The organism is Desulfovibrio piger, assembly GCF_951793255.1.
Taxonomy (GTDB): Bacteria; Desulfobacterota; Desulfovibrionia; order Desulfovibrionales; family Desulfovibrionaceae; genus Desulfovibrio.
In genome coordinates, this window is the sequence record NZ_OX636706.1 from 55530 (window position 1) to 167935 (window position 112406).

Here is a 112406-nt window from a genome sequence, read left to right on the forward strand (position 1 = left end):
GTGAGGCCAACTTCAGAGTAGTATCCCATGATGTCTCCTTACAGGATGAGGGGGTTAGTGGATGGGGGTGATGGACAAACGGGCAACAGGCTTTCCTTCCTGCTCATGCCGCTGGAACAATGCATCCACATCGATATGATCAAGACCTTCCTCATGGAAGATATGCGCCAATTCCTGTGCCAATCCCTTGCGATCCAAAGTACGTCGGCCAGATGACATACCCAGACGAAAACGATGCTGTCCTGTACTTATCCAATCCGTAGTGGATGCGAGTTGATGCGCCTGTTTGAGAGCGCTTTCGATTTCCTTGATACGGATATCCAGGGTGGAACGTTCTTCCTTGAGCTGTTCAAGTCTGGTCACAGCAGGTTCCCATTGCGGTTGAAAATCCCCCTGACGGAATTTGGGACATCCCTCATTGAATGAGCAGGTAGCGCACAGAAGATGGAATCCCCTGGCATAACGGAGAGCATCCAGTTCACGTTGCTGTTGTCTGCATGAACAGGTCTCCTGCCAGAATTGTTCAGCTGTTTTGCCTACAACTTCCAGAGTCCCTTTTTCCGAAACAAATGGGCCAAATGCCCGACAGTCTTTCATGGACAGGTAGAGCAACCAGCCTTCCAGATCGATTTCCGTAGGGGTATCCGGTATGATCAGTCCCCATTGCAGCTTGCATATCTCCGGAAAGGTTCGGGCATGGCATATCTGTTCCCCGGAAGTGTTCCTCACGGAAAAAACAGGGTGATGCCACAAGGCAGCCAGAAGACTCGTTTGACCTTTGACCTGGATCAGATGTGATGGGTATGGTTCTGTAGGAATGTTTTCCGTACTTTTTACCTCCAGAATACGAACCGCCTTCCTAGGGGAATCCCATACCAAGGTGAAATCCAGATGTGCCCGGATGGGTGTATCCTTATATATCCAGTCGATCTCCAGCTGAGGGAGAACACGCAGGCCAAGCGCAGATAATCCTTCCCCGATACCCTGTTCAAACCAGTGACCACGTTGCAGAGGAAGCAGGCGATCAAGGTTTTCCGGCTCAGGAAAGATCCTGGAAGCCACCGCAGCCCGGGGACATTCCAGATACTTGCCCACATCGCTCATACCGACATATGAGGTACGATCTCCAAGCATGGCATGCGTCTGGGAACGTGAAGAAACGAGAAAGCCCTGCCGGATCACTTCCAGCAGGGCTTTCTCTCGTACAAGAGATGAGGGTGTCATGTCCTCTCCTTCAGGTTAGGCAGTTCCGGCATATTTCCACCAGAACTTGCGCTGTGCGTTCCAACGAAAACCAGCACCCGAAAGTATCTCACTGCGAGTCTGGGTATCTCCTGTAGCCACGATGCACTCCCTTCCATCCTGTGTGCTGACTATCTGGTAGCTCACGCCATCCAGCTGGGGGAGATCAGCAAAAGATCCATATTGCCGTTTTGAGGTGCCTGATTTTTTATCCGCCTGTGGTTCGCCTATCCTGAAAGCCTTTTTGCACCTGAGCCCCGTTTCTAGGCTGTTTCACGCGTCCAGATGTTTTAGGTTGCATTTTTGCGGCTTCTCCATCGTCATCCTCCTCTGTGATTATGCCCAGCATGGCTGTCAGAGCATACCGTCTGGCATAGGTAATGGCGCTGCCCATCCCCTGCGGATCAGCTTTTGGCAGAGGAACGACTGCCAATGAGCTTTGCCACTGACCGGATTCCGCATGTGTGAGTTTCGTCAGTAAACCGATATGTCCCGGACCAAGTTCCACAGGTGCAGGAACAGGAAGCTGAGTCATCCAGATACCATGTGCGAGGAGGACATCACGGCAAGCCTCCATGACCGAGTTGAGCGTGGCGTAATTGCTTCGGGTGAAAGGATTGGTGCCATCTCTGGCCGCAGGCAACAATTCGCGCTGTACCGCGATAAGAGCCTTGGCCAGTTCCGATATTTCAGCAGAACAGTATTCCAGCATGAGACCTCCCTACGGAAAAAAAGAAGCCCCGGAAGATGAATCCTCCGAGGCCGCATGTATTTCTTTTTGATAATATATATTTGAAATTTTTCGATTTCTTTATTTCAAACGCTGGATGATCTTTTCCGCAAGGAAAATGATTTCACTCCTGGTGACGGTCGGCAGTTCTTCCTGCTTCGGGGACGAAAAGCTGATCCGGTATTTCTCCAGATCTTCCTGGGTCATAAACAGCTCGGCGACAGAACATTCCAGGATTTCAGCGATCTCTTCCAACCGTTGAAAGCGAGGAGCGACAAGGCCACGTTCGATTCTGGAAAGCGAATCTGCTCCCATCCCCAAACGCTCGGCAAAGGCCGCCTGATTCCATCCCAGCAGTTTTCGTCGTGCGGTAATGTTCGCACCTACTATGACCGCGAGTCGCTGCTTTTTCGTCCCAGCCACGTATCCCTCCATTTTTGCGTACAAAAATAAGGGAAAGCGCGAGCTTCAAAAACAGCATAAAAACCAATTCTTGACATTTTATGCAATAAAAAATAGTGCTATCAAAAAAAAGCTCCAAGGAGGTATAGTATGGCAGTAGAAAACAAACCTACAACCAGTAATGATGAGGAACAGGCAAAAACAGCCCTCTTTCTGGTCGTAATAGCAATCTTTGGCTTTTGGTATTGGTATTGCTCTGATGGAATCAGAGCCGTAAAAAATATGCATGTATATGAAATCATATCGGAAGATCAGGTTAATTTTGCTGGATTAATGGGAGTAAATTTTTCAAAAGGAGCCTTAAAAAATAGAGGGATGGATGTTGATATTACATTTGAAGAAGCCATCGACCGCACTTCTCCAAAAAATGTTGAATTTGATTCATTCGCTTCCGAAATAAGCGCTTTTGGGCAACGAGAGAAATTCAAAGGGGTCCAAATATCTATTTTGTATGATCCTCCTTTGGCTAATAAATACAAAACAATAGATATTACATACGCTGTTCTCAAAGAACACTTTTATCATTTTAATCCAGCGCCAATTGGACCTATCGCAATTACCTATATGACGACTGATGGTCACACAAAACAGATATCTGGGGGGCGACAAGATGTACTTCTTCCAATAGCCGCGTTCTTCTCAGAGTGTCCAAGTGAAGAATTTGCGAAAATACTTAAATAACAATCAAGGAAGCCGTGTCCATAGGACACGGCTTCCTTGATTTGAGGCCAGATCTATGCATAACATTGCGATACTCATAGGTGCAATTATCGGCGGATACATTCTTTTTTCTGATTTTATCATAGAATTTGGAGTAATTGGTGGGATTTTAGCTATCATTGCATGTTTACTAATTATATACAAATAAAATAATTAGTTACGTAAATTATATAAATAAACCCTGGAGAAATAAAATGAGATGCTTGACTAGAATTATAATTACATCATTCATTATTACCTTTTACGCCACAGCAGTATTTGCTATTTCTGATACAGAATACCAAGAATTATTAAAAGTTCCCTACTTCAAACAGGCAGACCAAGAACTTTCAGCTGTTTGGAAAGAAGTCTATAGCAAACTTGACGGTGCTTATAAAAAACAAATCTTAAATGACCAGCGTCAGTGGCTGAAGTCTGGACGTGACAGTAGCGCGAAAGCCTTGATGGAGGAAGAAGGATTCACCATAGAGGACGCCTATACCATAGCTGTTTATCTGAGAATAGGAGACTTGTATGTCATTCAACATAACAACTCCCTATCTCCAGACCAGTATGGCAGTGCAAAAGCTGATGGCTATTACTATGACACGATGTATGAAAAAGCAGTCAATTTAATCAAACAGCATAAAAATTCTGACAGTCAAATTTTGGCAATCCGAAGTACACAAGGGGAATATCTTGGTTTCATGGAGGAAGAAGGCATGATGGTCGGCTTTACCATTCGGAAACCAAGCTATGCACAAGTTTTTATCAGCTGCCCAAAAGAAAAAACTCTTGAGTTTTTTGGCTCGCTTTCGGCTGGTGGTAAGGTAGAGGCCACATACCAAATCACCTATGTCGAAGAAGGCCCTGACGGCCCAGAGGTATATCTTTCATGCAAGGCTGGCAGAAGACTGGCAAACTAATCCATCACTAAAAGAGCCCGACTGGTCATCCCAGCCGGGCTCTTTTAGTAGCAACTTATCCTTCCTGCCCCTCTTTCTCCATACGCTTCGCAGCTCTGGCTTCCTGGGCACGTCTGGCATTATCCGTCATCTTTGCGAGGTATTCCCGAGCCATGAGTTTTTGTGTCGGCTCATAGCCACAAAGTTTTTTGTAGTCCTCTACGCTGAGTTCATGATGAGCCAGATGACGAGCCGTCAGACTCAAAGATTGCTTGCCGCAAAGGCAGCAGGTGATGCTTTTCTCCGTAATGGCCGTAGCAGGATCGAACTTCAAATCATCCTTCGTATACTGCTTCTTCTGGGGAGCAGGCTTTTTCTCAATTTCGGGGATCAGCGCCACTTGCTTGACAGGAGCAGCTACGGGCTGGACAGGGGAGACTACAAACTCAGGCTGTTCCAGGAGACGTTTCTCGATCTCCATGTTGAGCAGCTTGGCTTTCTCATACTCAGCCATGACAAATTCGATAGGTTGATTGCTGTGTTTAGCAAAAATCGCTGCAAAAATATCCTTATCTTCCAGTGCCATTTTTGCCTCCTTTTTTATATCAAAAATTTCAATAAATATATGCTAAGAACAGTCAATTAGCAATGCTTTGAAGTATAAATTATCCTATCCCGCATGACATTTTTATAGATAAAATACAAAAATGAGTTTCTCCTATAATGAAAAAGGAAGCTATTCTCTCTCTCTCTTTAATCCTTTTGGGGAGCAGGTAGTGGACGACCAGAGAAAAAGTCGGTATCCTTACCAAAACAGGAGAAAGAATGCCAGTTATTTTAAATATAGGGGCATATCGATTTTTCTTCTATTCGAATGAGGGAAATCCGACAAAAGCTCCGCATATCCATGTAAGAGAATGTCCGGCATACATCTTGCTATACCAGTTTTCTCCAAAGGATACAGGCCAAAGCAAGGTAAAGTAGCCCCATAAAATTGACGAGGTAACAACAGTAGCGAGTACGCAAGCTCCGAAAACCCTTCAACCAGGCGAATGTCCGCTCTACTACCCAACGGCGGGCAGGAGTCCTCCAGCGGTCCCGAACTTCTTCCCCCCGGCTGCGGATATGCTCCTCAAATCCGTTTACGTAGACTTCTTCGCTGACTCGCGGGTAGTCATAGCCCTTGTCCAGACAGAGATGGCGTACGGCAGACCCCAGAAACCAGCCGCCCATTTCCCGGGAGTTCTTCAGCGTCGCTTCTATCAGGCGGCTGTCATGAACATTGGCACCTGTGACTGTCACTCCCAGAGGAATACCCTGACCATCCACATGGAGATGTATCTTGCCGCCGCTTCGGCCCCTGTCCGTCGGGTTGCGTCCAAGGCCCTCAGTCGCTGATTTTTTGAGAGCGCGTCGGGGCTTGCAGCAAGGTGCCGTCCATAGCCTGCCATTGGGCGTCGACGCCGACCTTTTCCCCATATTCAGCAAGAAGGATGCGAAAAATCTCCGCCATGATGCCAGCTTTGTTCCATCGCTGGAAGTGCTCGTGGACAGTGCTTTTTGATCCATAGCAGGCGGGAAGCATGGCCCATTGGCATCCTGTCCGGCATTTGTAGAGGATTCCTGCCAGAACCGTGCGCTGCGCAAGCGGTTTGCTGCCGCCGCTTCTTTTTCGTTTGAACGGGGCAAGGAGAGGCTCGATACGTTCCCACAGCTCATCAGGCACATCACGAAAATCTGTTTGTTTCATGGGACGAGATTACCACACCTTTTAAAATCAAAAAACATGCCGGACATCCTCTAAGAAGCCAGAATGGCGAAGCCAAAATTTCTCTTGTGGAACCCTATGCTGTGATGCTCAATGCAGGATTTTCAGCACAGGAGCTGCGCAAAATTTGCAAGCTCGTCCAGGAAAAACGAGAGATCCTGAAGGGAGCCTACCATGACTATTTCGCCTAAAACAGTTTGGTTCGATGAGGATTCCATGTGGGTCGGTTTGAATGATGCCAGGGTGATTGGCGTTCCACTTGCTTGGTTTCCTCGCCTGCTTAATGCGACAAAAATAGAACGGGAACAGTACGAGTTAAGCGCTTTCGGGATTCACTGGGACCACTTGAATGAGGATATCTCTGTGGAGGGACTTCTTGCTGGGCAGGGTGATCTCACAAAGACTCCTACCAAAGTAGCTTAAGAATTTGCCAGGAACGACATAAAGCAAGACACCGGGATGAGGCCTCATCCCGGTGTCTTGCTTTATGTTTGCTTGTCTTGAAGCACCTTGTAGAGGGTAGTCCTGCTTACCCCAAAGTGAGCTGCGATTTCCGTTTTGCTCTGCCCATCAGCGACCATCTTGCGAGCTAGCTCTGCCTGTTCTGGTGTGAAGGATGGTTTGCGTCCTTTGTACTTCCCTGCGGCTTTGGCAATGGCAATCCCTTCTCGCTGCCGTTCTCGGATCATGGCTCGTTCAAACTGGGCGACTGCGCCGATGATTTGGAGCTGGAGCTTCTGGAAGGGGTCTTCCGCTTTGCCTGCTGAAAAGGTGAGTCCTTCCTTGTGGAAGGAGACAGAAACATCCCGCTGGTTCAAGCTCTCGATGATTCGCAGAAGATCCTGAAGATTGCGAGCGAGTCTGTCGATGCTGTGCACATGCAGCGTATCCCCATCACGGAGGTAGTCCAAGCAAGCAACCAACTGAGGTCTGGACGTGTCCTTTCCACTGCATCTGTCGGTGAAGACCTTGTCCAAGTGAAAACCATCGAGTTGTCTGGCTGTATTCTGATCTGTGCTGCTGACACGGATGTAGCCGATCTGCTTTCCTTCCATGCTTAGCCTCCAAATTGTTCAAATAAGATTATAGAGGTTAAACGTATTTGTCAATTAAATGCAGAAATAACCCTAGATGAACAGACTTGCCCCTTTTGAATAGTGTTCATTTAGAGTCTACTCCAAATGCTCATTTCCAAAGAGGAGAAAGAACGTCTACACCTTCCCTTTTCAAGCGTTCACGGATAAAATCATACCGCTATTTTCTCCAGGAGAACGCCATGACCTTTCGTGATATTCTTGCCAAGTTCCGCAACATCTCTTTTTCCGAACGGGATAAGGGGGATCGCTTTGAACGCCTAATGCAGGCTTTTCTGCAAACTGTTCCCTGGTATGAAGGCAAGTTCCAGCATGTCTGGCTCTGGAAAGAGTTCCCCTACAAGAACAACCTGGGTGGCAAGGATACCGGCATCGATCTGGTGGCCCAAACGGTGGAAGGTGACTTCTGGGCTATCCAATGCAAGTGCTATGACGAAAAAGCTCGAATCGACAAACCTGCTGTGGACAGTTTTCTGGCAACATCCAGCAAGCAGTTCGTCAACGACCAGCTGCAAACGACTTCCTTTGCTCTGCGTCTCTGGATTTCCACGACCAACAAATGGGGGAGTGAGGCAGAAAATGCCATCAGGTACCAGGACCCCCCTGTTCAGCGAATTAGTCTTGCTGATCTTGAGAGTGCTCCTGTGGATTGGTCTGTGCTGGAGAAAGGAATCAGTGGTGCTCAGGCAAGGCAGAGCAAAAAAACGCCTCGACCGCATCAGCAGGCTGCAATCACAGCATTCCATGAGCATTTCCAGAGCAACGATCGTGGCAAACTGATCATGGCATGCGGTACAGGTAAAACCTACACCTCTCTGAAGATCGCGGAAAACCAAACCGGAGGGAAAGGTCTCGTCCTCTTTCTGGCTCCTTCCATTGCTCTGGTGGGACAAACCCTGCGTGAATGGACAGCGGAAGCCAGCAGCTCCATTTTCCCCATCTGCATCTGCTCTGATCCTGAAGTCAGCAAAAGCAAGACCAAGGCCGATGATGAGCATGATGGATACAGCGTCACGGATTTAGCATTCCCTGCCTCTACCGATGTGGATGAAATCGTTCGTCAGCTGCGCTTGGCAGAGAAATTCCATACGGATGGATTGACCGTCGTTTTTTCCACCTACCAGTCCATTGCCGTCATAGCTCGTGCCCAGAAGGAGTTTCAGCGGGAGTTCGATCTCATCATCTGTGATGAAGCACATCGCACAACGGGTGTTACCCTGAAGGATGAAGAAGAGTCCGCCTTCGTCAAAGTTCACGATAATGCCTTCATCCATGCCAAAAAGCGCATGTACATGACGGCTACTCCACGTCTGTATGCGGAAACCAGCAAGAAGAAAGCCCAGGAGGCGGATGCCTATCTCTGCTCGATGGATGATGAAGCCATGTACGGGCAGGAAGTTTTCCGTATCGGCTTTGGTGAGGCGGTGGATAAAAACCTTTTGGCTGACTACAAGGTACTGGTACTGACGCTGAGTGAAAACCAGATTCCCGCTGCCCTGCAAGCTGCTGTAGCCGATAGAACCAAGGAGATCGATACAGATGATGCCAGCAAGCTCATCGGGTGTATCAATGCTCTCTCCAAGCGGATGCTCATTGACGAGGGGCTGCTGAAAACATCCGATCCCTCCCCCATGCGCAAAGCTGTCGCTTTCTGCCAGAACATCAAGATTTCCAAAAAGATCAGTGCCGTCTTCAATGATTTCAAGGACAGCTATTATGATAGTCTGACCCAGGCGGAACGGGATGAGATGGTGGGTGTGGCAGCACAGCATGTGGATGGAACCATGCCTGCGACGACTCGTGACGAAAAATTGTCCTGGCTCAACGCATCTCCTTCGGATGGCAATGAGTGCCGTATTCTGACGAATGTGCGCTGTCTTTCCGAAGGGGTGGACGTACCTTCCCTGGATGCCGTTCTCTTTTTGTCTGCCAGAAACTCCCAGATCGATGTGGTGCAATCTGTGGGGCGTGTAATGCGTACCGCACCCGGAAAAAAGTTTGGCTACATCATCATCCCTGTCCTGATTCCTTCCAATGTGAGCCCGGAAGAAGCCCTCAACGACAACAAACGCTTTGCTGTTGTCTGGACGGTATTGAACGCTTTGCGTGCTCATGATGACCGTTTCAGTGCCACGGTCAACAAGATAGATTTGAACCGCCACAAACCTGCTGGGGGTGGTAGTGTCTTGATTGGTTCCATCGGTGGAGATTCTTCACAATCTGATCAGGATGAAAGCGATATCGGACACAAAGGGGATGGGAAACGGCCTCCAGCCCAGCTTCCCTTGCCTATACCGCAGCTGGAAGAGCTGAAAAATGCCATCTATGCCCGCATGGTGCAAAAGGTAGGGAACAAACGCTATTGGGAGCAGTGGGCAGCGGATGTCGCCAAGATCGCACAGGGCTATATCGAGCGCATCAATCGTCTGATTGCGGTTCCTGGTCCTCACAAAGATGCTTTTGACGAGTTCCTTTCCGGCTTGCGCAAAAACATCAATCCCTCTGTCACTCCGGGGGAAGTGGTGGAGATGTTGGCCCAGCATCTGATAACCAAACCAGTCTTCGAAGCTCTGTTCGAGAACTATTCCTTTGTCCAGAACAATCCGGTTTCTCGTGCCTTGCAGGGAATGATCGATCTGCTGGAAGAACAGGCTCTGGAAAAGGATACCGTTGTCCTGTCACGCTTTTACGAATCCGTGAAGATGCGCGTTGCCGGGATCGATAACGCTGAGGGCAGACAGCGTATCATCGTTGAGCTGTACGACAAATTTTTCCGCACCGCCTTCCCTTTGACCGTGGAAAAATTGGGCATCGTCTACACTCCGGTGGAGATCGTGGATTTTATCAACCGTTCTGTAGCGGATGTTTTGCAGGCGGTATTCGGTCGTTCCCTTTCCGATGAGAACGTGCATATCCTTGATCCCTTTACCGGAACAGGAACTTTCATTGCTCGCATGATCGAAAGCGGTCTCATCACTCCGGAAGCATTGCCTCGCAAATACAAACACGAACTCCATGCTAACGAGATAGTCCTGCTGGCCTATTATATCGCCTCTATCAACATCGAGAACGCCTACCACGCTACTCAGGGGGAAAACACTGCCTACACTCCGTTCAATGGCATCTGCCTGACGGATACTTTCCAGCTGGGAGAAACAGACGATACCAATCGGCTCTATACGCCTGCTCTACAGCAAAATTCTGAACGCGTACAGGCACAGCAAAAATCTCCCATCCAAGTCATCATCGGCAACCCTCCATATTCTGTGGGCCAGAAATCCGAAAATGACGATGCAAAAAATCAGTCATACAAAAAACTTGAAAAGCGTATTGCTGATACATATGTATTAAATTCTAAAGCAAAGCTCAGCAAAAGTGTCTATGACACATATATTAAGGCATTTCGCTTTGCTTCAGATAGAATTGACGCAAAAACCGGAGGAATAGTCGCATTTGTCACAAATGCAGGATGGCTGGATGGCAATGCGATGGACGGTTTCCGCAAATGCCTGGAAGATGAATTCAGTGCTGTTTATGTCTTCAATCTGCGTGGGAACCAAAGGACGAGCGGAGAGACTTCTCGACGGGAAGGTGGAAAAATCTTTGGCTCTGGTAGCCGGACTCCCATTGCCATCACTGTCCTTGTCAAAAAGCCTGGCCATCAGGGTAAAGCAGTTATCCAGTACCATGACATCGGTGACTACCTGAGCCGGGAAGAGAAACTTGCCATCATCGCCCAAAAGCGCAGCATCCTTGATTCCAGCATGGAATGGACACAGCTCCACCCCAATACTCATGGGGACTGGCTCAATCAGCGTAACGATTTATTTAGCTCATTTATAGCGCTTGGCGATAAAGACAAAAGTAAAAATACCATATTTTCAGTATATTCTGGCGGATTATTAACGAGTAGAGATAGCTGGTGTTATAATTTTTCGAGAGAAAAATTATCAGTAAATATGCAGGAAACAATAAGTTTCTATAACGATATGGTTAGCTCCGGAAGCGATAGCTCTGCTCTAAATCCCCAAAAAATTAGCTGGTCTCGAGCTATACAAAAAGATTTTATAAAAGGAGTGCGAAAAAAATTCAAAGTTGAATGTCTAAATGTTTCTTTGTACCGGCCATTTTGTAGAGTGCATACTTATTTTTCAGCAGATTTCAATGAAATGCTTTACAAAATACCTCTGCTATTTCCTGAAAAAAATATTAAAAATTTACTTATTTGTATTCCAGGCATAGGGGGTGATTGGAATAAATCACTACCGATTGCTACAAATATGATTCCAGATTTTCATCTTCAAAATATCGGAGCACAATGCTTCCCTCTCTATTACTATGAAAAACGCTCTGCTTATCAGCCGACGCTTTTTGACACTGGTAATGAGGAATACACGCGTAAGGATGGCATCACCAACTTCATTCTGGAACGCTGCCGGGAAAGCTATGGCCCCAAAGTGACCAAGGAAGACATCTTCTACTACGTCTATGGCTTGCTGCACTCCCCTGACTACCGGAAAGCCTTTGCTGCGGATCTGAAAAAGATGCTGCCTCGTATCCCCCTGGTGGAGAAACCTGCGGATTTCTGGGCATTCAGCAAGGCAGGAAGAACTCTGGCAGACCTGCACCTCAACTATGAGACTCAGCCCGCATGTGGAGAAGTAGTTGTCGAAGGAGCTGAGCACGGCAATTTCCATGTGGAGAAGATGCGCTTCCCTGACAAGAAAGATAAATCTGTCATCGAGTTCAACCCCTGGATCAAGCTGACCAACATCCCTCTGGAAGCCTACGATTACGTGGTCAATGGTCGATCCGCCATCGAGTGGGTTATGGAGCGCTATCAGATCAAGACCGACAAAGCCAGCGGCATTACCAACGATCCTAACGACTGGGCACAAGAACAGGGTAAGCCAAGGTATATCCTCGACTTGCTCCTGAGTGTGATTACGGTGAGTCTAGAAACAATGAAAATTGAGAAGAAACTGCCTTCGCTTCTTTAGCGAAAATAAAACTATAATTTTAGATATACTTTACACAAATTAGGAGGATACATGTTTTTATCAAAAATAGCTATGAAGAATTTTAGAAAATATATAGACACTACAGTTGATTTTCATAAAGGTCTCAATGCATTAATAGGAGAAAACAATTCTGGGAAAAGTGCTATCATCGATGCAATCAAAATTGTTTTTAATACTCAGAGTGCTGAAAGCATAAGAGTAACTGACGATGATTTTCATATCAGCGAAAATAATGCAAGATCTTCAGAACTAAGCATTAATTGTGTGATCGAAGATCTAAGCGATGATGAAGCAAAAAATTTCATTGAGTATGCAAGCTTTACCAAGTCAAGTGAAACATCCTCCTGTAACGTAAAAATTTATTTATATTTTCGTGCATGGAAAGAAGGAAATAGAATTTTTTCTTCATTAAGAGCTGGGAATCCTGAAAATGGACCATTTCTTGATGGCAGAGCTAGAGAACTACTTAAATGTGTTTATCTAAGGCCACTACGAGATGCTGAGCGCGAAATGCATAGTGGAAAAAATTCTAGGATTTCACAAATTTTATATAACCACCCCCTATTTATTGATAAAGAAGATAATAAGCTAGTTGATATTCTAAAGAATGCAAACAATGACATTGAAAGATATTTTTTAAATGAAGACGGTTGTTCAATCTTATCAAATCTTCGAGAAACTTTGCGAGAATTTATTTCTGACTCAGATAATAACAAGGCTTCCATCGAAACATCCTCAGCAAGGTTGAAGCAAATACTTGAAAGTCTATCTCTAGCTGCACCAGAAACTAATCCAGGACTCGGTACTCACAATCTTCTTTTTATCGCAGCTGAATTATTACTGCTAGGAGAAAATATAAACGGTAGCCTGAAACTAGCTCTCATCGAAGAACTGGAAGCCCATTTACATCCGCAAGCGCAGCTTAGATTAATTGATTATTTACAAAAAAAATATAATGAATTAGGTGTTCAAATTATCATCTCAACGCATAGTCCGATATTAGCTTCCAAAATAAATGTAAAAAATCTTATTCTTATTAAGGATCAAAATGCTTATGATTTAGTGCCTGAGCGAACACAACTTAGCAAAGGTGATTATTTATTCCTACAAAGATTTTTAGACTCAACAAAAGCCAATTTTTTCTTTGCTAAGGGAATCATCATGGTTGAAGGTGATGCCGAAGCTTTGTTTATTCCTATTTTGGCAGATATATTGGGTATCAATTTAGAGAAATTTGGAATATCTATTGTAAAAGTAGGAAGCGTAGGTTTTTTTAGGTATTCAAATATATTTCTTAGATCTAATGGAGATGCAATTCCTATCCCTGTATCAGTTATTACTGACTGCGACATTGCGCCTCAGTATAAGGAAAGGATTTTTGATATAAGAATTGCTGAGACAGCAAAAGCAATTATGGAAAAAGAGAGAAAGTATACAAAAGGGAATATTCGGGCATTTATTGCACCAAGATGGACATTTGAATATTCAATAGGATTGAGTTGTCTCAGTAATATGCTATACGAATCTATTTTCCAAGCAAATAAAATAGAAAACAGCGAACAATATGCATTGACAAGTAAAAAAATAGAAAAAGTTGAAAAGGAATTAGAGGAATTCAAGAGTACATTATCAGGACTTTCCTCTGATGAAGTAGCCTATAAATTTTATCATGACTGTTTACTAAGTAAAAAAACATCTAAAGCTATTGTTGCACAGTGTTTAGCTAGTAATCTAAAATGGTCGGTAGTAAATTTTTCAAATCAAGAAAATACTCCCCCTTCAAAGGAACTTATGTTTAATCTAGATTTATATCAAACTAAAATAAATGAGGATAAACGTATTGAATTAAAAGATAGATTTGAAAATGATCCGTATCTGAGGTATATAATAGATGCGATCAAACATGCAGCTAAAATAGGATAATAAATGAACTCTATAGCTGATTTTTCTGCACTCGAAAACTTGCTTTTACCTCCGGGGAGTCAGTTCTCCGATGATGCGCGTGCAGTGATTAATTGCTGGGAAAGTAAGGATATACTAGCTTGTCCTGGAAGTGGAAAAACTACCGTACTGCTTGCAAAACTGAAATTACTTTCTGATAGACTTCCTTTTCCGGATGGTTGCGGAATCTGTGTCTTATCTCATACAAATGTTGCTGTTAACGAACTCAAAAATAAATTAGGAGATAGCTCTAATTTATTATTATCTTATCCTAATTTTGTAGGAACTATTCAGGTATTTATCAACCAGTTTATTCTATTCCCTTTTTTAAGGGATAAGGTAGCCTCCCCAATATGTTTAGTGAGTAATGAAGAATATGCCAAATATCTACATATATTAATAAGGAATGAATACAAAAAAATAGATAAGCTGCTCAATGCACATTTTCGATATCGCAACAACAGATTTACATCAATAAGTGAGCTAATAGAAAATATATATGTTGATGAACATGGCCTTAAAATAAAAAATGAAAGAAATTACATAGCAGGCAGAGACAATGATGCTTTCAGAGAGTATTTGAAGGCTACTCAAGACTTACTATTTACAAAAGGGATACTTAGATATGACGATACATATAAGCATGTAAAATATATTTTTGATCAATATGGAGATTTATTAAAAAATATAATATCAAAACGTTTTTCTTTTGTATTTGTTGATGAATATCAAGACTGCTCTAGAGTTCAAAAAGAAATTTTGGACAGTCTTTTTTCTAATACAGATACGATATTTCAAAAAATTGGCGACATAGATCAAGCAATATATAATAATGCATACGCTGAAGATAGTTTATGGAATACTGCTCATAATCACCTAGAAATTGCTTGTTCAAATAGATATGGGCAAGAAATTGCAGATATATTGACATTCTTTCGAAGCAAGCAGCCCCCTATTATTGCCACAAGAGGGAATATAGATATCCCTCCAACGTTATTTGTATATACAGAAGAATCTCGACATCAAGTCATACAAAAATTTATAGATAAGATAAAATATTATAATCTTGAAAGGGAAGGAGGGGTTTTTAAAGCAATTGGAATTTTTCACAATGTGAAGGGATTAAAGATAAGAGACTATTGGGATAAATTTGAGAATAAAAAAAATGCTGCTCCAGAAAGTAACTATCATTATTTTCTCACAAACATAGTCGAAGCGTTGGATAGTGGAAATATATTTCTAGCTGAAAACTATGTAAGAAAGTTACTATGCAAAATATTCCATATTCTAGATATAAAAAACTCCAATAATAAGTATTACACAATGGAATCTATAAAGACTTATTTATATGCACAGGATCCTATAGATTTTAGAGAATCCATATTAAATTTAATGAGAACGACGGACAGCTCATATTGTGGGATAAAAAGAGAAATTGATGAAATCATCTCATCCTTCTTTGGATGTAATTTATTCGATCAACTTCCAGATTCATTTATAAAAGGAAGTTATTCGAATTCGTGCACTACCTATGGATGTGAAGGTAGTTGTATAGAAATAAAGTTTGATACTGTATATGGAGTTAAAGGAGAAACCCATGATGCAACTTTATATTTGGAAACAGAAACTAGAAATAGTTCTGATATAATCCGCGTCATAAAAAAAATAGATGCATTAGCAAAAAACAAAACTCTAGAGGATCGCAATGGCCTTTACGAAAGGAGTTCTCGTTGTGTATATGTTGGACTATCCCGTCCCAAAAATTTACTATGCTTAGCTATTAGAAAGAGTACATACGATAGATATCCTTCTTTCTTTTCAAAATGGCATATCGAACATATATAGAATTAAATAAATTTCTATTTACAGAACTTGATTTTTTTATTTATCAACTCCCTATCTAAATAAACTGTCTCTCGAATGGCTTCCTCGTGCCCTGTCAGGGCAGCAAAAGGGGAAAACTGGGCAGCTCTGTTGGCTCTGGGCATACGGGGATACTTGGACTCAGGACGTGGCAGATTGATGATATCATCGTACTTGTCGCTCATGCCTTGTGCCCTCCTATCTGCTGGTTGCGTTCCCTGGTCGTTGCTCCCTCTTCCAGGTTCATGCCCTTCAGCAGAGCATTTTTGCCATAGCGTTCACGGATTTTCAGGATGGCCTCCTGTCTCTTGCGTTCTTTCTGGAGCTGTCCCTGTTCCTGCTCTTCCCGCTTCTGCTCCGCAGCATAATCGGTGAACAAATCGAGCTGTCTGGGCTTTTTGTCTTTGCCTGTCTGGTTTTCATGCAAGACATGGGCTGCTACCAAGTTGATACGCCTGACCAGCAAGTTTCGATCCACAATGCGATCAAAAAGCTCCAGCACAGCATGTGTCATCCGTCTGCTGGAAGATGTGAACTGGCCTAGATTGACCGTACCATGTGCATGCTGAGGAAGCTGACGTCCATAGCTGTCCGTAATCACCAGACCGGTATAACCACGCTCAGGAGACAGACTCTCGATATCATACCCCACCGTCAGTACCAGCTGATCCGTCACCAAACGCTTGCCCACCAGATCCAGAGCAAGCGAGTCTACCATCTCCTTGACCACCAGACGAGCTTTTTCCACCTCATAGGGAGAGTGTAGCACTTGTCCTGAACCTATGCTCCTGGAAGATGGCTGGTATGCCTTGATATCTGCCATCGTACACGGTTCATAACCCCAGGCATGATCTATCAGCAGCTCTGCATTCACCCCAAACAGGCGAAAGAGTAAATCCTCGCTATGGATGGAATAGCGTGCAATATCTCCCATCGTTTTGATGCCGTACTTTTCCAGCTTCTGGACATATCCTCTGCCAACTCTCCAGAAATCCCTCAAGGGGGTGTGATGCCACAACTGCTGGCGATACGACATCTCATCCAGACAGGCTATACGCACACCATCCTCATCTGCTGCTACTTTTTTGGCCATGATATCCATAGCCACTTTTGCCAGATAGAGATTTGTGCCTATACCTGCTGTAGCTGTGATACCAGTGCTGCGTAGCACATCAAGAATGACGCTCTTAGTGAGTTCATGTACGGATGTACGATAATTTTTTAAATAGGAAGTAGCATCGATAAAGACCTCATCGATGGAATAAACGTGGATATCATCAGGAGAGAAATACTTCAGGTATACGCTGTAAACTCTGGTACTGTACTCGATATAGAGAGCCATACGAGGCACAGCTGTCAGAACTTATGGCTAGGGAAGGATCAGCAGCTAGCTCAAGAGCATCTGAGGATTCTCCCGTGAATCTCCTCCGTGGAGCTTTCTGTCTGCGCAACGCATTGGCTGCATGTACTTTCTGGATGACCTCAAAATAGCGTGCTCTACCCGGAATGCCATGAGCTTTCAATGAGGGAGAAACTGCCAGGCAAATAGTCTTCTCTGTTCTGCTGGGATCAGCTACCACCAGGTGAGTAGTCAACGGATCAAGACCACGCTCCATACATTCCACAGAGGCGTAAAAAGACTTGAGATCGATGGCTATATAACTGCGTGCTGGCATATGAATCATGCTGCTCTATCTGTGCCTAGTAGTTCTTCGATAAATTTCATCTATCATCTTTATATTTTTACTAGTCAGCAGCTTAAACTATAGCAATATCAAGAAGGGGTTCCAAGGTGATAAAACATATCAATTTGATAAAGTATTCGTCAAGGAAAGCGGATGATATTTTTCTTTGACGATATAGAAACAATTGAACACTCCACCGGCTAAAGCCGGTGGATTCACCGTGGCGACTAAAGTCGCGTTCCGGCTAAAGCCGGTATGGCCCCTGCTGAAGCAGGCTGAAGTCATTCCCCCTCAATTCGGAAGGTTTCATCTGCATCTTCCTGTTGCGTGATGTATTGCTTAATGACCTCATCGGTCACATTGCCACTGCTGCAACAGAAATAGCCACGCGCCCACATATGACGTCCCCAGTACTGGCGGCGCAACAATGGAAATTCATTTATCATGGCATGCGCGGTTCGGCCTTTCAGTTGTTGCATCAACTTGCTCACAGCAAGGCTTGGTGAAATCGAAACGAAAAGATGGATATGGTCGGGTGCTATATGTCCTTTGAGAATTTCCACCTGCTTTTCACAGATGCCGCGTATCAGCGACCTGGCTCTCTGGGCGATGTCGCCTGACAAAATCTTTTTCCTGTACTTGGTTATCCAGACCAGGTGCAGGTGAATTGAAAAAACACTGTGGGAGCCTTTACGATAATTGCTCATGCCCACAGACTACAAAAGAAACGCTAAAGCCGCCACCTAAAGGTGGGGGTTTTACCCCTCCCTGAGTGGGACAATAAGATGAAAATATATTATGCAGATGAATCCTCTTACAAGTATAAAATTGATCTTATACAGATATTTTTCTCCACGTAATACTGTGATGATAAAACTCAATAAAAATACTCTCTATAATTTTTGATGAATTTTACAGGGAAGGAGAGAACCCATGAAAAGATCATCTCCTTCCCCTTTTTATACTATCAAGCTTTTATGATCTTTTTAAATGCTTGATCATCTCGTTTGCCTCAGCACCTGTCATATTACTACTACCGTGGCTAAACATATCCATACACAACTGATCTATATGTATACGCTTTCTACCAGCCAACTGCTTTATAAAATCTTTCTGTTTCTCACTAGCCAGTTTGCTTCCACCCCCATGTTTATTCTGAGAAGGTGGTAACGCTGTTGTACTGGAATTGCTATTAACTGGATATGTAGAATCTTTCTGACCTGTAGATACTGCTGGATGACATACTGTTTGAGACGACATGAAATTCATCTGATCTTGAATCTTTGCCTGAGCATCGTTTCTAGCAGCATTGATAATATCGACTGTGTTGTAAGAATTCACTGTAGCCTGATTTGCACTACCAAAGTTGGATACTGTCATCGTACCATCACAGAGAGATACAGATACGATAGCAGTATGCTCATTTTCAGAATTTGGTGACTGCTGCACTGAAAAACTATAAGATTTTTTGTTTTGAGTATCCATGATAATCCCCTTAATTATTATCAGAATTATGAGAATCTATGTTTTTATTTTTAGGTAAACGTGACATACCAAAGTTTCTCTGTCCATCATGAATAGAACCTTTGGTATATGCTTTTGCTAAATATAAAGCCTGCTGTTTCACTTCACCTAATCTTGAATCAAACTTTTCAACATCAGATGTCCTGGTAATCATTTTGCCATTATAATCCATATTGGATTTATTCGTGCAGTAGTCTATCAATCCTTTTGAATCTCTATCTATATCTAGAGTAGAATTCCAAATTGTCTCAACACTTTTAAAGACATGGTTATAAGTCTTAACTCTAGTTCCATCTAACAAGAACAAGCAATGATAGTGAGGATGATTACTTTTGTTTTGTTCACGTACCCAAATATAATACGGATCACATTTACGACGTTTATACTTTTTAACCATATGTGCCATGCAATCAGATATATTTTTTGATGAGGTATCTCCAGTATAATTTTGAGGATATCTAACATCAAACCTGATGGATAATGTTTTACGATGATTGTCTGTATAGAAGTCTAACAACTCATTGACACTATTTTTGATATTATCCAGATACTGTACGTTTTTGTTTTTCATATTTTCACCTCATATTTAGATAAAAAATATCAAATAACAACAATCCAATACTCTGCAAATATGCTGATGACATGTTTGCAGTGTATTGGATAAATATACCTTCACATTCCATATCGTTTTTTGTTAAATCAATTACTTTTCCATACTCAACATTCAATCAGCACATTTAGTTGCTGTTTTAATGTTTAAACAATTACTAACTATTCCACATATAAAGTTACTATTTTTGATATTTAAACAATCTAACTACTTCCTATATAAAGTTACTATTTTAATATATTATATTAGTATTACATACCCCCTATATAGTTGAGTGTTACAAACCTTAAGAACAGAGACCATGAAGAGTAAAACTTCATATTATGTATGTCCGAATTATTTTATACATAAAAAAAAGCATAGCTTAATACTATGCTCTTTTTTATTCTCATTTGACGGAAACTATATCGCAAAAGTATCGTTCTTATGCAAACAGAGAGCCTTCAAAGCTTACCTATGCACCATAGATGACTAGCAATTTGAGGAGAGGGGACAGCATTTTTTATCCGATTTTTCCGCTAAAAAATCACTCTACATCATTTTTTCCCTGATCGAGAGAAGATTTCCATAGTTTGAACGGTCTCTTTGGATCATAAAGAGCTTCTATGGAATCCTTGTAACGCTACTTGCATGTCTGCTTCTGAAGGACATTATTCTAATACAAACCTCAAAGGTTTTCTCATTCTCTATTCGTCTACCAGAAGCTCAGTTCACTCTCGCTATGAGTCTCCCCTTCAAGTAGAAGTGATGCTCTCTTCTGTACGGCAATTTCAATATACTTCAAACGCTTTGAAGAAAGGTTATAACGAGGATGTTTCTTCAGCTTAAAGTTTAGGAGATGCCGTAATCCTTCACGATGTCTTGACTTCATACAAGACTTAGCTACAGAGAAAAAGTTGCTGTAACACACTGGTGCTTGGACATCAGCAAAATTAATAAAAACATCCTTACTCTCTATTTCTATGGGAGAGGCAAAATTAAATAGTGAGTTCCCGTGATCAAACAGTGGTGCAGGAGCTTTGAGAGTATTCGTTGCAGCATCCACAAGAAAACCAAAGTTTCCAAAGTGGCGATCAGTATTGGCAATGACAGCATCAAAGACGAACATATCCTCCAGCATGTCCCTATACTTAGAATCAAGCGTTCCATAGTAATCGATGACTGCCTGCATTCCTCCTTGCTTCACAATATTGCCCACAGGAACAAATGAAATATCCTTGCTGGTGAAAATTTCACACTTTGAGCAAAGTCTCGATTTCCATTTGGCGATATTATACTCGATTGCATTCACACCGAGTATCTGGGCAATCTGCCATGCATAGTATTCTGAATAGGGCTCATTTCCTGTATTTGATGCCCCTACAGTACCACCTTTATAAAGGTATATTTTACCAGATTGCCTGCGCCAGCACTTGGGAAGCATACCGTTCGTTGTAAATTCAGGACTCGATACTACAGATGTACGAACAGAGCTGCCATAGCCGGTAAAAGCAATATTAGCTAACAACTCGCTGAATTTATTGTCATAAAGATTGCACTGGTCAAAGGTTTTGGAATCCCCTTCCCGTACAACCCAGTAGCTGTCGTTGAGAGAAAGCCCCTTGCTGACATCTATGATGCCCATTGTGCTATTCGCAGATAGACCAGTCTTTGCCAGAAACGAATGGATGTACGCTCTGTTCCTGGGAATCTTTCTGTGCTTCAGCCAACGAGCAAGGCCCTTATCCGTCACCTCCATTCCAAGCGGTATGAGTGACAGCGAATCCTGATCTATGTGCGTTATGGAGATCTCAGGAATATCACCGGTATCCTTAGCGGAAAATCGAATCAGCTCCCTGTCGAAGAGCTTCAAGATGTAATCAGCCATGCCTGCTCCGTTTTGGGCTACTCGCTTGCTTACCTGAAATTTTTTCGAGAGTATTGCATAAAGAATGTTATAATGGTATACTCCAGTTAAGGAGTTCTTTATGCAATACTGTCCAAAATGTGCGTCAGAGCGGATTGTGAAGAATGGAAGACACTTGGAGCGTCAGAGATTTCGCTGCAAAGACTGCGGTTTTCAATTTACCCGTGACACTCCCAGAGGACGACCGGCAACGGAAAAGGCAATGGCCATCCTGCTTTATACTTTGGGCCTTTCGTTTAATGCCATAGCACGTATTTATGGAGTTGCAACATCGACCGTCATGCGTTGGGTCCGGGATTTCGCTGAAAAAACTTATGAAAAGCCTTCTCCTGGGGAAGCTGTCATCATAGAACTTGATGAGATGTGGCACTATTTGCATTCAAAAAAAACAAACTATGGCTCTGGAAAGCTTATTGTCGCGATACCGGTCAACTCATTGACTGGGAATGTGGCAATCGTGACCAAAGCACTCTTGCAAGATTGATGGCAAGGCTTCGCCGTTGGTCTGTCTGGTTCTTCTGTACCGACAACTGGAAAGTATATCCACGGGAAATACCCGAGGACGACCTCATTCAAGGAAAACGGGGAACCGTGCGAATTGAACGAAATAATGCCCGCCAAAGACACTGGTTTGCCCGTTTCAAACGTAAATCCCAGGTGGTTTCAAGGTCCTTGCGAATGGTTGATCTCACAATATCTCTCTTTGCCAGATTTCATGTGAACGGGCAAAGAGAAGATATTTTATCATTCTTTTAGCAATACTCTCATTTTTTCCATGTGTCGAGCTGTGTGTAGATGCGCACAAAACACCTTTCTTCCTCTCCGTCACCTGGATGAGGAAGCTCTGTGAACCATCCCCCAATTAAGGGATACCACAAAATCCTACACGCTCTATGCCTCGGGCATACCACGTTTTCCTTAAATCAAAAAGCGTGCTGTTCCTCCCTCAATGTCATGGCTTTGTAGAATCTACTTCCGGGCATATCCATCTCTTTGCCCAAATGGCAGCTCGCCAACCTTTTGACATTGACACAAGACAGGAGACTCAGCAGGATTGGAAAAGATGGATGCTTTGCTGCGGGGTAGTCCTTCTTCGTTCTATACTGCTTGCGTACCTTTATGAGTACCATTCACATTTATTAAAATAAATATATCAAATATTATCAAATAGATATATAAAAAATTCGAATCCCACCCTCTCCGCCACATCATAGTCCACAGAAATCCAAGAAAGTCCGCAAAGCCTTGAGCTGAGCGGACTTTTTCTGTTTTTGAGGTTCAGGGACGTTCACGAAAGACCGTAGACAGCCACAAAAAAAGGGGGCAACTTTGGGGGCAAGTAATGTTGCCCCCATATATTTCAAACAGGAGTTGCCCCCAATGCCCGGAAAGCTCACGGATACCGCCATTCGCGGCGCGAAGCCCCTGGAAAAAGCCTACAAGCTGACGGATGGCGGCGGCCTCTGTCTGAAAGTTGCCCCGATGAGGCCGTCGAGCCGATAATAACACCGTTGCCCCAGAGTTTTGATCCCCTTCCTTTACCGAAGCAGATCTGCCCGGCAGACACAGGCCAGCATACCATCTTCGATCTTGGAGGCTGTCCATGCGGCAGTTTCCCGCCGTTCTCTCCTGGCTATCCCAAGCGGAAAGCTGGGCAATAAGCCTGCCCGAACAAGACAGAAGGCCGCAGCCGTTTGCATGCAGATATGCCCTTCGCCCAAGAAGGGCAGGAGTTTCAGCTCTCCAGCCATATGACCTCATCAAAACAGGGAACCGTAGTAAATCATACCGTACATAAGCTTTGTTCTTTGTCCGACTTTCGCAGCAAGTATCCATCCCTGCGTATTGCCCTGGAGCTGTCTCACAATATCACCGCTGGACTATCGCACGGGATGCTTACTCTCCAGACAAGACGAGAGCTGATCGCGTTCCCGCATAGACCGTCCTGAATATCTGCCTCATAATTCATTGGCTAATAAAAACAGATATTTATTTATTTTGTTCTATAGAAAAAATATTATTTTGAATATGTTTCAATAAAAAATAACACAAACCACTTATTTCTTGAAAAATATCTTTTACTCATATACGGTCGCCTCTGGCATATGAAATAAAAGGAGGGACTTTTATGGCTCTGGAAGACAAAGATATTTTTAATGCCATTTTCAACAAATACAGCGACCAGCCCATCGAATTCATCATGGAGCAGTACGAAAAGGCAAAGATCCTTAATATGGCCATCGAGCGCCGGATTAACGCGCAGGCCGAGCAGCCTGTGAAGGTCGAAGAGGCCGCGCCTGCCGCTCTGCCCCCCGTGGACGAGCCCCTTCCCGTCGAAGAGGAAAAGAAGCCCGCCCCGGCCCCCAAAAAGATCTTCACCAAGGCCGATCTGGTCTTCAATCCCGCGGAAGCCATCACCGACAACACCATCACCTGCTGCCTGTGCGGCAAGGCGGCCTGCTCCCTGACGTCCCGCCATCTGGCCAATCACGGCATCAATGTGGAAGAGTACAAATACCTCTGCGGCTATCCTTCCGAGCAGAAGCTGATGTCCCGGAATTTCGAAGCCAAGATGCGCCGCAATGTCCAGAGGGCCCAGCAGGCGCGCAAGGAAAAGCGCCGGGCCGAAAACGCCTAACGCCATCATGGCATGGCCTGCTCTGCTCCCAGGAGCGGGCATGATCCGTCCCGTAGTGAAAAGAAACAAAGAAGGGGATGCCCACGGGCACCCCCTTCTTTGTTTCTTCCGACATGCCGGCAGTCGCGGCAACGCCCCTCCGAATCCCGCCACAGGGCAGAGCATCAGGGACGATACGCACGCAGGGCAAACATGGGCACCGGATTGTAGGTGGCGTCCCGCCGGACGAAGATCCGCCCGCTGAGCCCGGTATCACAGCTGCAACGGACAAAGCCCGCCCGTGCCAGGGCCTCCATGTCCCACTGCGGTCGTTCCCGGCGGCTCAGGGGCAGGGCCCGGCGGATGTCCTCCCCTTCCTGCAGGAGGGCACTATCCACATCGGCATGGGCATGTTGCCCCTTTTCATCGGCAAGCCGGGTAAAGTCCACCGCCCCGTAATCGGCATCAAAATTGAGCAGTACGCCGCCGGGCCGCAGCACCCGCAACCACTCCGCATAGGCCGCCTCGGGATCCGTCAGCGTCCAGGTCAGGTTGCGGGCCAGGACGCCGTCAAAGGACGCATCCCCAAAGTCCAGCTCCGTGGCACTCATGCAGCGCCAGTCCACCGTGCAGCCTGCCTCATCGGCCAGTGCGACGGCCTGGGCGAGCATCCCCTCGCTCAGATCGACGCCCGTGACCTCGCAGCCCGCCTGTGCCAGCAGGATGGCAAAAAATCCCGCGCCCGTGCCCAGATCCAGTATGCGCAGGGCGGTCCCGTCTTCCCTGCGCGGCAGCCAGGGCAGGATCTCCGCCCGCCACAGGGAGGACTTGTCACTCTGCAATTCCTCACGGCGTACCTGCCCGAAAGCGTCGGAACGCCGGGTCCAGTAACGCCGGATGCGCCCGTCGAGCCCGGGCCGGGCCTTAACAGCATCCCCGGGGATGCCGGTAGTCTGCTCCATCATGTGCTCCTTTACGGTGTCGTGCGGGTATCGGCAGCCCTTGCCTCTGGGCCGTCTTTTCACCCGCGGCACGATCACGAAATCTTGCCCGTCTCATGGACGGGATGCGGCCGGCCGTTCCCTGCCGGTGCCGTGCCGCAAATCTGCAGCCTTCCTGCCGCCATGCCCGCAGGATGCTTTACGGCGGAGGGCCATGCGCTCCTGTCGTTCAGCCCTTCGTCGCCCCGGTGGCTCTTCCTGTCCCGGCAGCTTCGTCACAGCTCTCGTCCCATGCGGAGCGGAACGGGACGACTGTTTCCAGCATCCGCCGCAAGCGCGGACTGCGGGCGCTCCCCAGCTGCGACACCGGCAGATGCTCCGCACAGCGGCCCTGATCTAGGACCAGCAAACTGTCACAGACCAGCGTCGCGGCCTGGAGATCATGGGTGATGAAAAGGCAGGTCGTGTCGCTGCGAATGTCCCGCAGCAATTCCAGTATCTGCACCTGTACCGGGACATCCAGCGAGCTCACGGCCTCGTCCAGCACCAGAAAGGACGGTCGCGCGGCCAGCGCCCGCGCGATGCAGGCCCGCTGCACCTGGCCGCCGCTGAGTTCATGCGGCAGACGGCCGGACAATGAAGGCGAAAGCCCTACGCGCTCCAGCAGCCTGTCCACTTCCCGACGCCGCTCCCGGCGGGAAAGGCGGCAGCCCGGCCCCAGGCCCTCGTCCACGGCCTCCGCCAGCGTAAAGCCCGGATCGACCGAGGTCACATAGTCCTGAAAGACCACGGAGAGCCTCCCGCCCCGGGCCCGCCATTGCCGCAAGGGCTGACCTTCCAGCAGCACGATACCACGGTCGGGCCGCTCCAGCCCCAGCAGCAGACGCGCCAGCGTACTCTTGCCGCTGCCGCTCTCGCCCACCAGGCCCGCCATCTTGCCCCGCTCCAGACAGAAATCCAGCCCCCGCAGCACGGGCCGGGAGCCCCCTCCATGGGGGACGGCGTAGGTCTTCCAGATATCTCGGACGGAGAGGAAGATATCGCTGCCGCTCATCACCTGTCTCCCAGAGCCTGCCGGAAGCCCCGCCATAGGGCCAGCCGGGTACGGACCAGATGCCGGGTGCAGGCATGGCCCGGCGCATCGAAAAGCTGTGCCGCCTGCCCGTACTCGACGCAGCGCCCCGCCTGCATGACCAGCACCTCGTCTGCCAGCTGCTGTACGGCGCCAAGATCGTGCGAGACGAAGATCAGGGATGCCTCACGGGCCATGTCGGCCAGACAGCGCAGCACCTGCTGCTGATGGCAGGCATCCAGAGCGGTGGTAGGCTCATCGGCCACCACCAGCGCGGGCCGCAGGGCCAGCGTCAGGGCGATCATGCAGCGTTGCAGCATGCCGCCGGACAACTGGTGCGGGTAGCTGCCCAGGACGGTCTCCGGCAGGTCCACCCGCTGCAGGGCCTCGCAAACAGCCTCCCGGGCCCGGGCAGCGGACATCCGCCCCCTGTCCCGCAAGGCCCCCTCCAGCTGCTTTCCCAAAGGCCTGAGAGGATCGAAGGCCGTCATGGCCTGCTGCAGGATGACGGCCATGCCCGTGCCGCGCAGCTCCCGCCAGCCTGCGGGATCGAGACGGCCCAAATCGCGGCCGTCGAAATGCAATTGCCCGCTCCGGACCAGCCCGGACGGCAGCAGGCCCAGCAGGGCCCGGCAGAGCAGGCTCTTGCCGCTGCCGCTCTCGCCCACGATGCCCAGACAGTGCCCGCGTTGCAGCGAAAAACTCACGTCCTGCACCAGCGGCCTGCCGGACAGGCCCTCCGTGACGGAGACATGCCGTAGTTCCAGCAGCGGCACGGGATGTCCATGATTCACAGCACAGGCTCCTTGTGCATGGCGTGCCTGGGGTCCAGGGCATCACGCAGGCTGTCGCCCAGATAGTTGCAGGCCGCCACCACCAGCAGGATGGCCAGCCCGGGCGGCAGCATCTGCCAGGGGTACAGGACCATCACCTCGCGCGCCTCGCCCAGCATCATGCCCCATTCCGGTGTGGGCGGCTGCACGCCGAGCCCCAGAAAGGACAGGGCCGAGACCATCAGTATCACCGCGCCGGTATCCAGCGTGGCCAGGACGCTGATCTCCCCGGCAGCGCAGGGCAGCAGATGACGCCTCATGATGTGGCCCGTGCCGTAGCCCGCCACACGCGCAAAACGCACGAAGTCCCTGTCCGCATAACGGAGGGTGATGGTCCGCATCATGCGCGCGTACCACGGCCACTTGGCCACCACGCAGGCCAGCACCACGTTCTCCAGCCCCGGCCCCAGCATGCCCACGATGGCCAGCACCATGACCTCGCCGGGGAAGGAAAGCATCACGTCGCACAGCCGCATGAGGCAGGACTCCACCCGCCCGCGCACAAGGCCCGCCAGCATGCCCAGCAGGGCCCCCAGCGAGACCGTGGCCCCCATGGCCAGCAGCGAGACGCCCAGCGTGGCCCGGGCCCCGTAGAGCAGGCGGGAAAAGATGTCGCGCCCCAGCCTGTCCGTGCCCAGCCAGTGTTCGGGCCCGCAGGGGGCCAGCTTGCGGCTGCCGTCCACGGCCAGCGGATCCCAGGGCGTCAGCCACGGGGCCAGCAGGGCCGCCAGCAGCACGATGCCCAGGAACAGCAGGCAGGCCAGGCCAGCCCTGTCATGCAGCAATGCCCGTACGCACCTCATCGCAGCCCCCGTTCACGCAGACGCGGGTCCAGCAGGCCCGCACAAATGTCCATGCACAGGTTGCCGGCCACGAACAGCACGGCCATCAGCAGGACATAGGCCTGGATGACGGGAAGATCCCGGTTGAAGATGGCCGTGACGCACAGGCGTCCCAGACCGGGCCAGGCAAAAATGCACTCCACCACAAAGCTGCCTGCCACCAGCTTGGGCAGGCTCATGCCCAGGGCCGTGAGGCTGGCCTGCAGGGAATTACGGAGCACCATGTGCAGGATGGCCCCCCGGCTGCGGCCGCAGGCCCGGGCGTAGAGGACGAAGTCTTCCTGCGCGGTCTGCACCATGCTGTTGCGCAACAGCCGGGCATAGGCGGCCAGATAGGGCAAGGCCAGCGTCACGGCCGGGAGCACCAGCGAGGACGGCCCCTCAAGGCCGCCGGTGGGCAGCCAGTCCAGATGGACGGAGAACAGCCAGATCAGCAGCAGCCCCGCCCAGAAGGCCGGTACGGAGGTACCCAGGAAAAGCAGGGCCCGCAACAGACGGTCCACCACCCTGCCCTCATGGCGGACACAGACCAGGGCCACGGCCAGGCTGCACACCAGCATGATGGCCGCGGCCGTCCCCGCCAGCATCAGGGTGGGCGGCAGGGCCCGGGCCAGCTCCCCGGCCACGGGCCGCCCGTTCACATAGCTCATGCCCAGGTCGCCCCGAAGCACATCCGCGAGCCAGCGCAGGTAACGCTCCGGAAAGGGCCTGTCCAGCCCGAGCTGCGTGCGCACCTCGGCCAGCAGTTCCGGCGTGGGGGTCATGTCATTGACCCGGATGACCACTTCCGCCGGGTCCCCGGGGCTGAGCTGGATGAGGACGAACGACAGGAACGATATCCCCAGCAAGAGCGGCACGAGCCCCAGCAGGCGACGCAACAGGCAATGCTTCATGTCCATCCTTCATCTCCGTCCCGGTGCCTCCAGGCCATGCCTGCCGGACACCGGGACGCGGTGCATCAAAAATACATCTTCTCGAAGGGGATCTCGTACTGCGACACGCCGAACGAAACGCCCTTGAGCTCCCGCATGTGGACGGCCTTGGTGCGGGAATAGGTCAGCGGGATGTAGACGCCCTCATCATGTACATAACCGAGGATCTCCGCATACAGGGCCTTGCGGCGCTCCTCGTCCGTCTCGGTCATCAAACGGGTGATGGCCGCGTCCAGCCATTCCTTGCGCTCCAGACCCAGCTGGGCCTGATAGTCCCCGTGCGCCGGGATGCGCCACGAGGAAATATAGGACTGCGGGTCGTAAGGCGTGCCCCAGGACAGGGAATACTGCAATTCAAAGTCGCCGCTCTTCTGGCGATCCAGAAAGGCCTGCTTCTCCTCGCCCACGATCTTCATCTCCACCCCGATCTTTTTCAGGTCCGCCTGCATGTACTCGCCGATGCTGCGCTCCTGCGCATTCTGCGAATTGTAGTACAGGCGCACGCTGGCCCTCCGTCCGTCCTTGTAGCGCCAGCCGTCGGCCGCCATGAGCCAGCCCGCCCCGTCCAGCAGACGCGCAGCCTTTTCCGGGTCATGGCCGCGCGCCTCCAGCGGCAGGTCGCAATAGGCCACCGTGGAGGCCAGCAGGCTGGGGGCCACGGTCTCGGAACCGTTGAGGATGGTGGCGGCGATGCCTTCCCTGTCCACCGCATACTGCAGGGCCAGGCGAACGTCCCGCTCCCGGGTGAACGGCTGGTGGGCGTTGAGCAGTATGGCCCGCGAGGCGATGGGCTGGCTGATGGCCGCCGCATAGCGTCCCTCACGGCGGATGGCGTCGAAATTGTCCAGGTTGAGCATGTCGCCATCGGCCCCGAACACCAGATCCACGTCCCCCTTGTGCAGGGCCAGCAGGATGGCCTGGTGGTCGGGCATCACCTTCCAGCGCACGGCCTGCAAACGGGGCTTCTCTCCCCAGTAAGAGGGATTGGCCGTGAACAGGGCGTACTGGTTCTCCTTGTGTTCCTTCAGTATCCACGGGCCCGTGCCCACGAGGCCGCGCACGCCGTTGCGCGTCTGGCCGTCGATGAAGCAGGACGGCGAGATGAAACGGAAAGGCCGCAACAGCCCCAGCTCGATGAGAGTGGGATAATAGGGGTGCTTGAGTACCAGACGCCAGGTATGGCTGTCCACGACTTCGTGGCGTTCGATCTCGTTGATCATGTCCAGCCAGGCGTGGCGCAGGCGATTGGCGATGATGGCATCCATGTTCAGGCGGACGGCCTCGGCATCGAAGGGCGTCCCGTCGCTGAAGGTCACACCACGGCGCAGATGGAAGGTATAGACGCGGCCGTCGGGCGAGATCTCCCAGCTTTCGGCCAGCCAGGGCCGGACACCTTCCGCCGTGTTGATGACCAGGGGCTCGAAGACCATGCCCTGGGCTGCCATCTCGCCGCCGTACAGGTGCGGATTGATGTCCCGGATGTCCTTGGTGCTGGCATAGACCAGCTCCTCGCGCGGCGCACCGGCCTGTCCCTTCTCCTCTTCCCGGCAGCCGGCCAGCAGGCTCAGGCCGCAGAGCAGCAGCCAGCATACCAGCAGTTTGCCCATCCTCATTTTTTCCACAGGAACCTCCCCATAATAGTGGCATGTTTTTAGAAAGCGTGCTACCAGAAAATCGTAGCACGCTTTCTAAAAACATGCCACACATTTCAGAGGAGGACAGATGAAGAAAAACAAGCCGTATGGCGCAGCCGCCGTCTTGCTGGCCGGGGCCCTGTTGGGGGGCCTCATGACCGCGCCCGGAGCCCACGCCGTGGACTTTCGTGTCAAAGGCGTCTGGATCGCCATGCTCGAATACGGGGATGGCGGCAGCTTCGTCCGCAAGGACAGGGAAGGAAAAAACGTACAGGGCTGGGGCCGCTGGGGCGAGGACCGTTTCGAGGCCAAGAACCGCGTACGCCTGCAACTGGATGCCGCGGTGTCCGATGCCCTTTCCGGCAGCGTCTATTTCGAGATCGGCGGGGCCACCTGGGGCCGCGCCCGCAGCGGCGGGGCCCTGGGGGCTGACGGCCAGATCGTCAAGATCAAGCACAGCTATCTGGACTGGAACCTCCCCGGCACGGGGATCAAGGCACGCATGGGCCTGCAGCGCATCTTCCTGCCCGATTTCGTCACCGATGCCTCACAGGTCTTCGATGCCGACGTGGCCGGGATCAGCGTCGCCGCTCCGCTCACGGAACATCTGTCCCTGACGGCCTTCTGGGCGCGGGCCTTCAATGACAACTGGGCCGCCCCCGATGGCGGCCAAAGCGGCTGGCTGGACAATGCGGACTTCTTCGGCCTTTTGCTGCCGGTGACGTATGAAGATATACGCCTCACCCCCTGGGCGCTGCTGGGAACGATCGGCAAGAACGCGTTCCGCCACGGCAACGGACGGTTCTACAGCCGCAACAGCGAAGGGAGCTACGGCATCGGTCTGTCCCCGTCCGCCTATCGCTTCGATGGCCGCGAGAGTAGCCTGGCCCACGCCACGGCCTTCTGGGCGGGCCTCACCGGCGAGATCACGGCGGCCCGGCCGTTGCGTCTGGCCTGGAGCGCGGCCTGGGGCAGCGTCGCCACAGGGGATGCCGCCCTCGACCGTCACGGCTGGTATGCCTCGGCCCTGGCCGAATACGCGCTGGACTGGGGCACTCCCGGCATCTACGGCTGGTACAGCAGCGGCGATGACGGGGACCCCGCCAACGGTTCCGAGCGCATGCCCACCATCGAGGCCAACAACGAGGGCACCAACAGCGTGGCCGGCTTCGGCACCCTGGGCACCTGGACCCTGGGCCGGGACACCCTGCTGGGCTCCACACTGGTGGGCACCTGGGGCCTGGGCCTGCGCGTGTGCGATATCAGCTTTTTCGAAAACCTGAGCCACACGATCCATCTCAACTATTATCAGGGCACCAACAGCGCCGGCATGGCCCGCCACATCAAGGGGGCCGGCGGCCCTGACATCGTCCGCCCCAACGGGACGGACTTCAATACCGCCAATTACTACGGACTGTACCTGACCGACAGGGACCGGGCCATGGAAGTGGGCATCATGAGCACCTATACCCTCCACGAGAACCTGAAGTTGCTGGTGGAGGCCAATTACATCGCCCTGTGGCTGGACAACAGCCGGGATGTCTGGGGCGGCTACCACGCCGGAGGACGCCGCTACGCCGCCAACAGCACCGAGGATGCCTGGAACATGAACGTGAGCTTCATCTACAAATTCTAGCCTGCGGGCCTCAAGGCCTGTTTCCCGCAGCCGCCGTCCGTCCGGGCTTCCCGGATGCGGCGGCTGTTCTGTTCGAAAAAACAGATCTCCGCCACAGGCCACACGACCTTGCCTGAGCCAGCCCAATTCTCCGTGGACGCTCGCGCAAAGCATGTCTCAAATAAAAAAGCCCTCGCGGTCTCCCGCAAGGGCTGAAATCAGAACCACCCGCAAAGCGGGTGGTTTGCTCTGGCCCTGTAAGGGCCTGTTACCGGCTGCGCCTAAAGACGCTGGCTTTCACGCTGTTCAAGCCCAGTGCCCTTGCCGCCTTGGCTACCCCTTAAAGGGGTCTTGATATTCGCGTGATGTCAGCTTGTCTCTCATAATGTCGTGACGTTCCTGATCCTGGATATATTTTTTGATCGTTGCCTCATTAAGCCCCACCGTACTGACATAATATCCTTCGGCCCAAAATTTTCTGTTGCCAAACTTATATTTAAGGTTTGCGTGCTTATCGAATATCATCAACGAACTTTTCCCTTTCAGGTAGCCCATGAAATTTGCCACACTGATTTTAGGAGGAATGGACACCAGCATGTGGACATGATCCGGCATCAGATGCCCTTCCAGAATCTCAACCCCTTTATATTTGCAGAGGCATTGCAGAATTTCTTTTATACTTTCACGGAGCTGTGCGAAGATTATTTTTCTTCTATATTTTGGAGTAAAGACGATATGATACTTGCACAACCATTTCGTATGCGCTAGGCTATGAGCCTTGGTTCCCATAACAAAAACACCTTTCCGTTAATGTTGCGATGGGCTTGAACAACTTCATCGTAGCGGAAAGGTGTTTTTGTGTGTATAACGTATTGCCTCCACCCGCATAGCGGGTGGTTTTTTGTTTCGCGCCTGTCAGGCGCTCAACAGGCTAAAGCCCATAACGAAAAAGGCACCTGCATCACTGCAGGTGCCTTGATTCCTTGTTGGCGTCCCCAAGGGGATTTGAACCCCTGTCGACGGCGTGAAAGGCCGTTGCCCTCATATCCCTCTTTACCCGTTACACCATTTTTTGCACGATCTGCCAAAAAAGGGAGATCGTATGACCCTGAACGACGCTTTTGACCTCTATCAGCAGCTCGTCCTGTCGTCTTCTTCGAAAAGAGGAATAACAACAGAAACGGGGCGTTGGCAACACCATATTGCTCCTTTTTTGGGGAATATGCCGCTTGAGGGGGTTAAAAATGTTCAAATTATGCAATTAAGAAAGGTGCTTGAGGGAAAGTCCCTTAGCCCTCAATCTGTCTATCATTGCTTGTCCTTAGTGCGTCGTGTTCTGCGCCGAGCAGTGGAATGGGAATTATACGCTGGCCCTGTTCCTGTATTCAGAATGCCCAAATTTGATAATCGACGTCTGAGATTTCTTTCTGAGGCAGAAGCGGCTTATCTCCTTCAAAATCTTAGTTCAAGATCAGAATTATGGCACGACATAACAAAATTTGCTTTATATACAGGACTTAGAGCTGGAGAGATATATGGTCTAATGCCGTATCATGTAGATATGGCAATAAGAAGTGTTAAGATATATGATACAAAAAATACGCTCAGCCGTGTTATTCCTCTTAATGATATAGCTTTAAATATCGTAGAGAAATATTATCGATATTCAGTTCAATCATTACCACTTTTTAACCACAATGGAGAACTTCCCGCTGCCCATTACAAAGTTTTCAGATGCGCCATCAAGGCTTGCGGATTTAATCATGGGATTAAGGATAGGCGCGAGCGTGTTTGCTTTCATACACTACGGCACACTTTTGCATCATGGCTTGTGCAAAAGGGTTATCCATTAGCAATGGTTGGTACACTTCTTGGGCATAAAAACATCAAAATGACTATGCGGTATGCGCATCTTGCCCCTAGTCAAGCACATCTCGCCGTGTCCTCTTTGCCTAATTTGGAGTGATAATTTCTTAGTTATCCAAATAGGATACGCTAAACTTACCATACTTATTGTAAAATTATATTGACATTGGGCATCAATGCCGACATTCTCCCTATACTCTGTGACAAGTATGCGAAAGATTTTCGCCATGACACCGGTTTTGTTCCAACGTTTGAAGTGCTCGTGGACAGTGCTTTTTGAGCCATAACAAGTGGGAAGCATGGTCCATTGGCATCCACTACGACATTTATGAAAATCCCGGCAAGAACCGTTTGCTGTGTGATTGGTTTGTTTCCATCACGCCGTTTTGGCTTGAATGGAGCAAGGAAGGTTCGACATGTTCTCACAATTCATCAGGCACATCGCGAAAACCTGCATGTTTCGCGACGAGCTTACCCTTTTGGGGAAAATCAAAAACTATGCCGGAATCCTCCCAGCAGATTGCATTGCGTGGAGGCACTGCGATGCAATCTGCTGGGCAAACTCGCAAGGAAGAGCATTCCCAATGATATTACAAACCTTATCCATATATTGCGTGTCAAAAATATAATCTTCCGGGAATGTTTGCAGTGTGGCCGCTTCACGTACCGAAATAGTCCTGTTTTCGGTAGGATGCCCGTAGCGCCCACGACTTAAAGTGGTACAACCACCCGTTATGGTGGGGGAGACTTTGTCCCACTCCATTCTGCCGTAAACATTAGAGAAACCTCTATATTTTCCTTGATGGCAGGGAGGCCGAAGCGATTCAGGAATATTTTCCCAGCTTGTGCCGGGCGTAGCCGCCTGAAGTCGGGCAACATTTTGAGCGGATAAATCACGGACCACATGCCACTCACGTGAAGGGAGTTTGCCCAAAAGTTTTGCCTCGCTGAACGTGATAGGGGCAGGATAGTGTGAAATTGCCTCGCGCACCGTCTTCCACATAGGCAGGCCGTTGGCCCCAGTGCTAGAGTGAGTTGGCTTCGGCATGGAAATGCTGAACCCGCGTCCTGCAAGTAGCACTAGTCTTTTTCTGAATTGTGGAATACCATAATCAGCGACTTGTAAAACATTCAGAGTTATTTTGTAGCCCAAACCTTCTAATTGGCTGCACATCGGGTCAAGGAGATGCTTTCCGCGCAGAGCAAGGCCAGGAACATTTTCCATCATGACAGCTTTTGGAAGGGTTTCTTTAATGAGGCGCAGCATTTCATTGACTAAGGCATTTCGAGGATCATCGCGCTTGTATTTTGCTGTTAGGCTGGTGAATCCCTGACACGGAGGACATCCTGAAAGCAAGTCAATAGTTCCAGTTGGAGACTGAGCTAGTAAATCCTTTCCGGAAACATGACGAATATCTTGAATAAAAAGCTTTGTTCCTGGATGGTTAATTTGAAAAGTTGATGCAGCGGCAGGCTCTATTTCCACAGCAGCGGCAACGGTAAATCCTGCTTTTTTTAAGCCAACAGTCAAGCCACCTCCTCCACAAAAGAGGTCTACAGCGACTGGCTGATGTTTTTTATTTTGGGGGAAATTCATATTACATGCTCTTGAGTCGTTCTGCTTCATCAAGAAATGTTTGGTGTGTTTGTTTTGTTCGTAACAAGAATGAACTCCAATCAATAACGGTCAACAAATTCTCCTTTTTATAAGATTCATAAGCCTTTTTAGCGGAACCTTTTAACTTATCACCATCACACACTATAGTGATATGGTAGCTTGATGCAATGCTTAGAAAAAGTTCGTGCTTAGGATTTTTAAAAAAATCTTCAAGTTGGTCAAAATAATTCTGCACCCTTTCCCATTCTGTATCGTCAATGCAGTGTTTTGGCCGTTTAATTTCAATTAGCTGCAGAATTCCATCTTGGCTAAATAATACAAAGTCAGGGCGTTTTGCTGCTTCCGAGAAATCGGAGAGGTTTATTTCAGCACCTGTTTTCTCTTTGAAATACTTTTCAAACTCACGCTTTAATGTTGCCAATCCTTGATTTGCTGTAACAGGAACCCATTGAGGGTTTATCAACCATGGAGCTGATTCTATCAATTTTTGTAGCTCACTTTCAGGAGTTTCTTCCATATCTTTTAAGGCTTCAAGATTATCTATGATTTCAATTCGTTTTACAACTTGGTGTCCAAACGTTACAGTCTCAGCAAGTCTCGCTGTCTTCAAAATATCATTTATAACGCGCAATGGATTAATGTCAGTCTCAGCAGCTTCCCGAAGTTTTGCGTCAAGGTTTTGAATGGGGGCGAGAAGGATGCTTAATTGAACCATATCCTCAACAGCGTTGGGATCTTCAAACTCGTCGCCACGCATGGATTTCCCAAGCAATTTTGCCACATCGATTGCAGTATCGCGTAAGCTTTTTTGGTTTTTAGTTGGAAAAGCATCGTTAATTTTATTGACTACGTCCCCAGCCTCAAAAAATTTATTCATCATGCTTTGGCGCATGGGGTTTCGCGCAATCGAACCTACATACTGGACAATTTGTTGTCCCCAATTTTGGAACAGCATGCCAAGTTCCTGTGACCACAAGATATCTCTTCTGTCTGTCTGGATTAAATCTTCTGTTTCATCAAGCCAGTCGGCATGTAATTCACCCACAAGATAGCTACGGATAGAGTGCTCTCCTGTGAAACCAGCTTTTTTGCCAAACACCACTGTTTGAGCGGTAAATTTGCCTCGGCAATAAATACGAATTCCAGACATCAACTCATCTTTATAAGGAACCTTAGAATAGGCAACCCAACCTGTTACCGGATAAAACAATCCTTCATTGTAAAATCCAGGTAATATTTTATCATTGAAGCCTCCGTTAGGGTTGTATGTCCTATATTGTGTAGGATGTGTTGTGGCAATGGTTGGTCGCGGGCCTTCAAAACACACCTTTGAGTTGTCCATCACGTCAACGTTGAACTTGCCGACAGTGATGGATGAAGCGGGATCTCCAGGTGTTTTTGAGGTATCAATGAGTTCAATCCGCCAGTTTGATGTTTCAAGTCCAAAACGCTGCGCGAGCTGCCGTGAAAGTTCTTCAATGGAACCTATTTTCCTAAAGTCAAACTCTCGCAAAATTACTTTTGTATAGGTTTTATCGCTGAGTTTGCCGTCCATCTCACCTACTGTTGGATGGTAAATGTCTGACGTGTCGCTTATCATCACGTTTTTATCCATGATAATGTGAGCAGTCCGATATCCCGTAATGTTATTCTCAGTTATTTTTTCGCCGCCTGCGCTTAGAACTTCAACAAAACGACAAACTCCAAATGGAGCGAGCTTACCAACACCTTTGCGCCCCATAACAGCTCTTTTATATATCTTTGATTTGTCGCCGCGCTTAGGATCGGTGCGTCGTTCTTTTCCTACCACAAGATAAAAGTCTTGTAGTTCTTGAGGCGTCATACCGGAACCGTCATCCTCAACCTCAATTGTGACATCTTTGCTCTGGACGACCCCGTCATGGCGGACGGCAAGATATTGCCCCATAGGGGCCTTGATAACAACGGATTGGGCATCGGCATCATAGCTGTTTGAAATAAGCTCTGCGAGCACAGCGTATACCCGGTCGTAGAGTTTGACCCCGAGCTTATCGACCGTCATGCGGTTCATCTTCATAGAATACTGGATACTCATATGCTTCCCACCGGCAATTGTTGATGGTATTCTACGCGGTTAACTGAGCTTGTAGGATGCCGCTATTTTCCTCAAAATTCAAGTGCCAAACATAGATGACGAAAGTGTAAGTCAAGATTTTTTTACCGTATCCACGGCTTGTTTGGGGGAGGGCCCCTCGCGCGAGCAGAGGGATTTCCCTTCCTCACAAACCCCATCCTTGCCTCGGCGCGTTTTTTCAGCATTCAGCCATCTATCTCAAGGAAAGACCGAGAAAATCGCATGCGACGGATATACAGCCTGCCGCAATGAGCGAACGGACGATTTAGGCTTTTTCTACCATGTTCCCTAGTTGGCGGTATCCGCAGACAAAGGCATCTGAGAGCGATTCTGCAAGACCATTCTGTATGATTTGTCAGGTTGTACTTCGGCATAAGCTGTGGGATTGGTTTGATTCCACCACCATTTCTTTGTCGCTTGAATAGAGCAAGAAGAGGTCGACACGTTCCCACAATTCATCAGGCACATCGCGAAAGTCATCATTTTTGAGAAAGTCCAATTGGATTGTACAATAAAAAAATTCCAGAATAGCCATAATGGGCATTGTCAATCTTCTAAAAGCGTATTATTTGTTACTACATACATAAAGGAGTATCTACATGGCTCTTGAAGACAGAGATATTTTCACAGCGATTTTTGCAAAATATAGCGACCAACCCATTGAGTTCGTCATGGAGCAGTACGAAAAGGCGAAGCTGCTCAACATGGCAATCGAAAAGCGCCTTTGGGAACAGTCCAGAGTCGTAGCCTGTCCCGCCTCGGAAAGTCCGGCCCCAAAAGAGGAGAAGAAGCCTAATGAACCGCAGGATCGTGTTCCTGAAAAAAAATGCTATACGCAAAAAGACTTGAAGTGCGATCCTGCCGAAGCCATCACCGATACGAGCGTTACATGCTGCTTGTGCGGTAAGCAGTCACTGACGCTGACGGCCAGACACTTGGCTCACCACGGCATCACTGTGGAAGAGTACAAAAAGCTCTGTGGCTACTCCGAACCGCAGAAGCTCATGGCGCACAACCTCTTGGCCAAGCTGACGACCAACGCCCGGCGTGCCCAAGCAGCCCGCGCTGCCAAACGGGCAGAAGCTCAATCATAGCAGCGTCAAGCATTCAAATACGATAGCCCCGGAAGGATACGTCCTCCGGGGCTATTCGTATTTTATCGTATTCTACACTGATTTCATCTTATTTTTTTATTTGTTGCAAGAATCAGATAAAATATGATATGTTTAAGAGAAAACTAAGAAGGCAGGACAGGTAAAGTAACGTCACTTTTCAAGTGCCTACTTTACGTCCTGCCCCCTCATACGCCGGGGGAGGCTTGCTTATTCGCCTTCGGCTCAACGCTAAACGCAGGAGAACAATCATGGACGAACATCAGAGCAATGGACAGGAGATTATCGTGCAACCCACTGAAAACATTGTTGAGATCGACGGCGGAAACATGTTCACCACATCGCTGACCGTGGCGCAGGCGTTTGAGAAGGAGCATAAGGACGTGCTGCGGGCCATCTCCAACTTGGAGTGCTCTGAAGAATTTAACGAGCGCAATTTTGCGCCCGTTGAATACAAGGATGCCAAAGGCGAAATGCGGCCCGCCTACCGCATGACCCGTGACGGTTTTTCCTTCCTGGCAATGGGCTTTACGGGCAAGAAGGCGGCTGCCTGGAAAGAAAAATTCCTGGAGGCGTTCAATGCGATGGAGCAAACCCTGCTGGATCAGCAAAAAGACTCCATCATAGAGCAAGCCCAGGAACAGGAAATGCTGTCAAAAGAGGCGCAGCCTATCCCCTATTTTTTCCGGTCAAGAAAGCGGATCGGCAAAGGAGGGCGAGCGGCTCTGGAGGGTATCCTGCGTCTGGAAGCCTTGCTTCAGGGAGACAGCCTGGAACATACCGAACAGCGTCTTTGCGCCAGGATGCGCGTGAAGAGTGTGGGAGACCTTCAGGAATGTCGGTTGCAGGAAGCCATCATTTACGTCTTTGAGGAACTCTTCCGGGTTGGGGGACAAGATGGATGGAAGGATACCTCTTCAACGAACATGCTCCTTACCTTGCAGGGCTTGGTCGATTTCTGGGGGCATTTCAGCAACTACACCAAGACGGAAATCCGCACCTATATCTGCAATCGCTGCGGTGTGGACAATTTTGAAGAACTGAAGACAGAGCATGATCTTTTCAAGGCCGTGCTGGCCGCTTGGAGCGGTTTCTCAAACCACAACCTGAAATGGCAGTGCTGGTAGCATGGCAGAGGCAAGGAGAAAGGCTCGGCGTAGTGACCGGATTCAGGCCTATGTGACGCCGGAGGAGTTTGAGCTCATCATGGCATCAAGTAAACGCGCTGGTCTGAGTATATCGGAGTTTGCCCGGCGTGTTTGCCTCGGTTTCCGAGTTGAAAGCCGGGAGGATCAGCAGGCCCGGCGCGAGTTGCTGAAGGTCAATGCGGACTTGGGCCGCCTTGGCGGATTGCTCAAGCAGACGCTGGCCAGTGGCCATAAGGAACAAATCTACGGACTGCTCCACAAGATCGACCAGGCACAGGCTGAGCTGAAGGCAAAAATCAAGGCATTATGATTAGCAAACACATCCTTTCTGCTCCCCGGAATGACAATTATGCCCGGCTGGCGAACTATATCGCCGCCGGGCATGAATATAGCATGGATATTCAGAATGAAGAACGAATCTACGATCCGCAGCGAAATGTTTCAGCAAGTCAAGGCGTTGCCGGAAACCGCCTGCGTCAACTGTCCGAATGCCGTCTGGCATCTTACTCGCAGCGAGAACAAAAAAGAGAAATTGCGGATTTTCTGCCTGCTGATGCACGCCCTGATCGACGAGCCGCTGATAGCCTGCGAGGGAACGAAAATTTATCCAAATCCATGATGCCGGAAAAATGTCTTATGAGCTGGTGCGCCGGATGTTGGGCTGGCGATGACTATGACCTGGCTGTGCAGGAAGTAGCGGATACCCAGGCGCTCAACAGGCGCACCGGCAAAGAGAAAACCTATCATTTGATTATCAGCTTTCACCCTGAAGATGAAGGGAAGCTGACGCCAGATGTATTCAAGCAGATCGAAGAACGATTTGCTGATGCCTTGGGCCTGTCAGAGCATCAGCGCCATTGCGGCGTGCACGTCAATACCGAGAACATCCACATGCATGTCGCATACAATCTGATCCACCCGGAGAAGCTGACGCGGGTGGAGCCGTGGCGCGACTACATCAAGCGCGACAAGCTGTGTCGGGAGTTGGAAAAGGAATACGGCCTGACCGTGGATAACGGGAGGGAAGCGGGCAAGGAGAGAGGCCTTGGCAGTAAAGCTGCCGCGATGGAAGCGCACTCTGGCCAGCAATCCTTTGAAGGCTTCGCGCGGCAGGAGAGTATCGCTGTCCTGGCCAGTCTGGAGCAATGTCAATCCTGGGAGGATGTTCACCAGGCCTTTGCGACCCACGGGCTGGAATTGCGGCGACGTGGTGCCGGGCTGGTCATCAAGGATCGCTATGGGCGGCAGACGGCCAAAGCCAGCACAGCGCACCGTGAATTTTCCCTGAAGAAGCTGGAAGGCCGGTTCGGGCAGTTTCAGGCGGCAAAAGGACAATTCCCGGACAGTGAGCGGCGCTATGGCATATCTCCTATCCAGAAGGCCCCGGACAGAGGGGCTTTGTGGATGGAGTTCTCCCAAGGGCACGAGGAGCAGAAAGCGGAACTGGAGAGCATACACCAGAAGTGGCGACGGAAGCGGCAAGAGCTGGCAGCCAAGCCTTTGGCCCGCACGACCAGGGCATATCTCCGCAAGCTGTCATGGCAATATGAGCGGGAGGAAATCCAGGCAACGCGCTCCCGGCAGGCAGGCAACTGGCTGGATTTTTTGCGTGACAAAGCCATCCAGGGAGATGAAACCGCCTTGGCCATCTTGCGATCCCGGCAGGAGGTTGTCTCTTCGGAGAGGGCTACCAACCAGCAAGAAGTGGGCAACAGCCCACTGGCCAAGGAGACAAAAATCCTGGAAAACGCTGTCCTGTCACCTCAAAGGAAGCGTTGCCTGACCAGTGTTGCTCTGATGGAAAAAATTGTCCCAGGCGTGCAGGCCAGCATCACCACGCATGGAAATATCGTCTACCGTCTTCCCCAAGGCGGTAAAATCATCGACACCAGCAGGCAGATCAGCTTCAGCCAGGAAGCGCGAGAAACAGCGCTGGCGTATATGTCTATGAAATGGAATGTAAAATCACGAACTAAAGATAACTTGGGCGAGACATTTACACTAGTAGATGGAACAAAAATCAGCTTAGCGAAGGGACAAAACTGCTTTTGCCGACCGGAAAAGGCCCCCAAAAGGCGGCATCAAGCATGGGAAAGATAATTTTACCTTTCAAAGAAGATAGTTTTTTGTTTTGAGTCTATCTGTTTTTCCATTGCGCACATGAAGTTCTTAAATAGTTCAAATTCAGTTCCTCTGATTTTTTCACCGGCAGGAAGCCTGCTGATTTCTTGAAGCTGGTTTTCTAAAATATTGCTTTCGTGAAGATCGCAGACTCTCCTATTAAGGCAGATCAGTTTTTCTTTTGATATATCCAGATTTTTGAGCATGGTTGTTTTCATTTGCGAATATACTATTGCCAAGTCAAAAACATCCCTCGCTTTGAACTCATTTGCCCGGTGCTCTATTTTCTTAGCAATGATTTCAACAGGATGATCTAAGAATATTTTTTCACCCTCGATTATGGCTTGGACTGGTTTACAGTTTGATATACGAGGAGAAAGGATAAAATCTATTTCCCCTTCTTTGAGATATATCTTTATAAAATTGTCTTGTTCGATATATTTAATAGCTCTATCCTCTAAGGCATCATTGATGCGTGGAGAAATATAACCTAGCAACTGCCTGTCACTGAAAAAAATATCAATATCTTTGCTGAACCGATGACTGAACTTGTGCATAAGCACAGTGCCACCGCCAAATGTCCACATGGAAGATGGCAAATTGGCCTGCTTGATTTGTTGCATAGCTGCTGAAAATAAATTTTTCCAACTATCGCTATTCATGGATAATCCTCTCAAAATTTCTTCCTTTCATTACCTTGGGAAGCATATCATACTTTTTTTTCAACTCATTATAAGAAATTCCGTTTTCCTTGATGAACCCGATAATGATTTCATGGGGCAATTCGTTAAAAAAAGTATCAATATGGCCAAGCCAATGCCCCATCTCCTCTTTGCCTAGGATTATATTTTTAAGAATTTCAGGTGTAATTTCTTTCCGATAGGATACATTACAGCCGATGACCGCACACCGCGTATAACTATTATCACTTTTCGTGCTCATTGAGATAACTTTCCAATGCGGCGCGCACGACATCTACTTCTTTGCACTCATGCTCAAAAGCAAAGCGTCTAAGCCGCTGGTTAAGTTCCAGGGGAAGCGTGAAAGTTTTTGCCTTGGTGGGAAGCCCTTTGGGGCGTCCGATTTTCATTTTCGACGCCTGATCGCTGTCTTCTGTTTTTTCTGTCGGCGTAAACAGCTCCTTAACTGTAGGAGTTTCAGTCCCTTGTATGCGCTGTTTACCACGATTGCCAAGCCCCATTTGTTTCCTCCTTTTTTATGGAAAAAAATATTTATTGTTTTTTTACCCTAGCCAGGAACTCTTTGGCAAGCGCGCTGTAATCCTGTGCCCCATAGCTTTTGGGACGATATTCAAAAATATTGTGGCCATCGCTAGGGGCTTCTGCCAGTGAAACATTATCACGTATCAATGTTGAAAATAGAAGTTTTCCCCATCGTTCTTGCAATCCTATAAGCACATCACGATTCAAGGATTTTCTCTTATCAAAAAATGTCAAAAGGATTCCAAGTAAATGTAGCTTTGGGTTCAAATTTTCCACGACACTGTTCATTGTTTCCAAAATCAAATCTAGGCCAGCCAATGCATAATATTCAGCTTGGACAGGAATGAGAAGACTGTCAGAGGCAGTTAAAGCATTGACGGTCAGGAGTCCCAGAGACGGCGGACAATCAATAAGAACGAAATCGTAGCTACTGTTTTGGAGGGCTTTTTTCATCAGGTTTTCTCTACCCATGCGCGATGCAAAAGCCAGTTCGGCAACAGCTAAATTCCGGGTCGCAGGCAACAGGTCGATATGATTGCTAAGATGAAAAACTGAATCGGCAAGGGCGCGATCTCCACTTAGTACTTCATAAGCAGAATACTCAGGAGAAGAAAGACCGCAGGCATCAGTCAAATTCCCTTGGGCGTCCAAATCAATGAGGAGCACCTTTTTTTTCTTTCCCAAAGCCATGCCCAAGTTCTGAGTGGTCGTAGTTTTCCCAACACCACCTTTTTGATTTGCAATGCTGCATACATGCATAGGTTTACCTCCCATATTTTTACATGCCTCTTTTTTATTATAATAAAATAAAGATGTAAATATTTTTTTACATAAAAAAATAAATCTATTTTAATTTTTTTATTATTCAATGTATGTAAAAAAAGTTAATGATTTTACTATATTATGAAATAGATAAGGGGGGGGATTTGTGCTGATTTTCGTGTTTGAGGCTTACGCCTTTTGGGGAATAAGCGCAGAACATCCGGCATTGCCTCAATCGTATCCCGTTCATCTTTTTCAAGCACATGCTGGTATGTCTGCAAGATCATCCTCTCGTTTTTGTGCCCCATCAACTTTGCCAAGGGTTTGAGCTTTGCACCGCCCTGTACTGAGTAGGTGGCATAAGCATGGCGTAAACAATATGGAGTTATCCTTCTCTCAATCCCCGCACGTTTAAGCGCACTCGTCCATGCTCTGTGAATAGATCGAACCGAATTGCCTTTCCAGTGGATGACAAATGATATATTTAATATCCTATCGGAATTAAATAATTTACTTAAAATTGGAATTAAACCAGATCGAATAGGAATAACTCTAGCGGAATCTGTTGCACCTTTTGCCGCATTTGGCATATGGATTATTCCATTTTTTAAATCTACATCAGACCAACGCAATTTGAATAGTTCAGAAGGCCCAATCCTAGGCCCAAGATATGTACCTAATAAAATTATTCGCTGAATATGATCTGGAGACACAGCATATATACTCTGTAATTCATCAGGGGTTGGCGGAACAATTCTCTGTGGCCTAGCTTGAGGAAGTCGAAAACTTGAAAGAGGATTATGAGGCAATAAACCAACTCGTACTCCCCAATTCAGAATTGTTCTCAGAATTGATACTCGTATATTTATTGTCGTTTGTCGAAGCCCCCTAAGTCTCTGCACTTCTATAAAGTATAATATATCATCCATTGTTATCTTTATGGCCTGCCTGTTGCCAAACATTTTAACAATATGTGTAATATGGTATCTATTTTGTTTTAAGGTTGTCATATTAGTTACAGCGACAGAAAAGTATCGTTCAACTAAGTCTGATAGTAATATCTTCGTATTGGTATATCGTTTTCTTCGGCGTATAATTTCTTTTTCTTTATTATAAATATCGGAAAGCCCCTTTACAAAATTTTCCGCTTCTTCTTGGGTATAAAACCCACGATGGTGATGCGCCCCTGTCCAGGGGCTTTTCCAATAAACAACCCAAGTCCCGGATTTACGATATGGTTGAAAGCGGATTTCCATTGTAACTCCTGATAGAAAAATTTGTTTGAGGTAGAGGGGTGCGCATTCGCGCAGTATCCCCGCCAGGCGTGTCGTTTCAGGATTGCTTCCTTGTGCAGCTACGGCAGCCCTTGGCTACCTCGCTTCCGCGTCAGCTTCTCCCTTCACTAACGCCTGTCATGGATACTCCCCCCTACTTTGATGCACTTGAAGATGGGCTTTGCCCATGCCGCGTTTTGTCATGGTGTCATTTTGTGAACACCATGCCCAAAACGCGGGTTTTGGACAAACTCCAAAGTAAGGAGAAGCGACATGCAGATTAAAGATTCTATTGTGGCGCGTGAAGCGATGATGACTTCCATCATCAAACATTTTGGCGAAGTCGCTCCTATGGTTGAACACAACGTCTTTTCGTGGATGAACTTTTTGTCTGAAGATTATGATGGAGGAATGTGGGACTATCATGAACTCAGCAATGGAGGTTTTTATATGACCCCTCCTGCTGGAATGTATAAGGTACATCAAAAAGGAAATATGTTTTGCGAAGTCATATCTGCGCAGCTCGCTGGAATAATCGCAACTTATTTTTCTCTATACTCTCTCTCACTTCGCGACTACGAAGACGCTGAGTTCTACTACAAATATATCTGCCTTCTGAACGAATATATAGATCAACTTGATCCAAAATCTAGGAAGCTGGTACTGTCAGCCTTAGACTAACTAAAAACAGCCTATTGCGAGAAAGGCCCTCTGGATTTCAGAGGGCCTTTTTTTAGATAGCAGATTACCCGGAACTGTTTGCGCTTATGGGTGGACAGGTGCCCGATCTGCGCGGCCTGTTTCTCCGGGGAGCGGATGCCGGAAGAGGGATAGATGCAGGGAGAACTGTTGGGACATATCAAGCCGATGCCGTTGGCCCCCATACACATCCCCTTTCTTTATGGAGACATAGCGCTGATGGTGGAGGAATTTATGCTTATGCCAAGTGGGATGGCTTTGATAATTCAATTTGGACACGGGAAAATACTGGCTCAGAGACACGCCCTAAAAACGTGGCGGTACGCTACCTGGTGCGTGCCCAGCCATGAGAAGGCTTGCCAAAGGGAGGAGATGATTTTATATAAAAAGGGAGCCCCGGCTCCTGCTGCTAACAGAAACCGGGGCTGGCACGGCGCAGTCCGCGCCCCCTATCTCACACGGCTACCAGTGCTTTAACCGTTTTCGACCCCGTATCAGTTCGCTCCTGATACGGGGTCAACCGCTATATGGCGTCAGACGCCAGAAGCAGGACGAGTACCAGCGCGAAGAGCGCGATCAAAAACAGACGCGACATGGCTGATACCCCCTTTACCCTTGCGGGAGTCATGCGCCGTGCCGACGCTCGGAGGGTAGCCGTGCAGATTTTACTTACTCGTTTTTGCCTTAATTTTCAAGGTAAACCGTGCACTTCCTGCCTGTCAAAAAACTACCCGGAACTGTTTGCGCTCATGGGCGGCCAGGTGCCCGATCTGCGGGGGCTGTTCCTCCGGGGGCATGGAGGAAACTCCGCAGCGCTGGGTGTGACGCAAGGGCACGCCATGCGGGATATTTCCGCGTCAGGCAGTATTAGTGTAGGGTTTGGCGGTTATCTGAGCGGGAGTGGCATTTTTAAGCCTGTAGGAAGCCACAAGGTCACAGTTATCCGGGGAACATGGGACAACAATTGGAGCAGCACCAATTATGGCCTTGATCTTTCTGCCGGTGGAGTTCCCGTGGCCAATGAGGTGCGCCCCGATAACCAGGCCGTCCGCTATCTCATCAGGGCTATCCCTTAACGTGCCCGTATCAGGTAGCGTACAGCCTGATTCACTGGACGAATTTCACCATCGACCGGAGTAACACGCGAAGCGTAGAAATTGGCTCCCCGTTTACTCCAGTCCGATCCTTCAGAACGATGCACACCAGAAGCCCAAGGGCTGCCATAGTACATGGCCCCTTGGGTGCTTGTTCCCCAACCAGGTGCGATCAGTTCAGGAAAGCTCCCCCATATCTCCCGGATCGCATCACCCTGAACCTGGCCAAGTTCCGCACTCTTGTGTGTCACAGTGCCATAATGCGTTGACGTATGGGAGCCGTGGCCGCGCAAAAAAAGCCCTCTCAAATCAGGCACCTGGCCGCCCATGAGCGCAAACAGTTCCGGGTAGCTCATCCCCGCTCATCAAGCAGAGAATCCTTGAGCAAGATAGGAGGATAAGATATACCCGTTTTGCACGGCTCCCCTCTGGCCTGAGCGTCGGCACGGCGCAAACGGAAAAGGAGGGCTTGCCATGCGGAAGATCGTTTTCGCTCTATTCGTCGCAATGGCCCTTGTCCTGCTGCTGGCGCCCGCCGTCAGATAGCAGTTGACCCCGGCCCATATGCGGTGGGTCGGGGTCGTAAAAGATAGTCCGTCGGTGGTAGCCGTGCACGGGGGCGCGAACCGCGCCGTGCCAGCCCCGGTTTCTGTTAGCAGCAGGAGCCGGGGTTCCCTTTTTATATAAAACCATCCCCTCCCTTTGGCAAGCCCGTCATGGCCGTGCCCGGACGAGATAGCGCACGGCCATATTCACGGGCCTGTTTTCTTCTGCGGTTGGTACGACACGGCTAGATGAGAAAGTCAGGTTGGTAAAATAACTACCTCCATAAGATCCTGCCGCTCTATCTGAGTGAATGCGTCGCTCAAAGACTCCTGATGCAGCTACCCCCGCTGGATTGGCTGCCCCTTGTACATTAGATAGCCCTCCGCTAATTGGCCGTGAACTGTCTCCTTGGACTTCTCCTAATATGCCGGAGCGGTGTGTAGTGGACGTTATGCCTACGGTGGAACCATTATTCTGAGCATGGCTTTGTGCGCCATATCCACGAAGGAACAGGCCGCGCAGATCGGGCACCTGGCCGCCCATGAGCGCAAACAGTTCCGGGTAAACTGTCTTCGATATACTTTGTCCATTACATTCCAGCCAGTTATAAGAGCCGTCAGAATTTTGCCAATCAGCCGGATTCTGTGCAACTGGCCAAGAGATAATCGTACCGACAGGGATGGAACTGGTGCCTTTTGCGATGACCGCAACGGTTGTCGGATTAAACGTCGTGGAGTCCGCCCCACAGACTGGACGGATCGGAATGAGCAGGCAGAGGGTGAAGACCAAAAACACAAAGAATTTTTGCATTGGAGGCTCCATATGAGGGGGGCGGTGCCCCCCTCGGATTGAACTACGGCTGACCAAAAAGCTGTTTGGTAACGGCCACGACCTGGTCAAGCAGGTAGAGCTTTTCCAGCAGGCCAGCATCCGGGTTGTCATCTTCAGGCTCGGAACTGGACGAGGCCGGACACTTGATAGCAGAAATCCGCAGGCTGTCGCTTTCCAGGGAAAACGTCCATTCTGCCGCATCGTCTGCTTTCGTCATGCCGACTTTCAGCTTGGAGATGCCGAAACCTTTTTCCAGTCCGGCATCCACGGCAGCCCGGTCATTCTTGGCAGTAATCGTCACCTGCTCATTGTCGGCATCCAGGCCAGAGAGCGTGATGACTCCCGCTTCTGCCAGCTCATACCTGTCTCCATTCACATCGGCTGTCAGACCTTCAGCATAGAGCGTATGCAGGCACGCTCCCATGTTTTCCACGGGCTGTAATTCTGCCACCTCGATGCCAAAAGAAGATTTGAAGTAGTCCTTAAACTTTTCCAGTATCCCTTTGGACTTCGTCGCCACATACAAAGTGCCATTAGCCAGGTTCAGGGCGACATCCACCGTGGAGGGCACGGGTTCTGCCTTGGCCAGAAGTTTCAGACGGATCGCTTCCTTCAGCTCTTTTTTCCGTGTCCGGGGAACACCATCAATGCCCTGGGCGGAGTATTTTGCCAGCTCGTCTTTCAGTGCTTCAGCAAGATGCTTCTTCACGACCTGAGCAGGCACAGACCGTTTATCCATGCGGAACGCCCAGCAAAGCCATTCGCCTTTGTCTGGAGGGGAAACCTGCCAAGCCGTATCCATCGGATCATCAATGTTTACCCAGCCAAAGGCCAGTTCTTCCGTTTTGGCATCGTCAATGGAGCGGAAAGCAAATTGCTTGAGCTTGGCAGCGGTAACGGCCTTGGTGTCAGCAAGGTGGAAACAAGAAAGGTCTGTAGACGAGGATTTCAAGCCTGCCATACTTACTCCTTAATTCTTGGGAGGATTTTCAAAATCAGGGGTTCCATCATCTTTGGCCCAGAACCTGACTTTGCATTTCGGGAAACCAGAGCATCCGAACCAGACCCCCCGGACTTGGTAGGTCTGGCCACCAGGGGCTTGCTACACTTGGGGCACTTGAAGTCCGTTTCTTCAGAACGTGTCTTCTCCTTCTCCTGCTTCGCGCCGGGACGGCCATGCTCATCAGCAAACGTAGTCCCGCAGGCCTTGCACCCCCAGAAATTCCAGCCTTTTTCTTTGGAACGGATATGTCTGAAATGTTCGCGGTCGCCACATTCAGGGCATGGGATGGTGTGGTCACAAACGAATTTATCCAGCTCTTTCATGAGCTGGGCATGAAAGTCGCTGACGCAGTCCACATAGGTCAGCTTACCGCTGGCCACGTCATCCAGACGCTCTTCCATGTGCTTGGTAAAATCCAAGTCCAGGAAGCCGAATGCCCCGACCAGGGCGTCCACAAGTTTTTCACCGCGCGGCGTGGGTACGAGGAAACTTTTTTCCTCCCGGACATAGGATCGTGCAACGATGGTTTCCATGATGGCAGCATATGTTGCAGGACGGCCTATGCCGCGCTTTTCCATCTCCCGGATCAACGACGCCTCAGAGAACCTGGAGGCAGGCTTGGTCTTTTTGGTCTTAACGTCGCCTCGAACTGCTGTTGCCTGGCATCCGGGCTTGAGAGAGGGGACAGCGTTATCGGGTTCGGCCTCTTCGGCATCACTGAGCGACGCATCCTGTGCCATCACCATTTTCCAGCCCTGTTCTTTGAGTGTCCGTCCCTTGGCCTCAAATATGGCTGTTTTGCCTTCCACACTACCGGCCAGTCTGGCCACACGCACATCAAACACGGCATCGGCTAACTGGCTGGCCAGCGCACGAATGCGGATCAGGCGATATAACGCCTTTTCGTCCGGCGTTTCTCCGGCATCTTCCACCTCGATATGGGTAGGGCGTATGGCTTCATGGGCTTCCTGTGCTCCTGCTTTGCTTTTCCAGGTACGAGGCTTTTCCGGCAGTGGCCATCCTTGAGCGTCACAGTACGCCCGGATTTCAGCAATAGCGCTATCGCTCAGATTAGGGCTGTCTGTGCGCATGTAGGTGATCTGCCCGGCTTCATAGAGCTTTTGCGCCAAATCCATAGTCTTTTTGGGCTTGAACTTGAGCGCGTTGCTGGCCGCCTGCTGCAACGAGGAAGTCGTGAAAGGAGCCGGGGGAGCGGTGCGGCGTTCATTTTCGTCGCACGCAAGAATTTCCAACGTGCGCAGGGCAGCTATTTTTTCCGCAGTATTTTTGTCCAGGAAGTACTCCTGCCCATCTTCCAGCCACCCCTCTTTGGGCAGCCAAGAGGCTTTCCAACCGTCAGAAATATTCGCTACAGCCTCAAACACCAGTTCGACTCCATAGTGCGTGGTGGAGACGAATGAGCGGATGGATCGCTCACGTTCGACAACAAGTCGAACTGCCGGACTTTGCACGCGGCCTGCGGACATCTTTTCTTCAGCAACAGCCATACACAGCGGCCCAGACACTTTATAGCCGCACAGGCGATCGAGCGCACGACGAGCCTCTTGAGCATGGACGAGGTTCATATCTATCTCACGCGGGCTACTCAGTCCTGCCTGGACATCCTGCGGCGTGATGGCCGTGTAGGTCACACGTTTATAGGATTTGATCCCCAGCGCGTCTTTGAGGTGCCAGGAAATGGCTTCTCCCTCCCTGTCGGGGTCAGATGCCAGGAACACCTCGTCAGCATCCTGAATCAAGCCGGCGAGCTTCTTCAGGACGTCCGGCTTGGTTGGTGTATAGCGCAGTTCAAAGTTCGGCGGCTCCAAGCCATAGCCTTGATTCGGCAGGTCACGCACATGGCCGCAACTGGCGGCAACACGCCATTCAGCGCCAAGAATATTTTGCAATTTCTTAATCTTGCCAGGGCTTTCAACAATCAGAAGTCTCATCGAGTAAGCTCCTTTTCCTGCTCGATCTTTCGCCCTAATCCCAGCTGATGCCGGACAGCTTCAAGTCCGCGTGCTTTATGCAGGTCATTGAAATCCGTCAGGCCTTGCGATTTTTCTTTTTCGGTGAACAGGGGCGTTTTGACAGAGCCATTGACCTTCTGAGCAGCCATTTTGGCTTTTTCCAGGCCGACATTATACGGCTTGCCCTCTCTCTGTATGGAGTGGTCATTGTCTGCGCAGATGGTAATTGCCGCATTAGGGTATTTGGCGCGGATCGCTTCAGCTACAGGCAGCAGATTGCCGGAGTCAAAAGCGACAGCCACGGCTTTTCCCGTGGCCATATGCAGGGATGCCCCCGTGGCATACCCTTCGCACAGGAGGATTTCTCCCTGGGATAAGTCCTTCTCATCGGCACCGATCAGATGGAAATTCCCTTTTTTTTCCATACCTCTTGCAAATGTTTTCTGGCCATCCGGGGCAATGGCCTGGAAGCCGCGCAACTGGCCCTCTGCATTTTTGAGCGGCACAATGAGGTTGCCCTGGTCTTCCTTGAGGCCAAAGGCCGATACTCCCTTCCTTTCCAGGTAGGGAGAGGAGGACGCCCAGGAAAAACTGTCCCACATGGCTTGGCATCGCTGTGCGGCAGCCTCATGCGCCTTGGCACGCTCCTGCTCCTGAGCCTGAAGTCGTGCCGTTCGTTCCTGGCGCTGTTTTTCAATTTCAGCAGGAGACAGAATCACCCCAGACGCAACCAGCTTCACCCTGTCTCCCGTGACATGATTCTGTGCCCAGCCCGCAGGCCGTCCATCTCCATGCAAGCAGTAGCTCCCATCCAGACCATGCCCTTGCTTTGACAGAAGGGGAACTCGATGGATTTGTCCGTCCATCTCTGGGAGCTGTCCCTTCAAATCAAGGCCAAGGTCAGCCAGCTTCCGTGCAAACTCCTCTTGCGGCGAGAGGGTATCCATGTCCCGGAATCTTTCAGGATTCGGCAGGAACCGCTGTAGCGGCTCAAGATCAGTCCCCTCCGGGGCATACCACTGCTTTTGGCGGGCATCCCAGCGGGCACCCAGCGCCTTGGCCACGTTTTTATCCTTGTAGGGGACGTGAAGATATGTCTTCTCTTGGCTTGTTTTGGAGGCACACTCCATGCTTGGCTTGTTTTCAGGAGCGGACAGGTACTGCCGCAGCGGCGCGAGGTCAGTCCCCTCCGGGGCATACCACTGTTTTTGACGAGCATCCCAGCGGGCACCCAGCGCCTTAGCCTGTTCTTTGTCCTGGTACGGTATATGGATGTAGGTTCTTTCCTGCGCAGCTTGTACAGGCGGAGGGGCCATATCCATCGTTTCGGGAGCCTCATCCATAGCGTGCTCAACGGATTTTTCTTTTTGCATTTCCATACTCAGAACAAAGTCATGGATGCGTTCAGCGTCACGGCAGGCGCGCATTATTTCCAGAGGATCGTCCTTCAGTGCGGCGATCCATGATTTTACGTATGCGGCGTGCTGTCCGGGATCATGCCCGACACCAATGTCTTGCCCGACCATCCAGGAGGAAATCTCTGCACGCAGCTCTTCTTTGGCGTAGGTGGAGGAGCCGAAGGGACCGAACTCCCGATTCAGGCGATCAGGGTGCCCTGTCCAGTGCCCCAGCTCATGCAATGCCGTTGCATAATACTGGTCGGCTTGTGCGAAGCGGGTTTTGGGAGGCAGGTGGATTTCATCACTCGACGGGCGATAGAATGCCCGGTCACGCTGATCGTGCCTGATGATAGCGCCGGAATTGGCCAGAACAGCTTCAGCCTTCTCTTGGGGATTCCAGGCAAAGGCCTTCTCTTGCTCCGGGATCGGAGGGAAGTTTTCCACCTGTGCCGCGTTAAAAACGCGAGCCATGCGAAGAATGGGCCGTGCCAGTTCTACCGTCTCACGAACGGGTGTACCGTCATCTCCCAGGACAGGCTGTCCATTTTCGTCCATTTTGTCCTGCTCGCGGGTGAACTGGTAGTAGACGACAGGCGTGGAGCGACTGCCCTGTTTGATGCGGTAGCCAGCATCATTGGCCTGCTTCAGCGTCATCCAGCGTGGATCAGCATAGCCCTGCATGGCAAGATGCAAGCGGTTGACCCCACGATAAACTGTCCCGGACAGAGGATTGCGAGGAGCCATGTTTTGGGCGGGCGTCCAAGGCTTTTGCCACGGCGCGGTTCCCTCTTCCAACATCTTGATGATTTTCTCCGCGAACTCCTCATGGAAAGGAATCCGATCCTTTTTATTTGTGGCCATCATCCCCTCCCTGCGCCGCAAGCAGGGCGTCGTCCATCACTGCTTCCAGTGTCAGAGCATCTTCCGTAAACGCGCCCATCCCTTCAGCCAGATCAGGGTCAAGAGCCACGCCAAACCCCTGTTCAGCCTGGTTGAAAGCATCGGCAGCCGCTGCGACCTGTTCAGTTTTATCCATAGTTCACTCCTTTATGGTAAAAACGGGCTTGACTTTGACCACGTCGGCCAAGGGCACCAGCCCGAAGAATCGGCTGTCAAAGCTGCCGGGATGATCGGACAACGCCAAGCACATGCCGTCAGGAATCATCCCGGATTCCAGAGAGCTGCCAGGCAAGAGGCGGCCTGCGGAATCTTCATGCCGGGCAGCGGGCCAGCGGCTCGATCCAGAGATTGTGCTGAGATGTATGGCGTCAGACTCTATCGTTATGGCATCTCCGGGCATCCCCACCACTTGCTTCAGCAATGGGCGCAGACCGGAGGGACATGAGCCAGGAGCAAGGTAGCCACGTTCTTTGGCCAGCAGTGTCCAGACAGGCGATTTCAGACAGAAGGCGATGAAATCCCCACGTTCTGGAGTCCCAGAAACGATGCGGTAAATGCCTTTTGGCAACGATGGAGTCGGGTTGAGCCGAAAACCGGCACAATACAGGAACAACATCATTCCAACGAGGCATATCAAAATTGCCTTCATGGCCGATCTTCCAGGAAACTCTCGAACGTCACAGGTGCCGCTATGTCCTGCTCTTTCGGCTCGATAGGAAGGGGAACCTCACGAGGGAAATAGAGAGAGTCGGTCATCCCGGCAGGCGAGTTTTCCGAAATTCCCGGTGCAGGGATTTTAGCGCGCTGCGAAAAGACCAAATCCTTAAAGTACAGAATCTGCATTCCATATATTGGAAATTGGCCAGCGGTAAAAATGAGCATATGTCCGGGCTTGGTAATCTTTCCGCTGCTGTCCTTCTCCGCTCCAGGGAGGCGGGAACACTCGTCAGGTGTCAGCAAGGGCCTGGCTGTCTCTGCGATATTGATGGATCGGGAACGCCCGCTCTTGCTGATGGAGACAGAGTTCTTTTTTTCCACAACGGTTGTTTTGCCGGTCATTTTCGACAGAAGTTCCGCTGTCTCCGCGTCATTCGGCGCATAGGCTATGCGAACATGACAGTTAGCCATCAAGGCATTGTCTTTTCCGTAGACCCCATTGAGCTGCTTGGTGTCTTGCACGATCAGATAAAGCTTGCCGCCATAACCGGCGATGTACGCAATGGCTTTCTCCAAAATCGGCACCTTGCCCAAGCTTGTCAGCTCGTCCAGCATGAACAGGAGCCGGTGTTTGTATCCAGCGACGCTGGCACCATCCTTGAACTCCATGCTGGAACAGACACGGCGCACGATCATATCAAGCATAAGCCGCATCAGGGGACGCACCCGATCTATGCCGTCTGGAGGTGTCACAAGATACAAGTCCAGAGGCGTCTCGTGGTTCATGAGGTCATGGATATGAAAATCCGAGCGGGCTGTGTTGATATTGATGATGGGGTCCCGATAAATGGCCATATTGACCAGCGCCGACGACAGGACGCCGGAGGCTTCATTCTCCGCCTTTGCGGCCATTTCGCGGGCCGAGCTGGCTATGAAAATATGACAGGCCTCACCAACACGGGCGTCCGCGTCCGGAGCGAACTCCCGAAACAGCATCGCGTGATCCATGACCATCATCTCATCCAGCAGTTCCGCTGTTGTACGGTCAGGATCAGACATCATCAGCGTCAATTCCTGAAGAGACGGCATGCGCCCCTGCCGGGAGCGCACAACCACGCAGCAATGCAGGATCAAGCCTGAAAAAAAGGCGAAGGCTGCCTTTGTCCAGTGGTCTTCCAGGCCTTTACCGTCAGGATCGACCAGCATAAGGGCCAGATTCTGAACATCCTGGACAGCTTCCAGCGAAGTCAGACGGATTTCATCCAGCGGGTTGAAAGCGCAGCCGAAGCCGGACGAATCCGCCGGAGCAAAACGCAGAACTTTATGCCCCTGGGATTTGCGCCAGCCGGAAGTGAGCGCCCAATTCTCCCCCTTAATGTCCAAGGTCAGGGTGGAGCCTGGCCAGGACAGAAGCGTCGGCAGGATCAGGCCCACCCCCTTGCCTGAGCGTGTAGGGGCAAAACACAGGATATGCTCTGGGCCGTTATGTCGAAGATAGCGTAATATGTTCTTTTTTTTATCGAACCATCCACCGACATACACACCTTGTCCGCCGAGGTAGCCCATACGCTCGATTTCTGCTTTTCGTGCCCAGCGGGCTGATCCGTGCAGTTCCTGGTTTCCTTTGAGACGCCTGGCTGCGACGACACATAACAGGGCAAGGAACAGCGGCAGCAGGAAGAATGCCTGTCCAAGTACAAGGGCATTATCCATGACTGGTTGGGAGATGCCTTCCCATGTAAAAACACGCCACGGGGCATAGACTGGAACACCTAACACCGAAAACCAGGGCTGCCCCAGCATGGGATGGAAGCCGTAATCAGACGCGATTTTCAGCGTTGCCATCTCCATGCCCAGCAGGGCCAAGAGCGGTATTGCCGCCATAAATGCCCATAAGACAGTATGCTTGCGGTTGGCCTCGGTTGTCTGAAGGCCATATTCTTGCTGCTGCGCCATTTCCCTCTCCTCAGTGCCGCCAGCGCGTGTAGGGTTCCCTGAAGATTACGTCCTTCGTGACCACGATATTGAACTGGTAGCCTGGCCTGATCTCCAACGTGGGCTTGATGCTCAGGTTACGCTGAAGGAGCGTCGTCGTTGTCTGGCCAAGCTGCTGCGCCAGAGAGGCCGTCATCTCATCAGTCATGCGTGTCCCGTTGTCCGTCTCCGTGCTGTCATTGGCCCCGTCCAGAGCGTAGGCCATGCCCCCAGAGACCAGCGACATCATGAGAGCCGATCCGAAAATCCGGGCGTAATGGTTGTCCACATCGTCATTGAAGCCTGCCATACCGGCCATATCAGCACCTGGCATTGCGCCAAGTGAAATCGACGATCCATCGGGGAAAATGAGTCTGTTCCAGGCAATCAGGACACGCTGCTGGCCATATACGACACGGGAGTCATAAATGCCGTACAGACGAGCGCCCTGTGGAATAAGCAAGTTCAGGCCCGTCGCCGTGTCATAGACGTTCTGGGCTACCTGCGCGATCATGTTGCCAGGCAGATCGGAATTGATACCCGTCAGCATCACACCTGGGATTACGGCCCCGGTCTTCAGCTCCAGGGGCATCCCCTCAGTACGCTGCTCAGGAAGCTGCCAGGACGTATCCTTGCGGGCACGGTCGAAAAAGGCCTCTTTGTCACGATCAGCGGCAGGGTTGTAGTAGCCATCCGCACCGGCAGACGCCGCAGAAGAAACGACATCCGATCCCGTGGTGGAGGCTGTGCCCGGAGCCGTTGATGCCGTGACTACGGTGCTTCCTCCGCTGGATACCCGCTTGGCGACCAGAGGAGCAGTCAGAGCATTCATGTACGATTGTGCCCTGATCCGCCTGATATTTTCGATTTGCTGATCCGGCTTGGCCTCCCTTTGGACAACAACGATAGGCTCCGGCTTGGCGGGTTCCGGGGGCACCATTACGCCGCTTGTCCTGTCTTTTTTGGGATCAAGTGCAAGCCCGCTTCCTTCGACAAGCCAGACAGGCTTGTCCTCTTCGCTGACTGTCGCCGCTTTTTGTGGCCCTTCCTTTTTTTGAGGGTCATGGGCAAAATTGACGCTGTATATCAGTGCAGCCAGTAAGAGGATTAGCACGATCAGTAGTGCGTATAACGGCCAGCGCCCCATCCTGGCCACGACAGGTTCAGGGGACATGACAAGTCCGTTGGGGGATTCATCCTTCATGCTAGCTCTTCCTGATGATCCGAATCTCTTCTTTGCCTGATCCCACGCCCAGCAACAGCGTCAGTTCGTCAAAGATGCCGTCAACGACCAGCTTTTTCCCATCCGCACGGTAGTTGACCAGGACATTTTCTCCTTTTCTGCGCGCCAGCAGTACGGGCAGTTCCGTGCTTTTGCGCGGCAGATGAATGTAGATTTTTTCCCCGTCGTCAAAGACACGTTCCGGCTTCCAGGAGGCCTTCCCCCGGACTTCAAAGTTAAAGTTCAGCTTGGAAATATCGACGCTTTTCCCATCCAGCATGGCGGTATTGCGAGAGGTTTCCCGTTCCTGCGCAGCGTTCTTGGCTGCTATCTGCTGTTTCATGGAGTCTGCGTAGACAAAACCCACATAAGGCGTGTGCCCTGTGCGTTGAGAGACAAGGCGAAGATGGTAGACTCGGCGATCCGTCGTGACCACCGCCGTGGTTTCCAGACCAGCGTCCACCGGTTTGATGAACAAATGTGTCGTTTCTCCTGCGGAGCCTGTTTCAACCATCCAGCGGGCGGAGTCTCCTACGATGACTTCATTGACTTTTTCCCCCGGCTGTAACTCCACATCACAGACCTGCATGGGGCTGGCCAAAATCGTCGGCAAGGATGCGCCATGCACATAGACCAGCTTCCCGGAATGAGAGAGAACCGGTGCGGGGCCACGCCCGGCCCAGGCACGAGTCAGGTTGAGCGCTTTCTTCTCCCGTTGAGTAAGGGGCACGGTGTCATTGCTGAGAAAATCAGGCAGATTCAAAAAGTCAGGAGGCAATTGCGGGGCAGCTTCCTGGGAAGCCGCCATTACAGCCGTAGGGGCAAGAACCAAAAAAAGCACCAAGGCAAGATATTTCATGGGAGAACTCCTATTGGATGGCAGAAGACGGGGCAGGCCCAAAGTTTTTAAAGACGCGGCTTGCGGAGAGACCTGTGATATACATGCCGCCCGGATTCCGCAGCAGGACGGCCTCTGAGGTCGGCGGTGAAATCTGAATGCTGACCGTGGCTTCATAGGTGTGCTGCTCAAGCACTACACCTGCATGAGAACGGATGGTTTCTGTCCACTCCACACGGTAGGAGTCCGAGCTGACAGGCAGGGGCAGACTTTGAATTTCGACATGCACCAACTTCCCGGACTTGGCGATTTCATAGGGGTTATTCGTTGCAAACCATTCCTTCAGTACCCCTTTGGCACTGCCAGTCACAAAGTAGCTGAGCCTCTGGATCATGTGCTTTTGCAGCTCAATGTCTGCGGTAACAGTGCGCCAGTCGGAGATGCAGGCTGCGATTTCAGCCTGAATCAAGCGTAATGGTGTTGCGCTGGCCTGATCTGCACGCGCGACAACAGCCGATTTGCCGAGCTTATCCACTTCGACGATGTACGGAATCGCTTTGACCTGGCAGGCTTGGATTACGTTGCCGGTGATAGAGCCTGCCAGGATAACCAGGGCGATGATGGTTGTCAGTCGCCACTGCGCAGCGCGGCTGATGTACGAGCCATAGCGTTCCAGCCATTCTTGGCGGGCATTGAGATACGGATTTTTCCCATCCCCAGAAGGAGCTGTTTCTGCCTTTTCTTTTTTCTTAAAAAACATGTGAAATCCCCTAGTTAGTCATTACGCAATCTCTGGGCTTCAAGTCTCTGGCGAAGCGAAGAAGACACTGTATTGTTGCGCGAATCCTTGTTGTGCATAGACTCCCGCGTGGCATTCCACAGGTTACTGGCCGTCCCTTTCATGATTCCCCGGACGCCTTGAGCGCCTTCAGCCTTTGCGACTTGGGCGGCCCTGCCGATATTGGCCATGCCAGCACCGGCAGCAATGCCCAATCCGGCAAGTCCTGCTCCCATAGCCGTGACCGTTGACGTGAGAGCATTGCCGGTATTGACGTGCGATCCCTGGATGATACCTGCGACGACGTCAGGCAGCGTTTTGACGAGGCAGTAGAAGATGATGCAGAACGAGATCGTGACGCCAACTTGTCCCCATCCCATATTATCGGCAACTTGAAGTTGCTGAATGAAGTCAATACCAACTCCCATCACTAGTTGCATGACCATCAACTTAAAAGCTACAGCAAAAACATATCTTAATGTATTGATGGCATAATCACGAAAAAATGATGTTGCCCCAAGCCCAAGCAATATAGATGACGCACACATAGCGACAATACATTCACATTTTATTAAAATTATTTGCAATGTAATAAGTGTAAAGCAAAATAAAATTGACATTCCGGCAAGAAAATAAGCAATAAACTCTATTGGATCGTATCCTCCAAGCGCAAAAAGATCTTGAGCTAATTTAAGTCCAACGGAAAACGGCTTATCAGATGCGTCAACAATAGTTGTAGCTTCTCCTGCAATAGATTTTAGCCCATTGATAAGGTTCCACGTCCAAGTATGATAATTATTGATGACTGCCAAAAAAAATCCAGCAGCTAGAATGACGAGACAGAAGCTTTTGAGTGTTTCACGTAACTCCGAAGCTCCCAAGGCTACTCTGATGCCAAGCCATCCGATTTCAAAAACAGCGCACCAATAAAAAAGTAGTTTTGCATATTTAAGCATAACAGATTCATACTTTGCTAACCCATTATGAAAAGTTGACACGATGTCTGAAACGATGGTGTCACCTTGCATTGCGGCATATACAATGCTAGTATTATAAAAATAAATATAAAGGAGTATGAATATGAAAAAAATGATTTTTGTTCTAGGAGTAGTCATGATTATCCCTTTTAACGCTCTCGCCTTTGATATTTATGGGTGGTGGAAGTCAACAAATTCATCTGTTCTTGTCAAAATAACGAGTGATAGAATCCATTCCTTCCCATACAGGGTAGAAGAAAAAGACGATTCAGTAGTAAAAATTTATGTAAAAAATTCAGCTCATCCATGTTTTATCTATAAAAAAGATGACGATACGATTTTAATGAAAAAACCTATAGGACCTAAAGAAGAATACAGACTTGTTACGCGAAATATAAATCTATCTCGCGAGGAAGTGCGTAAACTTTGTAAAGAAAATTAAAAAGGGTCTGGACGGGATTGGACTCCTATCCTGTCGTAAAGCATACGTCTGCTGGCCTCTTCCCCCATCTGCCTTTCCTTCTCGGCTTTATCCTGGCTCGCCAAATCCGATTGAATCTTGGTTGCAAGAAGTTCGCGGAGCTGGCGAGCCTCTTGTATCTGAAGGGCTGCGAGCTGGTTTCCCGCCATGAGGGCCTTTTGCTGACCATCCGGGGTAGACAGGAGTTCATTGATATATGTTTCCAGCTCCCCTGATTATTCCAGGTCTTTGAGCTGTTTCCCTGAAAGCTGGAAGGTCGCCTTCGTGGAATCATCCACACGACGGCTCCAGTTATCCCAGCTCGTGTGATAGGTCGTCATACCGCCCTGGAGCATATTGCGCGGCATTCTGGCCAAGTCCTTCAACTCAGATTGTGCGCTGTACAGTTCATCAAAGACATTGCCCAGGCCGAGAACATCATTTCTCATGGTGCTCAGAGCTCCCGTGATCTTTCCAAACTTGGACATCTCGGCTGATATTTTTCGGATCATCTCTTTGGGGAGAGCCACGGTGTTTTGAACCATATTTGTATATTGCTCTATGTTTTGTTGCACCATTTGCAACTGTGCTGCTGTTTGCTGGATAGCTTCATCATATTCTTTAACAAGTGTTTTTAACTGCTCAAGGCTCGTTGCCTTTTCGATAGCTTGCATAAACTTGTCACTGCAATTTGTGCAGTACACAGTTCCTGACATCGTCTGAACGGGAACCAACAGCAAAGCGGTGATGATAATAAGAGAAGTCTTCATAAGTTACTCCAAACTATATAGCATGGCGTTCTTTCAGCCATACATTAGGCCAATCACGGCCATGAATTTCTTTTAGGGATTTGATACGAGCAATGCTCTCTTTGTCGGATGCGCCGACAAAGGCTAATGCGACCGGCCCCAGACCGAGCTGGAAAAGGCAACGGCCAGCAGGACTGACCATGTAGTAATCCTGCTTTGCGGTGGCATGGGCCAAGATGCTGATTTGTCGATCATTGAGTCCGCAGGCTTTGTAAAAGCCGTAGGTTTCATCGTTTCGGGCTTCCCGATTCGGCAAATAAATCTTGGTAGGACACGACTCTAGGAGGACATCCATGATACCCGACTGCCGGGCGTCGGAAAGGCTTTGTGTGGCCAAGATGACCCCACAGTTGGCCTTACGGAGAACTTTCAGCCACTCCCGTATCTTGGAGCGAAAAACAGGGTGCCCCAGCATGATCCAGGCTTCATCTAGAATGAGAAGGGCAGGCTTACCGCCCAACGCTTTCTCGATCCGGTGAAAAATGTAGAGCAGGACAGGGATCAGGTTGCGATCTCCCTTTTTCATCAGCTCTTCCATTTCAAAGACCGTGAACGTGGACTCACGCAGATTGTCCGTCCGGGCGTCCAGAAGCATCCCCATCGCCCCCCGCTGTGTGTAGTAGGCCAGCGCCTCGCGGAGAGATTGCTCCTGCACGGTATCCATGAAATGCGACAGGGTGCGCATGTGCTCCGGCTGTGTCGCCAGTCCCGTCATGGCGTCATGTATCGCTGCCCGATGGGAAGGCAGGACAGTCATCCCCTGGAGTTCCAGGAGTGTTTCTATCCAGTTTTCTGCCCAAGCCATCTCTGTCGGGCTTTCATCTATGCGCTGGAGAGGCGTGAAGCAGAGACTGTTTTCTGCTGCGATCTCATAGTGATCTCCTCCCGTAGCTTCGCAAAGCGGCAGGAGGGAATTGCCTTTGTCGAAGGCAAAAATGCGGCGATGCGCATAGCGCAGGAATTGCGCGGCAATCGTGGCCAGCAGCGTGGATTTGCCGGAACCTGTGGGGCCGAAAATCACAGTATGCGCCAGATCGCCGTCATGGAGATTGAACCAGAACGGCGTGGAACCGTCAGTCAGAAAGACGGCCAGCGGCGGCGAATCCGGCGGATAAAGCGGGCACGGGCACGTCGGCGTCCCCGTCCAAACCGATTGCAGTGGCAGCAAATCGGCCAGGTTGAGTGTGGTTATGAGGGGACGGCGGATATTTGCGTATCCGTTGCCCGGCAGACTGCCCAGCCAGGCTTCCAGGGCATTCATGGACTCTATGCGGCAGCCAAAGCCCTGCGTCTGGATCAGACGGCGCAACTCGCGCGCCTTGTCCTGAAGGCCATTCACATCTTCGTCCATAATGATGATCGTGGACGACAGGTAGCCCGCTCCCACATAGCCGGACTGTACCTCGGTTTTGGCCGTCTCCGCATCTTCGCGCATGAGCAGCGCATCACGATTTACTTTCGCGTTGGGATTGTTGAAAAATTGATCCATGAATCCCAGCACGCGCTGATTCCAGCCCTTGACGAAGCTGGTGATTTCCTTTTCCGCGTCATACTGGTCAAGACAGATAAACCGTGTGGAATAGCGCAGCTCGAACGGCAGACTGTCCAGAGCTGCGAACATGGCAGGCCAGGACTCTTGCGGAAGGCCATCAATGGAAAGGATAGCCAGATGTTTTTTCTCAAGCCCGTCTTCAAGGCGCGGGATCAGACCGCCGACAAGGTGCCGACTGCCCAGCAGGGCATCAAGGTACATGGGCACCGTGGGCACACGCATAGGCTGAAGCACGCCGGAGATGCAGAACTGCAAGTGAGCCAGCAAGTCTGAATGCAAAAAGGTGTCGTTTGAGGCATCATACAGCTCGTATTCCTGAAGCCGGTGCATCTCCAACACCGAAGCGCAGGCATCCTCAAATTCCATCAAGGAATCCTTGAATGTCTTGAATCCCTTCTCCAAGGCAGACATCGTTTCCACGCCAACCTTGGCCGCGCCAGCCATTTTGGCGACATTGTAGTTGGGCAGATAGGTGACGGTCAGAAATGTCGAAGTGCTGTAGCAAACATCCTGCCCAAAAAATGCACGGCGCTCATCCTCTATGGCCTGGGAGACAGGGTCAGGAAAGTGTGAGCGATCCGCATCCGGGTAAGCGCGCTGCGTTGTCCGGCAGGCATCGACATGGATCATCCAGCCTGTTCCCAGACGCAGGACGGCGTTACTGACCTGCTCGGACACATAGGACAGTTCGGCAGGGGTAGAGCTGGCAGTATCCTCTCCCCGGATTTCCCATGCTGCCAGGAACGAGCCATCTTTTTGGAGTATGATCCCAGGCTCTATGAGCGCGGCATAGGTCAGCAGATCGGGAAGCCCTTTGGCTTTTGAACGAAAGTCTTGTAAGTTGAGCATCATTTTACTCCAGATGGAGAAATATATGAAAAAAGAACCAGCATTGCAGGCTGCCAATCAACAGTTATCGGAACAAAACAAATTTACTTTGATTTTATCTATGTACACGATGATAAATTCACAGATTTTTTCTTCACTTAATACTATTTCTTCCATTGCAATTGCGGCAAACTCAGCTTTTGCATTTATGGCTCTCTCAAAGGGATGGGGAAATCTCTTTTCATGCAGTATAGCGTTTTTTGTGTTCTCTATTATATCTTATGGTTGTGCTATTTTTTCTCAACATCAAATGAAAAAATATATTATAAACATATCAGTAAATGATGCCCTGATATTTCATGACACTATAGTAAAAGTTGAAAAATTAGTAATGATATTTATAATACTATCTTGCATATCAATAGTATCTCCAATTATGCTCTTTATTTTTATTGATTTTGCAATATCTGGTTCAGCTCAACCGTTGAAAGGATTATTGCAATAATAAAACCGATCAAGAGTACACTTGAAAGTTTCAATGATTCTTGTTTTTCAAAGTATGTTTGATTTTTGAATTCTTTAATATTTTGAACTGGAATGAATATGAATAGTAACATTATTATGGTAGCAAGTATTGCGATGCTGATTATTTTATAATATAAAAAATCTACCAGTAAAAATATAATATAAAATATAACAGCGCATATGATATTTATTATATGTACACTGAATGCGATTTTTTCAATTTGTCGCTTTGTAAATTTCTTCATCATGTTCAGCTCCCGTAATCAGTTACCACGCATAATCTTTTTGACATGCCCTACAACAGAGCGGGCATAGGCACGTCCCCGCTCCGGGTTCTTGTGAAGCGGTGTGTGGTAATAGGCCACGGCCTTCCAGTTAAGACCATGACGCCGAATCTCCTGCGCAAGTATCCAGACACCGATCTTGATATTGTTGGCAGGTTCCAGCACCTGTTCCACCGGCCAGCCATACCGTTTGATCCAGTAGGCATTGATCTGCATGATTCCCACGTCAAACGAGCGTCCGGAGCGCATGGCCCACTGAGCGTACTGGATGGCTTCCTCCTTCGACCTGGGCCGTACATCCCGCCCCGAAATATTGATGATCCAAGGGTGGCAGCCGCTTTCCTGCCGGGCGATGGCCAGGGCCAGCACTTTGGGCACCTGATAACGGGCACAGGGCGCGTCAAAAAGCGGTTCCAGTTCTTGTTGACGATCCTGTAGCGTACCAGCGTGGGCCGAGCTGGCCAGCAACAGTGCCGTGAGAAAAAGCATAATGCTCAAGCCCTTGCAGAGTCGTGCATATGCGGGATAGTGTGGCTTCATAACATTACCTATCTGGAGGAACAGCTATGTTGTTCTTTGCTCTAAAGAAAAACTCTATTAATGATGCTATGATAAAAAGCCCCAAGTCCGTGAGCAGCCAAAGAAGTTTGACAGTGTTTCTTGAGGCTGAAAAAAATATGTTTGACCATCTCAAAGCATTCATTACTCTTTCATTTTTTCTTAATACTGGATGTCTTGCAGCACTATTTCAATTCAGGCCAGATATAAAGTGTTGTATTATCTTGTTATCAATAGGGACAGAGATATCACTGATTCTTTATTTAATATCTTTTTTTATTTCTTAACATATCTATGTCAAATTTACTTGAATATAATTTTGATAAATTTAAAACATCAAGGAGAATTTCTTACATATTCTCATATTTTGGAGTTGCTTCATCTATCGTATCGTTTGGGATTGCTCTTCTGCTATTCATAGAAAAATTTTTAAATATATGGTGACATTTGCTGCAATCATAAAATACAAATTCGACATAATAAATATAAAAAATATTCTATCAACAATTCCACATTCAATATATATCATTTTTATGAGGTCTGAATTTTTAAATATTGCACATCTCGTTAAAACCATATGAAGAAAAATAAAATATGGAATTACACCAAGAAAAATAAAAAGCATGTTAAATCTCCATAGTTAGAAATTTTGCACTAACTCTTTTATGGAGTTGGTGTCTCCGTCTGTTTGACGCACATGGCCAGAACCATGATCCGCCCGTAATCGTCAGCCGGGTAAACCCAGCCTTGTTCATCTCCAAGGGAAGAGTCGCCAGTCTGTACACGAAGGTGGACTTGCCATTCTGTATCCGAGACCGAGGTAGCCCAGGTCTGAATAGCCGTCATTGGCGGTGCGTCCGGCCCTGCTTCCGAGATTGCAGGAGCGGTAAAAATCGCTGGCGTCAGCCCGGTGCCTGGCGCACAGGACGGCTTTGTGATGCGGTCGCCGTTTTTGGCCACGGTCGCGTTTTTCATCAGTGCGGTGTTCCCAGAGTCCCCAATGATTTCCAGCGAATTGTTCCGGCAGAGGTAAAGCCCTTGAAGGCTGTCCAGGAAGATGCGGCCCTGCTCGTCCGTGCTGGTGCAGGATTCTGAGGTGATCTCCCGTGGTTCAAACTGGAGGTCAGAGACATTGCGAATGGCGTGATCCGTCATATCCAGTTCCGTTTGCATGGCATTCAGTTCAGGTTGTCCCGGAACGGCCACGCGATAGAGGAAGTCCTGTCCCAAGGCGGAAGAGTCATAGGTGGAAACGGCTCCCAGATGCCCGGCGCCGGGCGACGCAATTCCCACAGTCCCCAAGTTCAGCACCCAGCCATTACCTGCTCCCTGAAGCATGTTTTCCGTTTGGCCGGGCAGGACGCCGGACGGGATATGTCCACCAGCCCCGCCAATGAGGGCAGCAGCGCCCGGAACCACGGCATTCAGGAAATGATCCGTTGCATTTTCTCTACCCCCGGTAGTCAGCACGATGGCCTGTAAAGCACCATTTTGCGGCTGCCGGATGTAAATTTGATAGCCTTGAAGCCAGGCGTTCTGAGGCTGAAAGCCATCAGGCAAAAGCCCATCCGAAATAAGGTCAGCAATGCTGATCGTCGGGCCTGTCGTAGCTGTCGCTTGAGAAAGAAGCGTATCTTGGTGCTGATTGACGTACTGGTTGGCTGCCCTCATCACCATAGTCATGTGATTTGCAATAATGCGTTGTTGTACAGCAGAGTTTCCCGTTTCCCACCATCCAATCATATATGGAATCATGATGATAACGACGATGATTGCGCCGATTGTGCTCAGTAGGTTCATCTGTCGATCTCCGTAACGCTGACAAGGGAACCATTAGGGATAAAGGCAGGCACGGTAATCACATTCCCCATCACAGGGATAAGGCGGCCATTGCTGGCCATTCCCAAAGCAAAACTTCCCCTGAAGAGCTGACGCACAGCCATGATTTCTTGCATCGACGCATCACCGTAAACGTAGCATCGACCCGCATCCACGCGCGCACGCCAATTACGCAAGGCGCGCCAGCTCTCAGGGAGATCAAGTACAGCAAGCGGTATGTCTCCAGAAAGCCCATTGTTTTCATAAACATATCGGAAGACTTCATTACGATAGATTGCGTAATTGACTGCTATCGCACTGAATGAAGACTCTTCAGAAGAAAAGTCCACAGTGCGTTGAATCATGGCTCCTACCCCAATGAGGAAGATAAGAAAGACAACAGGCTTCATTTTATAACCTAGCGTGCTGTGAAGATAAGGCTACTGGCAGCCGTGCAGGCCCCAGCAATAGCCCCCACGTCCGTAGGATCGACGACGGAACCGTTGACGGAGATGGATTCCCAAGAATCCGGCTGGAATCGGGCGAGCTGCATGCAGGCATCCTGCGGGACATTGTCCAGCGTGATCGAGAACTGGCCGTTATCGGCGTCATTGGCCAGCGTGATATCACCACCCCAGGCGTTCTTCATGCTGTCGCCCTTGATAAAGGACTTCGGCACAATTCCGGCATTCATGGCGACGTCATTGTCAAGGTTGTCATAGTTCGTGCCGAAGAAGAGCTGCTGGGTCTGCATTCGCAGCAGGACAAGGTTCTGTTCCGTCGTCGCCACATTGGATTTGCCGAAAGCCGAATACAGACCAAATGCGGCGGCAGCGATCAGGAGCAGACCGACGATCAATGCGCCAACGGTTTCAAGAATACTCATCACATTCCTCCCTGTAGTGTTGCTTGAAGCCCGCCAACAGCCAGAGCAACCATGCTCAACTGGCCGATGACGAGGGCAAACATGAAAACCTTGATTTTCCCAGCGAGACGCTGGATGCCTTCAATACCTTCAATAAGCCATTCGTCTGCCAGCTCTATGAGATGATTCTGGAAGCCCGGCATTCGCGAGTAGACGGCCAGGGTATCGACAAGCTCAGGGCTGGGGAAACGCATTCCTGACTTTTTAAGTGCCTGTCCAAAATCAATGCCCTGCCCAGAACTTGCCAAAATATTACTGACTACCTCCCGTAAATACGGGCTAGTCGAAATATCTCCAGCCATACTTTTCAATATGTTTGAAATTTGGTGACCAGCCCGCATTCGTGTTGCGACTGCGTACAACCATAGTGTTCCTATTGTTAATCTATATATTGACCACGGCACAAATCTGTCCGCTATTCTCCTTCCTGATCCTGTCCAATTAGCAAAAGAAAAAAATACAACACATATCAAAATGAGTATGACTATGCCTAATGCTGTTCCACGCCATGAAGAAATAAACGAGCTTTGCAGATACAGAACATAGGCAGCTCCTTGCCATGTTTCTGGATCAGAAAGCATAGCGAGCTGTGGCATCACACGCTCGGCCACAATAAGAGAATGTCCGGCATACATCTTGCTATACCAGTTTTCTCCAAAGGATACAGGCCAAAGCAAGGTAAAGTAGCCCCATAAAATTGACGAGGTAACAACAGTAGCGAGTGCGCAAGCTCCGAAAACCCTTCAACCAGGCGAATGTCCGCTCTACTACCCAACGGCGGGCAGGAGTCCTCCAGCGGTCCCGAACTTCTTCCCCCCGGCTGCGGATATGCTCCTCAAATCCGTTTACGTAGACTTCTTCGCTGACTCGCGGGTAGTCATAGCCCTTGTCCAGACAGAGATGGCGTACGGCAGACCCCAGAAACCAGCCGCCCATTTCCCGGGAGTTCTTCAGCGTCGCTTCTATCAGGCGGCTGTCATGAACATTGGCACCTGTGACTGTCACTCCCAGAGGAATACCCTGACCATCCACATGGAGATGTATCTTGCCGCCGCTTCGGCCCCTGTCCGTCGGGTTGCGTCCAAGGCCCTCAGTCGCTGATTTTTTGAGAGCGCGTCGGGGCTTGCAGCAAGGTGCCGTCCATAGCCTGCCATTGGGCGTCGACGCCGACCTTTTCCCCATATTCAGCAAGAAGGATGCGAAAAATCTCCGCCATGATGCCAGCTTTGTTCCATCGCTGGAAGTGCTCGTGGACAGTGCTTTTTGATCCATAGCAGGCGGGAAGCATGGCCCATTGGCATCCAGTCCGGCATTTGTAGAGGATTCCTGCCAGAACCGTGCGCTGCGCAAGCGGTTTGCTGCCGCCGCTTCTTTTTCGTTTGAACGGGGCAAGGAGAGGCTCGATACGTTCCCACAGCTCATCAGGCACATCACGAAAATCTGTTTGTTTCATGGGACGAGATTACCACACCTTTTAAAATCAAAAAACATGCCGGACATCCTCTAAGCATCATAATGACGATCAACAGCAGCAACATCAGCGGATAGGCCAATGCGCCGATCAGGCTCTTTCTGATACTGCTTTTCGCATCCAAGACTTTGCTGGCCAGCAGCAGACCTCCCGCCAAGCGACTGCTGTCTTGAGCCGAGCTAATGAGCAGTGTTTCTTCGCGGCTGGCCAGTCCATCCAGTGCCGCGCCCAAGGTGCGCCCGCGTCCCAGCTTGTGCAGGATATGTGCATAGACTTTGACCAGAGGGGACTTCCGCTCTTCTGCCTGGAACTTGAGCAGGCGAAGCGCCTCATGCAGATGCATCCGGTTCTGAAGGAGTTTGGCTAGCTGTTTCCAGATGCGAGACCTCACCCTTGTGTTAAATGCCAGACGTGCAATCAAATCAGGCATGTTGGCCTCTTTTGCCGGATTCCACGTCGGCATTTATGGGCATGGCCAGCATTTCTTCAGTAATGGCAGGATCAAGGTCACCCGACATGATGAGGTGGCGAGCATGCTCCAAGTAGGTCATGCCTCCCAGATCGGAGAGCCAATACTTTTTTGCCTCCTCATGCTGCCGCTGGCGCAACAGAGCTAGAAGCTGGCGATCTACCGCAATCACTTCCGCTACAACCGTTTGCCTATGCAGCCCCGGATGGCCGGATTCCATGCAGTGTTTGCAGCCGCTTCCCCGGATGCAGACTTCATCGAGACAGTCGTCCGGCATGGAGTTCCGCAACCTGCCCAGCAGATCGGGAGCAATGGCATCCGGGTGATCCTTCAGACGTATCTTGCAGTACGGGCAGAGCTTGGGGACAAGCCGCTGAAACACCAGGCCAGACAACACGATGGGGTCACAGACGATGTTAAGGGGATCAGCGACACGGGAACGGAGTTGAACATCCAGACGCTGGATGATGCCCAGAGCGTCGGCGGCGTGGATGGTGGCCCAGACCGCATTACCGGACAATGCGACCTCAATGGTGGCCAGCGCGGCTTCGGCATAGCGGATTTCACCGATCATCACGGTGTCAGTATCATCTCGGTTGGTGCCCGCGATTGCATTGGTATAGGCGTCGCCTCGCTCATCTCCCTCTTTGGAGTTGACGGGGATTTGGTACATCCCCCGGATCGGCTTCTCTGGGGGGTCTTCGATGGACAGAAAGTTGTCCCCCGGACGTTCTTCGATCAACGCTTCCATGCAGTGTGCCAGCGCCGTCGATTTACCGGAGCCGGTAGGCCCGGAGATAAAGACGATACCAGTTCTGGCCGCAAGCGTCCGAAAAAGCCTGGTCTGGGCTTGGGCAAGTCGTTTGGTTCCCGCCTGGTCAACAACCTCTATCGTCTCGTTCGTATATCCCAGCTTGGCCAATCTCTCTTCCAGACTGCCGGAAGCACCCGACGTGTCATGCAACAGGCGTAGCGGCATAAACGTTCCCTTGCCGTCAGGTGCCCCATCGCATTCAATAGGTTCGGAATGGATACGAACAGAGTACAGGCCTTGCGGCAGGTAGTCCCGATTGATGATACGACCATCAAGCCGAGATATGGGATCAAAAGCAGGAGCATCCTGTGCAGCACCAAGATGCTCATAAATTGTTCGGATCATATGTCGTCCTGTTTCGGCATCGAACTCCATATCATCACGCAACAGGCCAAGCACACGAAAGCGTGTGCGTACATGCGTTCCCATATCCGCTATATGTATATCCGTTGCGCCAGCCTTGAAGCCACGTGCAATCAAGTCAATCGCCAACTGCTGGACTTCGTTGTCACCTATGCCACTACGGGAGGCATAGCGAGAAAATTCAGCATCAAAACGGCTAGGCGGGACAAAAGAAAATGCTTTTATGCCCATAACTGCCAAATTTGATGCAAAATTTATGAATGCCATATTCCCCTGAATCTCATCAGACACAATCAATGAGTCATCCATCAGGGCGATACGAGCACGGATTTGATCGGGAAGATCGCTGATAAGCTGCGTTATGCGGGTATGCACTTTCCCTATCCTCTATTCAAACGGTATCGTTGAAGACTTCCCCGATTTGTGAATGGTCACTCCTTTGCGCGTCACATGCAGCCGTCCGCCATTAAACAGCGATCCATTATTGATCGTGACCGTGTGTCCATCCGCCATTCGCAGTGTCGCAGACAGCCTCCCCTCAATGCCCTGGACAGAAACAACAGCAAGACGTCTGGATGGAGCCGAAGCCGCAGAATCGGGCGTTGATGAACTTTTGGGGGCCGCAGGTGGAGGTGTCAGGCTGGGCAATACCAACTCCTGCTTGGAGGGCTGGCTAAGGTCTTGCAGACGCTTTTCCAGCTCACGGATGCGCACTTCCTGCTTCAGCAGCTGCTCATGGCCACGTTTGCGCGTCAGTTCCCCCAGCGTGCTGGGCGAGTTCAAGTCTTGGGCGATGGGGGCCAAGCCGGTTTCTCCCTTTGGAGTCTGCGTCGGCAGCTTAGGAGGCTTTACCTGTGCCTGCGGAATCTGCTTCGGGGTTGTCTTGGATGGAATTACCGGTGCAGGAGACGAGGACAATATCTGCCATGCCACAGCTCCCAGCACGATTATTGAGGCCAAGCCAAGGCCTCCCCAAACAAGAAGGCGTTTCTTTTTAATGTCTTGCATAAATTTTCCCCTTGACTGCCCATTTTCCATCAAACTTTATGGATTCAACACACAATCCTGGGATTGCGGTCAGAAATTCAAACAGCCCTACTTTCTCTCCAGCCCTGTAATCCATCAAAATATCGGGTAGTTCGGAGATCTCCCATGTACCTTCGTGCCACGGTGCTATGATTTTCGTTTTTTTGTCGATATTGCGTGTTTTCTGCGCTTTGAACTGAGGCAAGGACAGTCGTGCCCCAGATGCCTGTGTCACGTCCGAAAGCAACGCAGTTGCTTGCTTGCGATCCACCAACGCATGGTGATCTGTTCCTGGCCCGTCCATAAGGCGAGCGGAACTACGCAGCGTTACAGGGATAGACGACCGGGCTGTAAGCATGTCTTTACCGTCCAGCATCGCCCCGCTTGGTAGCGTCGTAAACGTCGCTCCTTCAGCGTATTGCCATTCAATGTTGATCTTTTGTCCAATGCATGAGGCAGACTTCAACTCCCAGCCATTCGACGCCAGGGGGAGAGCCAGCAGGCCAGGTAGACACGCTGCGGCAGCATCAGAGGCTAAGGGCTGTTGTTGCCACTCCATAGGGAAAAATCGTTCAGGATGACGTTGCATGTCTTCCATGCGTGCGGCGTGTTCCTGCTTGCGCAGCACCGCAGATTCCAGGGCAGCCTTTTCCGTAAAATGGTCATAGATAAAGAAGGTTCCCAGCATGATAGCCAGCAGTATCCCCAGGATCGTCAAACGCAGGATCGTGCTTCGGGAGGCCATGCTGCGCAAATTTGACAGATGACCTTTGGCTATGAGCTTGTCCAAAGTAGAGAACTGGATATGTTCTTCAAGCCAGAGTTCACTTTCGCGAATCGACTCGTAGTGTTCGACTGGAAGGCCAGAGAATTTTTCCAACAGTGAGGCGAACGACGCTGCTTCTTCGGAGCTGAAGAAGACCTGATCCCCATACTCGCTGACCACGCCATCTATCCGAAGATGAAGCCACCAAAACTCTTTGGCAGGGCCCAAAGCAGGATCAGGGGCACACAGCTTGAATATCCCCAGAAAAGAGTCTGGACAGCGCAGACAAGAGCACAAGGCCGTTGCCGAGGAATAGTTAGACCACGTCTCTACAGTTCCAAGGCCATACTGTATGCCCTGCGTTGTCGTGCGCCTTGCCGCAGCGTTAAACTCCTCATCCTGGAGTTCGGACAGCGCCTTATGCCCCATGTGCCCCAATCGCTGCCGGACAGGAGCCATCCAGCGCAAGCCAAGCACCCACGTCGTTTTTTTGAGGGTGATAAGCTCCATAGCCTAATCCTCTGTCCCGCCACCGGCGGCTTCGACTTCAATCGTGATAACCAGTAATGTCTTGGCGTACTCCCCGGAGCCACCGAAATTTAATAACCCCAGAGACTTGGAAAGCTGTTGGGCCTGATCTTGGAATCCGGCCAGCACAAGAGTCTGCCCAAGTTGCATAGTGCTTCTCTGGCTGAACGCCCGCGTGCTTGTTTTGGGAAGCTGGACGGTCAAATCACTGGTAGTAAATTCGGTCAACTCGTCCAGGTTGGAGAGGTTGATGCTGTACTGGAGGAGTACCCGCCGCCGATCCAGAATGTGAGGGATCACAGTCATGGCAAAGCCCGTCGTCACTTCCCCTGGAGTGATTTCCGTCGTCTGACCATAGTCCGATTGCGATGAAGATGACCCTGCCAGATAGGCAATGCGTTTGATGGCCTGGATCGGAACAGGCTGGTTGGAGAGAACAAGACCGCCCCCGGACGTAACCTGTGTGGCATTGCCCCATGCCTTCAAAGCACGCAGAACGCCGGTGGAGTTCTTCAGCTTGCCGTTGACGATGGTAGCCGAGGCGGACGAGCTACTGCCGAGAGAGGCCAGACTGCCTGCGACCACGGAAACATCGTCGTTGGCGAACAGTACCTGCATGTCGATACCGGCCTCATTGGTGTCCGTGACTTCCAGAGCCCAGACATGCACGGTCAACGCGACCTGGCGGGACAAGCGTTTGTTTATGTCCGCGATGTACTTCTCCACCTGCCGGACGTTATCCGCATAGTCCCGGACAGTGATGGTTCCAGCAGCCTGATTGCCGACGACACTCCCTTCGGAAGACAACAGCTCTTTGACAGCCTTTTCGGTATCCGCCCAAATGTCGAACTTGTAATTCGTCGTGTTGGACTGTGCCGTCTGGCTCGACGTGTCGGAAGTCGCTACCGTCTGGTTGATATTGCTGCCCCCGATGCTGGAGCGCGACGTTTCCCTGGATTTGTTGGTAATCTGATCTTTGTATTCCCGCTTGCCTGGAGCGCCCAGAATCGTAAATGTCCGCACGACAAGGCGTGAGAATACAACAGTTTTTGTCTTGGAGTCGAAATCCCACCCGTACCCACTAGCGACTGCCACATGATCCAGAAGGCCACGCAGCGGCCCCTCATAGGATACATTGAGTAAACGCGAACCGCCGCTGGCTCCGGGATCAAGCAAGTCAGGCAATTCAAGGGCGGGAGGCGTGCCAGCTTTTGCGGGCTTTCCCCCCTTACTGATGGGAGCGGGATCAGCGCCGACCTGGACAGTCAACGCGGTCAAATCGGTTATAGTTGCAGCAATATCACTCAATGTGCCGCGCTTGCGCAGCATGACCCTGGTATTCAGTTCCGCCTGTGAGGCCTCATCAGCACGAATGGGCACGGCCTTAACCCCAACGTAAGGTTCCGCGACGACATCAACGGCTTTCGACCGTGAGAGTGTCGTGAAATCCTTCCCCTTACCCTCGATCAGTTCCTGGTCAGGAGCGTTCTTATGAGAACAACCAACCAGAGCCACGCCGAGGAGCAGAAGCATGATGCTGCAAATGATGCGGCTTGTTTTCATGGTATTTTTTCCAATGTTTATTTTTTTACATAAAAAAATAGTTATATCTTTACAGCTTTAATGCTCAGATACTTCCATCACCTTGTTTCCTTGGTAGATCGTTACGCGCAGAGCCAGGCCGTTGGCCTGAAGAGCGGCAAAGAAGTGCTTGACGGCATCCAGGAACTCACCCCTGAATGTCGCGTCGCTCCGCATTTCATAGTCATGCTGGGCATTCCAGATCAGGCTGTACCCGGCAACAGCAGCCCAGCCTTCCATTGTCGAACGGAGCATTTCCCGTTTATGAATTTCCCATACGGGCACCTCTACAGGTGTCTCCAGCGTCGTGCTCACTGCGGGCATGACGACCGCGGGAGTCGCTGCGGGAACTTCCGCGGGCTTCTCCGGAGCAGGGGGATTGCTCCCTGGAACGGGAGGTGTCGCGGAAATTGGTGTATAGGGGACAGGCTTACCCGGCTGTGTTTTTTCCAGGGTCAGGGAAGGAGAGGTCTGGGTTTTCGTAGGCAGTACCGCTGGAGCCGGTACAGGTGTTGGTGCGGATACCGGTTCAGTATGCTCAGGCACAGGTACAGGGGCAGCTACCGGAATTGTTCCCGCTGGAGGCTCAGACAAATAGACCTGATAGCCCTTCATCAAGGTCGCATTGGCTCCAACGCAGTTCCATCGGCAGAAATCCTTCACCGGTACGCGGTTCCGCCGAGCTATGGCTGCCGCAGTCCCGGTCTTTCTCACCGGATAGGTTTTTACTTGCGGGGCCTGAGCCGCAACCGGCGTCGGGTCTGGCGTTTTCACGGCAGGTTCCTTGGAGGGAAGAGCTTGTGTGTCCGCCGACGGGTAGCCAGGCAAAGGGCGTGAAGAAACGGGTTGTTTGTCTTCAACAGGCGCATCCAGCCCTTTCACGACTTCGCGAGTCATGCTGAACAGCTCACCATCGGAACAGCGAATCTGGGCATATCCCAGAGCAGGCGTTCCATTGCCGTCCATCACATCAAGACTGTAGCTCACCTCAAGACCAGATGGGTTCAAGGCAAAACCATCCTCCCGAAGTCGCTGTTCCAACGTCTCCCCAAACGTCCCAGGGGCACGATGCAGCGCGATTGCAGTGTGAGCGGGAGCATGACGACGGCTCAATTCCTCAGCCGCTTGTTCCGCAAGGATGCGGGCGTCATTGCCGTAATCGTTACTCAGCCCATCAAAAGAGCCTGACGCACTGCGCTGATGAAGGCAGCCTGAGCCTGATGCAATCGCAAGGCAAAGGAGCAAAAGGATATATTTTTTCATAGCAATCACTTGTTGCCGAAGGCTTTTTGACTTCGCCAGCGGCTTGACTTTGACTGGTAAAGAATCTGTTGCTTGATGTGGCGCATCCAAACCTTACTCATCAAAGGATCAATCCTGGCCATACGGCGTAAGATAAAGATTGAGGAGATCCAGAACAGCAGCGCTGCCAGCCCAGAAATAGCCGTCATTCCTCCCACTCCAACCAGCAAGGCGATCAATGCGCTCGTCATCGCCAATTCGCGTTCCGCCCCTAGTACAAGATTGTGTCTGTGCAGAGATTGATGGACAGGAATGTGACGTTGCTCCATTACAAAACAGCCCCGGAAAAGCTGAAGATCGAATTTACCATGCTACCAGCAAACGCGATGAACGAGATGCCGAAGACAACCGACAACAACAGCTTGAAACCGCCTGAAATATCATCTTTATTCATGATGAAGATGAGGCCGCAGATCGCCATCGCCACGATGCTGATGTATTTACCGGCGGGTCCTGTGATAGTATTGACAACCTTTTCGAGAGGGCTGGAAAATTCTGTGATCCCGCCACTGGCCAGAGCCATTTCAGGGAAAGCCACGACTACGGCCGCCAAGGCGATAAAGAACAAGGAATATTTCTTTCTGAGCATTTTATTCTCCTCATTGAAACTTGTTTTTCTTAATGTTTTCTGTCTATAAAGATAAAGAATATCCCCACAATACAAAATACAAAATATGTTATATATTTGAATATGGGATGTGATATTATTTTAATAACCGCTTCAGGATTTGCGTAGCACAGCAGTACTATAAAAACTGCAAGCAATGTAAAGAGATTATTTTTATATCGACGTATATATGATTTGAGTTTCATAACGGTTTTCTTTTGAATCAAAATGATCCACGCTGATTATGGAAGAAACTCTACGTGTATTTTGTCTTGTCTTCTCCATGAAGATGACAAGATCAACCGCACGGCCTATGAGCTTTTGCTTGGAGCCGACGCCAGCTTCTTCCACCAGCTCTTCCAGGCGCTCAAGGGCTTCTTCAGCACTGTCCGCGTGGAACGTGCCGATGCCGCCGGGATGACCAGTATTCCAGAGCTTCAGCAGCTCCAAGGCAGCACTGTCCCGGACTTCTCCAACCAAAATTCGCCGGGGGGCGTAGCGCATACAGACTTTGGTAAGCTGCCGCATACCGATGCCTGCCAGTTCAGACGTCAGAAAAAACACAGAGTTAGGAGCTTTGGACTGAAGCTCTGCCGTATCTTCCAGGATCAGAAGACGATCATGGGGACAGAGCTGATCCAGCTCGTGGATGATGGCATTCACGAAAGTCGTCTTGCCGCTGGAGGTGCCCCCGACAACGACGATGTTTTTTCGCTCCAGGATGGCCGTGCGGATAATGTCCGGGACTTCCGGGCCGATGACACCCTGGTTGAGATATTCGGAGAGCTGTATGACTCGCGATGCTTTCTTGCGCAGGGAGAAGGATGCACCTGGCCCTACAATGGGCGGAAATGTCCCCTCAAAACGAGAGCCATCCAGTGGAAAGCTGCCTTCAATCACCGGATGGCGGGCATCCACTGTTTGGTTCAAGGCACTGGCCACAAGGGACAGGATCAGTTTGCCTTGGGGCAGGGAGAGCGTGCCGACACACTCCTGATCCTGGCCGTACCGCTCGATCCAAAGAGCGCCATCAGGATTGAGCATGATTTCAATGACACTATCATCCCGCAGGGCATCCATAATCAGTGGCCCGCAGTTGTATTCAAGGCTTTCCAGCAGACGCTCATCCATGACGCACCATCCCCAGGATAAAGACGGCGACATTGAGCAAGGCGGAAAGGGCTATGATGGCCGTACACAAATACATGGCTGACCGGTGCGTGGCCAAATTGGCGACAAAATCCGCCACGGCCTTGCGTATGCCCTCCATCGTGAGGCCTGACAGAGTCTCTGTGAGGCTCGTCAGGCTTTTCTCCATATCTTTGACGTAGGCTGTCGTCTGTTGTCCCATGAAGGCGGCCAGGGCTGTTTCATGCTTTTTTTGGAGCCTCGCCTGAGCTTCGAGGAAAACTTGAAGAATCGTTACCTGCATCAGTATGGGGTCATCCTGCGGAACAGATACGTCATGTTTTTTTGCCAGAAGCGCACGCACGTCTTCCACAGACATACCGAAGCCGTCAGGGAATCGTTCTTCAGGCATGGGGGACTTGTCTTCATCGCCGGGAAAATCATCACTCATTGCAATCCTCCGACGAGCCTGCCTTGCTTTCATTGAATCGACGAATCAGCGCTTCCTGCTGTTGGGAGAAATCTTCATTAGTAAGCATCAGGCTGGCTATTTTTAGTAGCTGCATTCCAAGTATTGCGACTGCTGGACAAGTATTATTCAATGCTCCAAGACTGGGAACAAAGTTTATTTTGCAAACTATTTGACAAGGATTTTCTTTGTCTTCCAAAAACTCAAGACTACACTTTCTTGTTTTTGAGCTTTTCATGCCATTACCTACATGATTCCAGCCTGTTCAATACAGGCGAGGATTTGATTCCAGTAACGGCGTAGGCGGGCTTTGACAGCGATATGAGTAGAGCTGCCATTGATGCCAGCCTCAAAACTTTGGCGTCGGGCAAACAGCTCTTCCAGGTCTTTGCCAATCAGGGCTTTGTTGCCTTGGGGCAACGAAATCAGGGCATGGAACTGATGGGCATACTCTTTGTAGATTTTAAAGTGCTCAAATCCGGCCCCATCAATGGCGATGTCCCCGAAGTAAGGATTCAACCAGACAACCAAAGGAGATCGGGGGAAGTTAATGGCCATCCGGGCCAGACCCTGGAGCGTGTCTCCCATAGCCTGGCCACCGGTCACGATAGTATGGAGGAAAACCCGGTGCCCTTGATCTTCAAGCAGATCAATGAAGTCGTTATCGGACAGATAGGATGCCAGAGCGATGAATGACGATGCTCCATTGTCTACGATGACATGGGCGTTGTCGGGAGCCTGCGAAAGAGCTTCCAGAAGTTCATCAAACTTACGCGGCTCGATATTCCCGTCCTTCATCACATCCAGTTTGGTCACATCAAATTCCGGGAAAGACGCCAGAGTGGCGTTAACTGGATCAGTATCAAACGCAATGACTTCTTTCTCGGCATGGCGCAGCGCCTGGTAAAGCATGACCGCAATCATGGATTTGCCGACACCGCCCTTGCCTTGCAGGATCAAGTGGATAGTCGCCATTATTCTTCCTCCTTACTCACTTGCAGGAGATCGGCCACGTCTGGAACGGAGCTGTCCTGAAAGGATTTGTTTTGTGGCACGATCATGCGGGGGCCGTCGGAAGTCGTGCGTGGGCTTTTTGCCGGTGCAGCCGGGGACGGGGGAAGCTCCGCCCCCAGAGGGTGTTTTGACCGAGTGTCAGTTCTCTTCAGCTTCCCTGTTTGTTCATTTTTCCCGCCGGGGAAATATTTTCGGGCGTATCGACGGAACGTGTCGTAGGTCATGCTGATCCGTTTTTCTTTCGTCAGCTGCGCATAAGCCGGTTTCAGCAGGTAGCCTCTGGCCAGCAGGTTTTCCACCTCGTCTTTGACCGCCAGGAACTCGACCCGCGCCATACCGGGGGTTAATCGCAATCTCTTGCTTTCCATCGTTCGCCTCAAAATGAAAATCCGTACCGCACAGAATGCAGGAACTCCAAGACTCCAGTATTGACCGCCGGTACATCCGCAGCCGAAGGGGCTTTTCCCTTCCGCCAGAGCAGAGTCCATAGACCCCAAGCGGGACCGCGTTTTTGTTGACCATCGTCGAAACGAGACAGAAACGACTCAAATACGGGCCGCATTGCCTCCAGTTCAGGCTCGGTACGTTGCCAGCGTTTTTCCAACGCATCCGTCTGCTGCTTGATACGTCTGTCCCGCTCTGAATCCGGTGCAGCAGGTAGAGACGCTTGCCCCCCGGACTGAAGGTCATCCAGCCAACGCTGGCCGCGCAGCCAATTCACCAGTAGCGGGATAAACCGCCCATGTTCGCGCTGCCAGCTCAGGCTTTTTCGGAAACGGATCAGCGATTGAAACAGGACATCAAGGCCGGGCAATGAGCCACGCCGCCAAAGACGATGCCAGACGGCACGCGCAAGCTCCTTGGCTTCTTTGCGTGGATAGCGCTGACAGAACTGCTCGAATGAAGAATCGGCAAGAGAAAAATCCCCCCCATCGCCCCGGCAGGGGCGTGGACGTGGAAAGGTTAGAGCCAAGGAGGAGGAACCAGCCGCCTGCGTGGGGGGAGTGGGGGGTAATATGGAGTCTTTCTTAAAGTTCTTTCTGTAGGCAAACTTTGTCTGGCAAGAGGTAAAGTTTGCCTCTTGGGCCTTGCCGATGAAGGCAGCACCAGAAGCCTGAAGCATAGAAGGCTTGAGCATATAATATGTGGAAGTCCGGGCCGCATTCCGGCGGATCGCAATGAGCTTGTGCGTGACAAGTTCCCGCAGCCAGTTTTTGACGCTGGAGACGCTGCAATGCAGGAGTTCGGCAAGCCGCGCGTGAGACGGCCAGCAATGGTCTTTGTCAGCAGCAATGTCACACAGGATTGCGTAGATGGTTTTTGCGCCCGGAGACATATCCATAGTCAAAACAAAACGAGGTAAAATCGGGCCGCGAATGCAGCCGCGTGGTGCAAACGTATTTTCCATGTCCGATCACTCCAGACAGGCCTTGGAAAAAGCGTAAAACAGAGCTGCGGAGCTTGACGCCGCTAAGCCTTTCGGCTAGAGTTAATCCAACAAATTTGCGGATCACTCCCGCAGATAGCTCCTGTGTTCCAGCACAGGAGCTTTTTTCTTTTGGCCTACAGTTTTCTCAGGTTCGCTCCAGCGATTGAGTTGTTTGTTGTTTGAGCGGGCTGGCTCGTCAGACCGTGGGCACCTATCCCCCGGTGACGCTGGTCGTAAAAACGCCAGCGTTTCGCCTTTCTTTTTCTGATCCCCAGGAACCGTCTCCGGGGGAGTTTTCATTGCCGCCATTTCCGGCGGGAAATTTATGTAAGCGTTTACAAGCAGGGCTTGCTCGACCACGGGCGGGCATTCCCTCTCCGTGGACTTTCGGGTAAGACAATCCCTGTTCGTGCTCGTGCAAAGTGGGGGGTGCGGAAAAGACAAAAAGCCCCTTCCAGGCTGGATCACCAGCGCTGAAAAGGGCTTTTGAAAAGGAAGAAGGGCTGAAAAAAGAAAAAAAGCGTAGAAACATGCTCAGAAAAGCACGTTGCTACGCTTGATTTCTTGTTGGCGTCCCCAAGGGGATTTGAACCCCTGTCGACGGCGTGAAAGGCCGTTGTCCTGGGCCGGCTAGACGATGGGGACGCATCGAACTCGTTCTATGTATGGGAAATGCTGCCGGAGGTCAAGCAAAAATTTTGGAATCTGCAAAATTTTTTTTGAAGGGGCCGGAAAACATCCGTCGCAGCCTGCCCGATCCCCCGGCCTGTCCTTCCCCGCTGTCCGCCACCTACCAGATGGAGCGCACCAGGCAGACCACGCCGCAGATGGCGATGATGGCCAGCAGGACACGGCGGAACAAAAGCACGTTGATGCGCTTGACCACAGGGAAGGCCGCCAGGCTGCCCAGCATCACGCCGGGCGTCCCGTACATGGCCATGCCCAGCACCTCGGGCGTGAAAAAGCCGTGCCACCACTGCAGCACCAGAGTGATGATGCCGCGCAGCATGAAGAAGACGCTCACCGTGCCCAGAAAGACACGCGGCTCCCAGCCCACGGCCAGGCCAAAGGCGGCCATGGGCGGCCCGTCCAGGGCGATGCCCGTGCCCAGCAGACCGGCGCCGAAGCCGCAGGCCACGCCCACCGGCTGCAAGCGGGCCCCGCCGCCGCGCCCCCCATGCACATAGAGCTGCCAGTACACGAAGAACAGCAGCAGGATGCCCACGATGCCCTGCAGGACGGCGCCGGAACAGATCTGCAGCAGATAGACGCCCGCAAAGGAGCCGGGCACCGCGCCCAGCAGCAGCCAGGGCATGGCATCGAAGCGGCAGAAGCGCACATGCATGGCGATCATGCAGGCATCCTTGAAAAAGCAGACCAGGCAGCTCAGAGGGATGAGCGCGTGCATGGGGATGGCCAGCGCCAGGAAGGGAAAGGCGAACATGGTGCCGCCGATGCCGCTGACACCGGAGACGAAACCACCGGCGAACCAGCAGACAAAAACAAAGATATCAAGTGCATCGGGCATGGCATCCTCCTTTCTCGCCCCGGCATGGGGCCGTGCCCCCGCCGCCGTCATGGCTCTTACAGGGCTTTGCCTCCGGCGGCAAGACAAGAATGGCTTTCTCCTGCCATCCCGGAGGGATGATGTCCATTCCGCCCTCCCCGCCCTGCTCCATGGCAAAGCCCCAATAGCTGACGGGACGCCACGCCCGCCGCCCCGCAGACCTCCCCGACGCGGGCGAAGGAGACGGGCTGTCCCCTGCCGGAAAGAAGGGACAGCCGTTGTCCCCAAAGGGGGCGCGCGTGCTGCGGTGCCCGGCGAGTTCCCGCAGTCCGCCTGTGGCCACGGCTGCGGAGACCCGTCCCATGGCATTTGCCCTCTCCCTGCCCGCCGCATGTGCCAAAAGGAACAACATCCGCGTCCCGGAGCGTGCCGCATCGACCTTTTGCCCGGACTGTGCTATGTCGGAAGGACCGTCGCCCAACCGGCGCCCGCCTTCCCGGCCCGCGCACAGCAGGAGAAGTCCATGCCGTCCGATGACTGTCTGAAAAAGCTCTACATAGAACCCACAGCGCGCTGCAATCTGCGCTGCAAGATGTGTTTCCGCAACAGCTGGAAGAACGAGATCATCGGCGACATGCGGCCGGAGACCTTCCGCAAGGCCATGACGACCATGCCCGACAGCGTGGAGACCGTCTTTTTCGGCGGCATGGGCGAGCCCCTGGCCCACCCGGACATCGTGGAGATGGTGCGCACGGCCTCCTCGCTGGGCAAACGCGTGGAGCTGCTGAGCAACGGGACCCTGCTGGATGCCCGGCGCACGGCCGAGCTGCTGGATGCCGGTCTGGACATGCTCTGGCTGTCCATCGACGCACTGGACGACGGCCGCTATGCGCAGATCCGCCGCAACAGCCAGCTGGCGCTGGTCAAGGAACATATCGTGGAGTTCAACCGCCAGCGCGCCCGTCTGGACAGGACCGTGCGTCTGGGCGTGGCCTTCGTGGTCATGAAGAGCAATGCCCACGAGCTGGCCCTGCTGCCCTATTTCTCCACCTACTACAAGGTGAACGAGGTCAACATCTCCAACGTCATCCCCACGGACGAGCATACGGCCTCGGAAGTGCTCTACAACAACGTGGTGGACTGGGGCCTGGGCGATCCCGCGCCCATGGAAAGTTCGCCGCGCATCCACCTGCCGCTCATGGACTGGCAGGACCCGGCGGCCCAGGAAGGCCTGCGCAGCCTGCTCTCCACCTCCATGTGCAGCGTCTACCTTTCCGGCCAGCGCGTCAGCCGGGCGGCCCGGCACTGCCGCTTCATCGACGAGGGCATGGCCTTCGTCAAGTTCGACGGCCATGTCAGCCCCTGCATGTCCCTGCTGCGCAATGCCACCCTTTACTGGCGCCAGAAGCAGCGCGAGACCCGCAGCCACTTTTTCGGCGATCTGGCGGAACAGGGCCTGGACGAGATCTGGAACGCCCCGGACTATGCCGACTTTCGCCGCCGGGTGCGCAATTTCGAGTTCTCGCCCTGCTACCGGTGCAGCCTGTGCGAGAACTGGGAACAGGGCCTTACCGACTGTTACGGCAACGATGCCCCCACCTGTGGCGGCTGCCTCTGGTCCGAGGGCGTCATCAGCTGCCCGTAGGCCGGCATCCTGTGACGGGAGCGGGAAGGGGGCTTCCTGCTCCCCAGCCCCGGCCCGCGGCTTGCCCTGCTCCGCGCCCGCCTGTAGCATGGGGCCATGCAGAAACCCGATCCTTCTTCCATCCCCCTCTCGCCCGGTGTCTACCTGTACCGGGACGGCAAAGGCCAGGTCATCTATGTGGGCAAGGCGCGCATCCTGCGCCGCCGCGTGCTCTCCTATTTTCGCCCCGAAGGCCTGCCCGCCAAGACCAAAGCCATGCTGGCCCACGCGCAGAGCATCGAATTCCTGACCACCACCACGGAAAAGGAAGCCCTGCTGCTGGAAGCCAGCCTCATCAAGAAATACCGGCCGCATTACAATATCGTGCTGCGCGACGACAAGCAGTACGTGCTCTTCCGCGTGAACATCAAGCACCCCTTCCCCCGGCTGGAGGTGGTGCGCAAGGCCCGGCGCGACGGGGCCCGCTATTTCGGGCCCTTCACGTCCTCGCTGGCCGCCCGCGAGACCTGGAAGCTGCTGCACCGGGCCTTTCCCCTGCGCCGCTGCTCCGACCGGGCCATGAAGAACCGCGTGCGCCCCTGCCTTTACCATCATATGGGCCAGTGCCCGGCCCCCTGCATGGGCCTGGTCACGGCCGAGGACTATTTCGAAGGCGTGCGCCGCGTCTGTGACCTTTTGCAGGGCAAGGCCGACCCCCTGCTCAAGGAATTGCACAGCCGCATGGAAGCCGCTGCGGAAGCCCTGGAATTCGAACAGGCCGCCGTGCTGCGCGACCAGATCCGCGCCGTGGAAAAGACCGTGGAACGGCAGGCCACGGTCCTGCCCGGCGGCGGCGACATGGACGTGCTGGGACTGTTCCAGGCGGAGCGGGGCCTGGCCCTGGGGCTGGTCTTCGTACGCGGCGGCGCCATGACCGACGGCCGGGCCTTCTACTGGCCGGGCCTGACCTTCGACGACGCGCCGGAGCTGCTCTTTTCCTTCGTGGGCCAGTATTACGAACAGCTCACCCCGCCGCCGCGCATCCTGCTGCCCTGGCTGCCCGCAGCCGTGCAGGAGGCTGACGGGGAAGACGGCGGCACGGACGGGGCCCCCGACGAGCGCAGCCTGCTGGAACAGGCCCTTTCCGAACGGCGCGGCGGCCCGGTGCGGCTGGTGGCGCCGCAGAACCCGGCCGACAACCGTCTGGTGGACGTGGCCCAGTCCAATGCCCGCGAAGAGGCCCGGCGGCGCGAAAAGCTGGAGGAAACGCCCCTGCCGGAACGGCTGGCGCGGGCCCTGCACCTGCCGGGCGCGCCCCGGCGCATCGAATGCGTGGACGTGTCCCATACCGGCGGCCGCCAGACCCGCGTGGGCATGGTTGTCTATGAGGACGGCCGCCCCAGCCCCGACCAGTACCGGGCCTATGCCATGCCCGACGGCGGCGACGATTACGGCACGCTCTATGCCTGGGTGGCCCGGCGTCTGGAAAGCGGCCCGCCCTGGCCCGACCTGATGCTCATCGACGGGGGCCGCAGCCAGCTGGCCGTGGTGGAACGCGCCCTGGCCGATGCGGGCAAGGCCGATTTCTTCCCGCTGGCGGCCATCGCCAAGGCCCGGGACGAGGCTGGCCATGCCGACCGGCGCGCGGGCAATGTGGCCGACCGCATCTTCCTGCCCGGCCGCAGCAATCCCCTGCCCCTGCGCGAAGGCTGCGCGGAGCTGCTCTTTTTGCAGAACGTGCGTGACGCCACGCACCGTTTCGCCATCGGCCGTCACCGCAAGGCGCGCGGTCAGGCCGCCCTTTCCGGCGAGCTCATGCGCCTGCCCGGCATCGGCCCGGCCACGGCACGCCTGCTCTGGGAGACCTTCGGCAGTCTGGAGGCCATGCGGGCCGCCAGTGTGGACGATCTGCGCCGCCTGCCCGGCATCGGGGCTTCCAGGGCCGCCCTGCTGCACGAAAAGCTGAAAGGGCTGGAGGGCTGAGGAAACGGGAGCACGTCTCCCCTGCCCTTCCCCCGTCTTCCCGCTCTGCCGCGGCTTGCAGGATGGCGGGAAGGAAAAGGGGCTCTTCACGCCTTCGCCGCTCCCCCCGGGGAACAGGGGGACAGGCCGTCCCGCACGAGAGCGCCATGGCGGCAAAGAACGATAGAAAGCCCGCCGGAGAAGACTCCGGCGGGCTTTTTTGTACGTCCGGCAGGCCTTTCCCCTGTCCCCATGCAAGGATGGGGATACCGGACGCACGGGGGCGCTCTCCTGCCACAAGGAGGGATCGCCCCGGTCCGTCCTTCGGGGAACCGGCGTGCGCTATGCGGCCTCCGTCTGCTTTGAGGACAACAGGGCCAGCAGCAGCCCCAGGATCGCTCCCAGGACAGCCGCGAACAGGACACGGAAGGACGGGGGCAACAGGAACGTCACGGTATGGACCGGGATCCAGAACCAGAGCAGGGAGCGGCACAGCACGTTTTTCCAGAAGCTGTTCCAGTCCACGGACTGCAGGAGCCTGCCGGTCTGCGGAGCATTCCAGAGGCAGGCCAGACGCCCCTGATACTGGGCGATGTGCAGGTCAGCCACCTTGTGCGCGATCATCATGATGGGAGCGAACATGGTGTTCATCGTCAGGCTGACGGAAAACGCCGTCAGGATCTTCGTCGTGCCCAGCGGGCCGGAAAGGGCCTGTTCCGCCGCTTCCATGCCGAGCAGGTGCAGGATGACCGGCGCTCCCGCAGAAAAGATCATGAAGGCTGCCGAGATGGCGACCCCCAGGCAGCCCCACACCACGGCGCGGGGGATGAGGCCGAAGCCGGCCGTCATATAGACCCCTTTGGTCAACCGCAGTGCCAGGCATTCGCCCAGGGTCGCCAGCAAGGCGAACTTGCAAAAGCCCATGAAGAAAGGATGCCCCGCCGTCATGGAGGTGTAGGCCTCCATGACGCTCTCGGAACACAAAAGGACCAGGGCGCAGAACGCGATGCCCCCCATGCAGACGAGGTCTGCCGTACGACTGCCGAATCTTGCCTGCATACGACTACCCCCGCTGTCCCGCGCTGAAATCGAGCGTCGATGCCAGCTGTTCCCGCGGGATGTCGAACACGCTGTCATGCGGCGGCAGGGCTTCTTCCCGCATGAAGGCCGGGACATCGTCCTCGGAGGCGTCTATATGCGCGCCGGCATTGAAGCGCTTTTCGTTCTCCAGCGTCTGCCGTCCCAGCGCCAGCACGTCGTCCGGCGTCCAGCTGCCGCCGTAGACCCCGGCCAGCATCTCGCCCACAAGGCCGAAGACAGCCGCATCCTCCGAGGGCATGGCCGAAAAGATGCACATCCCGAGGCTGTCGAAGACGGCCATCAGCGTCTGGGCGGCCCGCGAAGCCTCCACTTGTCCGGCAGTCCCCAGGGGATCCAGCCCCGGCATGCCGATGGTATTGCCCGCGGTATGGTCACCGCCCATGGGCGACGTGGCGCACGTGACGCCCGTGCCCTTCAGCGCCCGCGGATCATAGCCCGCCAGCGCCTGACGCTTGACGACAGGGATGCGCCGCACCCCGTATCGCTTGCCGAAGCGTTCCGTCCCCTCGGCCAGCTCCCGGCCCAGCACCGTCCCGTCCCGCATCTGGCGGATCATGTCGAGGATGCCGGCCGAGTCACCGTAGGGAAGGAGCCCGGCTTCCATGGCCATGGCGATGGTGGCCCCGGTCTCCATGGTATCGAGCCCGGTATCGTCGCACAGCCGGTCCACCGCCGCGACCGTATCCAGGTCCGCCACATCAAGGTTGGAGCCGTTGAGCGCGATGGTCTCGTATTCCATCCCCGAAGTCAGGTACTCACCATCAGGGCCATGATAAACATTGGAGCAGGCGATGGGGCACCCCACCTGGCAGGCATGGGTCATCTGGCCGCCGCGGGCCTGCTGCAGGGCCTGCATGCGCTCCCCGGACAGGCCGTCCGCGCCTTCGAACCTGCCGGTCCGGTAATTGCGTGTGGGCATGGCCCCCATCTCGTTGATGACCGTCACCAGGGATGCCGTGCCGAAACGGGGCAGGACGGACCCCGTCATGGGGTGCTCGCGCAAAGCTTTCATATAGGCCTTGCTGGCTGCGCGGAAGCGGGCGGCGTCTTTCATGGCGGGACGCTGGTTCCCCTCCAGGAAAACGACGGCCTTGAGCCCCCGGCGGCCCATGACGGCCCCCAGACCGCCCCGGGCCGCAGCCCGTGAAGGATGCCCCTCCCTGTCCGTGACCTGCACCGAGGAGTTGAGGTACCGCCGCTCTCCGGCAGGACCGATACAGACGATGGAGATGCCCTCCCCGTAGCGGCTGCGCAACAGCTCGCAGGTCCTGTATGTCCCCTGCATGGCCAGCCCGTCGGCATCATCCAGGCGGACATGATCCTGGCCGACGACCAGGACCCGCATACCGTCGGCACTGCCGGAGACCACAAGGGCACGCAGCCCCAGCTTGGCCATGGCAAGACCGGCGATCCCCCGGCGTTCGCCTCCTTGATGGTGCCTGTGAGCGGACTTTTGCCGCCAAGGGAAAGGCGCCCGGACGTGGCCGCCAGGGTCCCCGCCATCAGGCCGTTGCAGATCACCAGTTTGTTGTCGTCCCCCAGCGGGTCGCATGCGGGATCGATCTCCTTCAGCAAAAGAGCCGCTATCAGGCCCCTGCCGCCGAGCATGGGATACGTTTCGTCTGCATCCTCATAGCTGCTGTTTCCTGTGCGCATATCGAGTCGCAGTATCTTCATTGCATTGCTCCATCTGCCATATCTGGGTTCCATCCGGGAACAGTCTCTTTGTATTGGCAGATTTTTAATGCAAGCTGCGTGCCACACTCGTGATGCTTTTACCTGCTGCCGGCCGCTCTGTCCTGCCCATGCATCGGACGAAAAGCGGCTGTTGCCGGAAGCCGGCAAAGGCGCTGCAACAGCCGGCAGGATGCATACAGGCCGCACCGCAGCCCCCGGCCGCGACCTTGCACAGGATTTGCATTTCCCCTCGCGGTATCCGGCCGCCATACGGGCGGCGCCCCTGCGCCCACTGCGATACGGCGGCAGGGAAACTTCCATGCCATGAGGAGACGCCATGTACACCTGTGCCGTACGCCCGGAGATAGCCAGCCTGAGCGCCTATGTTCCCGGCATGTCCATTGCCGAGGTCAGGGAGCGCTACGGGCTTTCCCGTGTCATCAAGATGGCCAGCAACGAAAACCCGCTGGGGGTATCGCCGCTGGTACGAAAGGTGCTCGCCACCAGTCTGGAAGAGGCCTTCCGCTATCCGCAGGGCGGCAATCCCGCGCTGCGGGAAGCCCTGGCCCGTGCGCACCATGTCTCCCCGGAGCGCATCGTCGTCGGCAACGGCTCTGACGAGATCATCGACATGCTGATCCGCATGCTGGCCGTACCGGGCAAACATTCCGTGGTCTGCTTCGAGCCCTGCTTCAGCCTGTATCCCATACAGGCCAGGATCTGCGGGGTGGAGACGCGTCGCTGCCCCCTTTCCCCTGACTACAGTTTCGACCTCGATGCCCTGTTTTCCCTGGTGGATGCCAGGACCCGTCTCGTCTTCGTGACGACGCCGGACAATCCCTCCGGCTACTGCCCGCCCCTGACGGCCATGCGCCGTCTGGCAGAACAGCTGGAAAGACATTTTCCCCGCTGCCTGCTGGTGGTGGACGAGGCCTACATGGACTTTGCGGGCGCTTCCTGCGGGGATACCTCCCGCTTTTCCCTGCTGGCTTCGGGAGATTTGCCCGCCAATGTGGCCATCCTCAGGACTTTCTCCAAAAGTTACGGACTGGCCGGGCTGCGTCTGGGATACGGGGTGCTGCCTGCCGAACTGGCCGGGTTCTACTGGAGGGCCCGGCTGCCGTTCTCGGTCAACTCTCTTGCGGAAAAAGCCGGGCTGGCCGTGCTCCGGGACAGCGAATTTCGCAGGGCCACCCTGGAGTGCATACGCTCCGGACGGTGTCGGCTGACAGAAGGATTGCGACTTTTGGGATGTGATGTCTGGCCGAGTGAAGCAAACTTCCTCATGATACGTCTGCCTGAAGGATACGATGCTTCCTCATGTTTTGAGCATCTTTTGCAGTGCGGTATCATCATCAGTCCGCTTTCAAGCTACGGGATGCCTGACAAACTCAGGATAAGTATAGGGACAAAAGAAGATAATGAAGCTTTTTTGGAGGCATTAAGATCTTTTTTGGAAAAATCCTTTTAAAGATATAACCTTTTTTATACCAAGACTCCCTCTTCACAAGCTTGTTCCTGCGCATGCCTGGGACAGGACAAATGTCCTCAAAGAGAACATGTTTGTTCTTTTTGAGGACATTTCTTGTACATGCTCAGGACATATTTTCCACTTAAAAAATTATCTTATTGAAATAATTTATTTTTTTCGATGGTACGCAACTTGCTATTTTATGAACAAGCGAGCCGGGAGTTTTTCTCTTCCATGTATCCGCTGCATGCGGAGGGGCATGGAAGAAGATTTTCTCCGTTACCGTCTCTTTTGCGAATATGTCATGGATGCGTCAGCATTTGTTTGTGTACGCAAAAAACTCTGTTGATGCATCATGATGGGGGAAAATCGCAAAAGAAGTTGTCTATCAAAGATATTGTAATGTTCGGGAGGAAGTATGAAGAAATTTGCAAGAATAGCGCTGACGGCCTGTCTGCTTCTTGGCATAGCTGCGCAGGCCAATGCTGTCGACTTCAAAATAAAAGGCAGATGGATCAGCCTTTTCGACTACGGACAGAACGGGAACATGACGGGGGGCAACGGATCGACAGGCTATGCCAAGGGCTTTGACAACTTCGAAGCCCTGCAGCGCTGGCGCATCCAGCTGGATGCCGTTGCTTCCGATAACCTTTCCGGCACGGTGCACTTCGAGATCGGCAAGCACCGCTGGGGCCAGGCCTCCACAGGCGGTCAGCTGGGATCTGACTCCAACATGGTCCGCCTCAAGCATGCCTATATCGACTGGCGTGTTCCGGAGACCGATCTGAAGTTGCGCATGGGCATCCAGGCCATCAACCTGCCCGGATTTGCCACGGACTCCCAGGTCATGGGTTCCGACGTGGCCGGCATCACGGCCAGCTACACCTTCAATGACAATGTGGGCCTCACCGCCTTCTGGGCCCGTGCCTACAACGACAATTTTCTCGGCAGCGACGACGATGCGCCCAACAACAAGCAGAATTTCATGGATAACGTGGACTTTTTCGGGCTTGTGCTGCCGCTCACCTTTGAAGGTGCCCGCATCACGCCCTGGGTCATGGGCGGCATGATCGGCCCCAATGCCTTCCGCACGCAGGACGGCTACCTGACCAACATCGCCAACTGCTATTTCGTGCCCAACCTGACGGCGCTCAATTACGGTTTCCACAGCAACAAGCTCACCGGCTACGGCACGGCCTTCTGGGCCGGCCTGACCGGCGAGGTCACGGCCTTCGATCCCTTCCGCCTGGCCTGGGACTTCAACTACGGCTCCGTCACCTACGACGACGGCGCCGCCAGCCGCCGCGGCTGGCTGGCCTCGGTACTGCTGGAATACAAGCTGGACTGGGGCATCCCCGGCATCGTCGGCTGGTACGCATCCGGCGATGACGACGACCTGGGGAACGGCTCGGAACGCCTTCCCTACACATCCGTTGACGAAATGGGCAATTCCTTTGCCACCTACGCCTTTTACGGCAGCCGTCCCGGCAGCGACCGAGACTGCCTCATCGGCCGCTCCATGGCGGGCACCTGGGGCGTCGGCCTGCGCATCCGCGACCTGAGCTTCATGGACAAGCTGAAGCACCACCTGCGCGTCAACCTCATCGGCGGCAGCAACGACCCGGGCATCCTCAAGTCCATCCATGAAAAGACGGGCGTCTGGATGTCCCCCAACAACTACGACGGCCAGACCATCATGGGCATGGACACCATGTATCTGACCCGCAATGACACCATCCTGGAATGCGGCATCAAGAACGACTACCAGATCTACGAAAACCTCAAGTTCAGCCTGGACTTCTCCTACATGGCCCTGTGGCTCGACAAGAGCGATGACGTCTGGGGACAGAGCCGCATCAACGGACGCAATGACGACGTCCGCGATGCCTGGAACATCACCGCCGGCTTCACATATACCTTCTAAGCAGGCCCTCCTCCGGTCTGTTCAGGCGGCCAGCCCACTGGCCGCCTTTTTTGTTCCGGGATGCGGCACGCGTCCCGGCCTGCCCACCCTGCCGGGAAGGGAGGCATGCCCGAAGGCAGGCCTCCTTTCCCGGATCATCTGCCCGATCTCAGGGCCGCGATGTCGATACCCATCCGGTGCAGCTTGGCATACAGGGCGCTCCGGGCGATGCCCAGCTCCTGGGCCGTCTTGCGCATATTGCCCCCGTTGGCCTTCAGGACATCCAGCAGGATCTCCACTTCGCGGGATTGCAGGGTCCCTCCCCGGCCCGTGTCCCTGCCGGGAAGGACCGCGGCCGGGACATTGCCGGGAGCGGGCGCGGCCTGCCACCTGTTCCTGCCGCCCAGATCCTCGTCTTCCCGTTCCAGAAGGGAAAGCGGCAGGTCTTCCCGCTCTATGGTATCCCCGCGGGCGATGTTGAGGGAACGCTCCACGATATTCTCCAGTTCCCGCACGTTCCCCGGCCAGGGATAACGGCTGAAGATCTCGGCGACTTCTGCCGAGAACCCCCGGCATGGCTTGTGGATGGCCTGCACGCCGGCCCGGAGGAAAGATTCCGCCAGCAGCATGACGTCCTGCTGCCTTTCCCGCAGGGGCGGGACGTCGATGGTCAGCACGCTCAGGCGGTAGAACAGATCCTCCCGGAACGAGCCGTCGCGCACGCTCTGCTGCAGGCGCTTGTTGGTCGCGGCGATGATGCGGACGTCGATCGGCCGGGAGAACTTGCCGCCGATACGGCTCACTTCCTTGTTCTGGATGACGCGCAACAGGTTGATCTGGGCCTCCAGCGGCATGTCGCCGATCTCGTCCAGGAAGATGGTCCCCCCTTCCGCCAGTTCGAACTTGCCCGGCTTGCCCTGCTTCTGCGCGCCGGTGAACGCCCCGGGGTCATAGCCGAACAGCTCGCTCTGGATGAGGTCTCGGGGCAGGGCGCCGCAATTGACGACCACAAAAGGCGCATTCTTGCGGGCGCTGGCATTGTGGATGGCATGGGCGAACAGTTCCTTGCCGGTGCCGCTCTCCCCGAGGATGAGGGTCGTGATGTTGCTGTGCGAGGCGACCTTGCTGAGTTCGATGGCCTTCTGCAGGCTGGGGGACTCGCCGATGATGCTGGAGAACGTATAGATCGCCTTGGCCCCCACGCTGTGGGCGGCAAGCCGCTGCGCCTTGCTGGCCTCATGGAGGAAGAGGACCATGCCCTTGTCGTTGGGGATGGGCGCTGCGGACAGCATGCATTGCAGCGATCCGCCGTCCGTCAGATTGAAAAAGCACTCCCTGTCCCGGATGTTCTTGCGGGACTGGATCATCATCAGCAGGGACTCGGCGCTCCCCAGCACATCATTGATGTTGCCCAGGGGCGCAGGCGGCGGCGAGATGTGGAGCATGCTCCGGCCGGTGCAGTTGGCGGCCTTGATCCCCCCGTTCTTGTCCAGGACGACGATCCCGGTGTCCACCTGTTCCAGGATGGCCTCCTGGTCGCTCAGCAGGTCATGCAGATGGTGCTGGTCACTGATGTCCTTGGCAGCCATCAGGACCATGCCCGAGGTATGCAGATGATAGAGCTCCAGCGGCAGGGCGATGGTCAGCACCCCCAGCATGCGCCGCTTGCCGCCAAAGATGGGCGCCGAGATGCAGCACAGGTCTTCTTCCTCCCGGATGAGATGCTCTGCTCCGAACAGCTCCACCACACTCTGTTCGCGCAGGCACAAGGCCGTGCTGGTGGTCCCCTCGTATTCTTCCCCCATCAGCATCCCCAGGGAAAGCAGGGCCGCCGCCGCGCGGCTCTTCGTCCCCACATGCTTGTGCAGCAGCACCCCGTCGCCGCTGGTGAGCAGGACGACGGTGGAGGAACTGCCCAGGATGGTGTTCAGGTATTCGATGACGGGGATGGCACAGGCCAGCAGTTCCCTGTTCTGCTGCATGACATGGGTCAGGGCGCTCTGCTCGAGGCATGTCCTTTTTTTGGCCAGTTTCGTCCCCAGGAAAGGAAGACAGCGTTTCCACGACTCCAGGACAAGAGGACGCACCCGTCCTTCCGCCGCAGCCTGATCCCCTGCCAGGAATGCCTGCTTTGCCTTGACGATATCCTTCCAGTACGCCGCATCACGATAATCGATAGTTTTCCCCACAAAGACCTCGCTCAAGGTTGACGACCGGTTTATATGACCTGAAACAGGACACCACAAACACCGGACATTGTCCACAAAGAAAGCACATGTCCTGTATTTGGACATATCAGCATGTCCTCACGGCCTTTCCGCGCCGCCCGCATGTGCTCCTTTCTTCACAAGCAACAAGCAGACCAAAATATAACAGGCTAAAAACTCTCGTTTTTTTATATTTGGCATGTCCTGTGCATTAAGTGGGACAAATTTCACTTCTATGCAAGGAGATGTGTCATGATGAATTGCTGCTGCTGTGAAAGTCAGCAAGAAGCGTGGATCCGCGAAGCTGCCGAAGGCAAGCCCAACCGGTTCCGCAAGGACAACCCCCGCGTCATCGACATGCTGGAGTCCTTTGACTGCACTCCGCCCTATGTCGACATCGAGCGCGCCCGCTATTTCACCGAATCCATGAAGCAGACGGAAGGCCAGCACCTGACCCTGCGCTGGGCCAAGGCCCTGATGAACGTGGCCCAGAAGATGCCCGTCTATATCGAAGATACCCAGCTCATCGTGGGCCGTCTGGGCACCGACAAGGGGCGCTACGGCATCGTCTATCCCGAACTGGACGGCGACTTCTATGAAGGTGTCCTGGCTGACTTCGCCACGCGCGAGAACCCGCCGATCCGCATCGACAAGGAAAACATCCCCGTCCTCCTCGGCGAGATCGGCTCCTACTGGAAGGGCAAGACCTACCATCACGCCCTGTTCCAGAACATGCCGGAATTCTGCCGCCACAATGCCTATTCCGATGCCGAGGGCCTCTCGCCCCGCTACATCGTTTCCGAGTCTTCCTCGCTGCGTTCCAGCCTGCAGTGGGTGCTGGACTTCGACAAAGTGCTGAAGCTGGGCTTTGCGGGCGTGAAGGCCGACGCCATGCGCCGCCTGGAGGCCCTGGACCCCGAGAACCCCGCTGACCAGCTGTACAAGCGCCCCTTCCTGGAAGCCGTGGCCCTGGTCTGCGACGCGGTGGTGGTCTTTGCCCACCGCCATGCTGCCCTGGCCCGTGAAAAGGCCGTGGCGGAAAAAGATCCTGTCCGCAAGCAGGAACTGCTGGAGATCGCCGAACGCTGCGAATGGGTGCCCGAACATCCCGCCCGCACCTTCCATGAAGCCGTGCAGTCCCACTGGTTCGCCCAGGCCTTCTCCCGCCTGGAACAGCGCACGGGCTGCATCATCTCCAACGGCCGCATGGACCAGCAGCTCATCTCCTACTACCGTCAGGACATCAAGGCCGGCATCCTGGACGAGAAGAAGGCCCTGGAGATCCTGGGCTGCATGTGGTGCCAGATGGCCCAGTTCATCGAACTGCCCCTGTCCCCCGGCGTCATGGACACCCAGGCCGGTTTTGCCCACTGGGAGGCCGTGACCATCGGCGGCCAGACCACCGAAGGCCTGGATGCCACCAATGAGCTGACCTACCTGCTGCTCAAGTCCAAGCGCGAGTTCCCCACCCACTATCCCGACCTGGCCGTGCGCGTCCACGCGCGTACGCCGCAGCGCCTCCTGTGGGACGTGGCCGAGACCATCAAGCAGGGGCAGGGCTATCCCAAGCTGCTCAATGACGAGGAGCTGATCCCCCGCATGCTGGCCAAGGGCGCCCCGGCCAGCGAAGTGTTCGACTACGTGGTCAGCGGCTGCAACGAGACCCGCCTGATCAACCGCGAATCCTACATGAGCCCCGGCACGCAGGTGAACCTGGGCGCGGCCCTGGAACTCGTGCTGCGCAACGGCCGCCTGAAGAAGTTCGGCGACGAGCTCTTCACCTTTGAAACGGGCGCCCCCTGCAGCTTCAAGACCTGGGAAGAGTTCTGGGATGCCTACGTGAAGCAGCAGAACAACCTGATCAAGTCCTCCTTCATGCTGCAGGACACCATCCACCACACGCGCGCCAAGTTCTTCGCCAGCCCCCTGGCCTCCGGCCTGCACTCGCTCTGCATGGATTCCTGCGTGGACCTCAACAGCGACGTGGCCCCCGAAGGCGCCCTCGACATCGCCTTCTTCGACGCCATCGGCTTCGGCACCGTGGTGGACTCCCTGTCCGCCATCAAGACCCTGGTCTTCGAACAGAAGCGCCTGAGCATGAAGGAACTGCTGGAAGCCCTGGACTGCAACTTCGAAGGCAAGGAAGACATCCAGGCCCTGCTGCAGGGCGCGCCGAGCTTCGGCAACGGCGACCTCGAAGTGGACACCCTGGGCCGCATGCTGGAAAAGTCCGCCCTGGACTTCACCGCCCGCTATGCCGGCAAGAACGGTGTGCAGCCCCTGGAGATCCGCACCACCTCCGTTACGGCCAACGTGCCCCACGGCAAGTTCGTCGGCGCTACCCCCAACGGCCGCAAAGCCTGGATGCCGCTCTCTGACGGCAGCTCCCCCTCGCATGGCAGCGACCGCAACGGCCCCACCGCCGTGCTGCTCTCCCAGTACCAGAGCACCAACTGGAACGCCGCCAACCGCGCCTGCCGCCTGCTGAACATGAAGATGGCCCCCAAGACCGTGGAAGGCGAAGAAGGGACCAAGAAGCTGGTCGACCTGATCCGGGCCTTCATCAACCTGCGCGTCTGGCACCTGCAGATGAACATCATCAACCGCGAGACCCTCGTGGCCGCCCAGAAGGATCCGCAGAAGTACAAGAACCTCGTGGTCCGCATCGCGGGCTACAGCGCCTACTTCGTCGACCTTTCCCCTGACCTGCAGAATGACCTGATCGACCGTACCGAACAGGAAAACTGCGATTAACCCCACTCCGGGCAGGGATCCAGCCCCCTGCCCGGGCCTCAACCCTTTATCCAGAGAACATCATGAAATTCATCGATTTTCGTTTCCGTCCCTGCGTCAAGGCCGTTGTCGATTCCATCCTGAACAATCCCGTGTTCGGCGGCTTTGTGGCCGAGACCGGCTTTGGCAGCGGCCCCGCCCCGACCCTGGCCGAAGAAGTGGAGCTGTTCAAGAGCCTGGGCGGCGTCAAGTTCGTCATGAACGGCCGTGACTGCGAATCCGTCTCCAAGGCCGCTTCTTCCAACGACGGCGTCCTGGAGACCATGAAGGCCTACCCCAATGAAGTCATCGGCTTCTACGGCATCGATCCCTACAAGGGCATGGACGCCATCTATGCCTTCAAGAAGGCCGTGCTGGAAGACGGTTTTGCCGGCGCCTCCATCGATGGCGACATCTGCCACCTGGACGTGTGCTCGGCCAAGTTCTATCCGCTGTACACCGTCTGCTGCGAGCTCAACGTGCCGGTCATCATGACCACCGGCCCCGCTCCCATGCGCGGCGTCTCCATGGCCCACACCTCCCCCGTGAACGTGGACCGCGTCGCGGCCGATTTCCCGGATCTGCGCATCGTCATGAGCCACGCCGCCTGGAACTACCCCCACGAGGCCCTGGCCACCGTGTTCCGGAACGAGAACGTGTACATGGACATCTCGGACATGACCATGAACATGTGGATGGACCTGTACGTCCCCCACATCAACGACCGCATCGCCGACAAGGTCTTCTTCGGCAGTGCCCATCCCTTCACGCACATCGCTGAAGCGGTCGAGGTCATGCAGGGCTTCGGCCTGACCGAAGAGGCCCGCCGCAAGGTGATGTACGAAAACGCCGCTGCCTTCCTGAACATCGCCTAACCATGACCGGTCCCCGGGGGAAGGCGGCTTCCCCCGGGATTTTTTTTGGATCGCATCCCGTTCCCGTCTCCAGGAGGGCCTGCCTTCTCAAGCATATCATCCCAAAGGACAACCTATGACGCCAACCTATGACAACATGTCCCGTGAAGAACGCAGAACGCTGCATGGCGTCGTCATCTCCGTCATCGCGGGGCAGCTCCTAGCTCCGTTCATGCACTCCGGCGTTGCCGTGATGCTGCCTTCCATAGGGCGGGAACTGCATGCCAGCGGCGCCCAGCTCGGTCTTGTGGGGACCGTTTACTGCCTGGCTCTGGCCATTTTTCATCTCGTCATGGGCAGGGCCGGCGACAAGTGGGGCCGCAAGCGCGTCTGCCTGTGCGGCATGCTGCTGCTCACGTCCGCCGTCACGGCCACTGTTTTTTGCCCCGGCATCGAGACCGTCATCGGCCTGCGCTTTCTGCAGGGCATGGGGACGGCCACGGTCAATACCTGCGCGCTGACCATGATGGTCGCCTGTTCCCCGCCCAACCTGCGGGGGCGCATCTTCGGCCTCACCATGACCAGCGTTTATCTGGGCCTGGCTGTGGGCCCCGTGGTGGGCGGCTATATGGACACGACCTTTGGCTGGAGGAGCCTTTTCGGCGTCCTTGGGGGCGTCGGGGCGTTCTCCTGCATCGTCATGAGCGTCTTTGTCCGCCGCGAATGGAAGGAAAAGCCCGAGGCGCCCTATGACTGGGCGGGCCTCTGCCTTTTTGCCGGCGGCATGACGGCCTTCGTCATGGGGACCGTGGGACCCGTGCCTCCCGCCGTCGCCCCCTTCTGTGCGGGAGCCGGGCTGCTCGGCATCGTGCTGTTCGGCATGCACCAGACGCGGCTCACCTCGACGGAGCCCCTTCTCGACGTCAAACACCTGCTCCACAACAGGGTGTTCGTCCTGAGCAACATCGCCTCCCTGGCCATGTTCAGTTCCCTTTTCGCCATCACCTTCTTTTTCAGCCTGTATCTGCAATACGTCAAAGGCTACAGCGCCCGGGATGCGGGCTTCGTGCTGTTTGCCGAACCGCTGGCCCAGCTGGCGTTCACGGCCATCGCCGGTGTCATGGCCGACAAGCACGGCGCCGAGCGCATCGCCCTGATCGGCGCCGGGGTCGGTGCCGTCAGCCTGGGGCTGGGCACTTTTCTGGATGCCGGATCGGCCCTGTGGCAGCTGTACCTGATCCTCTGCCTCAACGGGCTGAGCATCGCCCTGTTCAGCGCCCCGAACACGGTCGTCATCATGGGATCGGTGGCGCCGCAGCACATGAGCCAGGCATCCGGGCTCGTCGGGACCGTCAGGACCATGGGCATGCTGTGCAGCATGATGATCGCCACGGGCCTCGTCCGCTGGCATATCGGCGACGCCCCCATCAGCAGCGGCAATATCCCCGACCTCCTCGCGGCCATGCATCAGGCTTTCTTCATGTTTGCCGCCATGTGCACGATCAGCATCCTTTGCTCTGTCGGACGAATGAAACGCTAACCGCAACTGGAGAACCAATGATGTTTTCTGAAGATACCCAAGTGACCGGCATCGTTTTCAACATCCAGCACTATTCCGTGCATGACGGCCCCGGCATCCGTTCCAATATCTTCCTGAAAGGCTGTCCCCTGGCCTGCCGCTGGTGCAGCAACCCCGAATCCCGGTCCCCCAGGCCGGAGCTGGCCTTCAAGGAGGGGCGCTGCCTCGGTCTGGGCAAATGCACCCGCTGCCTTGGGGCCTGCCCGCACCAGGCCATCCGCCCCAGCAGTGACAGGAAGCCCGTCATCGACCGGACGCTGTGCCGCGACTGTGCGTTCCAGTGTGCCGCGGCCTGTCCGCCGCATGCCGCCATCGTGTATGGTGAGCACCGCACCGTGGATTCCGTGCTCCAGGAAGTGGAAAAGCAGGAGATCTTCTTCAGCACCTCCGGCGGCGGCATCACCCTTTCTGGCGGCGAGCCCCTGTTCCAGGAAAAATTCGCTCTGGCCCTCCTGAGGGAAGCACGCCGCCGTCGTCTGGCCACAGCCGTGGAGACCACGGGCTTCATGCCGTGGGAGCGCCTGGAACAGGCCGTGGAGCTGCTGGATACGGTCATTTTCGACATCAAGCACATCGATCCCTCGGAACACCGGAAAGGCACCGGAGTGGACAACGGCCTCATCCTGGAGAATTTCCAGCGTCTGGTCACGCGCTTCCCCCACAAGGACATCCTGGTGCGGACGCCGGTCATCCCCGGGTTCAATGACACGCAGGAGGTGCTGACCGCCATAGCGGAACTGGTGCGTCCCTTCCCCCAGGTCCGCTATGAGCCCCTTCCGTACCATCGCCTCGGGACACAAAAGTACACCTTCATCGGCAAGACCTGTCCCATGGGGGATGTTCGTCTGGATAATGAATTTTCAAACAGGCCCTGCATAAGCTGCATGACATCCTTGGTGAGCGCCTGATACAGCCAAAAGGAAAGTCTATATAAGTAGCATTCCTTATCGTATGCCGTACCGGCGCCTTTCTTCGAAAGGTAAAGAAAAGAGGTATTGATTTTTCAATACCTCTTTTTTCTTCTCCTGATGCAAATAAATCGCTTTAATAGGTTATGCAGATCCTGCTAGGCTCTTTGGGGACCCTGCAGACCGGCATCCACAAAAGCAACATGTCCTCGACATGTACACATCATGTACATCTCATGTATTCAAAAAGGACACTTGTATAATACTATTTAATAATATTTTGAAATAATTTATAAATATTTTTGGCACAATCTTTGCTGCTTCTCTTGCCAATGGCGCACTCCGCTCTCCCCCAGCGGTCATACGCACGACGTTCTTTCGGCAAGGTCCTGACAGACAAAAAAGACGCGTACACGTCAGCTATTTTGGTCTGCAAATTTTCAAGAGGATAGTTCCTAGACAAAAAGGAAAACAGAAAATGGCAGAGAAGCGTCCCAACAACTATTTTGACGACATTCCCACGTCCCACAGACAGATAAAAGTCTTCATGATCATTGTCCTGGCCTATATCTTTGACCAGATGGACAATATGGTACTTGGCTATGTGGCGCCTTCCGTCATGCGTTCCTTTGGCATCGGCATGCAGGAATTTGCCCCTGCGCAGTCACTGTACTTCTTTGGCATGATGCTTGGTGGCATCGTTGCCGGCGTCATCTCCGACAAGTTCGGTCGCCGCAAGGCCTTCATGCTGGGGTGTTTCACCTTCTCCACCGCCACGATCCTGACCGGCATGACGGACAACATCTATACCTTCACCCTGTGGCGGGTGATCACGGGCTTTGCCGTCCTTGGTACCGGTGCCATCTCCTTCACCTATCTGGCCGAGACCATTTCCTCGCAGGACCGTTCCAAGTGGTCAGGCATCGTCGTGGGCGTCGGCCATATCTCCATCCCCTTCATCGGCTTCATCGCCATGGAAGTCGTCCCCATGGGGCCGGAAGCCTGGCGCTGGCTCTTCTACCAGGGCTCATCGGCTACATCCCGCTGGTGCTTGCCTACTTCTTCATGAAGGAATCCCCCCGCTGGCTCATCGCCAATGGTCGCCAGGCCGAAGCTGAGGCCGTCGTGGAAGCCTACACGGGTGTGCCTGTCGATCTGACCGCGGTCGCCGAACAGTACCGCAAGACCGTTGCCCAGAAGCTGACCGTTGCCCAGACCTTCAAGAAGATCTTCGGCGACAAGAAGTATCTGTACCGCACCCTCGTGCTGTTCTGCGTGGCCGCCGGCCAGAACATCCCCTCCTTCGTCTTCCTGGGCTGGAACACCACGCTGCTGCAGCAGATCGGCATCTCCCAGGCCGACTCCCTGCTCATCTCCACGGTGGGCGCCCTGGGCATCCCGCTGGGCGTCATCGCTTCCGGTTACGTCGGCCCCCTGGGTGGCCGCAAGATCTCCATCGGTGTCCAGATCCTGCTGGTGGGCGCCCTGATCTCGGCCTACATGAACGTGGGCACCAACGTGACCATGCTCATGATCCTCTACTTCCTCTTCCAGTTCGTCTCCATGTGCTGCGCCATGTGCCTCAACCTGTACATGTCGGAGTCCTATTCCACCGAGATCCGCAATACCGGCACGGGTGTCGTCATCGCCGGCGGCCGCTGCTCCGTGGCCATTTCCCAGCAGATCGTCCCCTACCTCTTCGCCGCCTGGTCCTTCTCCGGTGTGTGCGGCTATATCGTGGCCCTGTGTATCTTCGGCGGCCTGGCCACCCTGCTGCTGGGCTGGCGTACCGGTAACGCGTCCCTGGAATCCGTCTCTTAACCGTACATCCCGGCAGGCGGGCCCGGAGGCCCGCCTGCCCGTCCAGTGCAACCACCTTTCGACAACGAGCCTACCATGAACAAGATCATCGACATCCACGCCCACCTCGGCGACATTTTCTGCGGACAGAACATCACCTTCCGGACCCGCCTGCAGCGCCCCGACCATATCGACGACAGCTTCGCCCAGAACGCACGCGACGGCTTCGTCTTCAAGGCGGAAGGCAGGACGGCGGAACAGCTCCAGGACCGCATGCGCGAAGGCCAGAACCGCCTGGTCCACGCCACCTGCGAAAACCTCGGCAAGAGCATGGATGACGTCCAGGCCGCATACAGCGTGGCCCTGCCCATCCTTCCCTATACGAGCTTCGACGAATACCTTGCGGCCTCCCGCCTGGATCCGCGCATCCTGCCCTTCTCCTGCCCCGATTATTCCCTGCCCCAGGACGAGACCCTGGAAAAGCTCCGTCAGGACATCGCCAACGGCGCACGCGGCCTGAAGATCCACAGTGTGCTTTCCAACCTGCCCATGACCGATCCCCGCACGCTGGCCTGCATCGAGCTCTTCGGCAATGCGGGCCTGCCCGTGCTCTTCCATGTGGGGGTCAGCCACTATTACACCTTTGGCCAGCCCTACAAGGAGACCCCGGAATACGGCGGCCTGGACGATTTCATCACCGTGGCCCACATGTTCCCGGACTATGACCTGATCGCCGCCCACTGCGTCAACAACTACGTCTGGGAACTGGCGGAAAAGACTGCCGGCCTGAACAGGATCTATACGGATACGACCTTCTGTTCCGCCGCCAAGATCGCCGATGCCGTCGAGGTCATGGGCGACGACAAGATCCTCCTTGGTACGGACTATCCCTTCACCACCATCGCCGATGCCTATGCCCAGGTGGAGATCGCCCTGCGGGACAAGCCCGAAAGCCTGTACAAAGTCGCTTACGGCAATGCGGCCCGCCTGCTGCGCATCGAGGACTAGTCCGCTCCTTGCGGGAGGGCAGGCGCCTTCCAGCAAGCCCTCCAGACTGGAAAGGAGGTCACATGATCAGCAGAGAATTCCTTGATTCCGTCCAATGCACGGAAGACATCGTCTACAAGACGAGCGGAGGGCACCGTCTGCTCCTGGACCTGTACGGCCCCGCCAGGCCCTCCGGTCTGCCGGGGCCTTTGCTCCTGCTGCTGCACGGGGGCGGATGGTTCAGGCAGAGCAAAAAAACGGAGATCGTCCCCCGTTTCCTCAATACGGTCGGGGCCGACCTTATCAACGGTCATGGCTGGCAGATCGCTGCCGTGGAGTACCGCATGCTGCGGGAACATGCCGTGTTCCCGGACCAGCTCACGGACTGCTGCGACGCCGCACGCTTTTTCATCAAACATGCGGACCAGTATCATGTCGATCCCCGGAACATCTTCGCGGCGGGCTCTTCTGCGGGCGGCTATGCGGCCATCATGATGGCCAGCGAGACAGAACGCTGGAAGGATGCGCCCAAGCTGGCCTCGCTGCATGTCGATCTTGCGGCCGCCGTATCGTTTTCCGGTGTCCTGGACACCGCCTGGATCGTGGAGTCCGGGGACCGCAAAGTCGATGAGACCGGAGACGGCCGCATACGCTACTGCATGCAGTGCCTGCTTTCCCCCCAGCGCCTCCATGACAGGGAGCTCTGGAAAGAAAGCAGCCCCCGCAGCTATCTCCATGCCGGATCGGCCCCGGCCCTGCTCGTCTACGGTACGGCAGATTCCCTGGTCACGCCCGATCACGCTGCCGACTTTTTCCGCTACGCCAGATCGCTGGGCCTGGACTGGGAAGAGCTGCCCGTCATCAACGGGGAACACAATTTTGCCCCTGCGACGGCCGAGACACCGACGAGCCCCGACAGGCTCACCATCTATCGCACGGCACGGGACTTCCTGCTCAGGCATGTCCGCCGGTGACAAAAGGGATACGACTATGGCTGAAATCGCCTTCTTTGGACTGGGCACCATGGGCGTCCCCATGGCCATCAATCTGCTCAAGGCCGGGCATCATCTCCATGTCCTGCCCCATAACGGCCACATGGACGGCCCGCTGGCCGTCCAGGAATACGGAGCCTGCATCCATGAGACGCTGCAAGAGACCGTGGGGGATGCAGAGTTCGTCATCAGTGTCGTCCCTGACGATGCCGCCGTCAGAGATCTTTATCTGAATCAGGCCATGCTCGAGGCCATCAGGCCCGGGACCATCATCATCGAGATGACGTCCTGCTCGCCCGAGATCGTCCGTGAAGTGGCCCGCTTCTTTGCCGAAAAACAGGTCCGACTTATCGACGCGCCCATCACGGGGGCCCTTCCCAAGGCCATCGACGGCACCCTGACCATCATGGGCGCGGGGGATCCCGCCGCCTTTGCCGCAGCTGAGGGCGTGTTCTCCGCCATCAGCGAGCGTGTCTTCCAGCTGGGAGAGATTGGCAACGGCAAGCTCATCAAGGCCATGACCAACCTGCTGGGAGCCATCAACCTTGCCGCTGTGGGAGAGTTCTACCGCTTTGCCCAGTCGGCCGGGCTCGACATGGAGACCCTGCAGCAGGTCGTGGCCGTCAGCGCCGGTGGGTCGACGCAATTCGAAAGGAACTTCAACAAAATGGTCGCAGACGACTACCGTCCGACCTTTGCTCTTGCCCTGCTTCGGAAAGATATGTCCATCGCTCTTGCCAGCGCCCAAAGCCAGGGGCTTTCCCTTCCCTTGTCGGAAGAAGCCTTTCGCCTTTTCAAGCTTGCGGCAGCATTCGATAAAGAAGACTGCAGCGCCATTGCCAAAGTCCCTGCCGGAGCCTAAGAGCCGGGGCAGCCTGCTGCAAAGCCGGCTGCCCTTTCTTTTTGCCTGAAGGCGCAGCGTACTGACGCTGCATCCCTGCGGGACTTACCCCCAAACGCCTTCCGGCGGATACAGGCATCCCCCCGTCCTTCCCCCGCGGCAGCCGCCGGGCAGATGCGGCACTGTCCTGCCTGCCCCGATGCGGAGCAGGTCTGCTCCTGTGCCCTCAAACAGATCTTCGCAGCAGAAAAAACAAAAAGCGGCCAGCCTGTTACAGCTGACCGCTTGTTTTTATGTATGGTCGGAGCGACTGGATTCGAACCAGCGACCCCCTGCTCCCAAAGCTGGGCATCAGGCTACACGCGCTTGCATATACAGCGATGACGTTGCATATCTTGTTAGAAATATATCTATAATTATTTCCAGACTGCATACATACACATAGCTGAAGGGTCGCAAAATGGTCGAAAAGGATGAAAATCGGTCGCAGGATGGTCGCAAAAGGCTGGCGCGCAGGTCCACCCGATATCAGGGCGTACAGGTCAGGGAGAGTCCAGAGCGCCGCCATCGAGGCAAGCCTGATCTCTGCTTTACGATTGATTACCGCGATGCTCAAGGTAAAAGGATTCGACGCGATATCGGCTGGGCCAGTGAAGGGATCACGGCAGCCTTTGCGCACCAGGAACGCCTGCGGTTGATCTCCGAAGCCAAAGCTATCCGCAGAGGCGAAAGCTCTCCCCTCACCGTGCAGCAGGCCAGCCTTATACTGGACAGAGCCTGGGAAACGTATAGAGACGACTGGATGAAAGCGAAGGGCAAACGATACGACTCCGACCAGTGGATGTATGACGCCCATGTCCGCCCCGTCTTTGGACGCTCCTTGCTGCAGGAAATCTCCCCATACGCCCTGGACAGATTCATGGCCAGCCTGACGGCTCAGGGCTTGTCTGCCCAGACCATCCGCCACTTGGTAGGCCTGATCCGCAGGATCATGCGCAGGATGGTTGCCTGGGGCCTGTATGACGGACCTCTGCCATTCGACGCTATCTCCATGCCGAGACTGGATAACAGACGAGAACGCTTCCTCCAGCCGGAGGAAGCACGTGCCCTTCTGGCGGAGCTGCACCGCCGCAGCCATCAAACCTGGCTGATGGCCCTGATCAGCTTGCAATGTGGATTGCGGTTCAGTGAGATCGCCGGTATCCGGCATATGGACATCAATCTCCAACAGGGACTCCTTTACATCGCCGAAAGCAAAAATGGACGTGCCCGCCATGCTTATCTCACTCCAGAGCTCATCGATGCACTGCGTGATCTGCCTGCCAGACCTGCCAATGCTCTGGTATTTCCGGCTCGGGATGGAAAAAAGATGACGAACGTCTCCGACAGTTTCTCACGTGCCGTAGACTATCTCGGCCTCAATGACACCGGCGATACCTTTCGCGATGCGAACGGCATCGAGCATCCTGTAAAAATAACCGACAGACGCCAGCGCATCGTTTTCCACAGTCTCAGACACACCTATGCCAGCTGGCTGGCTTGCTCAGGCGCAGGTCAGGCCATGATTGCGGAATTGCTCGGGCACAGTTCCCTTGAAATGAGCCGCCGCTACACCCATCTGATGGATGACGAAAAAAAATCCACGATGGAGCGCATCAGCAAGATTTTCAACCGCGCAGATGATGAGAAGCGGTAACTGTCTGCCCAGCGGCCAGCCATGCATCCAGGGACTCCTTCAGGTAACGAACGGCCGTACCGGCAGGCTTGGAGTATCTCGGTCCGATCCCTTCCACACGCCACTGGCGCAACGTGTTTTGGGCAAAACCGAGGTAGTCCGCAGCTTCTGCTTCTGTCATGACCGTTTTGGTGCTTGTTCCCTGGAGAGCTGCAGAAACTGCTCGGTGGACGGTCGTGCTGACAAGTTTTTCCAGCTCATCAGGGGAGATCAGTACCAGTCTGGTTCCGGCTTCCTGCGACATTACGGAGCTCCTTGCTTATGGCACACGCTGGGCAGTAGTGCGTATCATCGCCCGCTACAATCCACCCCAAGCGGTACAGGTCACGTCTGCGTGGCCAGTGCCGGTGGCCACGCAGACGCTTGCCGCACCCATTACATTGAATGACGGTGATACGGCTCATGGGGGAATACTCCTAGAAGCCCTCCGGGGGAAAATCTTCCCAGCCACCGGAGGGAGGCTGATTCTGCGACTGGTATGCCTCGCGTCTTTCGGGGAGCTCATGGCCGATGAAGAACTGCCTGCGCATGATGGCGGCATAGCGGGGATGCCCCTGGCAGATCACACGCCGGACGTTGTTGCGATACCAGGTGCGTCCAGAGCGATCCCGCTGATAGTGGTCCTCATAAATCCCCAGCTCTGCAGCAAACAGCAGGCCATCAAAATCTTTCCACGATTGGATTTGCCGTCTCTTCTCGGCTCCGGGAGACGTATCGGAAGGTGTGACGCGCCGGGCGGACTCCAGGATGGCCCGCAGCAGGCGTCCACCGATCCGGCAGGCTTTTTGCCAGTTCGGATCCTGGCTCACATCATTGGTCTGGCTGGAAGTGGGCAACGTGATGTTCTCCCACCAGGTCACCCCCTCATACGGCCCGCACTGGACCTCCATCTGGCAAGCCAGGAAGAGCAGGCCTGAATTGCCCCCGACACCGATGTAGGGCGTGTCTGGACAATCAGGTGTCTTGGCTTCCGACAACGTGATTTTCACCAAAGCCATACTGCCGCCGGGGACAGGGCCAGCCATTCGCTGTTTTTCTTCCTGACCGAGATTGATCGTCATATTTTTCTCCTTTAATGCGTGGTGGCATTGGCCGGCGCGGTATCTTCCTTTTGCATTTTGGCCGCCTGGGCCATCAACGCTGCGATGCCATTGGCCCCGTAGTTTATGATGTCCCCGGCCGGTACCCCGCCGGTCACTGAGGACAGGATGCGTGTCGCCCCACCGGGGTACCGGCCTATCATGACGCACAGGAAGGCAGAGCAGTCGCCATCCAGCAATGAATCCAGATCAGAAGCTATGCTCGCCTTGATCTGCGCTTTTTTTTCTGAATCGATCTTTTCCGACATACCGACCTCTTATCGTGAAATGTCCAGATAGATTTCCGTCCCGAGCTCATCGCAGCCAGGGAATTCGGCCATCATCGCTGTAACCAGGGTATCCGTTGTCTGACAGACGTAGCGCCAGGCTGCCGTGCGAGCATAAAGCGGGCAGGTGGCTCTGGCCCCGTCCATCAGGGCCAAAGCCGCGGTCAGCAGAGCTCCTGCATGGAAAGCCCGACGCTCCGGAGACAGGCCGGCCGTTTTTTTGAGGTAGGGGCGAAGACGCCCCTCCATCTTCTGCAGGGCATACTCGACCTCGCGCCGCCGCGTGATGGCATGGCGGGCGAATGCCGTGGCCACGACGGCCAGCCATTTGCAGATCTTGGTGTATTGCTCCGGAGCGGCATGTTCCCAGACAGGTTTCCAGACACGCAGGACGTGGAACAGCACCGAGATGGCCACTTTGCACTTCTGGGCCTGGCGCAGTTCCGGCAGGTCTGGGATCATATCCGCTACGGCCCGCAATTTGGCCCGCTCTTCAGGAGAAAGCCTGGCCATCACTGCACCTGCGCCAGCAGGCTTTCCAGCCTGGCCACTTTAGCCCTTGCCTGACTGGTGACATCCTCTGCCACGCCCTGGCAGGCGCAGACCTGTTCCGCCACCACCAGCACATCGGCCAGCTCCTCCATGACCTCCTGCCATGCGCCGCAGCGGCCGCGTCTGAAATGGGAGATGGCCACACCGAGCTCACCGGCCTCTTCCTGCAGGAGGAGCAGACGATCTTCGAGCCCGAAGGTCTCGAGGGACCGCGCAGCCAGCTCCGGGGGGACGAATTGCTGTCTCATGGAGCCTCCTAATGCGCTTTGCGACGACCCCCCAGATAGGGGAACGTGCGCAGACGGTCGAGGATGTCTTGCAGAGCCTCCTGCCCGGCCTCCTGCACGGTGCCGTCACTCATGCATCCAGACATGTAAGTGACCTTCTGATGCTTGCCGTCATCGCGCAGCGTGACGATCAGACCAAAAACGCCGCAGGTCCTGTCATCGGCAAACTGGCTGTCCAGGAATTTCACAACACCTGCGCGGATCTCGGCTTTTCTGTCGTCAGAAAAATATCGGTGCGACATCACCACTCCTTCTTTCTCTGCTCCCAGAGGGCGTTGATCTTATGCAGGTGGATGAGATGGGCAGACAGGGTAGGCGGCAGATGCTCGATCTCCGCCTCAAGCTGTTTCAGCCTGCGGATATAGCGCCTGTGCCGGTACAGGAAGAAAAGCTGCCTGGCTGCCCAAAGCAACAATACCGCCCCGGTGATTATCATGACGTCTATCATATGGCGGGTACCTCCTCCTTTCTCTCTTCCCTGGGGCTCATCATCAGACGCAGCCAGGCGATCAGGTCCTGATGGGTGCAACGGATGCGCCGCGCCTCACCTCCGAGACGGACGAGGTAGGTGTTGACAGCCCGAGGGGCTCTGGCATAGGGTCGTTCCATCATCGCGTAACTCCTTTGGGAGTTGGGGCCTTCGATCCGCTGCATCGGATCGGAGGCCTTTATTTTTGGCCCCCTGTTCCGCCGCGTCCTCCACGACGCGCAGCAGGGCCAGGATAGCTGTTTGGGCCTCATAGCCGCAGCGCACGATCTCGCGCCGCTCATCTTCATCTATAGTGCCATCCTCAAGGGCTCCGGCGACCCGCTGCATCAGGTCGCCGAATTTCTTGACGGATGCCATGCACTGCCGTTGGACCGTATGCCCGGGATGCATCACATCGGGCATCAGGACAAAAAATCCTCCCATCGCCTCCGCCAGCAGGTGCAGCGGCGCATGGCTGTCTGTGATCTCCATCAACGGCAGCAGCAGATCCGCATCCAGTTTGTGATTGCTGCGCCGCCCAAGCTGCGCCATGAGCGTCCCGTATTCCAGGCCCAGGATGTGGGCCACCGCCTTTGGGGGGACGCCGTTGCGCGCCTCCTTGACCACCCGCTGCATCAGGGCGGTCACGCTTGGATAGTCGCTCATGATGCTACATTTTCCGCCAGAATGGCGTGACTCGCTCTTTCTGCGCCGTTAGGTTGGTCACAGGGAAAAATGGCCTTCCTGACCTTTTTCTCCGTCACGGGGGGCAAAAGGTCCTCCGGAACTCCCAGGGCCAGCAAGGCGGCATGGCGTTCCCTGGGGATGGATTCCCGGTTCAGCAGATGGAAAGCCCCGGAAACAGAGACACCCAGGCGCTTGGCGAAATCGCTGTAGGTCAGATTCCATTCGTGCATCCAGCGCCGGAGCATTTCTTTCCTGGACATTGCCATTGAAAAATCCTCCTGCTAAAGACAATGAAAAATAATTTGGGAAGTCGTTTGTAAAATCGTTCTGGAAAAAGTGTTATCGAGTTTTGGGATAGCAGTCAATCCCATTTCTCGTTTTTATAAGCGAGGAAAGCATGGAACTCTACGAGCGCGTCAAAAAATGCGCCGCCCTCATGCATCTTTCAGAAACGGCCTTCGCCCGGGCCATCGGCCTGAAACAAAGCACCTGGGCCGGATATCTCAATGCAGAAAGGCAGCACAAGCTGTGGCCGCTGCTGCCTGCCATCCTGAAGGAATTTCCGCGTATTTCGCGTCAATGGCTCTATTTTGAGGAGGGGCCGGCCGTCATCGGCTTGGGAACGCCTGCGGACCAGCCTGTGCCGCCCGCCAGGGTCATCGAGGCAGCGGAACAGATGGTCCGGGACTGCGACGGCAGCTGGGCGACGCTCCTGGAACACATCACGGGCATGGCCAGGCAGGAACTGGCCGCCAGCCGGGAGGAGCCGGCAAACGAGGAACTCGTCCAGCGCTTGCTGGTCCTGCAAGAAGAAAACCGGCGTTTACAGCAGGAGCTGCACCAGGCCAAGGACAAGATCATCGCCCTGCTGGAACAGCAGGCCGCCGCGCAAGCGGAAAAAGAAGCCCCGGCTGCATCCATGCCGGGGACTGCCCGTGGTTCCAGGCCGAATATGATCTGATGGTGATGCAGTAGATGTTATAATATTTATTCAATAATATATATGTGATAAAGAAACCTAATAAAAGGAAGATGGCACCATGAAATACCTTTATACTTTTTGTCGTGCAGGCGGGCAGCCCAGTCCCTTTTCCTATGAACGAAAAGCGGGAGGGGTCATTATTCAGCAACAAGATGGAACGGTTAGAAAGATTTCGCATAAGGAATGGAAAAAAATTGTCGCCGAAATTGATGGAATTGGCGTCTGTACTATAACAGGTGCTGAACCTACAAATAAAAGTTTGTCTGATGCTATTAGAGAAGCTTTACCTGATGTTACGTTAAATGGTTCCGAATTAGCATGTATAGTCAAAATATTAGAGCATGAAGGAACGCTAGAACTGTATCATGGTGCTGCAGGCCAAGGCGTTGGAATTGCAATCCACTTTAGGGGATAACCGTCCCTAACAGCAATTTCTTAAATAAAAGAGCCCCCTTCCTGTATGTCAGGGAGGGGGCTCTTGCATCACATCTTCCAGCGGGGCGTTTCCAGGGCCACGTCCGGGGCCTGCTGCCGCACCTGCTCCAGCAGGGCCGTGAGCTTGCGGTAGTGGTCTTCCAGCAGGGCCCAGACCAGCTTGCTCTGGCTGGCGTTGCCCGCTTTTTCCAGCAAGGCCGCATAGGCCATGAGCGGCTGCATCAGGTCGGCGACCAGATCAGCAAGGGGGCCTTCTTCGGGCTGGGTATTCATGGCGGCCTCCTATTGCGACAGGCTCAGGCCCAGATACCAGGTCTTGCCGCCGCGTTTGACCTTGGCGAAACGCGCGGGCATGACCCGGCCGAAGACATGGATGGCGGGCACGGTGTCCGCGAAGTGGGCGCACCACCAGAGGGCAAAGGCTTCATACAGGCGGCTGGCGTTGACGCGCCCGCCCGCGTCCCGGCGGCATTCCTCATCGGCAAAGCGCAGGATGCGGGCGGCGCATTCCCGGCCGGGTTCACGCACATCCACGGGCCGGGCCGTGACCATGCGGCACAGGCGGGCGAACCAGCGCACCGCCGCTGCGGAACCGCCGTTGTCCAGACGGGCCGTCTGCAGGGCATCCTGCCACAGGCGCTGCCGCATGGCCGGGCGCAGGGCGTACATCTCGGGGATGGCGGGCAGGTCCGGGGCCTCCTCTCCGGCTTCCGGCAGGGAATAGCGCCCCGTGCGCCGCAGGCTGGGCAGGACCTCACCGGCCAGCCACTTCTGGAAAGGCAAGGCCCTGGGCTTGTCGCTGCGGGCCACGAAAAAATAAAGGCCCTGCTCGGACAAGGTGAGCATTGTCTGTGTCCCGGAAGGGGTGGAAACAGATTCCACCCCTCTCCATTCTTCCGGGATATGCTGGATGTTTT

The 112406-nt window shown here is 53.2% G+C and carries 112 protein-coding genes, 1 tRNA gene, 1 other RNA gene and 3 pseudogenes (2 of these 117 cut by a window edge); 35 read left to right on the forward strand and 82 right to left on the reverse strand.

Features of this window, described 5'->3' with window-relative positions; genetic code table 11:
- From Q4I12_RS00290 to Q4I12_RS00305, 4 genes are all read right to left on the reverse strand, one after another.
- Nucleotides 1-29, reverse strand: partial view of a hypothetical protein gene (locus Q4I12_RS00290; RefSeq protein WP_302259923.1) — the 5' portion only. The gene continues 343 nt to the left of window position 1, outside the view; 29 of the gene's 372 nt are visible here — the first part of the coding sequence; the start codon lies at nt 27-29; its stop codon lies beyond the left edge, outside the window.
- 25 nt (nt 30-54) lie between these two features.
- Nucleotides 55-1224: a hypothetical protein gene (locus tag Q4I12_RS00295; RefSeq protein WP_302259924.1), complete on the reverse strand. Its 1170-nt coding sequence runs from the start codon at nt 1222-1224 to the stop codon at nt 55-57.
- A gap of 226 nt (nt 1225-1450) precedes the next feature.
- Entirely contained in the window at nt 1451-1954 is a 504-nt protein-coding gene (locus Q4I12_RS00300; RefSeq protein WP_302259926.1) for an ERF family protein, read from the reverse strand.
- Nucleotides 1955-2053: 99 nt separating this feature from the next.
- Nucleotides 2054-2395, reverse strand: coding sequence for a helix-turn-helix domain-containing protein (locus Q4I12_RS00305; RefSeq protein ID WP_168935602.1), 342 nt, complete (start codon nt 2393-2395; stop codon nt 2054-2056).
- 129 nt (nt 2396-2524) lie between these two features.
- On the opposite strand from Q4I12_RS00305, the gene Q4I12_RS00310 reads away from it, so the two are divergent.
- The gene (locus Q4I12_RS00310; protein WP_302259928.1) at nt 2525-3115 is read left to right on the forward strand and encodes a hypothetical protein; all 591 of its coding nucleotides are present in this window, start codon (nt 2525-2527) and stop codon (nt 3113-3115) included.
- 233 nt (nt 3116-3348) lie between these two features.
- Entirely contained in the window at nt 3349-4059 is a 711-nt protein-coding gene (locus Q4I12_RS00315; protein WP_302259930.1) for a lysozyme inhibitor LprI family protein, read from the forward strand.
- A gap of 55 nt (nt 4060-4114) precedes the next feature.
- On the opposite strand, the gene Q4I12_RS00320 is transcribed toward Q4I12_RS00315, so the two are convergent.
- A complete protein-coding gene (locus Q4I12_RS00320) occupies nt 4115-4624 on the reverse strand; it encodes a MucR family transcriptional regulator (protein ID WP_302259932.1) in 510 nt (169 codons plus the stop codon).
- A gap of 239 nt (nt 4625-4863) precedes the next feature.
- Here Q4I12_RS00320 and Q4I12_RS00325 point away from each other — a divergent pair, with 239 nt between their 5' ends.
- The gene (locus Q4I12_RS00325) at nt 4864-5022 is read left to right on the forward strand and encodes a DUF4160 domain-containing protein (protein ID WP_302259934.1); all 159 of its coding nucleotides are present in this window, start codon (nt 4864-4866) and stop codon (nt 5020-5022) included.
- On the opposite strand, the gene Q4I12_RS13900 is transcribed toward Q4I12_RS00325, so the two are convergent.
- On the reverse strand, nt 4975-5517 hold the full coding sequence (locus Q4I12_RS13900) for an IS5 family transposase (protein WP_367891464.1): 543 nt from the start codon (nt 5515-5517) through the stop codon (nt 4975-4977). The two genes, Q4I12_RS00325 and Q4I12_RS13900, sit on opposite strands and share 48 nt — an antisense overlap.
- Entirely contained in the window at nt 5426-5788 is a 363-nt protein-coding gene (locus Q4I12_RS00330) for a transposase (RefSeq protein WP_302259935.1), read from the reverse strand. The genes Q4I12_RS13900 and Q4I12_RS00330 overlap by 92 nt, the downstream gene beginning before the upstream one ends.
- A 26-nt stretch (nt 5789-5814) precedes the next feature.
- Between Q4I12_RS00330 and Q4I12_RS14030 the strand changes: the two genes are divergently transcribed.
- Both Q4I12_RS14030 and Q4I12_RS00335 read left to right on the forward strand, forming a co-directional pair.
- Nucleotides 5815-5997, forward strand: coding sequence for a DUF4160 domain-containing protein (locus Q4I12_RS14030; RefSeq protein WP_496559785.1), 183 nt, complete (start codon nt 5815-5817; stop codon nt 5995-5997).
- Entirely contained in the window at nt 5981-6229 is a 249-nt protein-coding gene (locus Q4I12_RS00335; RefSeq protein WP_302259936.1) for a DUF2442 domain-containing protein, read from the forward strand. Before Q4I12_RS14030 ends, Q4I12_RS00335 begins: the two co-directional genes overlap by 17 nt.
- 62 nt (nt 6230-6291) lie before the next feature.
- Here Q4I12_RS00335 and Q4I12_RS00340 read toward each other — a convergent pair whose 3' ends face one another.
- A complete protein-coding gene (locus Q4I12_RS00340) occupies nt 6292-6861 on the reverse strand; it encodes a recombinase family protein (RefSeq protein ID WP_302259937.1) in 570 nt (189 codons plus the stop codon).
- 221 nt (nt 6862-7082) lie between these two features.
- Here Q4I12_RS00340 and Q4I12_RS00345 point away from each other — a divergent pair, with 221 nt between their 5' ends.
- The 3 genes from Q4I12_RS00345 to Q4I12_RS00355 are packed head-to-tail and all read left to right on the forward strand — an operon-like array spanning nt 7083 to nt 15707.
- Nucleotides 7083-11900, forward strand: coding sequence for a DEAD/DEAH box helicase (locus Q4I12_RS00345; RefSeq protein ID WP_302259938.1), 4818 nt, complete (start codon nt 7083-7085; stop codon nt 11898-11900).
- Nucleotides 11901-11951: 51 nt separating this feature from the next.
- Nucleotides 11952-13844 (forward strand): ATP-dependent nuclease, encoded by a 1893-nt coding sequence (locus tag Q4I12_RS00350; protein ID WP_302259939.1) that lies wholly within the window; start codon nt 11952-11954, stop codon nt 13842-13844.
- Nucleotides 13845-13847: 3 nt separating this feature from the next.
- Complete coding sequence (locus Q4I12_RS00355) at nt 13848-15707, forward strand: UvrD-helicase domain-containing protein (protein ID WP_302259942.1); 1860 nt, start codon at nt 13848-13850, stop codon at nt 15705-15707.
- Nucleotides 15708-15721: 14 nt separating this feature from the next.
- Here the strand turns inward: Q4I12_RS00355 and Q4I12_RS00360 are convergent, their stop codons facing one another.
- The 6 genes from Q4I12_RS00360 to Q4I12_RS00385 all read right to left on the reverse strand — a co-directional run bounded on the left by Q4I12_RS00360 (nt 15722) and on the right by Q4I12_RS00385 (nt 21411).
- On the reverse strand, nt 15722-15910 hold the full coding sequence (locus tag Q4I12_RS00360; protein WP_302259944.1) for a hypothetical protein: 189 nt from the start codon (nt 15908-15910) through the stop codon (nt 15722-15724).
- The gene (locus tag Q4I12_RS00365) at nt 15907-17067 is read right to left on the reverse strand and encodes a Y-family DNA polymerase (RefSeq protein WP_302259946.1); all 1161 of its coding nucleotides are present in this window, start codon (nt 17065-17067) and stop codon (nt 15907-15909) included. Before Q4I12_RS00365 ends, Q4I12_RS00360 begins: the two co-directional genes overlap by 4 nt.
- A 624-nt stretch (nt 17068-17691) precedes the next feature.
- Nucleotides 17692-18117, reverse strand: coding sequence for an IS200/IS605 family transposase (tnpA, locus tag Q4I12_RS00370; protein WP_302259948.1), 426 nt, complete (start codon nt 18115-18117; stop codon nt 17692-17694).
- Nucleotides 18118-18385: 268 nt separating this feature from the next.
- Nucleotides 18386-18895, reverse strand: a complete 510-nt coding sequence (locus Q4I12_RS00375) for a hypothetical protein (protein ID WP_302259950.1) — start codon at nt 18893-18895, stop codon at nt 18386-18388.
- 10 nt (nt 18896-18905) lie between these two features.
- Nucleotides 18906-19505, reverse strand: coding sequence for a YagK/YfjJ domain-containing protein (locus Q4I12_RS00380; protein ID WP_302259952.1), 600 nt, complete (start codon nt 19503-19505; stop codon nt 18906-18908).
- Between the two features lie 733 nt (nt 19506-20238).
- Nucleotides 20239-21411: a HipA domain-containing protein gene (locus Q4I12_RS00385; RefSeq protein WP_302259953.1), complete on the reverse strand. Its 1173-nt coding sequence runs from the start codon at nt 21409-21411 to the stop codon at nt 20239-20241.
- A gap of 100 nt (nt 21412-21511) precedes the next feature.
- On the opposite strand from Q4I12_RS00385, the gene Q4I12_RS00390 reads away from it, so the two are divergent.
- Together Q4I12_RS00390 and Q4I12_RS00395 are read left to right on the forward strand one after the other, a co-directional pair.
- Nucleotides 21512-22206, forward strand: a protein-coding gene (locus Q4I12_RS00390; protein WP_302259955.1) for an IS1 family transposase whose coding sequence is annotated in 2 segments (ribosomal slippage) — nt 21512-21830 and nt 21830-22206 — 696 coding nt in all. Because the reading frame shifts where the segments join, the coding sequence is not laid out codon by codon here.
- Nucleotides 22207-23578: 1372 nt separating this feature from the next.
- A complete protein-coding gene (locus Q4I12_RS00395; RefSeq protein ID WP_204674841.1) occupies nt 23579-24088 on the forward strand; it encodes a MucR family transcriptional regulator in 510 nt (169 codons plus the stop codon).
- 164 nt (nt 24089-24252) lie between these two features.
- On the opposite strand, the gene Q4I12_RS00400 is transcribed toward Q4I12_RS00395, so the two are convergent.
- From Q4I12_RS00400 to nikA, 6 genes are all read right to left on the reverse strand, one after another.
- On the reverse strand, nt 24253-25032 hold the full coding sequence (locus Q4I12_RS00400; RefSeq protein WP_302259956.1) for a class I SAM-dependent methyltransferase: 780 nt from the start codon (nt 25030-25032) through the stop codon (nt 24253-24255).
- Between the two features lie 205 nt (nt 25033-25237).
- Nucleotides 25238-26062 (reverse strand): ABC transporter ATP-binding protein, encoded by an 825-nt coding sequence (locus Q4I12_RS00405; RefSeq protein WP_302259957.1) that lies wholly within the window; start codon nt 26060-26062, stop codon nt 25238-25240.
- Nucleotides 26062-26874 (reverse strand): ATP-binding cassette domain-containing protein, encoded by an 813-nt coding sequence (locus tag Q4I12_RS00410; RefSeq protein ID WP_302259958.1) that lies wholly within the window; start codon nt 26872-26874, stop codon nt 26062-26064. The genes Q4I12_RS00405 and Q4I12_RS00410 overlap by 1 nt, the downstream gene beginning before the upstream one ends.
- The gene (gene opp1C / locus Q4I12_RS00415) at nt 26871-27716 is read right to left on the reverse strand and encodes a nickel/cobalt ABC transporter permease (RefSeq protein ID WP_297160294.1); all 846 of its coding nucleotides are present in this window, start codon (nt 27714-27716) and stop codon (nt 26871-26873) included. The genes Q4I12_RS00410 and opp1C overlap by 4 nt, the downstream gene beginning before the upstream one ends.
- The gene (opp1B, locus tag Q4I12_RS00420; RefSeq protein ID WP_302259959.1) at nt 27713-28654 is read right to left on the reverse strand and encodes a nickel/cobalt ABC transporter permease; all 942 of its coding nucleotides are present in this window, start codon (nt 28652-28654) and stop codon (nt 27713-27715) included. Before opp1B ends, opp1C begins: the two co-directional genes overlap by 4 nt.
- A 59-nt stretch (nt 28655-28713) precedes the next feature.
- Nucleotides 28714-30300, reverse strand: a complete 1587-nt coding sequence (gene nikA, locus Q4I12_RS00425) for a nickel ABC transporter substrate-binding protein (protein WP_302262078.1) — start codon at nt 30298-30300, stop codon at nt 28714-28716.
- 109 nt (nt 30301-30409) lie between these two features.
- Between nikA and Q4I12_RS00430 the strand changes: the two genes are divergently transcribed.
- Nucleotides 30410-31957, forward strand: coding sequence for an outer membrane homotrimeric porin (locus Q4I12_RS00430; protein ID WP_302259960.1), 1548 nt, complete (start codon nt 30410-30412; stop codon nt 31955-31957).
- A 312-nt stretch (nt 31958-32269) separates the two neighbouring features.
- On the opposite strand, the gene tnpA (Q4I12_RS00435) is transcribed toward Q4I12_RS00430, so the two are convergent.
- Nucleotides 32270-32725 (reverse strand): IS200/IS605 family transposase, encoded by a 456-nt coding sequence (tnpA, locus tag Q4I12_RS00435; RefSeq protein ID WP_072333439.1) that lies wholly within the window; start codon nt 32723-32725, stop codon nt 32270-32272.
- Between the two features lie 313 nt (nt 32726-33038).
- Here tnpA (Q4I12_RS00435) and Q4I12_RS00440 point away from each other — a divergent pair, with 313 nt between their 5' ends.
- Complete coding sequence (locus tag Q4I12_RS00440) at nt 33039-33902, forward strand: tyrosine-type recombinase/integrase (RefSeq protein ID WP_302259961.1); 864 nt, start codon at nt 33039-33041, stop codon at nt 33900-33902.
- Here the strand turns inward: Q4I12_RS00440 and Q4I12_RS13905 are convergent.
- From Q4I12_RS13905 to Q4I12_RS00450, 3 genes and pseudogenes are all read right to left on the reverse strand, one after another.
- Nucleotides 33786-34121, reverse strand: a pseudogene (locus Q4I12_RS13905) (transposase); the annotation flags it as partial. The gene Q4I12_RS00440 and the pseudogene Q4I12_RS13905 overlap by 117 nt on opposite strands.
- 177 nt (nt 34122-34298) lie before the next feature.
- Nucleotides 34299-35399 carry a DNA cytosine methyltransferase gene (locus Q4I12_RS00445; protein WP_302259962.1) on the reverse strand — a complete coding sequence of 367 codons (1101 nt, stop codon included), beginning with the start codon at nt 35397-35399 and terminating at the stop codon, nt 34299-34301.
- Between the two features lies 1 nt (nt 35400).
- Nucleotides 35401-37494: an ATP-binding protein gene (locus tag Q4I12_RS00450; RefSeq protein WP_302259963.1), complete on the reverse strand. Its 2094-nt coding sequence runs from the start codon at nt 37492-37494 to the stop codon at nt 35401-35403.
- A gap of 638 nt (nt 37495-38132) precedes the next feature.
- Here Q4I12_RS00450 and Q4I12_RS00455 point away from each other — a divergent pair.
- From Q4I12_RS00455 to traI, 4 genes are all read left to right on the forward strand, one after another.
- Nucleotides 38133-38627, forward strand: a complete 495-nt coding sequence (locus tag Q4I12_RS00455; RefSeq protein ID WP_302259964.1) for a MucR family transcriptional regulator — start codon at nt 38133-38135, stop codon at nt 38625-38627.
- A 269-nt stretch (nt 38628-38896) separates the two neighbouring features.
- Entirely contained in the window at nt 38897-39772 is an 876-nt protein-coding gene (locus tag Q4I12_RS00460; RefSeq protein ID WP_302259965.1) for a Rha family transcriptional regulator, read from the forward strand.
- A 1-nt stretch (nt 39773) separates the two neighbouring features.
- Complete coding sequence (locus tag Q4I12_RS00465; protein ID WP_302259966.1) at nt 39774-40103, forward strand: plasmid mobilization protein; 330 nt, start codon at nt 39774-39776, stop codon at nt 40101-40103.
- Complete coding sequence (gene traI / locus Q4I12_RS00470) at nt 40100-41893, forward strand: TraI/MobA(P) family conjugative relaxase (RefSeq protein WP_302259968.1); 1794 nt, start codon at nt 40100-40102, stop codon at nt 41891-41893. Before Q4I12_RS00465 ends, traI begins: the two co-directional genes overlap by 4 nt.
- A gap of 2 nt (nt 41894-41895) precedes the next feature.
- Here the strand turns inward: traI and Q4I12_RS00475 are convergent, their stop codons facing one another.
- The 5 genes from Q4I12_RS00475 to Q4I12_RS00495 form a co-directional block, all read right to left on the reverse strand.
- Nucleotides 41896-42576 carry a nucleotidyl transferase AbiEii/AbiGii toxin family protein gene (locus Q4I12_RS00475; RefSeq protein ID WP_302259969.1) on the reverse strand — a complete coding sequence of 227 codons (681 nt, stop codon included), beginning with the start codon at nt 42574-42576 and terminating at the stop codon, nt 41896-41898.
- Entirely contained in the window at nt 42569-42856 is a 288-nt protein-coding gene (locus Q4I12_RS00480) for a hypothetical protein (protein ID WP_302259970.1), read from the reverse strand. The genes Q4I12_RS00475 and Q4I12_RS00480 overlap by 8 nt, the downstream gene beginning before the upstream one ends.
- Nucleotides 42840-43115, reverse strand: coding sequence for a hypothetical protein (locus Q4I12_RS00485; RefSeq protein ID WP_168936455.1), 276 nt, complete (start codon nt 43113-43115; stop codon nt 42840-42842). The genes Q4I12_RS00480 and Q4I12_RS00485 overlap by 17 nt, the downstream gene beginning before the upstream one ends.
- A 31-nt stretch (nt 43116-43146) precedes the next feature.
- A complete protein-coding gene (locus Q4I12_RS00490) occupies nt 43147-43896 on the reverse strand; it encodes a ParA family protein (RefSeq protein ID WP_168936454.1) in 750 nt (249 codons plus the stop codon).
- Nucleotides 43897-44033: 137 nt separating this feature from the next.
- Nucleotides 44034-45155 (reverse strand): tyrosine-type recombinase/integrase, encoded by a 1122-nt coding sequence (locus tag Q4I12_RS00495; protein WP_302259971.1) that lies wholly within the window; start codon nt 45153-45155, stop codon nt 44034-44036.
- A 291-nt stretch (nt 45156-45446) separates the two neighbouring features.
- On the opposite strand from Q4I12_RS00495, the gene Q4I12_RS00500 reads away from it, so the two are divergent.
- Together Q4I12_RS00500 and Q4I12_RS00505 are read left to right on the forward strand one after the other, a co-directional pair.
- Nucleotides 45447-45854, forward strand: coding sequence for an antirestriction protein (locus Q4I12_RS00500; protein WP_302259972.1), 408 nt, complete (start codon nt 45447-45449; stop codon nt 45852-45854).
- A gap of 674 nt (nt 45855-46528) precedes the next feature.
- On the forward strand, nt 46529-46948 hold the full coding sequence (locus Q4I12_RS00505; protein ID WP_302259974.1) for a hypothetical protein: 420 nt from the start codon (nt 46529-46531) through the stop codon (nt 46946-46948).
- On the opposite strand, the gene Q4I12_RS00510 is transcribed toward Q4I12_RS00505, so the two are convergent.
- From Q4I12_RS00510 to trbL, 12 genes are all read right to left on the reverse strand, one after another.
- The gene (locus tag Q4I12_RS00510) at nt 46945-47322 is read right to left on the reverse strand and encodes a hypothetical protein (RefSeq protein ID WP_302259975.1); all 378 of its coding nucleotides are present in this window, start codon (nt 47320-47322) and stop codon (nt 46945-46947) included. The two genes, Q4I12_RS00505 and Q4I12_RS00510, sit on opposite strands and share 4 nt — an antisense overlap.
- Nucleotides 47323-47680: 358 nt before the next feature.
- Nucleotides 47681-48322, reverse strand: a complete 642-nt coding sequence (locus tag Q4I12_RS00515; protein ID WP_302259977.1) for a phage tail protein — start codon at nt 48320-48322, stop codon at nt 47681-47683.
- 43 nt (nt 48323-48365) lie between these two features.
- Nucleotides 48366-49304, reverse strand: coding sequence for a recombination-associated protein RdgC (rdgC, locus tag Q4I12_RS00520; protein ID WP_302259979.1), 939 nt, complete (start codon nt 49302-49304; stop codon nt 48366-48368).
- Between the two features lie 2 nt (nt 49305-49306).
- Nucleotides 49307-51298: a type I DNA topoisomerase gene (gene topA, locus Q4I12_RS00525; protein ID WP_302259980.1), complete on the reverse strand. Its 1992-nt coding sequence runs from the start codon at nt 51296-51298 to the stop codon at nt 49307-49309.
- Nucleotides 51295-53580 carry a zincin-like metallopeptidase domain-containing protein gene (locus Q4I12_RS00530; RefSeq protein WP_302259981.1) on the reverse strand — a complete coding sequence of 762 codons (2286 nt, stop codon included), beginning with the start codon at nt 53578-53580 and terminating at the stop codon, nt 51295-51297. The genes topA and Q4I12_RS00530 overlap by 4 nt, the downstream gene beginning before the upstream one ends.
- Complete coding sequence (locus Q4I12_RS00535; protein ID WP_168935438.1) at nt 53567-53755, reverse strand: hypothetical protein; 189 nt, start codon at nt 53753-53755, stop codon at nt 53567-53569. The genes Q4I12_RS00530 and Q4I12_RS00535 overlap by 14 nt, the downstream gene beginning before the upstream one ends.
- 3 nt (nt 53756-53758) lie before the next feature.
- Complete coding sequence (traF, locus tag Q4I12_RS00540; protein WP_302259982.1) at nt 53759-54268, reverse strand: conjugative transfer signal peptidase TraF; 510 nt, start codon at nt 54266-54268, stop codon at nt 53759-53761.
- Nucleotides 54265-56232, reverse strand: a complete 1968-nt coding sequence (locus Q4I12_RS00545; RefSeq protein ID WP_302259984.1) for a type IV secretory system conjugative DNA transfer family protein — start codon at nt 56230-56232, stop codon at nt 54265-54267. The genes traF and Q4I12_RS00545 overlap by 4 nt, the downstream gene beginning before the upstream one ends.
- 10 nt (nt 56233-56242) lie before the next feature.
- Entirely contained in the window at nt 56243-57454 is a 1212-nt protein-coding gene (locus Q4I12_RS00550; RefSeq protein WP_302259987.1) for a TrbI/VirB10 family protein, read from the reverse strand.
- Nucleotide 57455: 1 nt separating this feature from the next.
- The gene (gene trbG, locus Q4I12_RS00555; RefSeq protein WP_302259989.1) at nt 57456-58331 is read right to left on the reverse strand and encodes a P-type conjugative transfer protein TrbG; all 876 of its coding nucleotides are present in this window, start codon (nt 58329-58331) and stop codon (nt 57456-57458) included.
- A 10-nt stretch (nt 58332-58341) separates the two neighbouring features.
- Nucleotides 58342-59070, reverse strand: a complete 729-nt coding sequence (locus Q4I12_RS00560) for a VirB8 family type IV secretion system protein (protein WP_302259991.1) — start codon at nt 59068-59070, stop codon at nt 58342-58344.
- 14 nt (nt 59071-59084) lie between these two features.
- Nucleotides 59085-60203 carry a P-type conjugative transfer protein TrbL gene (trbL, locus tag Q4I12_RS00565; protein ID WP_302259992.1) on the reverse strand — a complete coding sequence of 373 codons (1119 nt, stop codon included), beginning with the start codon at nt 60201-60203 and terminating at the stop codon, nt 59085-59087.
- Between trbL and Q4I12_RS00570 the strand changes: the two genes are divergently transcribed.
- Nucleotides 60202-60507, forward strand: a complete 306-nt coding sequence (locus Q4I12_RS00570) for a hypothetical protein (RefSeq protein ID WP_302259993.1) — start codon at nt 60202-60204, stop codon at nt 60505-60507. The two genes, trbL and Q4I12_RS00570, sit on opposite strands and share 2 nt — an antisense overlap.
- Nucleotides 60508-60761: 254 nt before the next feature.
- Here the strand turns inward: Q4I12_RS00570 and Q4I12_RS00575 are convergent, their stop codons facing one another.
- Entirely contained in the window at nt 60762-61295 is a 534-nt protein-coding gene (locus Q4I12_RS00575; RefSeq protein ID WP_302259995.1) for a TrbJ/VirB5 family protein, read from the reverse strand.
- A 13-nt stretch (nt 61296-61308) separates the two neighbouring features.
- A complete protein-coding gene (locus tag Q4I12_RS00580; RefSeq protein WP_302259996.1) occupies nt 61309-63735 on the reverse strand; it encodes a VirB4 family type IV secretion/conjugal transfer ATPase in 2427 nt (808 codons plus the stop codon).
- Nucleotides 63736-63760: 25 nt separating this feature from the next.
- Here Q4I12_RS00580 and Q4I12_RS00585 point away from each other — a divergent pair, with 25 nt between their 5' ends.
- Nucleotides 63761-64219 (forward strand): hypothetical protein, encoded by a 459-nt coding sequence (locus Q4I12_RS00585; protein ID WP_302259998.1) that lies wholly within the window; start codon nt 63761-63763, stop codon nt 64217-64219.
- 283 nt (nt 64220-64502) lie between these two features.
- Here Q4I12_RS00585 and Q4I12_RS00590 read toward each other — a convergent pair whose 3' ends face one another.
- The 24 genes from Q4I12_RS00590 to Q4I12_RS00700 form a co-directional block, all read right to left on the reverse strand.
- Nucleotides 64503-65063, reverse strand: a complete 561-nt coding sequence (locus Q4I12_RS00590; RefSeq protein WP_302260000.1) for a lytic transglycosylase domain-containing protein — start codon at nt 65061-65063, stop codon at nt 64503-64505.
- Nucleotides 65064-65744: 681 nt separating this feature from the next.
- Nucleotides 65745-66881 carry a shufflon system plasmid conjugative transfer pilus tip adhesin PilV gene (gene pilV / locus Q4I12_RS00595; RefSeq protein WP_302260002.1) on the reverse strand — a complete coding sequence of 379 codons (1137 nt, stop codon included), beginning with the start codon at nt 66879-66881 and terminating at the stop codon, nt 65745-65747.
- Entirely contained in the window at nt 66878-67309 is a 432-nt protein-coding gene (pilM, locus tag Q4I12_RS00600) for a type IV pilus biogenesis protein PilM (RefSeq protein ID WP_168935471.1), read from the reverse strand. The genes pilV and pilM overlap by 4 nt, the downstream gene beginning before the upstream one ends.
- Before the next feature lie 8 nt (nt 67310-67317).
- The gene (locus Q4I12_RS00605; RefSeq protein ID WP_302260004.1) at nt 67318-67785 is read right to left on the reverse strand and encodes a type 4 pilus major pilin; all 468 of its coding nucleotides are present in this window, start codon (nt 67783-67785) and stop codon (nt 67318-67320) included.
- On the reverse strand, nt 67785-68420 hold the full coding sequence (locus Q4I12_RS00610; RefSeq protein WP_302260006.1) for a type II secretion system F family protein: 636 nt from the start codon (nt 68418-68420) through the stop codon (nt 67785-67787). The genes Q4I12_RS00605 and Q4I12_RS00610 overlap by 1 nt, the downstream gene beginning before the upstream one ends.
- 43 nt (nt 68421-68463) lie before the next feature.
- Nucleotides 68464-69006, reverse strand: coding sequence for an IS5 family transposase (locus tag Q4I12_RS13910; protein ID WP_367891464.1), 543 nt, complete (start codon nt 69004-69006; stop codon nt 68464-68466).
- Nucleotides 68915-69277 (reverse strand): transposase, encoded by a 363-nt coding sequence (locus tag Q4I12_RS00615; protein ID WP_302259935.1) that lies wholly within the window; start codon nt 69275-69277, stop codon nt 68915-68917. Before Q4I12_RS00615 ends, Q4I12_RS13910 begins: the two co-directional genes overlap by 92 nt.
- On the reverse strand, nt 69255-69725 hold the full coding sequence (locus Q4I12_RS00620) for a type II secretion system F family protein (RefSeq protein WP_302260008.1): 471 nt from the start codon (nt 69723-69725) through the stop codon (nt 69255-69257). Before Q4I12_RS00620 ends, Q4I12_RS00615 begins: the two co-directional genes overlap by 23 nt.
- Nucleotides 69718-71316 carry an ATPase, T2SS/T4P/T4SS family gene (locus Q4I12_RS00625; protein WP_302260009.1) on the reverse strand — a complete coding sequence of 533 codons (1599 nt, stop codon included), beginning with the start codon at nt 71314-71316 and terminating at the stop codon, nt 69718-69720. Before Q4I12_RS00625 ends, Q4I12_RS00620 begins: the two co-directional genes overlap by 8 nt.
- Before the next feature lie 12 nt (nt 71317-71328).
- A complete protein-coding gene (pilP, locus tag Q4I12_RS00630; RefSeq protein WP_302260011.1) occupies nt 71329-71949 on the reverse strand; it encodes a type IV pilus biogenesis protein PilP in 621 nt (206 codons plus the stop codon).
- Nucleotides 71936-73243 carry a type 4b pilus protein PilO2 gene (gene pilO2, locus Q4I12_RS00635; RefSeq protein ID WP_302260013.1) on the reverse strand — a complete coding sequence of 436 codons (1308 nt, stop codon included), beginning with the start codon at nt 73241-73243 and terminating at the stop codon, nt 71936-71938. The genes pilP and pilO2 overlap by 14 nt, the downstream gene beginning before the upstream one ends.
- A gap of 3 nt (nt 73244-73246) precedes the next feature.
- Nucleotides 73247-74824 carry a secretin GspD/PilQ domain-containing protein gene (locus tag Q4I12_RS00640; RefSeq protein WP_302260015.1) on the reverse strand — a complete coding sequence of 526 codons (1578 nt, stop codon included), beginning with the start codon at nt 74822-74824 and terminating at the stop codon, nt 73247-73249.
- 57 nt (nt 74825-74881) lie between these two features.
- Entirely contained in the window at nt 74882-76105 is a 1224-nt protein-coding gene (locus Q4I12_RS00645; RefSeq protein ID WP_302260017.1) for a TcpQ domain-containing protein, read from the reverse strand.
- 5 nt (nt 76106-76110) lie between these two features.
- On the reverse strand, nt 76111-76413 hold the full coding sequence (gene trbD / locus Q4I12_RS00650) for a conjugal transfer protein TrbD (RefSeq protein ID WP_302260018.1): 303 nt from the start codon (nt 76411-76413) through the stop codon (nt 76111-76113).
- Complete coding sequence (locus Q4I12_RS00655; protein WP_302260020.1) at nt 76413-76733, reverse strand: TrbC/VirB2 family type IV secretion system protein; 321 nt, start codon at nt 76731-76733, stop codon at nt 76413-76415. The genes trbD and Q4I12_RS00655 overlap by 1 nt, the downstream gene beginning before the upstream one ends.
- A gap of 192 nt (nt 76734-76925) precedes the next feature.
- Complete coding sequence (gene trbB / locus Q4I12_RS00660; RefSeq protein ID WP_302260021.1) at nt 76926-77882, reverse strand: P-type conjugative transfer ATPase TrbB; 957 nt, start codon at nt 77880-77882, stop codon at nt 76926-76928.
- Nucleotides 77875-78330, reverse strand: a complete 456-nt coding sequence (locus Q4I12_RS00665; RefSeq protein WP_302260022.1) for a hypothetical protein — start codon at nt 78328-78330, stop codon at nt 77875-77877. Before Q4I12_RS00665 ends, trbB begins: the two co-directional genes overlap by 8 nt.
- A complete protein-coding gene (locus tag Q4I12_RS00670; RefSeq protein WP_302260024.1) occupies nt 78323-78586 on the reverse strand; it encodes a hypothetical protein in 264 nt (87 codons plus the stop codon). The genes Q4I12_RS00665 and Q4I12_RS00670 overlap by 8 nt, the downstream gene beginning before the upstream one ends.
- Before the next feature lie 8 nt (nt 78587-78594).
- Nucleotides 78595-79323: a nucleotide-binding protein gene (locus Q4I12_RS00675; protein WP_168935458.1), complete on the reverse strand. Its 729-nt coding sequence runs from the start codon at nt 79321-79323 to the stop codon at nt 78595-78597.
- On the reverse strand, nt 79323-79730 hold the full coding sequence (locus Q4I12_RS00680) for a TraK family protein (RefSeq protein WP_302260027.1): 408 nt from the start codon (nt 79728-79730) through the stop codon (nt 79323-79325). Before Q4I12_RS00680 ends, Q4I12_RS00675 begins: the two co-directional genes overlap by 1 nt.
- Nucleotides 79731-79738: 8 nt before the next feature.
- Nucleotides 79739-80770 carry a helix-turn-helix domain-containing protein gene (locus Q4I12_RS00685; protein WP_302260029.1) on the reverse strand — a complete coding sequence of 344 codons (1032 nt, stop codon included), beginning with the start codon at nt 80768-80770 and terminating at the stop codon, nt 79739-79741.
- A gap of 203 nt (nt 80771-80973) precedes the next feature.
- An RNA gene (locus tag Q4I12_RS00690) (hammerhead ribozyme type II) lies at nt 80974-81047 on the reverse strand.
- 312 nt (nt 81048-81359) lie between these two features.
- Nucleotides 81360-81436, reverse strand: a tRNA-Glu gene (locus Q4I12_RS00695).
- Between the two features lie 145 nt (nt 81437-81581).
- Nucleotides 81582-82319, reverse strand: a complete 738-nt coding sequence (locus Q4I12_RS00700) for a sulfite exporter TauE/SafE family protein (protein ID WP_168936221.1) — start codon at nt 82317-82319, stop codon at nt 81582-81584.
- A gap of 502 nt (nt 82320-82821) precedes the next feature.
- Between Q4I12_RS00700 and Q4I12_RS00705 the strand changes: the two genes are divergently transcribed.
- Complete coding sequence (locus Q4I12_RS00705; RefSeq protein ID WP_302260032.1) at nt 82822-83943, forward strand: radical SAM protein; 1122 nt, start codon at nt 82822-82824, stop codon at nt 83941-83943.
- Nucleotides 83944-84039: 96 nt separating this feature from the next.
- Complete coding sequence (uvrC, locus tag Q4I12_RS00710; protein WP_297160232.1) at nt 84040-85905, forward strand: excinuclease ABC subunit UvrC; 1866 nt, start codon at nt 84040-84042, stop codon at nt 85903-85905.
- 321 nt (nt 85906-86226) lie between these two features.
- Here the strand turns inward: uvrC and Q4I12_RS00715 are convergent, their stop codons facing one another.
- From Q4I12_RS00715 to Q4I12_RS13915, 3 genes and pseudogenes are all read right to left on the reverse strand, one after another.
- Entirely contained in the window at nt 86227-86943 is a 717-nt protein-coding gene (locus Q4I12_RS00715; protein ID WP_204625092.1) for a hydrolase, read from the reverse strand.
- Nucleotides 86944-86947: 4 nt separating this feature from the next.
- The gene (locus Q4I12_RS00720) at nt 86948-88096 is read right to left on the reverse strand and encodes an aldehyde ferredoxin oxidoreductase C-terminal domain-containing protein (protein WP_367891476.1); all 1149 of its coding nucleotides are present in this window, start codon (nt 88094-88096) and stop codon (nt 86948-86950) included.
- Between the two features lie 27 nt (nt 88097-88123).
- A pseudogene (locus Q4I12_RS13915) lies at nt 88124-89001 on the reverse strand (aldehyde ferredoxin oxidoreductase N-terminal domain-containing protein); the annotation flags it as partial.
- Here Q4I12_RS13915 and hisC point away from each other — a divergent pair.
- Both hisC and Q4I12_RS00730 read left to right on the forward strand, forming a co-directional pair.
- Nucleotides 89000-90133: a histidinol-phosphate transaminase gene (gene hisC, locus Q4I12_RS00725; RefSeq protein ID WP_302260037.1), complete on the forward strand. Its 1134-nt coding sequence runs from the start codon at nt 89000-89002 to the stop codon at nt 90131-90133. The pseudogene Q4I12_RS13915 and the gene hisC sit on opposite strands and share 2 nt — an antisense overlap.
- 418 nt (nt 90134-90551) lie before the next feature.
- A complete protein-coding gene (locus Q4I12_RS00730; protein ID WP_302260038.1) occupies nt 90552-92057 on the forward strand; it encodes an outer membrane homotrimeric porin in 1506 nt (501 codons plus the stop codon).
- A gap of 134 nt (nt 92058-92191) precedes the next feature.
- Here the strand turns inward: Q4I12_RS00730 and Q4I12_RS00735 are convergent, their stop codons facing one another.
- Nucleotides 92192-94225, reverse strand: coding sequence for a sigma-54-dependent Fis family transcriptional regulator (locus tag Q4I12_RS00735; protein WP_302260039.1), 2034 nt, complete (start codon nt 94223-94225; stop codon nt 92192-92194).
- Nucleotides 94226-94495: 270 nt separating this feature from the next.
- Between Q4I12_RS00735 and hpsG the strand changes: the two genes are divergently transcribed.
- The 9 genes and pseudogenes from hpsG (at nt 94496) to Q4I12_RS00780 (ending at nt 106672) form a co-directional block, all read left to right on the forward strand.
- A complete protein-coding gene (gene hpsG, locus Q4I12_RS00740) occupies nt 94496-96997 on the forward strand; it encodes a (2S)-3-sulfopropanediol dehydratase (protein ID WP_302260040.1) in 2502 nt (833 codons plus the stop codon).
- A gap of 62 nt (nt 96998-97059) precedes the next feature.
- The gene (locus Q4I12_RS00745) at nt 97060-97890 is read left to right on the forward strand and encodes an amidohydrolase family protein (RefSeq protein ID WP_204625086.1); all 831 of its coding nucleotides are present in this window, start codon (nt 97060-97062) and stop codon (nt 97888-97890) included.
- A gap of 115 nt (nt 97891-98005) precedes the next feature.
- On the forward strand, nt 98006-99409 hold the full coding sequence (locus Q4I12_RS00750) for an MFS transporter (RefSeq protein WP_302260042.1): 1404 nt from the start codon (nt 98006-98008) through the stop codon (nt 99407-99409).
- Between the two features lie 17 nt (nt 99410-99426).
- On the forward strand, nt 99427-100356 hold the full coding sequence (locus tag Q4I12_RS00755; RefSeq protein ID WP_302260044.1) for a glycyl-radical enzyme activating protein: 930 nt from the start codon (nt 99427-99429) through the stop codon (nt 100354-100356).
- 589 nt (nt 100357-100945) lie between these two features.
- Nucleotides 100946-102177, forward strand: a pseudogene (locus tag Q4I12_RS00760) (MFS transporter).
- Between the two features lie 75 nt (nt 102178-102252).
- Nucleotides 102253-103164: an amidohydrolase family protein gene (locus tag Q4I12_RS00765; RefSeq protein WP_302260046.1), complete on the forward strand. Its 912-nt coding sequence runs from the start codon at nt 102253-102255 to the stop codon at nt 103162-103164.
- Between the two features lie 62 nt (nt 103165-103226).
- Nucleotides 103227-104117, forward strand: a complete 891-nt coding sequence (locus Q4I12_RS00770; protein ID WP_302260048.1) for an alpha/beta hydrolase — start codon at nt 103227-103229, stop codon at nt 104115-104117.
- 16 nt (nt 104118-104133) lie between these two features.
- On the forward strand, nt 104134-104997 hold the full coding sequence (locus Q4I12_RS00775) for an NAD(P)-dependent oxidoreductase (RefSeq protein WP_302260050.1): 864 nt from the start codon (nt 104134-104136) through the stop codon (nt 104995-104997).
- Between the two features lie 439 nt (nt 104998-105436).
- Nucleotides 105437-106672 (forward strand): tyrosine-type recombinase/integrase, encoded by a 1236-nt coding sequence (locus tag Q4I12_RS00780; protein ID WP_302260052.1) that lies wholly within the window; start codon nt 105437-105439, stop codon nt 106670-106672.
- Here the strand turns inward: Q4I12_RS00780 and Q4I12_RS00785 are convergent.
- From Q4I12_RS00785 to Q4I12_RS00825, 9 genes are all read right to left on the reverse strand, one after another.
- Nucleotides 106644-106955, reverse strand: a complete 312-nt coding sequence (locus Q4I12_RS00785; RefSeq protein ID WP_302260054.1) for a helix-turn-helix transcriptional regulator — start codon at nt 106953-106955, stop codon at nt 106644-106646. The genes Q4I12_RS00780 and Q4I12_RS00785 overlap by 29 nt on opposite strands.
- A 172-nt stretch (nt 106956-107127) precedes the next feature.
- Entirely contained in the window at nt 107128-107772 is a 645-nt protein-coding gene (locus Q4I12_RS00790) for a hypothetical protein (RefSeq protein ID WP_297159172.1), read from the reverse strand.
- An 11-nt stretch (nt 107773-107783) separates the two neighbouring features.
- Nucleotides 107784-108059, reverse strand: a complete 276-nt coding sequence (locus tag Q4I12_RS00795) for a hypothetical protein (RefSeq protein WP_297159170.1) — start codon at nt 108057-108059, stop codon at nt 107784-107786.
- Between the two features lie 9 nt (nt 108060-108068).
- Nucleotides 108069-108590: a hypothetical protein gene (locus Q4I12_RS00800; protein ID WP_297159168.1), complete on the reverse strand. Its 522-nt coding sequence runs from the start codon at nt 108588-108590 to the stop codon at nt 108069-108071.
- Nucleotides 108590-108877, reverse strand: a complete 288-nt coding sequence (locus Q4I12_RS00805) for a nucleoside triphosphate pyrophosphohydrolase family protein (RefSeq protein ID WP_302260059.1) — start codon at nt 108875-108877, stop codon at nt 108590-108592. The genes Q4I12_RS00800 and Q4I12_RS00805 overlap by 1 nt, the downstream gene beginning before the upstream one ends.
- 8 nt (nt 108878-108885) lie before the next feature.
- Complete coding sequence (locus tag Q4I12_RS00810; RefSeq protein WP_302260061.1) at nt 108886-109158, reverse strand: hypothetical protein; 273 nt, start codon at nt 109156-109158, stop codon at nt 108886-108888.
- Complete coding sequence (locus tag Q4I12_RS00815; RefSeq protein WP_302260063.1) at nt 109158-109364, reverse strand: hypothetical protein; 207 nt, start codon at nt 109362-109364, stop codon at nt 109158-109160. The genes Q4I12_RS00810 and Q4I12_RS00815 overlap by 1 nt, the downstream gene beginning before the upstream one ends.
- Nucleotides 109365-109460: 96 nt before the next feature.
- Entirely contained in the window at nt 109461-110051 is a 591-nt protein-coding gene (locus Q4I12_RS00820) for a phage regulatory CII family protein (RefSeq protein ID WP_297159161.1), read from the reverse strand.
- Nucleotides 110048-110332, reverse strand: a complete 285-nt coding sequence (locus Q4I12_RS00825; protein WP_302260065.1) for a helix-turn-helix domain-containing protein — start codon at nt 110330-110332, stop codon at nt 110048-110050. Before Q4I12_RS00825 ends, Q4I12_RS00820 begins: the two co-directional genes overlap by 4 nt.
- A 137-nt stretch (nt 110333-110469) precedes the next feature.
- Here Q4I12_RS00825 and Q4I12_RS00830 point away from each other — a divergent pair, with 137 nt between their 5' ends.
- Nucleotides 110470-111033, forward strand: coding sequence for a hypothetical protein (locus Q4I12_RS00830; protein ID WP_302260067.1), 564 nt, complete (start codon nt 110470-110472; stop codon nt 111031-111033).
- 79 nt (nt 111034-111112) lie between these two features.
- Nucleotides 111113-111469, forward strand: coding sequence for a hypothetical protein (locus tag Q4I12_RS00835; protein ID WP_302260069.1), 357 nt, complete (start codon nt 111113-111115; stop codon nt 111467-111469).
- Between the two features lie 68 nt (nt 111470-111537).
- Here the strand turns inward: Q4I12_RS00835 and Q4I12_RS00840 are convergent, their stop codons facing one another.
- Both Q4I12_RS00840 and Q4I12_RS00845 read right to left on the reverse strand, forming a co-directional pair.
- Nucleotides 111538-111762 (reverse strand): hypothetical protein, encoded by a 225-nt coding sequence (locus tag Q4I12_RS00840; RefSeq protein WP_302260071.1) that lies wholly within the window; start codon nt 111760-111762, stop codon nt 111538-111540.
- Between the two features lie 9 nt (nt 111763-111771).
- Nucleotides 111772-112406, reverse strand: the 3' portion of a protein-coding gene (locus Q4I12_RS00845) for a BRO-N domain-containing protein (protein WP_302260073.1). The gene runs 130 nt beyond the window's last position; only the last 635 of its 765 coding nucleotides appear in the window; its start codon lies off the right edge, out of view; it ends in the stop codon at nt 111772-111774.

What these genes read in the sequence shown, in the direction of transcription:
- Q4I12_RS00295 (WP_302259924.1), bottom strand. Translation starts at nt 1,224, where the DNA reads ATGACACCCTCATCTCTTGTACGAGAGAAAGCCCTGCTGGAAGTGATC.
- Q4I12_RS00300 (WP_302259926.1), bottom strand. Translation starts at nt 1,954, where the DNA reads ATGCTGGAATACTGTTCTGCTGAAATATCGGAACTGGCCAAGGCTCTT.
- Q4I12_RS00310 (WP_302259928.1), top strand. Translation starts at nt 2,525, where the DNA reads ATGGCAGTAGAAAACAAACCTACAACCAGTAATGATGAGGAACAGGCA.
- Q4I12_RS00315 (WP_302259930.1), top strand. Translation starts at nt 3,349, where the DNA reads ATGAGATGCTTGACTAGAATTATAATTACATCATTCATTATTACCTTT.
- Q4I12_RS00320 (WP_302259932.1), bottom strand. Translation starts at nt 4,624, where the DNA reads ATGGCACTGGAAGATAAGGATATTTTTGCAGCGATTTTTGCTAAACAC.
- Q4I12_RS00325 (WP_302259934.1), top strand. Translation starts at nt 4,864, where the DNA reads ATGCCAGTTATTTTAAATATAGGGGCATATCGATTTTTCTTCTATTCG.
- Q4I12_RS13900 (WP_367891464.1), bottom strand. Translation starts at nt 5,517, where the DNA reads ATGGGGAAAAGGTCGGCGTCGACGCCCAATGGCAGGCTATGGACGGCA.
- Q4I12_RS00330 (WP_302259935.1), bottom strand. Translation starts at nt 5,788, where the DNA reads ATGAAACAAACAGATTTTCGTGATGTGCCTGATGAGCTGTGGGAACGT.
- Q4I12_RS00335 (WP_302259936.1), top strand. Translation starts at nt 5,981, where the DNA reads ATGACTATTTCGCCTAAAACAGTTTGGTTCGATGAGGATTCCATGTGG.
- Q4I12_RS00340 (WP_302259937.1), bottom strand. Translation starts at nt 6,861, where the DNA reads ATGGAAGGAAAGCAGATCGGCTACATCCGTGTCAGCAGCACAGATCAG.
- Q4I12_RS00345 (WP_302259938.1), top strand. Translation starts at nt 7,083, where the DNA reads ATGACCTTTCGTGATATTCTTGCCAAGTTCCGCAACATCTCTTTTTCC.
- Q4I12_RS00350 (WP_302259939.1), top strand. Translation starts at nt 11,952, where the DNA reads ATGTTTTTATCAAAAATAGCTATGAAGAATTTTAGAAAATATATAGAC.
- Q4I12_RS00355 (WP_302259942.1), top strand. Translation starts at nt 13,848, where the DNA reads ATGAACTCTATAGCTGATTTTTCTGCACTCGAAAACTTGCTTTTACCT.
- Q4I12_RS00360 (WP_302259944.1), bottom strand. Translation starts at nt 15,910, where the DNA reads ATGAGCGACAAGTACGATGATATCATCAATCTGCCACGTCCTGAGTCC.
- Q4I12_RS00365 (WP_302259946.1), bottom strand. Translation starts at nt 17,067, where the DNA reads ATGGCTCTCTATATCGAGTACAGTACCAGAGTTTACAGCGTATACCTG.
- tnpA (WP_302259948.1), bottom strand. Translation starts at nt 18,117, where the DNA reads ATGAGCAATTATCGTAAAGGCTCCCACAGTGTTTTTTCAATTCACCTG.
- Q4I12_RS00375 (WP_302259950.1), bottom strand. Translation starts at nt 18,895, where the DNA reads ATGGATACTCAAAACAAAAAATCTTATAGTTTTTCAGTGCAGCAGTCA.
- Q4I12_RS00380 (WP_302259952.1), bottom strand. Translation starts at nt 19,505, where the DNA reads ATGAAAAACAAAAACGTACAGTATCTGGATAATATCAAAAATAGTGTC.
- Q4I12_RS00385 (WP_302259953.1), bottom strand. Translation starts at nt 21,411, where the DNA reads ATGGCTGATTACATCTTGAAGCTCTTCGACAGGGAGCTGATTCGATTT.
- Q4I12_RS00395 (WP_204674841.1), top strand. Translation starts at nt 23,579, where the DNA reads ATGGCTCTGGAAGACAAAGATATTTTTAATGCCATTTTCAACAAATAC.
- Q4I12_RS00400 (WP_302259956.1), bottom strand. Translation starts at nt 25,032, where the DNA reads ATGATGGAGCAGACTACCGGCATCCCCGGGGATGCTGTTAAGGCCCGG.
- Q4I12_RS00405 (WP_302259957.1), bottom strand. Translation starts at nt 26,062, where the DNA reads ATGAGCGGCAGCGATATCTTCCTCTCCGTCCGAGATATCTGGAAGACC.
- opp1C (WP_297160294.1), bottom strand. Translation starts at nt 27,716, where the DNA reads ATGAGGTGCGTACGGGCATTGCTGCATGACAGGGCTGGCCTGGCCTGC.
- opp1B (WP_302259959.1), bottom strand. Translation starts at nt 28,654, where the DNA reads ATGGACATGAAGCATTGCCTGTTGCGTCGCCTGCTGGGGCTCGTGCCG.
- nikA (WP_302262078.1), bottom strand. Translation starts at nt 30,300, where the DNA reads ATGAGGATGGGCAAACTGCTGGTATGCTGGCTGCTGCTCTGCGGCCTG.
- Q4I12_RS00430 (WP_302259960.1), top strand. Translation starts at nt 30,410, where the DNA reads ATGAAGAAAAACAAGCCGTATGGCGCAGCCGCCGTCTTGCTGGCCGGG.
- tnpA (WP_072333439.1), bottom strand. Translation starts at nt 32,725, where the DNA reads ATGGGAACCAAGGCTCATAGCCTAGCGCATACGAAATGGTTGTGCAAG.
- Q4I12_RS00440 (WP_302259961.1), top strand. Translation starts at nt 33,039, where the DNA reads ATGACCCTGAACGACGCTTTTGACCTCTATCAGCAGCTCGTCCTGTCG.
- Q4I12_RS00445 (WP_302259962.1), bottom strand. Translation starts at nt 35,399, where the DNA reads ATGAATTTCCCCCAAAATAAAAAACATCAGCCAGTCGCTGTAGACCTC.
- Q4I12_RS00450 (WP_302259963.1), bottom strand. Translation starts at nt 37,494, where the DNA reads ATGAGTATCCAGTATTCTATGAAGATGAACCGCATGACGGTCGATAAG.
- Q4I12_RS00455 (WP_302259964.1), top strand. Translation starts at nt 38,133, where the DNA reads ATGGCTCTTGAAGACAGAGATATTTTCACAGCGATTTTTGCAAAATAT.
- Q4I12_RS00460 (WP_302259965.1), top strand. Translation starts at nt 38,897, where the DNA reads ATGGACGAACATCAGAGCAATGGACAGGAGATTATCGTGCAACCCACT.
- Q4I12_RS00465 (WP_302259966.1), top strand. Translation starts at nt 39,774, where the DNA reads ATGGCAGAGGCAAGGAGAAAGGCTCGGCGTAGTGACCGGATTCAGGCC.
- traI (WP_302259968.1), top strand. Translation starts at nt 40,100, where the DNA reads ATGATTAGCAAACACATCCTTTCTGCTCCCCGGAATGACAATTATGCC.
- Q4I12_RS00475 (WP_302259969.1), bottom strand. Translation starts at nt 42,576, where the DNA reads ATGAATAGCGATAGTTGGAAAAATTTATTTTCAGCAGCTATGCAACAA.
- Q4I12_RS00480 (WP_302259970.1), bottom strand. Translation starts at nt 42,856, where the DNA reads ATGAGCACGAAAAGTGATAATAGTTATACGCGGTGTGCGGTCATCGGC.
- Q4I12_RS00485 (WP_168936455.1), bottom strand. Translation starts at nt 43,115, where the DNA reads ATGGGGCTTGGCAATCGTGGTAAACAGCGCATACAAGGGACTGAAACT.
- Q4I12_RS00490 (WP_168936454.1), bottom strand. Translation starts at nt 43,896, where the DNA reads ATGCATGTATGCAGCATTGCAAATCAAAAAGGTGGTGTTGGGAAAACT.
- Q4I12_RS00495 (WP_302259971.1), bottom strand. Translation starts at nt 45,155, where the DNA reads ATGGAAATCCGCTTTCAACCATATCGTAAATCCGGGACTTGGGTTGTT.
- Q4I12_RS00500 (WP_302259972.1), top strand. Translation starts at nt 45,447, where the DNA reads ATGCAGATTAAAGATTCTATTGTGGCGCGTGAAGCGATGATGACTTCC.
- Q4I12_RS00510 (WP_302259975.1), bottom strand. Translation starts at nt 47,322, where the DNA reads ATGAGCTACCCGGAACTGTTTGCGCTCATGGGCGGCCAGGTGCCTGAT.
- Q4I12_RS00515 (WP_302259977.1), bottom strand. Translation starts at nt 48,322, where the DNA reads ATGCAAAAATTCTTTGTGTTTTTGGTCTTCACCCTCTGCCTGCTCATT.
- rdgC (WP_302259979.1), bottom strand. Translation starts at nt 49,304, where the DNA reads ATGGCAGGCTTGAAATCCTCGTCTACAGACCTTTCTTGTTTCCACCTT.
- topA (WP_302259980.1), bottom strand. Translation starts at nt 51,298, where the DNA reads ATGAGACTTCTGATTGTTGAAAGCCCTGGCAAGATTAAGAAATTGCAA.
- Q4I12_RS00530 (WP_302259981.1), bottom strand. Translation starts at nt 53,580, where the DNA reads ATGGCCACAAATAAAAAGGATCGGATTCCTTTCCATGAGGAGTTCGCG.
- Q4I12_RS00535 (WP_168935438.1), bottom strand. Translation starts at nt 53,755, where the DNA reads ATGGATAAAACTGAACAGGTCGCAGCGGCTGCCGATGCTTTCAACCAG.
- traF (WP_302259982.1), bottom strand. Translation starts at nt 54,268, where the DNA reads ATGAAGGCAATTTTGATATGCCTCGTTGGAATGATGTTGTTCCTGTAT.
- Q4I12_RS00545 (WP_302259984.1), bottom strand. Translation starts at nt 56,232, where the DNA reads ATGGCGCAGCAGCAAGAATATGGCCTTCAGACAACCGAGGCCAACCGC.
- Q4I12_RS00550 (WP_302259987.1), bottom strand. Translation starts at nt 57,454, where the DNA reads ATGAAGGATGAATCCCCCAACGGACTTGTCATGTCCCCTGAACCTGTC.
- trbG (WP_302259989.1), bottom strand. Translation starts at nt 58,331, where the DNA reads ATGAAATATCTTGCCTTGGTGCTTTTTTTGGTTCTTGCCCCTACGGCT.
- Q4I12_RS00560 (WP_302259991.1), bottom strand. Translation starts at nt 59,070, where the DNA reads ATGTTTTTTAAGAAAAAAGAAAAGGCAGAAACAGCTCCTTCTGGGGAT.
- Q4I12_RS00570 (WP_302259993.1), top strand. Translation starts at nt 60,202, where the DNA reads ATGATTATCCCTTTTAACGCTCTCGCCTTTGATATTTATGGGTGGTGG.
- trbL (WP_302259992.1), bottom strand. Translation starts at nt 60,203, where the DNA reads ATGACTACTCCTAGAACAAAAATCATTTTTTTCATATTCATACTCCTT.
- Q4I12_RS00575 (WP_302259995.1), bottom strand. Translation starts at nt 61,295, where the DNA reads ATGAAGACTTCTCTTATTATCATCACCGCTTTGCTGTTGGTTCCCGTT.
- Q4I12_RS00580 (WP_302259996.1), bottom strand. Translation starts at nt 63,735, where the DNA reads ATGCTCAACTTACAAGACTTTCGTTCAAAAGCCAAAGGGCTTCCCGAT.
- Q4I12_RS00585 (WP_302259998.1), top strand. Translation starts at nt 63,761, where the DNA reads ATGAAAAAAGAACCAGCATTGCAGGCTGCCAATCAACAGTTATCGGAA.
- Q4I12_RS00590 (WP_302260000.1), bottom strand. Translation starts at nt 65,063, where the DNA reads ATGAAGCCACACTATCCCGCATATGCACGACTCTGCAAGGGCTTGAGC.
- pilV (WP_302260002.1), bottom strand. Translation starts at nt 66,881, where the DNA reads ATGAACCTACTGAGCACAATCGGCGCAATCATCGTCGTTATCATCATG.
- pilM (WP_168935471.1), bottom strand. Translation starts at nt 67,309, where the DNA reads ATGAAGCCTGTTGTCTTTCTTATCTTCCTCATTGGGGTAGGAGCCATG.
- Q4I12_RS00605 (WP_302260004.1), bottom strand. Translation starts at nt 67,785, where the DNA reads ATGAGTATTCTTGAAACCGTTGGCGCATTGATCGTCGGTCTGCTCCTG.
- Q4I12_RS00610 (WP_302260006.1), bottom strand. Translation starts at nt 68,420, where the DNA reads ATGCCACAGCTCGCTATGCTTTCTGATCCAGAAACATGGCAAGGAGCT.
- Q4I12_RS13910 (WP_367891464.1), bottom strand. Translation starts at nt 69,006, where the DNA reads ATGGGGAAAAGGTCGGCGTCGACGCCCAATGGCAGGCTATGGACGGCA.
- Q4I12_RS00615 (WP_302259935.1), bottom strand. Translation starts at nt 69,277, where the DNA reads ATGAAACAAACAGATTTTCGTGATGTGCCTGATGAGCTGTGGGAACGT.
- Q4I12_RS00620 (WP_302260008.1), bottom strand. Translation starts at nt 69,725, where the DNA reads ATGCCTGATTTGATTGCACGTCTGGCATTTAACACAAGGGTGAGGTCT.
- pilP (WP_302260011.1), bottom strand. Translation starts at nt 71,949, where the DNA reads ATGCAAGACATTAAAAAGAAACGCCTTCTTGTTTGGGGAGGCCTTGGC.
- pilO2 (WP_302260013.1), bottom strand. Translation starts at nt 73,243, where the DNA reads ATGGAGCTTATCACCCTCAAAAAAACGACGTGGGTGCTTGGCTTGCGC.
- Q4I12_RS00640 (WP_302260015.1), bottom strand. Translation starts at nt 74,824, where the DNA reads ATGAAAACAAGCCGCATCATTTGCAGCATCATGCTTCTGCTCCTCGGC.
- Q4I12_RS00645 (WP_302260017.1), bottom strand. Translation starts at nt 76,105, where the DNA reads ATGAAAAAATATATCCTTTTGCTCCTTTGCCTTGCGATTGCATCAGGC.
- trbD (WP_302260018.1), bottom strand. Translation starts at nt 76,413, where the DNA reads ATGGAGCAACGTCACATTCCTGTCCATCAATCTCTGCACAGACACAAT.
- Q4I12_RS00655 (WP_302260020.1), bottom strand. Translation starts at nt 76,733, where the DNA reads ATGCTCAGAAAGAAATATTCCTTGTTCTTTATCGCCTTGGCGGCCGTA.
- trbB (WP_302260021.1), bottom strand. Translation starts at nt 77,882, where the DNA reads ATGGATGAGCGTCTGCTGGAAAGCCTTGAATACAACTGCGGGCCACTG.
- Q4I12_RS00665 (WP_302260022.1), bottom strand. Translation starts at nt 78,330, where the DNA reads ATGAGTGATGATTTTCCCGGCGATGAAGACAAGTCCCCCATGCCTGAA.
- Q4I12_RS00670 (WP_302260024.1), bottom strand. Translation starts at nt 78,586, where the DNA reads ATGAAAAGCTCAAAAACAAGAAAGTGTAGTCTTGAGTTTTTGGAAGAC.
- Q4I12_RS00675 (WP_168935458.1), bottom strand. Translation starts at nt 79,323, where the DNA reads ATGGCGACTATCCACTTGATCCTGCAAGGCAAGGGCGGTGTCGGCAAA.
- Q4I12_RS00680 (WP_302260027.1), bottom strand. Translation starts at nt 79,730, where the DNA reads ATGGAAAGCAAGAGATTGCGATTAACCCCCGGTATGGCGCGGGTCGAG.
- Q4I12_RS00685 (WP_302260029.1), bottom strand. Translation starts at nt 80,770, where the DNA reads ATGGAAAATACGTTTGCACCACGCGGCTGCATTCGCGGCCCGATTTTA.
- Q4I12_RS00700 (WP_168936221.1), bottom strand. Translation starts at nt 82,319, where the DNA reads ATGCCCGATGCACTTGATATCTTTGTTTTTGTCTGCTGGTTCGCCGGT.
- Q4I12_RS00705 (WP_302260032.1), top strand. Translation starts at nt 82,822, where the DNA reads ATGCCGTCCGATGACTGTCTGAAAAAGCTCTACATAGAACCCACAGCG.
- uvrC (WP_297160232.1), top strand. Translation starts at nt 84,040, where the DNA reads ATGCAGAAACCCGATCCTTCTTCCATCCCCCTCTCGCCCGGTGTCTAC.
- Q4I12_RS00715 (WP_204625092.1), bottom strand. Translation starts at nt 86,943, where the DNA reads ATGCAGGCAAGATTCGGCAGTCGTACGGCAGACCTCGTCTGCATGGGG.
- Q4I12_RS00720 (WP_367891476.1), bottom strand. Translation starts at nt 88,096, where the DNA reads ATGGGCCGCCGGGGGCTCAAGGCCGTCGTTTTCCTGGAGGGGAACCAG.
- hisC (WP_302260037.1), top strand. Translation starts at nt 89,000, where the DNA reads ATGTACACCTGTGCCGTACGCCCGGAGATAGCCAGCCTGAGCGCCTAT.
- Q4I12_RS00730 (WP_302260038.1), top strand. Translation starts at nt 90,552, where the DNA reads ATGAAGAAATTTGCAAGAATAGCGCTGACGGCCTGTCTGCTTCTTGGC.
- hpsG (WP_302260040.1), top strand. Translation starts at nt 94,496, where the DNA reads ATGATGAATTGCTGCTGCTGTGAAAGTCAGCAAGAAGCGTGGATCCGC.
- Q4I12_RS00745 (WP_204625086.1), top strand. Translation starts at nt 97,060, where the DNA reads ATGAAATTCATCGATTTTCGTTTCCGTCCCTGCGTCAAGGCCGTTGTC.
- Q4I12_RS00750 (WP_302260042.1), top strand. Translation starts at nt 98,006, where the DNA reads ATGACGCCAACCTATGACAACATGTCCCGTGAAGAACGCAGAACGCTG.
- Q4I12_RS00755 (WP_302260044.1), top strand. Translation starts at nt 99,427, where the DNA reads ATGATGTTTTCTGAAGATACCCAAGTGACCGGCATCGTTTTCAACATC.
- Q4I12_RS00765 (WP_302260046.1), top strand. Translation starts at nt 102,253, where the DNA reads ATGAACAAGATCATCGACATCCACGCCCACCTCGGCGACATTTTCTGC.
- Q4I12_RS00770 (WP_302260048.1), top strand. Translation starts at nt 103,227, where the DNA reads ATGATCAGCAGAGAATTCCTTGATTCCGTCCAATGCACGGAAGACATC.
- Q4I12_RS00775 (WP_302260050.1), top strand. Translation starts at nt 104,134, where the DNA reads ATGGCTGAAATCGCCTTCTTTGGACTGGGCACCATGGGCGTCCCCATG.
- Q4I12_RS00780 (WP_302260052.1), top strand. Translation starts at nt 105,437, where the DNA reads ATGGTCGAAAAGGATGAAAATCGGTCGCAGGATGGTCGCAAAAGGCTG.
- Q4I12_RS00785 (WP_302260054.1), bottom strand. Translation starts at nt 106,955, where the DNA reads ATGTCGCAGGAAGCCGGAACCAGACTGGTACTGATCTCCCCTGATGAG.
- Q4I12_RS00790 (WP_297159172.1), bottom strand. Translation starts at nt 107,772, where the DNA reads ATGACGATCAATCTCGGTCAGGAAGAAAAACAGCGAATGGCTGGCCCT.
- Q4I12_RS00795 (WP_297159170.1), bottom strand. Translation starts at nt 108,059, where the DNA reads ATGTCGGAAAAGATCGATTCAGAAAAAAAAGCGCAGATCAAGGCGAGC.
- Q4I12_RS00800 (WP_297159168.1), bottom strand. Translation starts at nt 108,590, where the DNA reads ATGGCCAGGCTTTCTCCTGAAGAGCGGGCCAAATTGCGGGCCGTAGCG.
- Q4I12_RS00805 (WP_302260059.1), bottom strand. Translation starts at nt 108,877, where the DNA reads ATGAGACAGCAATTCGTCCCCCCGGAGCTGGCTGCGCGGTCCCTCGAG.
- Q4I12_RS00810 (WP_302260061.1), bottom strand. Translation starts at nt 109,158, where the DNA reads ATGTCGCACCGATATTTTTCTGACGACAGAAAAGCCGAGATCCGCGCA.
- Q4I12_RS00815 (WP_302260063.1), bottom strand. Translation starts at nt 109,364, where the DNA reads ATGATAGACGTCATGATAATCACCGGGGCGGTATTGTTGCTTTGGGCA.
- Q4I12_RS00820 (WP_297159161.1), bottom strand. Translation starts at nt 110,051, where the DNA reads ATGAGCGACTATCCAAGCGTGACCGCCCTGATGCAGCGGGTGGTCAAG.
- Q4I12_RS00825 (WP_302260065.1), bottom strand. Translation starts at nt 110,332, where the DNA reads ATGTCCAGGAAAGAAATGCTCCGGCGCTGGATGCACGAATGGAATCTG.
- Q4I12_RS00830 (WP_302260067.1), top strand. Translation starts at nt 110,470, where the DNA reads ATGGAACTCTACGAGCGCGTCAAAAAATGCGCCGCCCTCATGCATCTT.
- Q4I12_RS00835 (WP_302260069.1), top strand. Translation starts at nt 111,113, where the DNA reads ATGAAATACCTTTATACTTTTTGTCGTGCAGGCGGGCAGCCCAGTCCC.
- Q4I12_RS00840 (WP_302260071.1), bottom strand. Translation starts at nt 111,762, where the DNA reads ATGAATACCCAGCCCGAAGAAGGCCCCCTTGCTGATCTGGTCGCCGAC.